Here is an 84,731-nt window from a genome sequence, read left to right on the forward strand (position 1 = left end):
GCACCGCCCACTGCGCCACCGACAGCACCGACCGTGTTGTTGAGCGTGCCGCCCACTGCACTGCCGACCGTGCCGACCGTGCCGCTCAGCGCGCCACCCACCGTGCTCCCGACCGCACCGGCAGCGCCCTGCAGCGTGCCGCCCACGGCGCCCACGGCGCCGCCCACCAGATTGCCAACCCCGAGCGCGCTGTGCTGCGCGGCTACGGCCGTCTGTCCAGCCAGCTTCAGGTTGCGGTCGGCGACGACTTCCTGGCCGTCCGGCGCCTGCACGCGCACCTTGCCGGCGGCGCCGGTGTCGAACGCGGCGCTGATGGCACGATCGTGGGTTTCACCCGGCAACTCTTCCTTGGCCGGCAAGCGGACGGCCGCCGTCGCTCTGGCCTGGCCTTGCCCGTCGATGTGATGGCCGGCTACCGCCAGGCGCGCGTCGGTCCGGCTGTCGAGTGTGGTGTCCAGCCCGGGCAGCGACCCAGCGGTTGCGCCCTGCGGGCCGGCCGAGGCGTGCGTACCCGCATCAAGCGAAGCGATCTGACGACCGGCGACGCCGACCTTGGCCTTGGCGCGCGCCCCAGCAGCGACAACAACCCCGGTTGACTGCGCGCCCGGCGCAACGTGCGCGGCCAGCGACGCATCCACCTGTGCCGCGTTGGCCGCGGCGTTGCCCAGGCCCACATTGGCGCGGACATCGGCCGCCAGCGCCGGCACGGCAATCTGCTTCGGCGCGGTGTTCGCTGCCAGCTTCACCTGCACCGTGGCCGGCAGCACGTCGCGCACCAGCGGCAGCGACGTGGTGTTCAGCTGCAGGCCCACGCGGGCGTCCGCGCTGAGTGCCGGGCTGCTCTGCGCCTGTCGCGCGGCAGCGGCCAGGGCGACTTCCGCGTCGACCTTGACCGGCATCGGCTGCGCATACTTGGCAGCCAGCGCCTGCAGGTCACGCAGCGATTGATTGGTCTCCGATGCCCCTGCGTGGCCGCTGGCCAGCACGCACAACAGTGCCAGAGCCAGCGCGGTGGGCATCAGCAGGGACGTGCGCGGATCGCGTGCGGCACTGCCACCGCTGTCGCCGGTGGCCAGTTCCGAGGCCACCACCAGAGCATTGAGCTGGCGGTTCCATACACGCCGGTAGATGCGGTTCATGAGCATTTCCCCCGTAGACGAACAACTGGAATGTCAGTGGACTTGCCGCGAGGCAGGTGACTGACATTTCAGCGGTTGCAACGGAGCTGGCGCACTTCAATCCGGCACGGCAATCGCGCATTCCGGCAAATCCACGGCCGGAATCGGCAGCCGGTTATGCAGAAGCGGCAACATGATCGGCAAGCGGATGCGCAATTCCGGCACGAATGCCGGGTAAACCCTTGCAGGGCCTGGCTCAGGCCGGCTGGCCGATCTGCGCGGGGGCGCGCATCAGGGTGTCGCGCGGCAGCTCGCCGAATACCTTGCGGTAATTGTCAGCGAAGCGCGACAGGTCCCACAGGCCGCAGCTGAGCGCGATGGCCTTCACCGAGCGACGGCTGGAATCGGCCATCGACAGGCTGCGGCACGCCGCGCACAGGCGCAGCATGGAGAGATAACGATTGGGCGAAGTGCCGAACAGATCCTCGAACGCGTAGCGCAGGCCGCGTTCGCTGACACCGGCGGCATCGCATATTTCATTCATGTAGATGTTGCGGCGCAGGTTGAGCCGCATGAAGTTTTCTGCCCGCTGCGCGATCAGATAATGCGTGCGCCGCGCGCGGCTGCACCCCGGGCGATCCGCCGCACCCGCGCCGAGCAGGGCCTGCACATGCTCGTGCAGAAGATGCTCGGTTTCTTCCGGCTGCAGGCCGGCGCCCTGCCCCAGCTGCAGGTGCAGCTGCTGGTAATGGCGCGCCAGCGGCGTGGCTTCGCTGCCCAGGGTGAAAAGTGACAGGGCCTGGCCGGCCGGTGGCGTGCTGCGCAGGCTCAGCTCGGTCAGCTTGCGCTGCACCCGCGCCACCGGCACCAGCATCAGGGTCATGTGCGTGCCCGGGCTCAGGGTGAACTCACTGATGCCCTCCGGCATGATCGTCAACGCCATGCCCGCCGTCAGCGGTACGCCGTGGCACCAGCTCTGCGTTTCATCCGTGGCGTGCAGGTAACCGAGCATCGCCCAGTCCGGTGGCAGCATGAAGCGGCCACGGCAATGGAAACCGCAGCTGATGCTGCAGAACAGGGCTTCCTCGTGCACGCGCGAAGCAAACGCCGCACGTGGCCCGTTGCCATCCAGCAGCAGCAGTTCGACATCACAGACACGAAGCACCCCGCCCAGCGTCGCCAGGTCTATCGACCGCAGGCCGCTGTCGTCGCTGTCTCCTACCCCACCATCGACCATGACAGTGTTGTCCCCCCGTTGATCCGCCATCCGCTGCGGCCCCCACTGCCTGACAGGGCGCACAACGATCCAGAATCCATTTCCGTTGCCACGCCAGCCGCGCCGGCGTCGATGCGATCGTACAAATCAATGCAAGAGCTTGAATGCGAGTATGCCCGATAATCCGCAGCGGTAAAGCCATCGACCGGCATGAAGAAAGTAGATACACAGGTGAAGAAAATGTCGGAACCGCTGGCATGGTTTTCGCATGCGGAATCACATTATCTACACGACGATGAATCGTTCTGCCTGGGAATGGATTTGCGTCACAGAAAAAATCTGAAAGTTTCAGGGCAGCGGGGTTTCTGCCGAATTTGCATATAGGTTCCTGTTGCAGCCAACTTCCATTCAGGCAAAGTCGATACCACGGTGATCCGGCCATCTGATCCGGCCGCACCCAGGGGACAGCATGACCAAGCACGCATCATCGGATGCCTCGACCAACGGCCCTGCGCCGTGCGGTCGCGACCGCGCGGCCCGTGTCCCGCCGGGAAACGATCACCCTGCTTGAGCACGGCGGGCCCGTCCCGCCGTGCCTCCCCCGCCAGGACGTGCGGGGGCCACGGACGATCCCGGCGGAGCCGGGCCACCGCCCAACGCAGGTGTACTGCATCCGCAGACAGGTAGAGGGAGACATTGGTCATGAACGCATCGGTCCGCAAATTCCTGAAGGAAGAAGACGGTGTCACCGCGCTCGAGTACGGGCTGCTGGCTGCCGTCATCGCTGGCGTCCTGATCGCGGTCGGCAACGACCAGATCAAGGGGTTCTTCGAAACGCTGTTCAAGAACCTCTCCGCACTGGCCACCAAGGCGTCCGGCTCGACGACCTAGGCGGCGACCGCGGGCCGCCTTGAGGCCCGCGGCCACGGGGGGCAGGGAACCAGGTGAAGACCGTCCAGTGACGGACGACGGAGTGTGCGATGACACTGCTGGGATTGTTGGCCATCGGCGTGTGCCTGCGGATCGCGATCAGTGATCTGTACGCCCGCAGGGTGCCCAATGCCTGGCTGGTGGCTGCGGGTGTCATCGCTGCGCTCGCGATCATCGCCGGCCAGTTCAGCGCACCTCGCCTGCCCTGGCTGCCCCACGTCGCTGGCGCGGTGCTCGGCCTGCTGGCGCTGCTGCCGTTCTACGCCCTGCGCTGGATGGGCGCCGGCGACGTGAAGTTCTTCGCAGTGCTGGGGCTGATGCTGGGCTGGCAGGCGCTGCTGCCGGTCTGGCTGGCAGCCAGCCTCGCCGCCGGAGTGCACGCGGTGGTGGTGCTGGCGGGCCGCCGCTTGGGCGTGCTGTTGCCCGGGCACCTGCAGATGCAGGTCAGCCGCACCAGCACGCAGTGGCAATCCCATCCGGCGCTACGCGACATGCAGGCCGCCCGCCAGGGGCGACGCGGCATTCCCTATGCGGCGTATCTGGCACTGGCGGCCATCGGCTGGGTGCTGGTCCGCATCTACGGAGGTGCACCATGAACGTTCACGGCCCTCGCCTGCAACGTGGCGCCGCCAGCATCGAGTTCGCCCTGATGCTGATGCTGGGCCTGCTGCCATTGCTGCTTTTCACGTTTTCCGGCGTGATGATCATGGCGGCGCAGCAGACCCTGGCCACCGCCTCGGCCGAAGGTGCGCGTGCCTCGCTGCGCTACGGCACAGCCGGCGAACGTCGCACCGCCGCCTGTGTCGCCGCGCGCACATCGATGCAGTGGCTGCTGCAGTTTTCCAAGCAGAACGTCGACTGCAGCGCAGGCGGCAGCAATGCCATCGTGGTGTCGGCGCAGGCACCGTGCGCCGGCCTGGCCACGGCACAGTGCATGACCGTCACTGTCAGCTACGACTACGCCAGCCATCCCTTCCTGCCCGGCACCGCAACGCTGTACCGGTGGGTGATGCAGGCCCCCATCCGCAGCGTCGCGGTCGCCCAGCTCGATCTCGGCAGCGGCAATTGATGATCGGTATTTTGGAGACGATTCCATGCTCAAGTTGACCCGCATCGCTGCCATTGCCCTGATAGGCCTGGCCGTGCTGCTGGCGCTGGTCGCCTTCATGATCGGACGCAAGCCGGCCGCACCCACCACAGTCGCGCCGGTGGCCCACAGCGAGGCGCAGGCAATCACCGTCGTGGAAGCCGTGGCACGCCTGCCCGCGGGCGAGCCGATCAGCGCCAACGGCCTGCGCCTGGCCCAGCGCACCACGCCGGTCGCCGGCGCCGCCACCAGCATCGCCGCCGTGGTCGGCAAAGTGCCGGTGCAGGACATCGCCGAAGGCAGCCCGATCAGCAGCAGCGCGTTGGCACAGGGCTTCTCGCTGCAACTGCGGCCGGGCGAGCGCGCGTTGGCCGTGCCCGTGGACGAACTGGTTGGTGCTGGCAACCGCATCCTTCCTGGCGACTTTGTCGACGTCTTCCTCAACCTGCGCAACGCCCAGCCCAGCGTCAACGGCCCCGGCGAAGCCGGACAGACGCGCCTGCTGCTGTCGCGTCTGCGCGTGCTGAGCTACGGCCAGCAGGACATTGCGCCGGTCGCCACGGAGGTCTCCACCGGCAGCGACGTCGACACCCGCAACGATCCACGCGCAGCCGACATCACCGGAAGCGGCAGCAGCCGTGCCAACAACACTGAGCCGGCGCAGCCCGCGCGCAGTGCGGTGCTGGCCGTGCCCGTGGCCGATGCCAATCGCCTGCTGCTGGGCGCCCAGCAAGGCAAGCTGTTCCTGGCACTGCGCAATCCCGCCGACACCGGCCAGCCCGACCTGGCGCTGTTTCCGCAGTCGCGCGGCGTGATCGATCCCCTGCGCGGGCTGGATGCGGAGCAGCAGCTGGCACTTCAGCGCCCGGAAAACCATGCCTTCGCCGGCATCGACAGCGATGCGCTGGCCGGCCGTGGCACGGCGCCGGCGCGCACCGGCGCCGACGCACCGGCCCGGGCGCCGGCGCCACGCCGCAGCGCGCCGCGCGCGTCCGGCATCGAGATCATCCGCGGCGACAGCTCCGCGCCTCGCGGCTCCCTCTGACCTGCATCGAGTGCATCCATGACCGAACGCCGCTGCCGTCCACGCATCTCCCCCCGCCAGCGCTGGCTGGCCCTGCTGCTGGTGCTGCTGGCACCGGCAACGAGCGTGGCCGCCGACGATCTGGTGCTGCAGGCGCGCGAGCAGCGGCCGTGGACCCTGCCGGCCGACCTGGAGCGCGTGGCCATTGCCGACCCCGGCGTGGCCGACCTCGTGATGCTGCGCGGCCAGCGCCAGGCGCTGCTGGTCGGCAAGACCCCCGGAACCACCACCCTGTTGCTGTGGCACCGCAGGCAGGCCGAGCCACAGCGGTTGACGGTAAGGGTGGAGAGCGCCGTGCAGGGCGCCGCGCGTACCGGCGGCAACGACCTGGTGTTCACCCAGCAGGACCAGCAGGGCCTGCTGCAGGGAAACACCGACAGCGTGCTCTCGCACATGCAGGCGCAGCGCACCGCAGCGATGGCGCTGGGCAAGGATGGGGTCCTTGCCGATACATCCACCATCAGCAGCGGTGGCGTGGTCCAGGTCGAGGTCAAGGTGGTCGAGTTCAACAAGACCGCGATGAAGCAGATCGGCATCAACTTCCAGAACCGCAACGGCGGCTTCGCCTATGGCTTCGCACGGCCCGGCACCGGCCTGCCCGGCAATACCGGCCTGCTGCCCGGCATGAAGGAAGGCAACAGCAGCAACGAAGCGGCGTCGCCCATTTCCTCGGCGTTCCGGCTGGTGTTCGGCTCAACCAAGGGGCTGTGGAATGCCGATGTCGAACTGCTGCAGAGCAATGGCATGGCGCGCGTGCTGGCCGAGCCGACGCTGGTGGCACTGTCCGGCCAAAGCGCCAGCTTCCTGGCCGGTGGCGAACTGCCGATCCTGGAACCGCAGGGACTGGGCACGACCACCATCACCTACAAGCCTTTCGGCATCGGCCTGACCGTGACCCCGACCGTGCTGGCCGCGAACCGGATCGCGCTGAAGGTGGCACCGGAGGCCAGCGATCTGGACTACAGCAACGCGATCGTGCTCAACAACGTGCAGATCCCTTCGATCACCACCCGCCGCGCCGACACCACGGTCGAGCTGGGCGATGGCGAGAGCTTCGTCATCGGCGGCCTGGTCAGCTCCAACATCGTCTCCAACGTCAACAAGATTCCACTGCTGGGCGACCTGCCGATCATTGGTTCGTTCTTCCGCAACTTCGACTACAAGCGCCAGGACAAGGAACTGGTGATCATCGTCACCCCGCGCCTGGTGCAGCCGCTGGCACGCAACACCGAACTGCCGCTGCCCGGCGAGCGCGAAGCCAAGCCGCATCTTCCCGAATGGGGTTCCTGGCTGCTGGGGCCGGTCAGCCAGGACCCCGTGCCCGGCTTCTCGCGCTGACCTCCATGACGCCTGCGGAACCACGCCCATGCCCTACGCCACCGCCCAGCCGCTGCATCCGCAAGGACCGCCGATGAACCTGGTCCTGTACGGCATCGACCGCGAACTGCTGCCCCGGCTGGCCGCCAAGCTGCCGCCGACCACCAGCCTGCACTGGCAGGACAGCAGTGCGCCGACCTCGGCGCAGGACCTGCAACGCGGCCCGCAGAGCCTGGTGCTGCTGGACTTCCGGCCCGAGCACGCGGCTGCCTCGAGCGTGCTGGCACAGCAGCTGCAGCAGACCCAACCGGACCTGGCGCTGGTCGCGGTCGGCGCCACCAGCGCCGGCCAGGTCGAAGGCGTGGTGATTGCCCTGCGCGCCGGCCTGCGCGATGTGCTGGACCTGGACAGTGACAACGCCGGCATCGAAGCCGCCCTGCGCCGTGCGCTGTCACCACGCCCGGCCGCGGTTGCGCAGAACGCGCACAAGGCGCGCCTGATCGTGCTGCTGGGCGTGCGCGCCGGCGTCGGCACCAGTACCCTGGCCGCGCATCTTTCGGTGTTGGCGCAGCAGACGCGGGCCCTTGCCCAGGGCGATGCAGTGCAGCAAGACGGCCTGCTGATGGAACTGGCACAGCCGTCCGGTGACCTTGCGCTGTACCTCAATCTCGACAGCCGCTTCCACTATGAGGATGCGCTGCGCAACGCCAGCCGCATCGACGCCACCCTCGCCCGCACCGCGATGGCGCGCCATGACTCCGGGCTGGTGCTGCTGGACCGTGCCGGCGGCAGTGACGCCGTGCCGCCGTCCGACCCTGGCGCGCTGCTGCAGCGCCTGCGCGGGGTGTTCGCCAGCGTGCTGTGTGATGCCGGCGGCTGCCCGCTGCGGCAGCTGCCGCCGCTGTTGCTGGACCAGGCCGACGAGATCTGGCTGGTCACCGATGCGTCGATCGCCACGCTGGTCTCGCTGGACCAGGCGCTGAAGCACCTGGCAGGCCAGCGCGAGCGCGAGAAGCGCCTGCAGCTGGTGATCAACCGCCACGACGACAGCAGCGGCATGAGCCCGGAGCAGATCGCACGCCGCTTCGAAGTGCCGTTGCTGGCGACACTGCCTGAACGACCGCGTGTGCGCTTGGCCGCCAGCCAGGGCCACCTGCTGCTGCAGGATGCGCCGCGCGATCCCTACCTGCGTGCCCTCGCCCCGCTCGTGCCACGGCTGGATCCGGCTGCCTGCCCGGTCCAGCCGCATGGCCTGCGGGAAAGACTCTCCCTTGCCCTGGGTGGATCGCAATGGAAGACAAGGTAACTCCTTTCCCGCATGCCGTTGCCCGCCCGGTGCTGCCCGAGAGTCCGCCGGGACACCTGCCGTTCGCGCAGACCGAGCAGTACCAGAAGGTGCTGTCGGCCGCGCACGAGCATCTGCTCAACAGCATCGAGGACGAGCGCATCGACATCGATTCCTGGGCCCCCGACACCATCGCCCGCTGGGTGCAGGTGCAGACCGTGGGCTTCATCCAGGAATGGCGCATCCCGATCAACGAGGAAGAAATGCAGGTGGTCGCCGAGGGGCTGGTCAAGGAGCTGACCGGTTTCGGCCCGCTGGACGACCTGCTGCATGATCCCTCCATCGAGGACATCCTGATCAACGGCTTCAAGGATGTGCACGTTTCACAGGGGGGGCAGCTCAAGCGCGCCACCCAGCGCTTCACCGATGACACCCACCTGCTGCGCATCCTGCGCCGCATCCTTGCCCCGCTGGGCCGCCGGCTGGATGATTCCAACCCGATGGTCGACGCGCGCCTGCCCAACGGCGGCCGCCTCAACGCGATCATCTCGCCGCTGGCGGTGGACGGCCCGATGGTGTCCATCCGCAAGTTCCGCAAGGACCCGTTCACCCCCGACGAACTGCTCGCCAAGGGCACCTTCGACGCGCCGATGCAGGCCCTGCTGAAGGCGATGGTGCTGGGCCGCTGCAACATCCTGGTCTCCGGCGGCACCAGTTCGGGCAAGACCTCGCTGCTCAATGCCCTGGCCAGCTACGTACCACCCAGCGAGCGCGTCATCACCGTGGAGGACACGGCCGAGCTTTCGCTGAACCACCCGCACGTGGTGCGCCTGGAAAGCCGCATCGGCGGCGCCGAGGGCCAGGGCGCGGTCAGCATCCGCGATCTGGTGCGCAACAGCCTGCGCATGCGCCCTGACCGCATCGTGGTCGGCGAAGTGCGTGGCGCCGAAGTGCTGGAAATGCTGCAGGCGATGAACACCGGCCATGACGGATCGATGGCCACCATCCACGCCAACACGCCGCGCGACTGCCTGTACCGCATCGAGATGCTGGCCGGCTTTGCCGGCTTCCAGGGCAGCGAGGACAGCCTGCGCCGGCAGATTGCCAGCGCCATCGATTTCATCGTGCAGATCTCGCGGCTGGGCAGCGGGCGCCGGGTGCTGGTCTCGATCACCGAGATCACCGGGGTCAGCGACAACCTGATCACCACCCAGGAAATGTTCCGCCACGAAGTGCAGATCGACGCCGCCGGCCGCGAGACCGACCGCTGGATCGGCCTGGGCTTCCATCCGCATTCGCACAAGCTGGAGCCGTTCCGCCAGCAACTGCGTGAATCGCTCTACGGGGACTTCTGAGCATGGGCACCGGCCTGCTGCTGGGCGTGTTGAGCATCATCTCGGTGCTGCTGGCGCTGGCGGTCTGGCTGTGGGGCGCTGCCAGCAGCCGCGAGCAGCGCCAGGCCTCGCTGCAGCATGCCGAGCAGCAGCTGGCGCGCGGCAGCGCGACCGGCGCGGTCCCGGCCGGCCCTTCCGTTGCCGCGGCCAACGACCCGGCCCGTCCGGCCAGCAGCGGCAACCGGGTGCTGCCCTGGGACGGCGTGCTGCAGCGCGCTGGGCTGCAGCCGGGCTGGAAGCTGCCCCTGATGCTGCTGGTGCCGGGACTGGCGCTTGCGATCATTGCGGCGATGCGCCTGGGCACGGCCTGGATGTTCCCGCTGACCCTGCTGCTGTACCTGCTGGGCTGCTGGTTGTGGGTGATGCGCCGGATCACCAGACTGCGCGCGCAGCTGCTGCACCAGATGCCGGACTTCCTCGACAACCTGGTCCGCCTGACCGCGCTGGGCAACAGCCTGCAGGCGGCGTTCCAGGTGTCCTCGATGCAGACAAGCGCGCCGCTGCGCAGCCTGCTGGACACCACGGTGCGCTACGCACGCAGCGGCATGGACCTGGACCGTGCATTGAGCCTGGCCGCACAGCCCTATCGCATGGACGTGCTGAAAGTGTTGGCGGTGGTGATCGGAGTGAGTGTGCGCATCGGCGGCCGGGCCGACCAGATCCTGCAGCGCATGGGTGATTTCATGCGCGACCTGGAACAGGCCCAGCAGGAACTGGCGGCCACCACCTCCGAAACGCGCATGTCGGCCTGGGTGCTGGGCCTGCTGCCACCGGCCAGTGCCGTGCTGATGGCGATCTCCAGCCCCGCATTCTTCCAGCCGGTGCTGCACGACCCGCTGGGGCACCGGATCCTGCTGATCGCGCTCGGCCTGGAGCTGCTCGGGGCGTTCCTGCTGTACCGCCTGGCCAAATCGCTATGACCGCCCGCAGCCACCCCGGAGGTGCCCGATGACTGCCAGCGCCTGGTTTGCCCTGTCGCTGCTGGTGCTGGCGGCCGGTGTGGCCCTGCTCGGCATTGCCGGCTGGGTGCGCAGCCATCGCGAGCACCGCACCTCGGCCACATTGAAGACCGCCCTGCAGCCGCGCGACGACGCGCGCGACACCGAAGCCACGCGCCGCGACTCGCTGGGCTGGATCGAGCGCTTCGGCCGCTCGCTCAGTGGCGGCCGCCTGGAGGCGGCGCTGCTGGCCAACGAGGACAAGCTGCTGCTGGACCTGGCCGGCTGGAACACGCGCCGCGGCACCGCCATCTATCTCGGCCTGCGCCTGCTGCTTGCGCTGCTGGTGCTGGCCCTGGCACTGGCGTTCAGCAGCGCGCACGGACTGGCCCGGGTGATGGTGGTGATCGGGGCGCTGGCGGCCGGGCTGCTGCTGCCCAAGTTCGTGCTGTCGTCGTGGGTCAAGCGCCGCCGCCGCGCGGTCGAGAACGAGCTGCCCCTGCTGATCGACCTGCTGCGCCTACTGCAGGGCGTGGGCTTCAGCATGGACCAGAGCCTGCAGACACTGGGCGACAAGCTGCGCGATGCGCTGCCGGTGCTGGGCGGCGAACTGCAGGAGGCCAATGTGGCCTATACCCACGGCCGTACCCGCGCACAGTCACTGCGGCGGTTGAGCGAGGTCTACGCCGATGACGACCTGGCCAGCCTGATGCAGCTGATCCTGCAGGTGCATGCGCATGGCGGCGCGGTGCAGGAACCGCTGCGCCAGTTCAGCCTCCGCCTGCGCGAACAGCGCCGCAACGCGTTGAAGGAGAAGGTCGGCAAGCTGTCGGTGAAGATGACCGTGGTGATGATGCTGACCCTGTTGCCGGCGTTGATGCTGGTGCTTGCCGGTCCAGCGCTGGTCGCGCTGGCCACCACCCTGTCCAAGATGGGATCGCCCTGATGCCTGCCCTGCGCACCACCGCCGTGTTGCTTGCCGTCGCCCTCGCCGCCCTGGCCAGCGGCTGCGCCTCGACCACTCCGAAGTACGTGCGGGCGCCCAGCCTTGCGCCACCGGAACCGGACCCGCAGGACAGCCGCAACGCGTATCTGGAACTGATCGAGCGCATGCAGCAGCAGGGCGCCTGGTACGCCTCGCTGGCCCATGTGGAGGCATTCCGCCAACGCTACGGCGATCGCCCGGCCCTGCGCCTGCTGCAGGCCGACGCGCTGCGCGAGACCGGCCAGTCCGACGCCGCAGCCGCGCTGTACCGCGAGCTGTCCAGCGGACCGCAGGCGGCCGCCGCCGCGCATGGGCTGGGCCTGATCGCCGCACGCCACGATGACGACGGCGGCGCCGAACGGGCCTTGGCGCGCGCGACCGAGTTGCAGCCCTTGAACACCGACTACCTGGGTGACCTGGGCTATGCACGGCTGCGTGCCGGCCAGTTCGACCAGGCCCGCGAGCCGCTGGCCAAGGCGCTGGAACTCTCGCCCGGTAACGCCAAGGCCACTGCCAACCTCGCGCTCTGGGCGGTACTGCGTGGCGACGCCGCCACCGCAGAGCGCTTGTCGGTGCAGGCCAACCTCACCGAAGAAACGCGGCGCAGCATCCAGCAGCAGGCCCAGCAGATCCGCACGCGCCTGCAGCAGCGCCAGGCCGCTGCCAGCGTCAACGCCCCAGGGGCGGCGCGCACTGCCAGCGAAGGCAGCGGACGCGCGCCCGGCAGCACGCGGCTGGCGGCAGAACCGCAACGCGACCCACCTGACCCGCGCAATCCACAGCGCCTGCCAGCGTCGATGCTGGAACGCTTCAGCGCCACCGATCACCCGACCGGAAGCACACCATGACCGCGATGCGCCTGACCCGACGCCTGTTGCCTGTGCTGTCCTGCGTGCTTGTTGCCGGTGCCGTGCAGGCGCAGCAGCCGCCCTTGACCGGACAGATGCTCGGCGGCCCGTCGCCGTCGGCAGCGGCCACCGCGCCGATGCAGGCCGAGCCGCTGCCCACCGTGGAGCTGCCCGCGCCGGCCGGCAGGAGGGTGGCGCCACCGGCAACCGTCGCAACCGACGTCGCACCCCTGCCGCCGGCGCCGCGCACGCGCCTGCAGAGCGGCGAGGCCACCCGCAACCTGTTCCGCCTGCAGGCATCCGGGCAGCACGCTGGCCAGCGCCTGCCGATCCTGGGTGACCAGGCCACGTTGAGCTATGCGCGGTACCTGAAGAGTTTTGAGCACGAGATCCCGGACTTCTTTGAGACCGATGTTGCCCGGTCCAAGGACGCCGCTTCCTCCGGACGCTGAGGTCGGTCATGAGACGCGCACGCCAGTTCAGCTTCAGCCGCCCGCGCGGCGGCATGTCGGTCACGATGATGCTGGTCATGCTGGCGCTGCTGGCCATGCTGGGCCTGGTCGAGATCGGCTACCTGTTCTGGGCCAAGCGTGATGCGCAGAAAGTGGCCGACCTGGCGGCGCTGGCCGGCGCACAGCGGCTGGAGCTGTGCACCGCGGACAACAGCGACAACAGCGCGGCCCGGCAGAACGCACTGGCCCAGAACAGGTTCGCCGGCACCCTGCAGATCCGCTGCGGCAACTGGAGCGCCAGCCGGAGCACCGGCAACCGCTTCGTTGCCAGCGTCGATGCCAGCAACCCGCGCAATGCGGTCCAGGTGATCGCCGAGCGCAGCGTACTGCCGTTCTTCGGCCAGAATGCCAGCCTGCCCACCGTAAGCGTGCAGGCGGTGGCTCGCCGCGCCGAGCCCACGGCGGTGTTCGCGGTCGGTTCGCAGCTGCTGCGCACCAATGGCGATTCTGTGCTGCTGTCGACCCTGCGCCTGGTCGGCCTGGACGTCACCAATGCCACCGTGCTGTCCTATGACGGCCTGGCGCAGGCCAACGTCACCCCTTCGGGCCTGTTGAAGGCCCTCAACATCCCGGTCAGCGCCAACCTCAGCGTGGCTGACTTCAACCGCCTGCTGTCGGTCAACAAGGTTTCGCTGGCGCAGCTGGTCGATGCCACCGCCACGGTGGTCGGCCGCGACTCCACGGTGGGCGCGCAGCTGCGCGCCCTGTCCGACCTGGTCGCCACCCAGCTGGACATCAACAAGCTCAACATCGTGCTTGGCAGCCAGTCCGGCGGCGGTGGCCTGTTCGCCGAGGTCGTCTCGCCTGACGGCACCGTCGGCAGCGCACTGGAATCACAGATCAACGTGCTCAACCTGATCAACACCGCGATCTCCATCGCCAACGACGGCAACGGCGTGGCAGTCAAGGGACTGGACCTGCTGGGCATCAAGATCCAGGCCGGCGTGGTCGAACCGCCGTCGATCGCCATCGGCGGCGTCGGCAGCCGTGCCTACAACGCGCAGGTCCGGCTGCTGGCGGACGTGGACAGCAACAACCTGTTCGCGCTGGGGCCGCTGCTGAATCTGCTCGGCACCCGCCTGCATCTGCCGCTGCACGTCGATATCGCCAACGGCATGGGCACGCTGACCGGCATCCAGTGCGGCGCAAGTCCCCCCAGGGCGACGATCCAGGTGGACGCGTCGGTACTGCGCGCCTGCGTCGGCAATGTCGACCCTGCGCAGCGCTTTTCCAAGGCCAATGTCTGCGACGCCACCCTGCAGAACGAACAGTTGCTGAAGCTGCTGGGCCAGCCATTGATCAACGACAGGATCACCCTGCCCGCCCTGACCAGTTCGCAGAACCTGACTCTGGCCGCTGGCGAAACCGGATCCACCCGGATCAATCCGCTCGCGGTCGGTGACGCGGTCTCCGGCCTGGTCAACGAACTGCTGCGCGTGCTGTCGGGCATGCTCAGCTCGCCCAAGCAGGGCATGAGCGCCAATGACACCGCCAAGGCGCTGGCCGACCGCTACCTGCAGGCGGCGTTCCCGCCCAACACCCGCTACGACGTCGACAAACTGATTCCCCTGCTGCGCGATGGCGATCCCAGCAAGCAGCTGGCGCCGCTCAACAGCTGGACCGTGCCGGGGGGACTGCCGTATGCGTGCGGGCTGCTGAACCTGACCACCTGCCACAAGGACGGCCCGGTCTGGGATGCGCTGAAGGTGACGGTGACCGGCCAGGGCCTCGGCGTCCTCGACGGGCTGCTGGGCTCGCTGGTCGGCGGCCTGCTGATCAACCGCTGCGACAGCCTGCTCGGCAACCTGATCGACTACAACGGCTGCGTGCGCAACAACCTGGCGTCGTACATCCAGACCGCACCGGCCGGCTTCCTCGATGGCGCCGGCGGCAGTGGCGTCGCCAACCCCGACGGCAGTGTCAGTTGCAGCGGGCTGCTGTGCACGCTGCTGAAGCCGATCCTGGCCGCACTGCGGCCGGTGCTCAACAGCGTCGGCACCCTGCTGACCAACCTGCTGGCCAGCGTGCTTGGCCTGGAACTGGGCCGGACCGACGTCAACGTGCAGTCGATCCAGTGCAGCGCCGCACAGCTGGTCTACTGAAATCGAGCCGTGACGGGCGCCCTTGGCGACGCCCGCGCCCATGCTAGACTCCCGGCGGGGAACCACCTTCAACTCAACCCACACTCATCCGTGGATGGTCTAGACATGCGAGAAACTTCAGGGGGCGCGGTCTTCGCCCGGTCCGCGCGCAGCGCGGCAGTGCTGGCCGTGGCGATGATGCTGGTGGCACCGGCGGCGATGGCGGCCCGTGGCGACCGTGAGGCGGCCGCCGAACCGGCGCGCAGCGCGCCGGTGGTGCGCAACACCGTGGACGAGCTCAAGCAGTTGATGGATTCGCGCCAGCTGACCGAGCTGCGCACCACCTACAACGGCAACTACGGCGCCAGCCTGCTGTTCAATGCCAACACCCTGACCTACTACGTCGCCCTGTTCCAGGAGAAGAACTTCTGGCGCGTGATCAAGACCGACGCGGTGGACAACGCCGAGCGTGTCTATCGCACCTTCGCGCAGCAGTCCGAACAGCTGGCCCAGGTCTACATCGACACCACCCGCCTTGAAGCGGGCAAGCGCTACACCGAGCGCCTGGTGGCGTACAACGAGGAACGCCTGCGCACCCTGCAGCAGGAAATGGAACAGCAGCAGGCGCAGTCGGCACAGGTCAGTGCCGCCCTGCAGCAGGCCCAGCAGCAGGCGGTCAGCCTCAGCACCGACGTGCAGAGCACCAACAGCCAGCTGGACGCCCTGCAGCGCCGCATCCAGATCCTGCAGGCCGAACAGGGCAACCCGGAGCTGAGCCTGCCCAAGCCGGACAGCCTGCCCGCACCGGCCGCGGCCAGCGACGGTCGCTGAGACCTGCGCTCACGGCATTGCACACGACGGCGCCCCAGGGCGCCGTTGTTGTTTCCGGCATGTTCGCGCCACCGCCTCATCGGCAGGCGTCATGCACCGCGTCATCCCATTGCCGGCGCTGCACGAAGTCGGTGCGTCGGCGCTTGAGCAGCGCCTGCTCGCGTTGGCGCCGCGCGCGCTCACAGGCCACCGCATCCGAACTGATCGTGATCAACGCGCCCCGGGCCCGCGTCGCACGCCGCGGCCGGGCGGACGCCTTCGGTGCCGGAACCACGGGAGCCGCAGCGCCGCGGGACAGTGACTGCTCTGCCGGCACGTCCCAGCGCCACGCCGCACGCCCCTGGCAGGGCGTCTGCTGGCAGACCGGATGCGGTCCGTCCACGCATTTGTAGACAAGGGTCTGGGCCGGTGCCGCCATGGGCAGCAGCAGGCACAGCATCAGCGACCATCGCGTGGCAGGCATCCTGCGTTCCTGTGGCGGGTTGCGCTCATCCTCGGCACGTGGCACCGGTCCCGCCAGAGCGATACGCGTCACATCCGCTGCAATCCGCCACAGCGGTGCAAGTCCCTCGCCCGCGTCTGCGCTGTACTGCCGGAGGCACCGGCAGACCGCCGATGCCTTCCCTCCCTTCCGCCAAGGAACCTTCAATGAGCAACTTCGTCACCGTCGCCGACGGCGCCCGCATCTTCTACAAGGATTGGGGTACCGGCCAGCCGATCGTGTTCGCCCACGGCTGGCCGCTGTCTGCCGATGCCTGGGACCCGCAGATGCTGTTCATGGGCCAGAACGGCTTCCGCGTGATCGCCCACGACCGTCGCAGCCACGGTCGCTCCAGCCAGACCTGGGATGGCAACAACATGGACACCTACGCCGACGACCTGGCGGCGGTGATCGAGGCGCTGGACCTGAAGGACGCGATCCTGGTCGGCCATTCCACCGGTGGCGGTGAAGTGGCCCATTACATCGGCCGCCACGGCAGCAAGCGCGTGGCCAAGGTGGTCCTGGTCGGCGCGGTGCCGCCGCTGATGCTGAAGACCGATGCCAACCCGGCCGGCACGCCGCTGGACGTCTTCGACGGCATCCGCAAGGGCACCGGCGGCGACCGCTCGCAGTTCTTCAAGGACCTGACCACCCCGTTCTTCGGCGCCAACCGTGATGGCAACAACGTCACCCAGGGCATGCGTGATGCGTTCTGGCTGCAGGGCATGCTCGGTGGCGTCAAGGGCCAGTACGACTGCGTGCACGAATTCTCGGAAGTGGACTACACCGAGGACCTGAAGAAGATCGACGTGCCGGCACTGGTCGTGCATGGCGATGACGACCAGATCGTGCCGTTCGACGCCTCGGCCAAGCTGTCCTCGCAGATCATCAGGGATGCCGAGCTGAAGGTGTATGCCGGTGCCCCGCACGGCCTGACCATCACCCACGCCGAGCAGTTCAACACCGACCTGCTGGCGTTCGCACGCAAGTGATGTCCCGCGACGGCGCCCCAGGGCGCCGCCGCTCCTTCGGTAGTGCCGGCCGCTGGCCGGCAACCCGATCATCCGTCGTAATCACGCACAGCCGGCCAGCGGCCGGCTCTACCCGTGGCGGGTCAGATGTCGGTGTGGTGATGCGGTACGGTGGCGGGCAACGGATCGTGCCCACCCACGAAGTGACGCACCACCGGCGCACGCTCACCGCGATGCAGTGCCCGCAGGGCTTCCTGGATCGCCCTGTCATCGGCGGTGATGCGCTCATGCTGGCGCAGGTGCTCCAGCCACGATGGGGTCACGAAATACTCCAGGTGAATCCCCGGAGTTGCCACGTCCTCGACCACGCCCCAGACCACCGCGCCATCGCGGCGACGGATCGTGCCCAGCGCGCGCATCTGCGCCTGGAACGCCGCACGATCGGCATCGTCGATGCGGTACTCGAGGGTCACCAGCACCGGGCCCCGGTCATTCGATACCGGCACCGACAGTTCCGGCGCCGGCCAGTGTCCGGCAGGGCGCAGATTCAGGTCCTCGGTGCCTGCAATGCGCACCCGCCACACCAGCAGTCCTCCGATCACCGCGCCGGCGGCCGCCACCAGCAATGCCAGCTCCGGCGAAGTGCGTTGCGCCAGCGCGCCCCAGCTCAGGCCGCCGGCGGCCATGCCGGCGGAAAACACCATGATGTACAGCGCCAGTGCGCGTGCACGCACCCACGCCGGTACCGCCGTCTGCGCGGCGATCTGCAACGACGACAGCACGGTGATCCAGGCAAACCCGTTCACCAGCATCACCGCCGGCAGCACGTACCAGCTGCGGGTCAGCGCCAGCCCGACCAGGCTCAGCGCCAGCGACAACGTCGCCAGCAGCACCAGCAGGTCGCGGTCCAGCTGCGCGCGCAGCTTTGGCAACAGCAGCGCACCGCCCACCGCACCGATCCCGATGCAGCCCAGCAGCATGCCGTACTGCCCCGCCCCGCCGTGCATCTGCCCGCGCACCACCACCGGCAGCAGGGCGTTCATCGCTGCAGCGAAGAAGAAGAAGCCGACCGACTTGATCAGCACCGCCTGCAACCGCCCGGCGCGGCTGGCGTAGCGCAGGCCCGCTTTCAAGCCGGCGCCAAATCCTTCCGGCGGCAGGCTGGACTGCTTCGGGTCGCGTTTCCAGCCCCACACCACAAACAGCATCGCGGCGAAGGTGATCGCATTGAAGCCGAACGCCCAGACCGCTCCCAGCTGGGCGACGATCACGCCGCCGACGGCCGGGCCGATCGAGCGCGCGATGTTGATGCCGATCGAGTTCAGCGCCACTGCCGAGGCCAGCATCGGCTGCGGGACCAGCTCGGACACGATCGCGGCCTGCGCCGGCATCGCCATGGCTGCACCGCAGCCCATGCAGAACGTCAGCAGCACCAGCAGCTGCGGTGTCAGCAGGTCCATCGCGGTCAACGCTGCCATGGCCGCAGCGACCATCAGCATCCAGCCCTGCGTTGCCAGCAGGTATCTGCGGCGGTCAACGATGTCGGCCAGCGTGCCGGCGGCCAGTGCCAGCAGCACGATCGGCACCGTGGTGGCCGACTGCACCAGCGCCACCATCAACGGCGAGCCGGTACGCTCGGCCATCACCCAGGCGGCGGCCACGTCATTGACCCAGGTCCCGATGTTGCTGGCCAGGATTGCCAGCCAGATCGATCGGAACATCTGGATCTTCAGGGGGGACCAGGCGCCTTCGGCCGGTACGGGTTGCGACGCGTTTGCGTTCACCATTGCCATGCTCCAACGATCGAGGCGAACAACGTGTCCTGGCCACCGGCCTGCTTCAGCGCAGGACCGGCGTCGACCCAGGCCAGCTGCAGCTGCCATTGCCAGTGTTCGCTGGCCTGCCAGCGGGTTTCGGATTTGTACTGCGTGCCGATGCGGCGCGCGCCACCGGCACTGCCCGGCAACGCCAGCAGCGGCGCCGGCGTGGTGTAGACCGCATCGGCCCGGCGATGCTTCCACGCCATCTGTACGCCCAGTTCCGTCGTCACCGCGTCGCGCAGGCGCAGGGTCAGGGTCGGCTGCACGTCCATCAGATTGGCGGGGGCCAGCAGGCTGGCCTCGCTGAAGTAGGCCGATTTCGGGAACAGTGCATTGAAGGTGCCCACGCGACCATCGCGAAGGTTGCCGTCGCCACTGGCGATATCCGCCTTCAGCCCCAGCCGTGGTTGCAGCGGCCGCTCGGTCCAGCGCCAGCCGGTGTCGGTGGCCAGCGTCCAGGCGCGGACATCCAGCGTGCCGGCGACCGTCTGCAGTTCACCGCCCTGCGCCACCAGCTCGGTGTTCCAGTCCAGCGCACCGGCCTGGCCGAACCAACGCGCACCGAGGGTCTGCCGCCGCTCGGTACCGGAGCCCGCCGCAAAGCGCGCGCCTTCACGACGGTAGTCCAGCAGGTACAGATCCCATTGCCCTGGGCCACGACCCCGCGCGGTGGTCGCATACGCGCCCCACAGGTGGGCACCGCGTTCGCCGCGGTCATCGAAGGCGCCGGGTCGGTTCTCCAGCGGTCGCAGCGCCATCAGGTCCAGCGTGCCGAGGCGGCCTTTCCAGCCTGCACGGGCACCATCGAATGCCAGCCGGATGTTCGGCCCATCGCGCACCGACAACAGCCGCGAACTGCCATAGCCGGCTTCCTGGCGGCCGAGCTGCAGATGGAACCCACCGCGCTGCCAGCGCCAGTAGGCCTGCTGCACGTCCAAGGCGCCTCGGTCGGTACGGCCCGGGCCGCCTGCCTTGCCATTCTCGGCATGCACGCCCAGCTGCAGCCGTGCCTGCCAGTTGTCCTCGACATACGTGGCCGACGCCAGTGCACGCAGCAGGCCGTAGCCGTCTTCACTGCCGCCGATACCGAATCGGGCCGGGTCGTAGTACATCCCCCTGAGGCGCAGCGAGGCGTCCCATTGCAGTTGGCCGTCGCCCGCGTCGCTGCAGTGACCGCCTTCGCAGGCCTGCACCAGCGATGGTGCGGCCAGCAGCGCCAGGCTCAGAACGCGAAGCACGAGCATCCCATCGCACCCCAGAAGGCGCTCAGGTCGTCGGTGGGCGCCGCATGCCGCGCGGCATGGCCGTGAGCACCATGCGTACTGCAGGCCACACCGTGATGGTGGCGATGCGCGGCGGCCAACCCGGTGGCGGCGCCGCCAACGTGGTAGCCACCGAAGCGGTTGACCGGCGACCAGTCCGGCATCGCCGGCGGCAGCTGCGGCGCCAGGCCGGCGTAATCGCCGTCGGCGTGCACGATGCGGCCGCCGACCACGGTCAGCAGGCTGGTGATGTCGGCGATCTGCGCGTCATCAACGCGGAAGAAGTCGGCCGAAAGCAGGATGAAATCAGCCAGCTGGCCAGCTTTCAGCGTGCCCTTCACCGCTTCGTCGCCGGAGAACCAGGCACTGCCCTGCGTCCACAGGCGCAACGCCTGCTCGCGTTCGAGCAGGTTCTCCTCGCCATACAGGGCCAGGCCGCCCACGGTGCGCCCGGTCACCAGCCAGGACAACGCCACCCACGGGTTGTAGCTGGCCACGCGGGTGGCATCGGTACCGGCACCGACCGGCACGCCTTCGGCCAGCATGCGCCTGACCGGCGGCGTGTGCCGCGCAGCCTGCACACCGTAGCGCTCGACGAAAGCTTCGCCCTGGTAGGCCATGCGGTGCTGCACGGCGATACCGCCGCCCAGCGCACGGATGCGTTCGATGTTGCGCGGGGTGATGGTCTCTGCGTGGTCGATGAACCAGTGCAGGCCATCGAACGGCACCTCGCGGTTGACCTGTTCGTACACATCGAGGATGCGGGTGATGCTCTCGTCGTAGGTGGCGTGGATACGGAACGGCCAGCGTTTCTCGACCAGCAGCTTCACCACGTCGTGCAGTTCGGGTTCAAGGTCCGGCGGCAGTTCCGGGCGCGGCTCGTTGAACAGCTCGAAGTCGGCCGCCGAGAACACCAGCATCTCGCCGGCACCATTGTGGCGCAGCAGGTCATCGCCCTGGCGCGGCTGCAGGATTTCACTCCAGCCACGGAAGTCATCCACTTCCTTGCCCTTGTTCTGGGTGAACAGGTTGTAGGCGATGCGCACTGTCAGCTGGTCATCGCGGTGCAGCTGCTCGATGACCTGGTAATCCTCGGGGTAGTTCTGGAAGCCGCCGCCAGCGTCGATCACCGAGGTGACGCCCAGCCGGTTCAGTTCGCGCATGAAGTGGCGCGTCGAATTGGCCTGGTACTCGATCGGCAGGCGTGGCCCCTTGGCCAGCGTCGCATACAGGATCAGCGCATTCGGCTTGGCCAGCAGCAGCCCGGTCGGATTGCCCAGCGAATCGCGCACGATCTGCCCGCCCGGCGGATCCGGCGTGTCCTTGCTGTAGCCGCACGCACGCAGCGCGGCGCGGTTGAGCAGCGCGCGGTCGTACAGGTGCAGCAGGAACACCGGCGTATCCGGCGCGATGTCGTTGAGCTCCTGCAGCGTCGGCAGGCGCTTCTCGTTGAACTGTGCGGCGGTGAAGCCACCGACCACGCGCACCCACTGCGGTGCAGGGGTGCGGTCGACCTGGGCCTTCAACATGTCCAGGGCGTCGCCCAGCGAACGCAGGCCGTCCCAGCGCAGTTCAAGGTTGTAGTTCAGGCCACCACGGATCAGGTGGGTATGGCTGTCGTTGAGGCCAGGCAGCAGGCGCCTGCCCTGCGCGTCGATCAGCGTCGCTTCATTGCCCCAGCCGCGCATGATCTCCTCGTCGCTGCCGACGGCGACGATGCGGCCCTCCTGCACGGCCAGTGCCTGGGCATGCGGCTGCTGCGGGTCGAGGGTGGTGATGCGGGCATTGCGGATGACCAGGGTGCTCATGCGACGCTCCTTGGAAGTGGAATCGAGTGCGGCAGCGGCGCGACCGGCCAGGCCGAGCGCAACCGCGGCGCCGCTGGCCAGCATCACGGTGCGGCGGCCGTGGTCGAGGGGATCGTGACTCATGCGAAAGCTCCCGGAAGTCGTAGGCCATCCAGCGCCCAGGCCCCCGGCCCGGCCAGCGCGAGGGCCAGCAGCACCGTGGTCCACATCAGCGGGTACTCACTGCCGCCGCGCATCCAGAACCAGCCCTTGGGCAGGGCCAACAGGACGGTGAAGCCGATGAAGGCAGCGGCGGCAAGCGCGGCGATGCGGGTCTGCCAGCCGAGCAGCACGGCCAGCCCGGACAGCACCTGCAGCAGGGACAGCAGCAGCGGCAACGGCGCCACTGCCGGCAGCCCGAAACCGCGCAGCTCTGCTGCAAAGCCATGCAGCCCCGGTCCACCGAACCAGCCGAACAGCTTGCCCAGCGCGTGCGGCAGCAGGAAGCCGCCTGCCGCCACGCGCAGCATCAGCAGGGCCAGGTCGAGGCCATGGCCAGCCAGCATGCTCAGTGCCCGCCTTCCTGCGCGCCGAACATGCGCTTGGCGTACTGGATGCCGATGCCATAGCCGCCGGCGTGGTCGCGGGCGATGCCGGTGGTCAGGTCGTAGGTTTCACCCCGTGCCCAGTCGCGCTGCAGTTCGAGCAGGTACTGCACGCTGGTCATCGGCACCGCGCCGGCCTGCACCATGCGGGTGATCGCACGCTCGTGCGCTTCTTCGCTGACGTCGCCGCAGGCATCGGTGATCACATGGACCTCGAACCCCTGCGCCAGCGCCGACAGCGCCGGCCCAACGATGCAGACGCTGGTCCACAGGCCGGCAAGAACCAGCCGGCGCTTGCCGATGCGGTTGATCTCATCGATCACCGGCTGGTCTTCCCAGGTGTTCATCGAAGTGCGGTCGAACACCGGCTGGCCCGGGAAGATCTGCGGCAGCTCCGGGAACATCGGGCCGGAGAATGACGTCTCGGCCACCGTGGTCAACACGACCGGCACGTTGAACCCCTTGGCCCCCTTGCTGATCAGCGACACGTTGTTGCGCAGCGCGGAGATGTCGATGGTGTGGGTGGCGAACGCCATCTGCGACTGGAAGTCGATCAGCACCAGGGCGTGGTCGGTCGGCGACAGCAGGGCCGGGGCGGGCGTGGCGGTGGCAAGGCTCATGGATGGACTCCGTGGGAAACACGATCATGGGGAAGCAACAGGGCGGCGTCGCCGGCCCGATACTGGCCGGGGCTGCACCCGGTCTCCGCGCGGAAGCTGCGGACGAAATGGCTCTGGTCGAAGAAGCCCAGCTGCTGGGCCAGGCACGCCATCGGCAGCTGCGCACCCGGCAGCAACTGGCAGGCGCGCTGGATGCGGCGGCGGCGCACATAGCGCAACGGGCTGGCGCCGGTGCCGCTACGGAACAGGCGCACCAGATGGAAGCGGCTGACGCAGGCGGCGGCCGCCAGCTCGGTGACCCGCAGCGGCTGCGACAGGTGCTCATCGACATAGCGCAGGGCTCGCTGCAGTGCGGCGGCCTGCTGCGGGGCAAGCGGGATGGCGGACGGATCGGGCGGACTGACGGTGGCCATGCGGGGCGCCGCGAGGGGGTGGCCCATGGTGCGCGGCCGGCGTGCGATGCCCTACCCCCGTCGGTCGAGGCCGGCGCCTACCCGAATGGGGGAGGCCGACGGCCGAGCAGGCGGCGCCCGAACCAACGCGCGTCCAGCGAATAGGCCCCCGGCCCCACCATCAGCAGCGCCGGCGGCAACACCACCAGCGGCCAAGGCGCCTGCTGCGCGAACATGCCTGCGACCGCCATCATCGCCGCCAGGGGGGTCAACACCCCCAGCGCGAGCATGGCCGCCGCCAGCAGGCACAGCAGCCACCAGCCGGCGTGCACGCCGGGCGTGCACAACGCCGAAGCCAGGCACAGCCGCAGCCACAGCAGGCCAATGCCCGGACCGCGGTCGGGGAACATCACGAACAGGCGCTGCATGGATGCGCTCCGGGAGTCATGCCGGCGTGATAGCCGACGGCGACGCCCGTTGCCTACCCCGTTCGGGTCACCCCGGGCTGCCCCACACCTGCCAGAATGCGCGCCATGCGTGGCCGCCCCTTCCCGTTCGTGCGTCGCCTGCCGGCGCTGCTGACGTGCCTGCTGCTGTTGACCGCCCTGCCCGCCCTTGCCGTGCAGCGCCCGCCGGTGAGCGGTGGCCTGCCCGATTACGAACACACGGCCTGGCGGGTCGGCCAGGGTGCGCCCGGCGACATCTGGGACATCACCCAGGACCGGGACGGCCTGTTGTGGCTGGCCACCGGCTCGGGCCTGTACCGCTTCGATGGCCGCCGTTTCGAACGGCAGCCGGCCCCGGCCGGCAGCCACTTCCCGTCCACCAACATGGTCACCCTGGCCCATGGCCACGACGGCGCCCTGTGGATCGGCTACTTCCAGGCCGGCATCAGCCGCTTCGCGCACGGTCAGTTGCACAGCTATGGCCGCCAGCAAGGCGTGCCGGTCGGCGTGGTGCCGCACTTCAGCCAGGATCGCGAGGGCCAGCTGTGGGCGGCGGTCAATGGCGGGCTGCGCCGGTTCGATGGACAACGCTGGCAGCCCATGCCGGCCAGCGCCGGGCTGCCCGAGCGCCGTGTGCAGTGGGTGCTGCACGACAGCCGGGGAACGTTCTGGGTAGTGGCCGACCTGAGGATCTGGATGCGTGCCGCCGGCCAGGCCACGTTCAAGGACACTGGCATCGCCGTCTCGCAGATGGCGACGCTGGCCGAAAGCCCGCAGGGCGAAGTGTGGCTGGCCGACCGCGTGCGCGGCACGTCGCCGCTGGCCAATGCGCAGGGCCTGCTACCGGACACCGAGCGTGAAGCGCGGCGGCTGCCGGCGCTGGTCGCCGCGCGCCTGCAGTTCACCGCCGACGGTGCGTTGTGGGCCACGATGAGCCCGCACGGCGGCGTCGCCCGCGTCACCTTCGCCGGCACCCAGGCCGTGCGCATGGAGCGCTTCGATTCGCCGCACGGGCTGACCGCCACCTCGGCGGTGCCGATCATCGTCGATCGCGAAGGCAATCTCTGGGTCGGCACCAATCTCGGCCTCAACCGCTTCCGCGCACGCAGCGTGCACACCCTGGTGGTCGGCCCGAGCGACCCCTACCGCTCGCTGGTACGGGCCAGCGATGGTCGCGTGTATGGCTATGGCGAAGACCTCAGGCCCTATGACCTGCAACGCCACCTGCTGGATGGCAGCGCGCCGCAGCTGCAGGCCGCCGCGCGCCAGGCGCCCACGCCGATCTGGCAGTTCGACTGGGTCAACCTTGCGCGCACGGTGGCCGGCCACACGACATTGATTCCGCTGCCGGCCCCGTTCACCGGGCAGCCCCTGCACGCCCTGCTGTTCCCCGACGACACCCAGGCCTGGGTCTGCACGGGGGAGCGTGGCGTCCTGCAGTACCTGCACGGCCAATGGCGGCAGGAAGGCCGTCTGCCCGAACAGGCCTGCTCATCGCTGGCGCTCGATGCCCGTGGCCAGCTGCTGCTCGGCTATGCCGATGGCCGTCTGCGCCGGATGGGAGCCACCCGCATCGACACCCTCGACGCCCGCCAGGGCCTGTCCGTCGGGCCGGTCACTGCGATACTGCAGCATCAGGAGCTGCTGCTGGTGGCCGGCGAGGCCGGCCTGGCCGCACGTCTGGGCGAGGGCCGTTTCGTTCCGGTGCGCACCGACATGGCCGGTGTGCTGGAAGGCATCACCGGCATGGTTGCCGATCCGAACGGGCACCTTTGGCTCAACGGCAGCCGCGGCCTGGTCAGGCTGGAAAGCGGCCCGTTGCGCGCGGCCCTGCGCAGCGGCCAGCCGGTCACGCCGCGCCTGTTCGATGCGATCGATGGCATGCCCGGCATCGCCCTGCAGAGCGGGCCGATCGCCACTGCCGTCCTGGCCGATGACGGCCTGCTGTGGCTGGCCACCAACCAGGGCCTGGCCTGGCTCGACACGACCCGTTCGCACGTCAATGCGATGGCGCCCAGTGTCCGCATCGGCGAAGTGCTCTATGGCAGCATGCATGCGCCACTGCGCGACGGCCTGCGCCTTCCAGCCGGCACCAGCCAGTTGCAGATCGACTACGTGGCGCTGTCGCTGGCGCGCCCGGAACGCAACCGCTACCGCTACCGACTGTCCGGCGTCGACGACGGCTGGCAGGACGCCGGCAGCAGCACCCGCGCCTACTACACCAATCTGGCCCCGGGCAAATACCGGTTCGAGGTCGAAGCGGCCAACGAAGACGGCATCTGGAGCACCGCACCGGCCAGCCGCAGCTTCCGCATCGCCCCCACCTTCGTGCAGACGGTGTGGTTCAAGCTGCTGTGCGCCGCCGCGATACTTGCGCTGCTGGTGATGGCGGTGCGCATCCGCAGCGGGCAGCTGGCCGCACTGTTCCGCGCGCGCCTGCAGGAACGCAATGGTGAACGCGAACGCATCGCACGCGACCTGCATGACACCCTGTTGCAGGGCAGCCAGGGCCTGATCCTGCGCCTGCATGCGATCAGCCAGTCAGCGCAGACCCCCGAGCCGGTGCGCAGCCAGCTGGAATCGGCGATGCAGCTGGCCGAACGCAACCTGGCCGAGGGCCGCGAGCGGGTCAATGCCCTGCGCGAGGGCCCCTTCGCCGGCCGCGACCTTGCCTCTGCGCTGGCCGATGTGCACGCCGAGTACGCCGGGCACGGCACCAACCCACTGCGCTTGACCGTCGAAGGCACGGCGCCACCGCTGCAGGCCGACGCGGCCGAAGAGGTGTTCCTGATCGGCCGGGAGGCCATCCGCAATGCACTGCGCCACGCCAGTGCCAGCGCCATCGAAGTAGAGCTGTCCTACGGCGCGCGTTGCTTCCTGCTGCACGTGCGCGATGATGGCGTGGGCATCGCCGACGAAAATGCAGGCCATGGCCATTGGGGCCTGCAGGGCATGCGTGAGCGCGCGCAGCGCCTCGGCGCGGAGCTGCAGCTGTGGACCCGCCCCGGGCTGGGCACTGAAGTCGCGCTGGCGGTTCCCGCCCGGCGCCTGTATCACCGCCGCCCCTCACGCTGGCGGTGGCCCTGGAGAAGAACATCCCATGAGTGAGTCCCCTGCCCCGATCGGCGTGCTTGTGGTCGACGACCACCCGTTGCTGCGTGACGGACTGGCTGCGCTGCTGGGCGCCCAGCCCGACCTGCGCCTGCTGGGCGAGGCCGCCGACGGCGAGGAAGCCATCGCCCGCTACCAGCAACTACGGCCGGACGTAGTGCTGATGGACCTGCAGATGCCACGCCTGGATGGCGTCGAGGCCATCGTGCGGATCCGCGCGATGGACCCGCGCGCGCGCATCATCGTGCTGACCACCTACCGTGGTGACGTACGCGCGGTACGGGCACTGCAGGCCGGCGCCAGCGCCTACCTGCTGAAGGACATGCTGCGCCACGAACTGGTCGATACCATCCGCATGGTCGCCGGTGGCCGCCGCGCACCGATTCCGCCGGCGGTGGCGGCCAGCATTGCCGCGCACGTGGTGGAAGACCGGTTGTCGCCGCGCGAGACCGAGGTGCTGCGGCATGTGGCCGGTGGCCTGTCGAACAAGCGCATCGGCGAGCGCATGCAGATTTCCGAGCAGACGGTGAAGGCGCACATGAAGAGCCTGATGGACAAGCTCGGTGTGGGTGATCGCACCCATGCGGTCACCCAGGCACTGCGGCGCGGCATCATCAGCCTGGACGACAGCGGGCACGATTAGCGAGTGTTCGGCAGGGCCTGCAGCCCTGCACCCGCGGTAGTGCCGGCCGCTGGCCGGCAACCTCGGCAGCAACGGCAACCACAACAGCAACAGCATGGATTCCGTGGGATGGCGGGTGGTAGGTGTCGACCTTGGTCGACACGGTAGATCCACGCCATGCGTGGATGGATCTCTGTCAGATATCGAAATACATCTGGGGTCAGATCCGCTTTCCTCCGGAAAACGGATCTGACCCCGAGAGCGGTTCCAACAGACCGCAGGTGCAGGGCTGCAGGCCCTGCCCAACACCCGCTACTTCAAACGCAGCAGCAGGCTGCTGCCCGCACACACCACCGCCAACCAGGCCACGCCGTGCCATCCCCATTGCGCCAGCGCCAGGCTGCCCAGCGCGCCACCGGCCGCCATGCCGATGAACATGCCCGTGAACAGCAGCGCATTGAGCCGGCTGCGCGCCGGTGGCACCAGGCCGTAGACCAGCGTCTGGTGCGCCACAAGCGCCGACTGGAAACCGAAGTCGAACAGCAATGCACTCACCACCAGCAGCGGCAGCAGCGCAGTGACCGGCAGCCAGCGCTCAGCAAGCAGCAGGCCGAAGCCCAGCAGTGCCACTGCGATCGCCAGCCGCGCCACCGCATGGCTGCCCAACCGATCGGCGAAGCGACCGGCGAACGGCGCGGCCAGAGCACCGGCCGCACCGGCGATACCGAACGCACCGGCCGCAGCACTGCCCAGGCCCAGGCGTGCGTGCAGCATCAACGCCAGCGTCGACCAGAACGCGCTGAAGCCCACGGCCAGCAGCGACTGGCTGGCCACGGCGCGGCGCAGTTGTGGCTGCTCGCGCCACAACGCCAGCAACGAGCCCAGCAGCGCCGGATAGCGCAAGGTGCTGGTCGGTGCAAAGCGCGGCAGCGCGCGCGCCATCACCGCGCCCATCGTCGCCACCGATACCGCAGCCAGTACGAACTGCGTGCGCCAACCCCATGCTTCAGCCACCACGCCACTGACCACGCGCGACAACAGGATGCCGAGCAGCAGGCCGGTCATCACCCGGCCGACGATCTGACCGCGTTGTGCATCCGGCGCCAGCACCGCCGCGGCGGGCACGATGTCCTGGGCCAGCGTGGCCATCAGCCCGACCAGTAGGCTGGCCATCAGCAGCCCCGGCAGGTGCCCGGCCATCGCTGCGGCGCCCAGTGCCAGCGCCAGCAGCGCGGACTTCAACAGAATAAGGTTGCGGCGGTCGAAGCGGTCGCCCAGCGGTGCCAGCAGCAGGATGCCCAGCGCATAGCCGAGCTGGGTCAAGGTCGGCACCAGGCCGGCGGCGCGTTCACCTGCGCCGAGGTCCTGGGCGATCAGGCCCAACATCGGCTGGCTGTAGTACAGCGAGGCGACCGAGAAGCCGGCGCCGGCCGCCATCGCCAGCACCAACGGCGTGGACGGTGCGGTCGCGGGTGCGGCGGCGACGGACAGCGAAGGGGTAGACATGGGGAAGTCCGGTGGAGGAGGTGGGCGTATCCTGCCTGTATTCGCTTGGCGTCTGTAGTAGGCTCCTGCACATACACTTCATACGTGCCACGCATGAATGACCTTGCCACCGGCGCCGATCGCCTGGATCTGCTGCGCACCTTCCTGCGCATCGTCGATGCCGGCAGCCTGTCTGCTGCGGCCGTGCAGCTGGGCACCACCCAGCCGACGGTCAGCCGGCGCCTGCAGGCGCTGGAGCGTCAGCTCGGCCTGCGCCTGCTGCAGCGCTCCACCCACGGGCTGCAGCTGACCGAGGACGGGCTGCGCTGCCAGCGTCATGCACAACGCGTGGTCGACGAATGGGAGTCGCTGCAGGCCGAGCTGCAGGGCGAACCGGAAACGCTGCGTGGACGCCTGCGGGTAATGGTGCCGCACGCCTTCGGCCAGGCCCAGCTGCTGCCGACCATGCTGGCCTTCCTCGCCCAGCATCCGCAGCTGAGCCTGGAGTGGATCCTGGAAGATCGCCGCCCCGACTTCGTCGCCGAAGGCATCGACTGCGCGGTGCGGGTCGGCCCGGTGGACGAGCCGCGCATGGTCGCGCTGCCGCTGGCCGAAGTGCCGCGCATCGTCGTGGCAGCGCCCTCGCTGGTGCAGGCCACGGTGGTGCGCACGCCGGAACAGGCGCAGTCACTGCCGTGGATCTCGCTGGTCACCTATTACCGCGAGCGCCTGCTGCTGCATGACGCGCAGGGGCGCGCGCACACGCTGTCGATCAGCCCACGCCTGCTGACCGACAACCTGTTCGTGGTGCAGCAGGCCGCGCGCGCGGGGTTGGGCGCGGCGGTGGTCTCGGCCTGGCTGGTCGCAGAGGACCTGGCACAAGGGCGCCTGGTGCAGCTGCTGCCGGACTGGCAGGCACCGGCGCTCCCGGTGCACGTGGTGTTTCCTGCCGCGCGCCAGCAGCCGCCCCGGCTGCGCGCCTTCATCGACGCGATGAAGGCCGCATTGCCGCAGCTGCACGGAATGCGGCCGGCACCGCGCTAGCGCCCGCTCACATCATCCACGCATGGCGTGGATCTCCTGACGATACGGGTAGCTCCACGCCATGCGTGGATTCCGTTCGAGGCCACAGGGTCAGAGCGCTTCCCGGCGGGAAGGGATCGGACCCTGTCGATCATTGCGCCTTGGCAGCGTTGGCATTCCACGCCGCGACCTTTGCCTTGGTGTCGGCCAGCATCTTGTCCAGCGCGGCACGGTCATACACGTTGCCACGCAGCACCACGCTGTCGATCTTCTCGGTGGCGGCAATGTCCTGCAGCGGGTTGGCGGTCAGCAGCACCAGATCGGCGGCCTTGCCCTGCGCCACACCACCATAGCGGTCCATCTGGCCGAACCAGGCCGGGCCGGAACGGGTGGCGGCCGACAGCGCCTGCGGCGCGCTCAGGCCCTCCTTCACGAACAACTGCAACTCCTGGTGCAGGGCGATGCCCGGGAAATTGAACGAATTGAGGAAGCCCGCATCAGTGCCGGCGATGATCGTCACCCCCGCTTCCTGCAGCATCGGCAGCACGGCAGCCACCTGGTGATACTGCGCGTGGCGCGCCTCGATCTGTGCCGGTGTGGCCTTTGCCGCACGATCCACGCGCCATTGGTAGGTCGCGCGCAGGCCCGGGCCGATGTAGGCCAGGTACGGGTCGTTGGCATGGTCATCCTGGTCGAGGAAGTCGAGGATGCGGCCGCCGTTGAGGGTCGGGGTCACGAACACGCCACGCTTGGCGAAATCACGGTAGGCATGCATCGCCGTGTCACGGTCGAAACTGGCATCGAGGCGGCGGTTGGCTTCGGCGCGGTCGATGCGGCCTGCGCCGAAGTCGGCGGCGATCTGCGCTTCGTCCTTGCTGCCGGCCTTGAATGCATAGTCCAGATGCTCGATCGAGGCCAGGCCGGCATCGACCGCCTGCTCCACGGTCAGTGCCATGGGAATGTGGCCCGAGGCCTTGAAGCCGGCCTTTCGCGCAGCGCTGGCCGAGTACAGGAACAGTTCCGGCGTCAGCGTGCTGTCGGTGATCTTCACGAAATCGACCTTGTCATGCTGCAGGCGGGTGATCGCCTGGTCGACGTCGGCTTGGCTGCCGACTTCGATCGTCCCCTTCCACACCGGCTTGATGCCTTCGATCTTCGCACCCGAGCTGAGCAGGCGCGGGCCGAACAGCGTGCCCTTGGCAATTTCACCGCGCCACTGCAGCACCTGCCCGGGCAGGTCGCCGGAACAGTCACGCACGGTGGTGATGCCGTGCGCGATGTACAACGGCAGCAGTGCCTTGTTCTCTTCGATCAGCGCCGGGCCACCGCCGAAGTGCACGTGCATGTCCCACAGGCCCGGGATCAGGTACTTGCCCTTGGCATCGATCTGGCGGGCTGCGCTCCACTGGCCGCGCAGCTGGGCGTCCGGGCCGACCGCAACGATGTCCTCGCCACGGATCACCACGCTCTGCCCGGCCCGGGTGCTGGCATGTTCCACGTCGACCACGGTGGCGTTGCGGATCAGCAGGTCGGCGCGCTCGGCAGCAGACGCCGACAGCGGCGCCACCGCGAGGAGGATGGCAAGGGACAACGGACGGGAACGGAACATGGACAGCATCCTGGTGGGCACGCCCAGCGTGCGGGTGGAAGGGGTTTGCATTCAGCGCGTCGCGCCGTGCTGGCGCAACAGGGTTTCAATGCCGGCATAGCCGCGCTGGCGCGCGTGTGCCAGCGGCGTCACGCCATCACCGTCGGCCAGCTCGGGATCGGCACCGGCATCGAGCAGCAGCTGCACGATCTGCACGTGGCGCGCGCCGCCATCGCCGAGCAGGATCGCTTCCAGCAGCGCGGTCCAGTGCAGGCGGTTGACATGATCCACCGCGACGCCGGCGCGCAGCAGCGTGCGCACGGTGGCCACGTGGCCACGCTCGGCGGCGGGAATCAGCGCAGTGCCGCCATAGCGGTTGGTGCTGTGCAGATCGGCGCCGTGCGCCAGCGTCATCGCCAGGATCTCGTCCAGCCCACGCGCACCGGCATACAGGTAGGCGCTGTCCTGCAACGCATCCTTGGCGTTGACGTCGGCGCCGGCTTCGATCAGCGCGCGCGCGGCCTCCACGTTGTTGCCGTGCGTGGCCAGCAGCAGCGCCGTGCGGCCCTGGCCATCGCGCGCCTCCAGCGTGGCGCCCTCCTCGATCGCCTGTCGCACCGCATCGGCGTCGCCGCGGCTGGCGGCATCACGCAGGCGGCCATCGACGTCGGCTTTGGACGTTGCGGTGCAGGCGGGCGTGGCCATGGCCAGCAGGCACAACAGCATCACGCGCGCGAACGGCGCAGGCCTGGCAGCAGAACAATGGAAGCGCATGACGTGTCTCCTCGTGTCCGTCGCACGGAACCCGGGCGGCGGTGGCAGCAGCCGGGCATTGCCGGGCCGTGGCCTGCATGGTAGAAGTCGGCCGGGGTATCCAGAAGTGAAATGTTCAAATGGCTGACAGTGCCAAATCGAATAGAACGCTGTTCGAACTGGACCTGCTGCGGGCGCTGGTGATGGTGGCCGACTGCGGCAGCTTCACCACGGCAGCCACGCGCCTGCATTCGACCCAGTCCACGGTCAGCCAGAAGGTGCGCCGGCTGGAAGCGTTGGCGGGGCATCGCCTGCTTGAACGCGGCCACCGCGATGTCCATCCCACCGATGCCGGCCACACCCTGCTCGGCTACGCCCGGCGCATGCTCGACCTGAACGAGGAAATGGCGCAGGCACTGGCCGGCGCCACGGTGGAGACCGCGGTGCGCATCGGCGTTCCCGAGGACTTCGTCAATGCGCAGACCACGCGCATGCTGGCCGCCTTCAGCCGTCGCCACCCGCAGGTGAAGCTGGAGATCAGCAGCGGCCTCAGCCGCGACCTGGCACAGGGTTTCGACCACGGCGAGCTGGACCTGGTGCTGGTCAAGCAGCGCCGCAACAGCCGCCAGGCGGTGCACTGCCGCCGCGAGCCGATGCACTGGATCGACAGCCTGCGCAGCAGCTGCCTGCAGCAGGATCCGCTGCCGCTGGTCACCTTCCCGCCGCGCGGGCTGTACCGCGACGAGATGATCCACGCCGTGGAAGCACTGGGCCTGCGCTGGCGGATCGCGTTCACCAGCTCGTCGCTGAGTGGCATCCAGGGCGCGGTGGCCGATGGCATCGGCATCAGCCTGTTGCCGCGTCGGGCGGTCACCCGCGACCACCGCATCATCGATGGCGATCGCGCGCTGCCGGTGATCGACAATTACGAGATCGGCCTGTTGCACCGCGCGGACGCTGATGACGCCGTGCGTGCGCTGGCCAGCGAGCTGTGGCGGCAGGTACAGCGCGAACCGGAGTGACCACAGTGGATCCACGCCATGCGTGGATGCATCCCGATCAACGTCGTCCGTTGCGGCGGCAGGCGGGAAAGCCGGCGAGCATGGCCGGCGCTGCAGCGGTTGGCACGGCGCGGCGCTACAGCCAGCGGCCGTCGACCATTACCCGGCGCTCCACCGGTACCGCGGCCACCGCAGCCGGACCGTGGTCCGCACGTACGGCGACGAAGGTCGCCGGCAGGCCTTCGGCGATGCCATGCTGCGGCAGGCCGATCACCTGCGCGGCATGCGTGGTGACCATGTCCAGCGCCAGCATCAGGTCGGCATCGGTGTAGAAGCCCGAGCGGTAGCCCAGCAACATCGCACGCTGCAGCAGGTCGCCGTTGCCGTACGGCCACCAGCAGTCACGGATGTTGTCATTGCCCGCGAACACGCGCACGCCGGCATCGTGCAGTGCACGCAGTGGCGGGAACGGATGATCGCCCGGCGCGTTGCTCATGATGGCGACACCGGCGGTGGCCAGCGCCTCACCCACCTGCAGTGCGCGCGCCAGCGGCACATCGCCCAGCGAATAGGCATGGCTGACCGCCACGCGCCCCTGCAGGCCGGCAGCACGCGTGCGCGCGGCAATGCGCAGCAGCTGCGCCAGTCCGGTTTCAGCGGGCTCGTGCAGATGGATGTCCAGCCGCACGCCATGGTGCTCGGCCAGCCCGAACAGCAGCGCCAGCTGGCCTTCGGCATCACCATCGAGCGTGGTCGGGTCGATGCCGCCGAGCACTTCCACGCCCGCGGAAAGCGCCTGCTCCAGTACGGCGGCGGTACCCGGGCAGGACATCACCCCGGCCTGCGGGAACGCCACCAGCTGGATGCGCATGATGTCGGCACAGCGCCGCGCCGCTTCGCGGACCGCCTCGAGATGGCGCAGGCCGGTGCTGCCATCCACATCCACGTGGCAGCGCATCGCCACGGTGCCGAAGCGGCTGCATTGGCGGATCAATGCCTCGGCGCGGTCCGCCATCGGCGCGGCGCCGGCCATCGCGGCCTTCTCCACCGCCAGCCGCTCACGCAGGCTGTTCACCGGCTGGTGCGGATGCCACCGGTCCCCGACGAAGCTCTTGTCCAGATGGATGTGGCCGTCGACCAGCCCGGGCAGCAGCGCAAAACCGTGCAGGTCGATGTGTTCGGCCCCTTCGGCCGGCACTGCATCGCTGCCGAGGCCGCGGATGCGCCCGTCCTGGATATGGAACTGCAGCGGCGCACCGTCGCGGTCGACACCGCCATGGACGAACTGGAGGGTCATCGGGAACTCCGGGAAAGCCAAGTCAGGGCGCCATCCTGCGCGCAGCGACCGCCATCGGCCAACGAAATATCTGGATGCCACATATTCACTAATCCGATGAACGCGGTGGCGACGGCGCGCGACGGCCACGCCGTACAGACGCCTGAACGGGTAACATAGGCGCCTGTTTCCGCTGTGATGCCGCATGGGCCCGTCCGACCGCCACGACCGTCTCCGCCGCTGGCAGGCCGCGTCACTGCTTGCGGCTGCACCGATCGCCAGCCTGTCCGCCACCGATGCCGCCGCCAGCGCGCCGCTGCAGGCGCCGCCCGGCCAGCAACGCATCGCACCGGCGGCGCTGGTCGAGCGGCTGCACCAGCGGGTACTGTCCGGGCAGAGTGCCACCGCCACCCTGGAACACTGGTGCGCAGAGCATGGCCTGGCCGAGCAGGCCCGGGTACGCGCGGTGCGCGTGCATGGCCAGGACAAGCCTGCACCCGCCGACGTGCTGCAGGCGCTGGGCGCCACGCGACCGGGCACCCCACTGCGCTACCGCCGCGTGCAGCTGGTCTGTGGCAGCCGTGTGCTCTCCGAGGCCGACAACTGGTACCTGCCGGAGCATCTCAGCCCTGCCATGAACCAGGTGCTGGACAGCACCGACGAGCCCTTTGGTCGTGTGGTCGGCCCGCTCGGCTTCCAGCGCCAGACCCTGGCCGACCAGACCTTCTGGCCGCCGCGCGGCGAAGGCGACCACGGCGTGATCCTGGAGGTGCGCGCCCTGCTGCGCGACCGCCAGCAGCAGCCCTTCAGCTACGTCATCGAATCGTACCTGCAGCAGGCGCTGCCCTAGGCCACCGGCGCGCGCCATCACAGCGGATATCGACACAGCAGAAGGCCCGGCATTGCCGGGCCTTCTGTTTGCCAGCCGGATCAGCGGAACCGGTAGTCCAGCTGCAGCCAGTACTGGCGCCCATACGGGTCGTAGTTGCCGACCGGGTAGAACGGCCAGCCGCCTCCGTTCTTGTCCGCCGGCGGGCGGCTGTCACGCAGGTTGTTGACGATCACGCCCACCGACAGGTTCTCACCGAGTTGGCGGAACACGCTGGCGTTGTAGGTCATGTACGGCGCGATGCGGCCACTGCCATCGGTCTTCGGCAGCGAGCCGAAGCGGTTGCCATACAGGGTGGTGGTCCAGTCTCCCTGGTTCCAGGTGATGCTGCCATTGGCCTTGCTGCGCCACTGGTAGTCATCCAGCGAATTGCGGATGTCGCGCTCCGGATCATCGGCGAACTGCCGGTACGTGTGTTCCAGCACCACGGTATAGGCCAGGCGCGTGGTGAAGCGGCCATAGCGGCCGGCGTCGAAGCGCCAGTTGCCCTTCAGGTCCAGGCCACGCACCGATTCGGAGGCCGCGTTGATCGGGTTGATCAGCACACGGGTGACCTGGTCCGGCTGCACCGTGGCATTGGACGGGTTGCGGATCACCCGCGACAGCGCGTCCTGGCACAGCGGCGAACCGATATCGCGCGCTTCGCCACCCAGCGTGCGGCCCAGGCGGCAATCGGCCTCGTCACGCAGGATGCGGCTGGTATCAAGGCTGGTCACCTCGTTGTCGATGCGGATGTCGTAGTAGTCGGCACTGAAGTCCAGCCCGGCCAACGGCGACCAGACCACGCCGAACCCATAGGACTTGGCCGTTTCCGGCTGCAGCTGCGCATTGGCGCGGTTGCTGTAGTCGATCGACAGGCCGTTGTAGTCGCAGTTGTCGTACGACTGGCCTGCGGTGCGGCAGCGCCAGTAATCGGTCATGCCCGGGTTGTAGCCCCGGGTCTCGGTGGCGAACACGTAGTTCATGTCCGGCGCACGGAAACTGGTCGCCGCAGAGCCGCGGATCAGCAGGCTCTCGATCGGGCGGAACTCGACGCCGAAGCTCCAGGTTGCCTTGCCGATGTGCTCGCCGCCCGCACGGTACTGGTCATAACGACCGGCCAGCGTGGTGGTCAGCGATTGCAGCAGCGGCAACTGCAGCTCCACGCCGGCCGCATAGCGGTCACGGTCACCGCCGGCACCGATACCGGCACTGGTGTTCCAGAACTCGCCGGTGCCCAGCCGCGGGTCCGGGCGGTTGCGGTAGCCCTGGCTGCCGGCCTCGACCACCGCTGCAAGCGCGGCATCACCGCCCGGCAGCGCGAACAGGCGGCCGTTGACGCTGGCGCTGAAGGTCTGCAACCACGCCGCGTTGCGGCTTTCCTGGTAGCCAGACAGGTGGCCGTACTCCTCCGGCGTCAGCGGCTGGAACAGGCGCGACGGGTCCGGTGCATAGACCTCCACGCCATTGCGCACGCCCAGCTGCGGGCCGAGCAGGTATTCATTGATGCCGGCCAGCAGTACCGGGCGGCGGGTGCGGTTCTCATAGCGCGAACGGCTGTAGACCGCTTCGTAGTCCCAGCCGCTGTCGCCAAGCTGGCCACGCGCACCGATATTGAACGACCACGAATTCTCCAGGAATCGGTTGGCATTGCGCGGCAGGCCACCGATTTCTTCCGGCGCGAACCGGCGGTACCAGCTCTCCAGGGTGCCGGTGTTCTGGTTGTAGAAGTAGTTGCGCGAGGAGGTCCAGGCCGGTGCGCGGGTGTTGTTGCTGATGCGTGCGCTGCCTACCGCCAGATCGGCGAACAGGTCGGTGGTCTCGTTGAGGTGGAAGGTCGCCAGGCCATAGCCGTTGAGGTTGCGCTTCTCGGTCTGCACCGTCCAGTAGCTGGCCGCGGCCTCGTTGCTGCCGCAGTACCAGCCCAGGCGCGGGTTGTTGGCACGGAACACGCTGCCACCATAGATGCCGGACGCGGCATCGCAGCCGTTGAGGCCTGGATCGATGTTGCGGCCGGTGGCGGCGTTGCGACGGTAGGCGATCGCCGTTGCCTGCGGCGCCTTGCCCGCCGGATCATCGTCCAGCGAATCCATGAAGTCGCGCTGGCGCGCGTGGATCGCCTTGCGCACGTCGAATTCAAAGCCGAACAGCGCATCCCATCGCTCACCGGAACTGCCGCCCACCACCTGCACGCGCTGGTTGTCACCGCCGCCCTGCTGGGTGCCGCCGGCGCGCACGTTGACGTCCACGCCTTCAAAATGGTCCTTGAGGATGATGTTGACCACACCGGCAATGGCGTCGGAGCCGTACACCGCCGACGCACCGGCAGCCAGCACTTCGATGCGCTCGATCAGCGCACTGGGGATGTTGGCCAGGTTGACCACGTTCACCGAGCCTTCGTAGGCCAGCGGGTAGTCGGCCTGGCGACGGCCGTTGACCAGCACCAGCGTGCGGTTGGGCCCCAGGCCACGCAGATTGATCGTGTTGGCGGCCGGGGTGAACGTATTGCCGAAGTCCTCGCCCTGTACGTTGCCGGTATTCTCGGTCAGCGCACTGAGGGCGTCGAAGGCATTGCGGTAGCCCTGCGCGTCGATCTGCTCGCGGCTGATCACCGTCACCGGCGAGGGACCCTCGACGCTGGCACGTGGAATGCGCGAACCGGTGACCTTCACTTCCTGCAATGTGGTGGGTGCGCTTTCCTGCGCGAAGGCCGGCAGCGAGGCCAGCATCAGGGACGACAGCGCGAGCACCAGCGGACGCGGGCGCAACGCCTTGGGGGAGGCGGACATGGGCTTCCTGGGGGAGTGGGTGGTGGACGGGGAGCCGTGCCTGTGCGGCGCATAACGATCCCGTAACGAAAGTGTCCTGAATGGACGGTTTCAACGGAAATGACCAGCCCTGATGGGCTTATGCCTGAACCGAATCAGAGCGGTTCGCGGCAGTAGGGCGTTTTTGCAAGGATTTGCATGGCATGCCAGGCGCGATGCTTCCATGGTGGGCGAATGACCCACAGCGCCCCTTTCCTCCCTCTTGACCCGCTAAGGCCCGTGCTGCGCCGCCATCTGCTGCACCTGCAGGCCGCGCCTGTCACCCTGCGTTCGTTCCAGCGCACCGACCTGCCGCGCTGGCGCGTCTTCGATGACCGCCGCCAGCGCGTGCAGCGGCATGCGCCCGGCGTCGACGAAGAAGCACGCTTCCTTGCCAGCGTCTATCGTTCGCGCCTTCAGCAGGACAACGATCTGCTGGTGCTCGGCGTATTCGATGACGCCGAGGGCGCCCTGCTCGACCAGCTGCATGTACGCCTGCACTCCCTGCACTCGCGCTGCGCCGAGCTGCACTCGCTGCAGCACGGCCAGGCGCATCCGCAGGCCGCGTTGCGGGCGCTGTGCCCCTTTCTGTTCGACGACGTCGGCCTGCACCGCCTCTTCGTGCTGCTGCCACCGGGCTGCACCTCCCCGTTCGCCCAGGCGCTGCAGGCCCAGGGTTTCAGCTGCGAAGGCATCCTGCGCGACCACCACCTGGATGCGGCCGGATGGCATGACCGCCAGCTGCTGGCGCTCACCGCAACCACATGGCGCAACGGCCGGTAGCGAACCGGCTAACGCACCCGCTCCAGTGCCGCTCCGGCACCGGTCAACAGCGTGCAGGCATGGTCCTGCAGCTCTTCGCCACTGGCGTCGTTGCCGTTGGCCGCGTCCACCCGGGTGGCCAGCAGGATGAAGCCAGGCCCCCCCTGCACGTCGTCGCGGCCGGCCACCACCAGGCTCCACTGGCCGACATCGCCCACCCCGCTCAGGCCATAGGCCAGCAGGTTGAGCGGATTGGCGGTCAACTCCGCGCCGGGCAGCAGGTAGGCCTGGTACTGGTGCCCGCGCAGCGGTACCGGCAACGGGGACCAGTGCGGGCCCAGGGTGCCGGCGTGCGCGTCCAGCGCCTGCAGCACGTCCGCGCGCAGGCAGTCGACATGGATGTGCAGCTGGTGTTGCGAGCGGCCATGCGGTGAATTCAGCGCCAGGCTGGCCACGCTGCGCGGCAACGGCCGGCCCAGGGCGCGTTCGGTATGCGCGCGGGCCTGCCAGGCCGCGGCAAAATAGTTGGGCGCTCCACGCCGGTACAGGCCGTGGCTTTCGATGCCGGTGACCTTGTCCAGCGGCATCAGCAGGAACTGGTAGTCACCATGCGCGTCCTTGACCAGCACGTCGCGCCGGTCCGCCGCTGTCTCCACCCGCAGGCAGCTGCCCTGCGGGCCTTCCGCCGCCCGGCAGTCGCGCTCGATCAGGCGCCACAGCGCGTCGGAATGCGCAGGCGGTGGGGGCGGCGCACTGGCACAGGCGGACAGCACCAGCAGGGAGGGCAGCAACAAGGGGCGCAGGGACACGGCAGCAGCTCACGGAACAGGCACGGCGGACAGCGCCGTGCTGCATTCTAGCCAGTGCCGTACTGCAGTCAGTAGGTGCCGAACGGCACTTCAACCACGATCGGGGCAGCGCCCTCGCCAGCCTGCAGGGTGTAGCGGTCCAGCGCGCCATCGTCGTCGGCATGCGGCTGCCGCTGGAAGTGCAGCAGATAGCGGGTGTCGCCCAGCCGTATGGCACTGCCGTCGGGCTCCAGCGCGGCGCCCTCGGGAATCAGCAGGCCGCCCAGGTCACTGTAGGCGCCCGGCACATCGGCGAAGCCATAGTCGGCCAGTTCGTCCACCCGCTGCATCGCATAGACGTGCGGCAGATAGGGGCGTGCCGGGCTGCGGCCATTGCTCAGGTCGGTCACCCAGGCCTGCGGCAGGTGGTACTCCTCGCGCAGCGCGGCCACGCCCAGCGACGGGCTGGCTACCTGCAGGCAGCACACCGTGCGCTTGCCTTCACGGTCGACAATGGCGAACCGATCGCCGCGGGTGGCGGCCTGCGGCAGCATCGCAAAGGCCAGATCGCGCTGGGCCGGCACGTGGCCGGCTTCGGTCTGCAGGTTGCGCCAGGCACCGAACACCGGCGTTTCCGCAGCAGCGGCCGGCGCCGGTTGAGCGGCCAGCGCCGGTTGAGCCGCCGACGCGGCGAACGTCAGGCCCCACGCGGACAACGCCAGTACCATTGCCTTGCTTTTGTCACGGAAACTGCCTGCCGACATACCTCTCCAGCACCCGCACCGGAATGGCCCGGCCTGCCCGCTGGCGTGCTGCCAGTCATTCCGCTCACTATGCAGTGATCACGCTGTGCCGGCAATGACCGGGACGCTGACGCCTTTCGCACGCTGGGTGCTATCGTTCCGCCCATCTTCCCTGCGCAGGAGCGCTGCATGTCCGCCTTCCGTCTGTCCCTGTTGCTGCCCGCGTCGGCCCTGCTGCTGTCGGCCTGCGTCAGCACCCCCGGTCCGCAGGTCAAGGGTACCGGCCACTGCGACGCCAGCCAGCTGGGCTGGGCAATCGGCCAGCCTGCCAATGAACCCAACATCCGCCGCCTGTCCAGCGAAAGCGGTGCCGGCCTGGTCAATCCGATCGGCCCCAACACCATCACCACCAAGGACATCCGCCACGATCGCCTGCGCGTGTACGTGGACAAGGACAACATCATCACCGCCACCCGCTGCGAGTAGGCGCTGTAGCGCCGAGCCCATGCTCGGCTGCGCTTCCGTGACAGCCGAGCGCAGGCTCGGCGCTACAGCTCAGGGCTCGGTATACCCCGCAGTCCGGCAGCGCCTGGTCGGGGTGGAATGCCCCGCTGCTGAAGCGGAACAGGCTGGGATTGCGATGGTAACCGCTGCCCGCCATCACCTGTGTGGAGTCGAGCCATGCTCGACTGCTGTCTGTCCGGACGAGCAGCCGAGCATGGGCTCGGCTCTACATCATCCGCAGTCGCAGCCACCCCAGCCCTTCGCTTTCGAGGTCTGGCCGATACCGGGGTTGAACGTATTGCTCGGGTCCAGCTGCCGGTAGAACCCCGCCAGCGCCGGCTTGGCCGGGTACAGGTGGCCGACATTGTGTTCGGCCGGATATTCGGCGCCACGCTGGTCCAGCAGCGCCCACATCGCATGCTCGATCGCCATCGGGTCCTCGCCCTTGCGCGCGATGTAGTCCTGGTGGAACACGTGGCACAGGAAGTGGCCGTAGTAGAGCTTGTGCAGCAGGCGGCCTTCGAGATCGGCCGGCAACTGCTCGAACCAGTCGGCGTCATCGCGGCGCAGCGCGATGTCCAGCGCCACGATGTCCTGCACCTGCGCGCGATGCACTTCGCGGTAGCGCACCGCCGCACCGGCCACGGCGAAGCGGTGCAGGAAAGCCTTGCGCCCCTCCTCCGCCGTACAGTGGAAATAGCCTCCCTCGTGCGCGGCGAAGAAGTCGCGCAACCACGCTTCGGTCTGTGCTGCGTCCTGCGCAGAGACCTTCAGCAACAAGTGGTGCTCATAGCGCTGGCGGAACTCACCCATGCGCTTGGGCAGGTGCGAGGGCAGCAGGCCGGTCAGCCCCTGCATCACCCGGTCGGTGACCCCGCGCAGGCCCAACCGTTCGAACCAGCCATCGACCCGGCTCTTCAGTGCGAACGCGGCCGGCACGCGCGCAGTGCCCAGGCGGTCGATCAGCAGGAAGCTGTCCTTGCCGTAGCGCTCGCCGATGTCATACGCATCGCGGTGGATGTACTCACCAGCAATCGGCAGCCGCTCGAAGCCGGTCAGCAGCTGGCGCCGGATCGCCGTGAGGCTGTCGGTGCGGTTGCTGCCGATGTAGAAGACCTCGGCGGCCTCCTTTTCGAAGGTATCCAGGCGCACCGCGAACACCGCCAGCTTGCCGGCCGAACCGGCCGCTTCGAAGTGGCGGCTGGGGTCGGCGTTGAAACGCGCCGGCGTATCGGCATCAACCCGGCGCACGTCCTCGGCATAGCGTGGATCGGAGGCGGCGCGGCCATCGCCGTCACCCACGTCGGCAGCCGAGTAGTCACCGGCCTGCAGGCGCTGCAGGATCTGCTCGGGCGTCTCACCCAGCGCGATGCCCAGATGGTTGACCAGCTGCAGCTGGCCCTGCGCATCGACCTGCGCATACAGCGCCAGCTCGGTGTACGCCGGGCCACGTCGCACCAGCGCGCCACCGGAGTTGTTGCAGATGCCACCCAGCACCGAGGCGCCGATGCAGGACGAGCCGATCACCGAATGCGGTTCGCGGCCCAGCGGCGCCAGGGTCTGCTCCAGGCGGTCGAGTGTCGCACCGGGCAGGCACAGCACCTGGCGGCCTTCGTTCAACAGCTGGATGCCGGTCAGGCGCAGCGTGCTGACCAGCACGATCGGCCGGCCATAGTCATCGCCGTCCGGGGTCGAGCCACCGGTCAGGCCGGTGTTGGCTGCCTGCAGGATGATCGCCGCGCCGCCTTGCACCGCCGCCTGCAGCACACGCCACAGTTCCAGCAGCGTGCCCGGGCGCACCACCGCCAGCACCGGGCCGTCGCCGAAGCGGTAGCCGCGGCGGAAGCGGCGCGTGGCCTTGTCGCCGGTCAATACATGGCGGCTGCCCACCGCGTCGCGCAACTGCGCCAGCAGGGCATCGTGGCCACTCATGGCAGGCTGACCAGCAGATCGCGGCCGATGTCGGCGATGTGGCGCGCGCCGGTCAGTGTCATCGCCACGCGCATCTCCTTGGCGATCAGGTCCAGCAGGTTGGCCACGCCGGCCTCGCCCTGGGCGGCCAGTGCATAGACGAAGGCACGACCCAGCAGCACGGTATCGGCCCCCAGCGCCAGCATGCGCACCACGTCCAGGCCGGTGCGGATGCCCGAATCGGCAAGGATCTTCAGGTCGCCCTGCACCGCATCGGCAATGGCCGGCAATGCACGTGCGGTGGACAGCACCCCATCCAGCTGGCGGCCACCGTGGTTGGACACCACGATGCCATCGGCACCGAACCTGACCGCATCGCGCGCATCATCCGGGTCGAGGATGCCCTTGATCACCATCGGGCCGTTCCAGAACTCGCGGATCCACTCCAGGTCCTTCCACGAAATGGACGGATCGAAGTTGCTGCCCAGCCAGCCGATGTAGTCCTCCAGCCCGGTCGGGTTGCCACGGTAGGTGGAGATGTTGCCCAGATCATGCGGGCGGCCGAACAGGCCGACGTCCCACGCCCAATGCGGATGGGTGATGGCCTGGCCGATGCGGCGCAGCGAGGCGTTCGGGCCGCTCATGCCCGAATGGGCATCGCGGTAGCGCGCGCCCGGCACCGGCATGTCCACGGTGAACACCAGCGTGGTCACGCCCGCAGCCTTTGCCCGCTCCAGCGCATTGCGCATGAAGCCGCGATCGCGCAGCACGTACAGCTGGAACCACATCGGCCGCTGGATCGCCGGTGCCACCTCCTCGATCGGGCACACCGACACCGTGGACAGGGTGAACGGAATGCCGCGGCTGTCGGCCGCGCGCGCCGCCTGCACTTCGCCGCGCCGGGCGTACATGCCGGTCAGTCCGACCGGCGCCAGCGCCACCGGCATCGCCAGTTTCTCGCCGAACAGCTCGGTTTCCAGGCTCAGGTCGGACATGTTGCGCAGGATGCGCTGGCGCAGCGCGATGTCGGACAGGTCGGAAACGTTGCGCTTCAGCGTGTGCTCGGCATACGCGCCGCCATCGATGTAGTGGAACAGGAACGGCGGCAGCCGGCGTTCGGCCGCAGCACGGTAATCGGTGGAGGCGGAGATGATCATGGGGTCAACCGTGTGGGGAAGGCAGGCGCGAGGCCCGCGCACGCCGGGCTTCGTTGTCATCGAGGGTGCGCAGCGTGGTGTGCACGAACTCGAGGTGGGCATGCGCGGCGGCGCGCGCGCGTTCGGGGTCGCCGGCAAGCACCGCGTCCATCATTTCGCGGTGCTGGTCGGACAATGGCGAGAAGGTCCGTGCCGAGGTATAGAGCTTCTCGCGGCTCTGCGAGATGTTGGTCTGCAGCAGCTCGAACAGCCCGCGCATCACCTGCAGCAGCACCAGGTTGTGCGACGCCTCTGCGATGGACAGGTGGAAGGCCGCGTCTGCCTCCGCTTCGCCGGCGGGGTCGTCCTTGCCGTGCGCGTCCATCATGGTCTGGAACGCCAGCGCGATGCGCGCTCGGTCTTCGTCGGTCGCCCGCAGCGCCGCATGCCAGGCGGTGGCACCTTCCAGCGCGTGGCGGATCTCCAGCACGTCGAAGCGGTATTCCGGATCGCCCTGGAACAGCGGCAGGTAGGGCGCCAGTGGTTCATCCAGCGCCTGCCGCGCGCGCGCCGCCGGTTCGGCCACGTAGGTGCCGCCACCGACCCGTGCGGTCAACAGGCCCTGGCTGGCCAGCTGCGCGATGGCCTCGCGCAGCGCGGTGCGCGAGACCCCCAGCTGCACCGCCAGGGTGCGCTCGGCCGGCAACCGGTCGCCCGGCCGCAGCCCCTGCTCCTGCACCAGGCCGCGCAGCTGCGCGGCCACCCTGTCCGAAATACGTTGCGTGCTCATGGCGCCATTGTGGCCCGAAGCGCGCAGCAGGGGGTCAGAGCGCACGGCATGGCTCAGGGAATCATCCAGGTCAGCCAGTAGGCCTGGGCCAGGGTGATCAGGCCGACCATGGTGGTGAAGACCAGGCTGTGCTTGACCGTGAAACGGAACAGGTCCGACTCCTTGCCGGCCAGGCCGACCGCCGCGCAGGCAATGGCGATCGACTGCGGCGAGATCATCTTGCCGGTAACACCGCCGGTGGTGTTGGCCGCCACCAGCAGCACGTCGGACACGCCGATCTGCTGCGCGGTGGTGGCCTGCAGTGCCGAGAACAGCGCATTGGACGAGGTGTCCGAACCGGTCAGGAACACGCCCAGCCAGCCCAGGAACGGCGAGAAGAACGGGAAGGCGTCGCCGGTGTGCGCCAATGCCAGTGCCAGCGTCGCCGACAGGCCCGAATAGTTGGCGATGAAGGCGAAGGCCAGCACCATGCCGATCGAGTAGATCGGCATGCGCAGCTCACGCACGGTTTCACCGAAGGTCTTCAGCGCCGATCGGGCCGGCATGCGCAGCGCGATGATCGCGATCACCGCGGCGAGGATGATCGAGGTGCCGGTGGCCGAGAACCAGTCGAATTTGTAGACCGCCTCATAGCTGAGCGGCGCGTCCACGATCGGCGGCATCTTCTGCACCCGCTGGTCCAGGCCCGGTACCGGGAGCTTCAGCACCCAGCTTTCCAGCGGGCCGCCCGCCGCGAACAGCGACTTGAACGGCTTGATGCTCCACAACGTGACCATCGCGGTGAGGATCAGGAACGGCGACCACGCCTTGGCGATCTGGCCGACGCTGTAGCGCGGTGCCTCCAGTGCCTGTGCAGCCGCCTCGGCGCTGGTTTCGGTATCGAAGCGGAAGATCCGTACCGGCTTCCAGCGGCGCAGGAACAGGGTCAGGCACACCAGCGACGCCAGCGACGCGGTGATGTCCGGCAGCTCCGGGCCGATGAAGTTCGAGGTCAGGTACTGCGCGAGGGCGAACGAGCCGCCGGCCACCAGCACCGCCGGCCAGGTTTCCTTGATGCCACGCCAGCCATCCATGATCGCCATGATCCAGAACAGCACGATGACGGTCAGGAACGGCAGCTGGCGGCCGGCCATCTGGCCGATCTCGAATGCGTCCAGGCCGGTCACCTGCCCGGCCACGATGATCGGGATGCCCATCGCGCCGAACGCCACCGGCGCGGTGTTGACGATCAGGCACAGGCCGGCGGCGTACAGCGGCTTGAAGCCCAGCCCGACCAGCAATGCTGCGGTGATCGCCACCGGCGCACCGAAACCGGCCGCCCCTTCCAGGAAGGCACCGAACGCGAAGCCGACCATCAGCATCTGCAGGCGCTGGTCTTCGGTCACCGACAGGATCGAAGCGCGGATGATGTCGAACTGCCCGGTCTTGACCGAGACCTTGTAGAGGAACACCGCGCCGATGATGATCCAGGCGATCGGCCACAGTCCGTAGACGAAGCCGAAGCCGGCCGCACCCAGCGCCTGGGGCAACGGCATGCGGTAGAACAACAGGGCCACGCCAAGCGCGATGGCCACGGTGATCGTGCCGGCCAGCCAGCCCTTCATGCGCAGCACGGCCAGGGCAACGAAGAAGAACGCGATCGGCAGCAGCGCGATCAGGCTGGACAACCACAGGTTGCCGGCGGGGTCGTACAGGTGTTGCCAGGGCTGCATGAAGACTCTCGACTGGAGGCGGAATGTACCCACCGCAGGCGGTGGATGGCCGTGGCTGGCGATTATTGGTACTACCAATAATGAATCCGATCAGACCACGTGCGACGGATTTAACCGCCACTCCGATGAAGAGCCTATTAGACCATAGGGTTACATATTATATTGGTCCTACCATTAGCAGCACCCTGGTAGTGCCGGCCGCCGGCCGGCAACTCGAGCTTCCTTATGAAATCCGCTTCTCCAACCGCCGCATCACCGCCAGCACCAGCACGCACAGCACGCTCACGCCGATGGCGATCACGTACTTGCTGATCCCCACCGCAATCCCGATGGCCGCGGCCATGATCAGCGAGCTGGCCGTGGTCAGGCCGCTGACCTGGTCCTCGCGTGAGCCGCGCAGGATGGTGCCGGCGGCCACGAAACCGACACAGGCCACCACCGCCTCGATCAGACGCACCGGATCAACCTGCAGCAGGTCGCGATAGCGCTCCTGCTGGAAATGCTCGGCGACCGAATCACCGAGGCCGACGATCAACGCGGCGGCCCCCGCGATCAGCATGTGCGTGCGCAGGCCAGCGGCGTGCTTGCCCATCTCGCGCTCGACGCCAAGCACGCCGCCGAACAGCATCGCCGTCGCCACGCGCAGCAGGATCGAGACATCCTGGGTAAGTTCCATGGGTCAGGCTCCGGGTGTTTTTCCCGGAGCCTTGCTCGGCGGTCGTAGGGCGGGAGTGAAGACGATGGCACGCCCTCTTCACCGCACGTCCTCATCCACGCAGGGCGTGGGTCCACCGGTCAGGCATCCACGCCCTGCGTGGATCTGCTGACCGCGCGCGCTCATTGCGCCAGGTAGCCGCCATCGATGGCGTAGTACGTGCCGGTCGCGAACGAGGCATCGTCGCTGGCCAGCCAGGCCACCAGCGCCGCCACCTCCTCCGCCGTGCCCAGCCGCTTCAATGCGTGGCGGCCCTCCAGGGTGGCACGCACCTTCGGGTCCATCTTCTCCAGCAGCGGCGTGCTGATGAAACCCGGGCCCACCGCGTTGACACGGATGCCGTCTGCGGCATGTTCCCAGGCAGCGGTCTGGGTCAGACCGACCACGCCGTGCTTGGCGGCCACATAGGCAGTGGAGCCGGCATAGCCCACCTGGCCCAGGATCGAAGCCATGTTGATGATGCTGCCGCCGCTGCCGGCCGCACGCATGGCCTGGATCTGCGCACGCTGGCACAGGAAGACACTGGTTAGGTTCACGTCGATCACGCGCTGCCAGCCATCGACCGGATAGTCGCCACTGCTGGCTGCAGGCCCGCTGATGCCGGCGTTGTTGACCGCGATATGCACGCCGCCGAGCTCCTTCACCGTACGCTGCACTGCGGCCTCCACCGCCGCATCATCGGTGACGTCCAGCGCCACACCGATCGCCTGTCCGCCGTGCGCCTGCAACTGCGCGACAGTGGCATCCACCGCATCCTGCTTGAGATCCCAGACCGAGATCCGGGCACCGGACGCCGCCAGTGTCTGCGCCACCGCAAGGCCGATGCCGGAGACGCCGCCGGTCACGATCGCGGTCTTGCCGGTGAGCTGGTAATCGATCATCTGTGTTCTCCACGTGTTGTCAATCGAAGCGGAATGCACCCGCCTGGCCAGCACGCTACGCCCCGACGTGTTACGACCGTGGCATATACAGGGCCTGCAACGATCCTTCCCATCGCTGCAACGCGTTCGCGCCTATGCTCAGGTCACGCATCTCCTCCCCATGGAATTCCCGATGACGACCCCTGCCGCCGATCTGCTGTTCACGCCCACCCGCCTCGGTGATATCGCCGTAGCCAACCGCATCGCGATGGCGCCCCTGACGCGCAACCGTGCCCTGCCCGACCGCGTGCCCTCACCACTGGCGGTCACCTACTACCGGCAGCGTGCCAGCGCCGGCCTGATCATCGCCGAGGCCACGCAGATCAGCCCGCTCGGCCAGGGCTATCTGGACACCCCGGGCATCTACAGCCGTGACCAGGTCGCCGCCTGGAAAACGGTCACCGATGCAGTGCACGCCGAGGGCGGACGCATCGTGCTGCAGCTCTGGCACGTGGGCCGCATTTCCCACACCAGCCTGCTGCCGGAAGGCGAAGTGCCGGTGGCGCCCAGCGCGATCCGTGCCCAGGGCAAGACCTTCACCGCCAACGGTTTCGAAGATGTATCCGAGCCCCGCGCGCTGGGCATCGAAGAGATCCCGGCGCTCATCGAGGCCTTCCGGACTGCCGCCCGCAATGCGATCGACGCCGGTTTCGATGGCGTGGAAGTGCATGCGGCCAATGGCTACCTGATCGACCAGTTCCTGCGCGACGGCAGCAACCATCGTGACGATGCCTACGGCGGCAGCATCGAGAACCGCACGCGCCTGCTGTTCGAAGTGGTCAGTGCAGTAGCCGATGCCATCGGCCCGGGCCGTACCGGCGTGCGCCTGTCGCCGGTCACGCCGGTCAACGACGCGCACGACAGCGACCCGCAGCCCCTGTTCAATCGTGCGGTGGAACGCCTGGATGCGATTGACGGGCTGGCCTTCATCCATGTCATCGAAGGCGCCACCGGAGGCGACCGTGACAATATCGCGTTCGACTATGCGGGCCTGCGCGCTCGCTTCCGCGGCCGGTGGATCGCCAATAACGGCTACGATGCCGCACGCGCCGGCGAGGCCGTAGCCAGCGGCTACGCCGACATGGTCGCCTTCGGCCGACCCTTCATCGCCAATCCGGATCTGGTCGCGCGCCTGCGTACCGGTGCGCCGTTGGCCGAGCTGGATGCGGACACGCTGTACGGCGGCGGCGAACACGGCTATACCGATTACCCACCGTTGGACCGCTGAGTTCAATGCGGTGCCTGCCCGGTTCCGGGCAGGCACCGGAGCCTGCAGTTTGGCCGTTTGGATCCCTGTTTTTGGCCACCCCGCCCCTCATCGAGGCGGCAGCAGCAGCGAAAATAACGCGATGTCACGCGAAGGGCGAGCGTGCACCGACGCCCCGTTTTCCTTGCCGAGCGCCGAGCGATGTCCCGATATTTCACCTTTGCTGATTACCGCCGTTTCGGCCAGCGCCATGGCTTCGATTACCGCGCTGATCCGGAACACCTGCGCGAGGACCAGTGGGCCGGTCGCGGCGAGGTCAACGAACAGTTCATGCGCGGTGGCATGAGCCTGATCGCCTCTGACGTGCATAACCGGTTCCCCTATGTGGCTACCGCGCAGCAGCGTCCCGGGCTTGCCATCCGCGTGATGCTGCAGGGGCAGGTCGACGTGCGTATCCCGCGACGCGGTGCATTTACCCTGCGTGCCGGTACCGCGATGACCGCCCAGCATCGCGACCAGATCGAGATGACCGGCGCGCACCCCGGCCAGACGCGCATGCGCGGGGTCAGCGTGATCGTGCCGGCGGGAGTCGATGCGGAAGTTTTCCGGATGCCACTGCTGGAAAAGGCGCTCGACACGCACCTGGAATGCCGCCACTGGGCCATTCCACACGCGATGTTGCCGGTGCTGGGCCAGTTGTTCGACCGCCCGTGGCAGGACGGCATCGATGCCTTGTGGCGCGAGGGCGTGGCACTGCAGCTGCTGGCGCTCGGCCTGCAGGCGGAGGACCTGCAGGCCGACCCGGTGCGCACGCTGCGCGCCGGCCAGCGCGAGCGCCTGGAACGCGTGCGCAGCTACCTGCATGACGACCCCAGCCATGCCCACAGCCTGGTCGAGCTGGCCCGGCTGGCCTGCATGAGCCCCAGCTCACTGCGCCGCCATTTTGCCCAGCAGTATGGAAGCTCGGTGTTCGATTATCTGCACGAGCAGCGCATGCGCCACGCCGAACAGGGCCTGCGCGAAAACGGATGGACCGTCGAACAGGCCGCCGCCGCCAGCGGCTACCGCCACCCCAGCAACTTCGCCGCCGCGTTCCGCAAGCGCTTCGGCCTGGTGCCCAGCCGATGGCGCACCGGTCCCTCGAAGGTGGGGTGAGGGCCTGTCGCCGGCAGGTGCCGACCTGGGTCGACACGCTCCGGCACCGTCGTGGATGCCGGCCAGCGGCCGGCACTACCACCACCTCCGGGCATGGCGAACCCGGAGGACCTCAGCAAGCTCAATACACCGGCAGATCGATGTAGCTGGCCTGCGCCGCGCTGTGCCACACCCGCTGCGTGGCCTTCTGGTAATCGCCTGGCTTGGCCAGGTAGATGTTGGGCACGTAGGTCTGCGGATTGCGGTCATACAGCGGGAACAGGCTGGACTGCACCTGCACCATCACCCGGTGCCCCTTCTGGAAGGTGTGGTTGGCGTTGGGCAGATCGAAGCGGTACGGCAGCACCTGGTTCGCCGCCAGCGGCTTCGGATCGCTGAAGCTTTCGCGGTAACGGCCGCGGAAGATCGCCAGCGACACGGGCAGCTCGTAGCCCCCCATTTCCGGCGTCGATGCTTCCTGGTCCGGGTACACATCGATCAGCTTCACCACCCAGTCGCTGTCGGTGCCGCTGGTCGAGGCCTGCAGGTGAACCACCGGTGCGCCGCCGATGCGCAGCGGCGCCGTCAGCGGTTCGGTGATGAAGGTCAACACGTCCGGGCGGCCATCGACAAAGCGCTGGTCCTTGACCAGCCAGGTGGTCCACATGTCGCGGTCGCCGAAGCGGATCGGGCGCGGCACGAACGGCACCGGCTTGGCCGGATCGGACACGTACTCCTCGAAGTCGCCCTCGCCCGCCGCTGGCGCCTGGAACGCCAGCTTGCCGCCGGCACGCAGATAGAGCGGCTTGCTGCTGGCGGCACAGCCCTTGTCGCAGCTGCGCGGCCACCCTTTCAGGCGGTCCCAGTGGTTTTCGCCGGTGTTGTAGATCAGCACCGGCGGCGTGTCGGCCTTCGGTGCACCGTCCACCAGGTACTGGTCGAAGAACGGCTTGAGCACATCGCGACGGAACTGCAGCGCGGTATCGCCATCGAACTTCAGCGCGCCCAGTTCGCTGCCGCTGTAGTTCACCTGGCTGTGGCGCCACGGGCCCATCACCAGGTAATTGCGGTTGTTGCCGCTGTCGCGCCCTTCCATCGCCTGGTAGGCGTGGTTGGCGCCCCACATGTCCTCCTGGTCCCACAGGCCCTGCAGCCACAGGGTCGGTACCTTCAGCGGCGTCTTCGCCATCACCGCGTCCAGCGCCTGGCCCTGCCAGAAGCCGTCATAGGCCGGATGCTCAACCAGCTTCTTCCACCAGGTCAGCTGGTCCACGCCGGTGAAACGCGCGTAGTCGCCGGCCGAACCGAGGCGCAGGAAAGTGCTGTAGTCGTCGTAGCCCAGGCTGGGCAGCGGCGTGCCCTTGCCGCGCTTCTCGGTCTGCATTGCGAAATAGTTGAAATTGACCTGCCGGAACGCACCGTAGTTGAGCCAGTCGTCACCCATCCAGCCATCGACCATCGGGCTCTGCGGTGCGGCCACCTTCAGTGCCGGGTGCGGGTCGGTCAGCGCCATCACCACGGTGAAGCCCTCGTACGACGAGCCGAGCATGCCGACCTTGCCATTGCTTTCCGGCACGTTCTTCACCAGCCAGTCGATGGTGTCCCAGGCGTCGGTGGCGTGGTCCACCTTGGTGTTGTTCAACGGCCCGCGCAGCGGCCGGGTCATCACGTAATCGCCTTCGGAGCCGTACTTGCCGCGGATGTCCTGGAACACGCGGATGTAACCGCCGTCGACGAACACCTCGTCGCCCTGCGGCAGCAGGTCGCGCATGCGCGGCGAATCGCTGCGGCTGGCGCGGCCGGCGGCATCGTAGGGGGTGCGGGTCAGCAGGATCGGCGCATTGTGGGCGCCCTTGGGCACCACGATCACCGTATACAGCCTGGTGCCATCACGCATCGGCACCATCACCACGCGCTTGTCGTAGTCACGACCGACATCGGGAGCAACGAAGGGCTTTCCGCTGATGTCCGGGGTCATCGGCGGGGTATCGGCGGCCAGCACGGTGCTGGACAGGCAAAGGGCAATGGCTACAGCGACGGCACGCACACGCATGGACAACCCCTCCCGGCAGGAAAGCTCCAAGCCTACTCCTGCCCTGCGCCGTGAAGTGTGTGCAGGCTTTGCATTCTGCGGTGGATGCAGGCAGGACTGATGGCACATGTGCCTGCGGTGCCGCTGCGCTCGCCGGCGAACGGTAGTGCCGACCGCTGGCCGGCGACCGCGTAACGCGCCCCAGGAGCATGAAGTTGCCGGCCAGCGGCCGGCACTACCCGGTCAGGCCACCACCACCTCGTGCAGCGCCAGCCAGCGCCAGCGACCCTCTTCCTGCCTCAGCACCGCCAGCGATTCGCGCCACGCGGGCTGGCCGTCATCGATCGAATGCCCTTCGCGATAGCGCAGCACCGCCAGCGGCAATGGCGCATCCACCGCCTGCACGGCGTCGATGGAAATCCGCAGCCCGGGGCGCGCGCCGTGACCACCGGCGAACAACGCCTGCACGGCCTGCCGATCCAATCGGCGCCCGGCGATGCCGGCCATGCTGAAGTCCGCGCAGAAATGCGCCATCAGATCACCCAGCGCGTCGGTGCCGACGTCGGCACGGAACCAGGCCTGCAGCTTGTCATGCAGGTGGTGGATTTCATGTTCTGCGGTGGTTTCCATCAGGTGTTCTCCGGTTGCGAAAAGGTGATCCTCTGCGACCTGCGCAGCAATGCCATCGGCAGCAGGGTCAGCAGGGCGGCCAGCCCCAACGCTACGCGGGTGGCGTGGGCCGGCAGCCATTGCATGGCCAGTGCCAGCAGCAGCGCGATGGCCGCAGTACCGAGGCAGAAACTGAGCTGGCGGTTGAGATTCCAGAGAGCGCTGGCATCACCCAGCGCCTCGCCTTCCACGCCCTGGAAGGCCAGCGTCTGCGCGGTACTGCTGCACAGGCTGCCGCCAGCGCCCATCAGCGCGAACAACAGCGCGGCCGATGCGAAGGCGGGCGGCGGCAGCAGCGCCATCAACAGCAGCCCACTGGCCTGCAGCAGCATGCCCACGCGCAGTACCGTGGCCGGGCCGAGGCGGGCCAGCAGCCGTTTGCTGGCCGTGATCGCCACGGCCGAGGCCAGCGCCCACGGCAGCATCAGCGCGCCGATGCGTGCGGCGCTGTAACCGGCCTGGTGCAGCTGCAGGGTACTGACCAGCTGGCTGCCGATGAACACGCCGGGTACGGCCAGATACACCAGCATCGCCAGGCGCAGCCCGCGATGGGACAGCAGTGACCAGCGCAGCAGCGGTTGTGCCTGCCGACGTGCATGCTGCAGGTGGGCCGCCGCCAGCAGCAGTGCGACCAGCAGCAACACGGCACCTGCGCCGCGATGTCCGCACTCGCCCAGCCAGGTCAGCGCCAGCAGCAGCGCGCCCAGCGCCAGCATCGCGGTGGACAGCGCATAGGCCTGCAGGCGCGGTGCACTGCGCGTGCCGTCGGCCGGCATCCACGCCAGCACCAGCCCGATCGCCACCAGCGCCAACGGCAGGCTGGCCCAGAGCACGCCGCGCCAGGACAGCCACTGCACCAGCAACCCGCCCAGCGCGGGCGCCAGTGCCGGCACCAGCAGCGCCACCAGCAGGATGCGCCGGGTCAGCGCGCCACGCTGGTCGGGCGTGCAGTGCCGGTACGCTGCCGCCTGCGCCACGGGAATCAGCAGGCCACCGGCCAATCCCTGCAGCAGGCGCCAGCCGAGCAGCCAGCCGATCCCTGGCGCTGCGCCAGCCAGCGCAGCGGCAACCGCGAACAACAGCAGCGCCACCAGCAGCAAGCGACGCTCGCCGCAGCGCGCAGCCAGCCAGGGCGCCAGCGGAATCACCACGCTCAGGCCCAGCATATAGGCGGTGCCCACCCAGGCCAGGGTGCTGATCTCGGCGTGCAGTTCCGCTGCCAATGCCGGATAGGCCACCGTGGCGATGAACATGTTGACCAGATCCAGGGCGAACACCAGCAGGAAGATCGCCTCGTGGCGCAGGCGGGGGGACGGCATCGGCGGCGCTCCAGCGGGGAAGCGACCAGCATGCCGTGTGGGTCTTGTTGGAAAAACACGACGGCAGCTGCAACACTGTCAAAACCATTTTGACAGTGAGCCGCAATGGTCAGCCTCGACCGCTTCGATATATTCCGCGCCGTGGTCGAGGCCGGCAGCCTGACCGCTGCCGCCGATCGCCTCGGCCTCAGCCGCGCGGTGGTCAGCTTCAACCTGAAACGGCTGGAACAGGAGCTGGGCGTGACCCTGCTGCTGCGCAGTACCCGCCACCTGGCCCTGACCGAGGCCGGCGAGCAGTTCCTGCAGCACTGCGTGCAGGCGTTGGACGCCGCACAGGCAGCGATCGATGCCGCGCGCCGCGACCAGCACCAGCTGCAGGGTGTGCTGCGCCTGACCACCACGCCGGAGTACGCCCAGCTACGCTTGATTCCTGCGTTGGAGGCGTTCCGTGCGCGGCATCCGGCCCTGCAGTTGCACCTGTCGACCTCACCGGCGCCGGCGGACCTCATTCCCGAGCGTTTCGACCTGGCGATCCGCCTCGGCCGCCTGCCGGATTCAGGGCTGCACGCCAGCGAACTGGAGCGCCATCCACTGTGTGCGGTGGCGGCTCCGTCCCTGCTGGCACGCCTGCCCTCGGCCGATGCGGCCGATGACCCCGTGCAGCTGGGTACCCTGCCCCGCCTGGGCTACCCACGCCTGGCCAACGTGCCGGTGGTTGCCCCCGATGGCAGCAACGCGCTGTTCGCCACTCATCCGGGCAATGCCGTGGTGCGCGTGGATGGCGCCAGCAGCCTGCGCGCCTTCGCCGTGGCCGGCGCCGGGGTCACCGTGCTGCCACGTTGGCTGATCGAGGACGACCTGGCCCAGGACCGCCTGCGCCCGGTGCTGCGCCAGCACCGCTTCCCGCAGCAGAGCGTGTATGCGGTCTACCCGCACAGCACGCAGCTCTCGCCAAAGGTACGGCAGCTGATCGATTTCCTGCGCAGGTGGTTCGCCATATGAAAAGGGGACGGAGGGGATTAAGTCGTTTATGCATAAACGACTTAATCCCCTCCGTCCCCTTTTTCAGGCACGGCCCTGTGCGGGCCGTGCCTTCACGCATCAGCGCAGCACCTGCTCCACCAGCTGCACGTCCACCGTCTGCAGCGGTTCGGCGGCGTTGCGCGACAGCTGCACCTGGTAGGTGCCACCGTCGATCTTCCACTGGCGCGCCTGTGCATCGTAGTGGGCCAGCGTCTTCGGCTCGGCTTCGATGCGGATGCGACGCTGTTCGCCCGGCTGCAGGGTCACCTTGTCGTAGCCGATCAGGCGGATCGGCGTGGTGCTGCCGGCCGGCAGCTTCAGGTACAGCTGGGCCACGTCGGCACCGGCGCGCTTGCCGGTGTTGCGGATGTCGACGCTGGCGACCAGGCGCGAACCTTCCACGCTCACCTTCAGGTTGTCATAGGCGAACGAGGTGTAGGACAGGCCATGGCCAAAGGCGAAGGTCGGGGTCAGGCCCTTGGCCGCCATCCACTTGTAGCCGACGTTGGCACCTTCGATATCGAAATCGAACACATCACCGAACGGCTTGGCCGGCTTGAAGCCCAGGCCATCGATATGCGGGCGCGGCAGCTGCGACTCGTCCGTCACCCAGGTCACCGGCAGGCGACCCGACGGATTGACCTGGCCGGTCAGCAGCGCGGCGATGCCTTCGCCACCGCGGATGCCCGGGTACCAGGCCTGCAGCATCGCCGGCACCTGCGCCAGCCACGGCGTGCGCACCGGGCCGTTGGTTTCCAGCACCAGCACCGTCTTCGGGTTGGCCTTGGCCACCGCCGAGATCAGTGCGTCCTGGTTGTCCGGCAGCTGCATGTCCGGCAGGTCCACCGATTCGGCCGCCCACTGGGTCGCGAACACGATGGCCACGTCGGCCTGCGCGGCGGCCTTGGCCGCGGCCGCGGCATTGGTCCCGTCCACATATTCAACGGTCGCGTCCGGGCGCGCCGCACGCAGCGATTCCAGCGGCGAGGACGGATGGAAGATCACCGGGCCCGGCCAGGTGGTCGGCATCACGCCCGGCACCGCGTTGGTGCCCTTGGCGGTCACACCCACCATCGACGAACCACCACCACCGATCACGCCCTTGTCGGCATGGCCGCCGATGATGACGATGCGCTTCACGCTGTCGGCCAGCGGCAACAGGTTGCCCTCATTGCGCAGCAGCACGCTGCCCTCTTCCACCGTGCGCTGCGCAACGGCGAAGCCGGCCTCGGCATCCACCTTCTGGTGCTGCGGCGGGTTGTCGAAGTTGCCATGCAGGAACATCGTGCGCAGGATGCGCGCCACCATGTCGTTCAGGCGCGCCTGCGGCACCACGCCGCCATGCACGGCCAGGCGCAGCGGCTCATCGAAGAACACCGCCGCGTCGAACACTTCACCGGCCGACTGCTGGTCCAGGCCGGCCAGCGCTGCCTTCGAGCCACTGTGCACGCCACCCCAGTCGGACATCACGAAACCGGGGAACTTCCATTCCTGCTTCAGCACCTGGTTCATCAGGTAGCCGTTCTCGCAGCCGTAGGTGCCGTTGATCTTGTTGTACGAGCACATCGCCACGCCCGGGCGGCCGGCGTCCAGCGCGATCTCGAACGCCAGCAGGTCCGACTCGTGCATGGCCTGTTCGCCGATGCGCACGTCGTGGAAGTTGCGCCGGGTCTCCATGTCGTTCAGCGCGAAGTGCTTCATCGAGGAGATCACGTGCTGGCTCTGCACGCCCTGGATCAGCGCGCCGACCATCGAGCCGGCCAGCAGCGGATCCTCACCGGCATATTCGAAGTTGCGGCCGTTGCGCGGGTCGCGCTGCAGGTTGACGCTGCCCGACAGCAGGATGTTGAAACGCTGCTGCCACGCCTCGCGGCCCATGGTCGCGCCACCGGCGAAGGCAACTTCGCGGTTCCAGCTCGATGCAGTGGACGGGCCCGATGGCATTGCCGTGGCGAAGTCGCCCGGGCGGATGCCCCCCGGATTGGTCACGCCGACACCGGCATCGGCCGACTGCTGCGACGGAATGCCCAACCGCGGGACGCCCGGCACGAAGCCGGCCGAACCGACCGCACCTTCCGGCAGCGGGCCACCGTCCTTGCCCAGCCCGAAGTAGCTGTGCAGCATCTGGAACTTCTCATCCTCGGTCATCGCCTTCAGCAGCAGCGCAGCGCGCGCATCGGCGTTGAGGGTGGTGTCCATCCATGGCTTTTCACCGTGCTTGTCGGCGGCATAGGCCAGGGTCAGCAGGGTGGCGCGCAGGGTGGTGCCTGCCACCTTGAACGGTGCGCTGCTGGCGGCCTGGAAACCGTCGCTGAAATAGCTGGCATCGGCCTCCAGCGCGACACGCGCCGGATCGAAACCTGCGGCCTTGGCCGATTCACCGGCCACCGCGCCGAGCAGCACCGCCGGGGCGCCCAGCCGCGAACGCGTGACCAGCGCCGGCAGCTGCGCCGCACCTGCGCCAGCATCGGTGTAGACCGCCACGGTGTGGCGGCCATCGTCCAGGCGCAGGTAGTTCAGGCCCGGCTGGTCGGGACCGGACTCGGCGGCGATCGGCAGCCGGGTCAGCACGGCCTGGCCGCGCTGGGTCTGGCCATCGTCCTTGCCGGCGGCGATGAAGCGGTATTCATAGCCCAGGCCATCGGCCAGCACCTGCAGCGGATCGACCTGGCCGATGCCGCGCTGTACCTGGCGCACGCTCACCGCGTCCACCTGCAGGGTCTTCAACTGCGCGGCCAGGGCCGGCATCGCCGTCGCATCCGGTGCCTGTTCCAGGGTCAGTACGGTAAACGCCGCAGGGTCGGCCCAGGCCGGGGCGGCCAGTGCGGCAGACAGGGCGAGGGACAGTGCGAGCGGCTTTGTAAACGTTTTCATCGGCAGGCGTAATTCCGTTGCCAAGGCAATCGGTCCAGGGAAAGTGCCGCCGAAGGGTGCAGCGTTCATGCCGCGCAGGGGTTGCCAGGCAACGCCCCACAGGCCGGAGGACGGGCCGGTCTGCGCGCGGGACCCTCCTCCCGGCGTGACAACCTGCCTGCCCGGGCCGCGCAGGGCGACCCAATCCTGTGAAGATTGTGCGAGGGCGTTCACACCTGTCAACAGGACCTAAGTCACAGGGGCAACCTGGCCCGCAGTTATCAGGCCATCACTGGCGGTCATCAGCGGGCCGCGCAGGGCTGCCGATAATGCAGGTCCCTGGCCACGAATCGAGCCCATGAACGTACATCGCGACTTCGACCATCTCTGGCGCGACCGCTGTGACACCTCCAGCCAGCGCGCACCGCGCGTGCTGATCCGGGTGTTCGTGGCTCCGGGCGAGCTGGAGCGCAGCGTGGCGTTCTACGAGCAGTTGCAGGGCGTGGTGGCCGATGCGGGCTTCCCGTTCCCGGAAGCCGGGCTGCGTCTGGCCATGGTCGGCGCCTTCCTGCTGATCGAAGGCAGCCAGGCGGCGCTGGCCCCGTTCACCTCGACCACGGGGACACTGTTGGTCGATGACGTTCGGCCCTATCACGACAAGCTGGTCGCCGCCGGCGCCGAGATCATCTTCCCGTTGCAGGTGGTCCCGACCGGGGCGGCGTTCAACGCCGTGCATCCCGATGGCACCGTGGTCGAATACGTGCATCACCGGCCGGACCCGCAGGGGCGCTGAGGGGGCGCCACAGCACAGCAGACCCCACCATGCGTGGATGCTTTACCCCTTCAGCAACCTGAAACCCGCCCCTCCGATTTCATTAGTAATTCTACTCACAGGGCGAGTAGCATGTCCGGTCTCAGCCCCTGATACCGGCCCGTCGATACTCGCGCCATGCCCGCCGTTTCCGCCCGCTCCCGTCGCTCCCAGCCTGCCCGGCGCCTCCCCTGGAGGATCGGCTGATGGGCGCCGTCGTCGCCCTCGACCGGCTGCTGGACGGCCGCCAGTTGTGGCGCGGCCCGGCCCGCCAGGGGCCAGCCAGCGACCACCTGGCCAGCGGCCACCCGGCGCTGGACGCACGCCTGCCCGGCGGCGGCTGGCCGGCCAGCGGGCTGTGCGAGGTGCTGCAGGCGGCGCCCGGGGTGGGTGAGCTGGCGCTGGTCTGGCCGGCGCTGGCCAGGCTGAGCCAGCGCGACCGCCCGATCGTGCTGGTCGCGCCACCCCATCGCCCGCATGCCCCGGCCTGGGCTGCGGCCGGGCTGGACCTGGCCCAGCTGCAGGTCATCCACGCTGCGCCGAAGCAGGCGCTGTGGGCCGCCGAACAATGCCTGCGCTCTGCCGCCTGCGCGGCGGTGCTGTGCTGGCCACACCAGGCCGACGACCGTGCCCTGCGCCGGCTGCAGGTGGCCGCCGACAGCGGCCAGTGCCTGGGCTTCGTGTTCCGCGAGGCACAGGCGGCGCGCAATCCCTCCCCGGCCAGCCTGCGCCTGCAGCTCGACCACGGCCAGGTACGGGTGCTGAAGTGCCGTGGCGGCCTGCCGCCGGCGCAGCCGTTGCCACTGGCCATCGCCCACTGAGGCCGCGCCATGCACTGGGCCTGCGTGTTGTTGCCGCAGCTGGCGCTGGACAGCGTGCTGCGCCTGCAGCCGGACCCGCAGCGGCCACTGGTGCTGCTGCAGGGCCCAGCGCAGCGCCGCGTGCTGCGTGCGGTCAGCCCTGCCGCGCGCGCAGCAGGGCTGCGCCCGGGCATGCTGCTGTCGGCCGCGCAGGTGCTGGTGCAGGACATGCACCTGCACGATTACGATCCCAACGCCGAACAGCACACCCGCCAGCTGCTGGCCAGCTGGGCCTACGCCTACAGTTCGCAGGTCAGCCTCGATTTCCCGCACGCGCTGGTCATGGAGATCGGTGCCAGCCGCGCCCTGTTCGGTGACTGGTTGACGATCCAGCAGCGGCTGCGCGGCGAACTGCACGAACTTGGTTTCCGCCACCGGCTGGTGGCGGCGCCTACTCCGCATGCCGCGCGCGTGCTGGCCAACGTCCACGATGGCCTCGGCATCGATGCGCAGCAGCTGCCGGCGGCACTGGCGCAGCTGCCCTTGCCGCGCTGCGGCCTGCCCAGCGAAGCGGTCACCGTGCTTGGCCGTTCCGGCCTGCGCACGCTGGGCGCGGCACTTGAACTGCCGCGCGACAGCCTGGCCCGGCGCTTCGCACCGGACGTGCTGCAGCAGCTGGATGCATTGCGTGGGCGACCCACCGCGCCCCTGCGCTACTACCAGCCACCGGACCGTTTCGATGCACGCATCGAATTCGAGTACGAAATCGAATCCAGCCAGGCCCTGTTGTTCCCGCTGCGCCGCCTGCTGCTGGACCTGGCCGCGTTCCTGTGTTCGCGCGATGGCGGCGTGCAGCGCTTCGACCTGCAGTTCGAGCATGACCTGCTGCCGGCCAGCGTGCTGACCATCGGCCTGCTGGCGCCCGAGCGCGATCCCGCGCTGCTGTTCGAGATCGCACGCAACCGCATGGAGGCTTTCGCCCTGCCGGCCGGCAGCCGCGCACTGCGCCTGCAGGCCGAGCAGTTGCCGCCGTTCGTACCGGCCGCGCGCGACCTGTTCGATACCCGGCCGGCGCAGGCGATGCCCTGGAACCAGCTGCGCGAGCGCCTGCGTGCGCGGCTCGGCGATGACGCCGTGCAGCCGCTGGCGGTGCAGGCCGACCATCGCCCCGAACGCGCCAGTGGCACCCAGCCCGCGGCCAAGCCTCCGTCGTACTGGCCGCTGCGCCCCGGCTGGTTGCTGGACACCCCACAACCGTTGCGTGACCCGCGCCTGCGCATCGTCGCCGGGCCGGAGCGGATCGAATCGGGCTGGTGGGACCAGGCCGACGCACGCCGCGACTACTACGTGGTGGAAACCGCACACGGCCAGCGCGGCTGGGCCTTCCGTGAGCGCAACGATCCGCATGCGCCGTGGATGCTGCACGGCTGGTTCGGCTGAGCCGCCATGCACAGCGCCATGCACAGCGAACTGCCCGGCTACGCCGAACTGCACTGCCTGTCGGCCTTCAGTTTCCAGCGCGGTGCTTCGATCGCCGAAGAGCTGTTCGCGCGTGCCGCCGGCCAGGGCTATCGCGCGCTGGCGATCACCGATGAATGCTCGCTGGCCGGCATCGTGCGCGCCTGGCAGGCAGCGAAGACGCATGGCGTGGCGCTGATCGTCGGTGCCGAATTCCAGGTCGAGGACGGGCCGAAGCTGGCCCTGCTGTGCACCGACCAGGCCGCCTATGCCGGTCTCTGCCAGTTGATCACCACCTGCCGACGGCGCGCAGCCAAGGGCCAGTACCGCTGCCTGCGCGAGGACCTGCTCGGCCTGCCCGACGGCCTGTTGTGCCTGTGGCTGGACCGGCAACCCGCCGCCACCGACCTGGAACTGCTGCGCGCCGGCTTCAATGATCGGCTGTGGTTGGCGGTGGAGCTGCACCACGAACACGACGACGCACGCCGCCTGCAGCAGCTGCAGGCCTTCGGCGAACGCCACCACCTGCCGCTGGTCGCCAGTGGCGACGTGCACATGCACGTGCGCCGCCGCCGCGCCCTGCAGGACACGCTGACCGCGATCCGCCACCGCTGCAGCGTGGCCGAGGCTGGCTGGCGCCTGTTCCCCAACGGCGAGCGCCACCTGCGCCCGCGCACCGCGCTGGCCCAGCTGTATCCGCCCGAACTGCTGGCCGAGACCCTGCGCATCGCCGAGCGCTGCCACTTCACCCTGGAACAGCTGCAGTACACCTACCCGCGCGAGCTGGTGCCCGAGGGCCACGATCCGGACAGCTGGCTGCGCGTGCTGGTCGAGCGTGGCATCGGGTGGCGCTGGAAAGACGGCATCAAACCGAAACAACGCGAGCAGATCGAACACGAACTGGCGTTGATCAAGCAGAAGAACTACGCCTCCTACTTCCTCACCGTGCAGGACATCGTGCGCTTCGCGCGCAGCCAGGACATCCTCTGCCAGGGCCGCGGCTCGGCGGCCAACTCGGCGGTGTGCTTCGTGCTGGGCGTGACCGAGATCGACCCGGCGCGCAGCAACCTGCTGTTCGAGCGCTTCATCTCCGCCGAGCGCGACGAGCCACCGGATATCGACATCGATTTCGAGCACGAGCGGCGCGAGGAAGTGCTGCAGTACGTGTTCAAGCGCTATGGCCGCGAGCGCGCCGCACTGACCGCGGTGGCCATCAGCTACCGTGGCCGCAGCGCGATCCGCGACGTCGCCCGTGCACTTGGCCTGCCGATGGACCAGGTCAACGAACTGGGCGCGGCGATGGACCACTGGGGCGGCAACATCCCGCTGCCGGAAACCCTGCGCGAGCGTGGCTTCGATCCGGACACGCCGTTGATGCGGCGCCTGCTGGCGTTGACCGCCGAGCTGATCGATTTTCCACGCCACCTGTCGCAGCACCCAGGTGGTTTCGTGATCTCCGAGCATCCGCTGTCGACCCTGGTGCCGGTGGAAAACGCGGCGATGGCCGACCGCACCGTCATCCAGTGGGACAAGGATGACCTGGATGCCACCGGCCTGATGAAGGTCGACTGCCTGGCCCTTGGCATGCTCACCGCCATCCGCAAGTGCCTGGCGATGCTGAAACAGCATGGCCTGCATGAAGGACGCATGGATGCGATCCCGCCCAAGGATGCAAAGACCTTCGACATGATCTGCGCCGCCGATACCATCGGCGTGTTCCAGATCGAATCGCGCGCGCAGATGGCGATGCTGCCGCGCATGCAGCCGCGCACGTTCTATGACCTGGTGATCGAAGTCGCGATCGTGCGCCCCGGCCCGATCCAGGGTGACATGGTCCATCCTTACCTGGAGCGGCGGCGGATCCTGCGCGAACAGGGACCGGGCGCATTGAACGACCCGGACAACCCGCTCTACCCGCCGCAGCTGGAACGCGTGTTCGCACGCACGCTGGGCGTGCCATTGTTCCAGGAACAGGTGATGCAGCTGGCGGTCGAAGCAGCCGGTTACACGCCTGGCCAGGCCGATGCCCTGCGCCGCTCGATGGCGGCCTGGAAACGCCGTGGCGGGCTGGAACCGCATCGCGAGAAGCTGCTGGCCGGCATGTTGGAGAACGGCTTCAGCCTGGAATACGGTGAGCACCTGTTCGAGCAGATCAAGGGCTTCGGCGATTACGGCTTCCCGGAAAGCCACGCCGCCAGCTTCGCCCTGCTGACCTATAACAGCTGCTGGCTGAAATGCCACCACCCGGCCGCGTTCACCGCCAGCCTGATCAACAGCCAGCCACTGGGTTTCTACAGTCCCGACCAGCTGCTGCAGGATGCGCGCCGGCATGGCATCGGCGTGCTGCCGGTGGACGTGCGCTACAGCGACTGGGACTGCACCCTGGATTTCAGCAGGGGCGCGGCCGCGATCCGGCTTGGCCTGCGCCTGGTCGACGGCTGCAATGAAGCGGCTGTACAGGCCATCATGCGCGAACGTGCGCGGCGCCCGTTCGAGGATGTCGGCGACCTGTGCCAGCGCACCGCACTGGATCGCCGCCAGCAGGGCCTGCTGGCCGATGCCGGTGCGCTGCGTGGGCTCAGTGGCCATCGCCATCGTGCGCGGTGGGACATCTCCGGCGTGGAAAACCGCCTGCCGCTGTTCGACCAGGCCCGCGCCACTGCTGAAGCGCGCGTGCCGCTGCCGCTGCCCAGCGCCTGGGACGACATGCAGGCCGATTACCGCAGCACCGGCACCACCCTCGGCCGCCATCCGATCTCGTTCCTGCGCGCGCAGCTGCGCAGCCGCGGCTGCCTGGATGCCGCGCAGCTGGCGGGCCACGGCCATGGCCGCCGCGTGCGCATCGCCGGCCTGGTCCGCATGCGCCAGCGCCCGCAGACCGCCAGTGGCGTTACCTTCCTCACCCTTGAAGACGAGACCGGCATGGTCAATGCCGTGGTCTGGCGGCACCTGGCCGATCGCCAGCACCGGGTACTGGTCGATACCCAGCTGATGCAGATCGACGGCCGCCTGGAACGCGTCGATGGCGTGCAGCATGTCATCGTGCAGCGCATGCATTGCCTGGATGAACTGCTGCAGGGGCTGCGCAGCCACAGCCGCGACTTCCATTGACGCCGGGAATCACCGCGTAACGGCCACTGGGTGATGTCGAGCAGGTAGAGGTAGAGTCGACTGTCAGTCGACTTGCGCGCGCCAGCGCGGGAATCTCCGTGATCTGATCGAACAGCAGTCGACTGACAGTCGACTCTACCCATCGCCTTTTGCATCCGCTATCGTCGGCACATCCAAGGAAGGACCACCCGATGCCCCGTGCGCTGCTGCTGACCACACTGGTGGTCTCCACCCTCGCCCTGCTTGTTTCCGGCTGGACCGCCTGGAACCTGCATCGCAGCCAATCGCCACAGCGCATCCTCGAAGCACGCGGGCTGATCATCCACGACGGCACGGGCCAACCCCGGGTGATCCTCGGCGCGCCGGTGCCCGACCCGGTCAGCCACGGCCGGACCCAGGGGCCGCGCGCCACGGCCCTGTCCGGCCTGATCCTGCTCGGCCCGGACGGCTCCGAGCGCGGCGGCTATGGCACCAGCGATCGCGGCGGCGAAGCCGTGCTGACCCTGGACGATGCCAACGGCACCACCGAGGTATTCAAGGTGGTGGCCAACCCGGACCGGGGTGCCAGCCTGATGGTCAAGCACCAGAACAACACCGGCGCCATGCTCACCTCCTGGCAGGGCACGCCGGAGCTGATGTTCATCGATGACAGCGGCCAGTCCTACTACGTGCGCCCCAACGCCAACGCCGCACCCTGATCTGCTTCTGGCGTCGAGCCATGCTCGGCGCTACACACCGCACACCGCCGCCAGATCATCGGCCAGCTGCCGCAGCTGCGCCGCACCCAGCGCCGCGCAGGTGATGCGCAGGCCATGCCCCGGCGCAGCCACCGCGAAAACTTCACCCGGGCGCACATGCCATCCGCGTGCGGCCAGCGCCAGTACCTGCGGATGGCTGTCGGCCGGCAACGGCAGCCACAGGTTCAATCCCTCCATCGGCAGCGGCGTCGGCACGCCCCGCGCGCGCAGCAGTTCCTGCAGCGACTGCAGGCGCTGCTGGTAACGCGCTCCGGCGGCGACGATCTTCGCCCGCTGCGCCGCCGAGGCCAGCACCGTGATGGCCGCATCCTGCAACAGATGACTGACCCAGCCGGTGCCTGGCGCCAACCGCAACCGCAACCGCGTCGCGGTCTCTTCATCACAGGCCAGCCAGGCCAGCCGCAGGTCGGGACCGAGCGGCTTGGACAGCGAACGCAGCAGCGCCCAGCGCCTGCCGTCCGGCGGCAACACCGAGTGGTAGGCCTGCTGCGAGAGCAGCGCGTAATGATCGTCGATCAGCACCGCCACCTGCGGGTAGGCCGCCAGCAACTGGCGCAGTGCCCGTGCCCGCTTCGCATCCAGGCACGCCCCGGTCGGGTTGTGCGCACGCGGCGTCAGCAGCACCGCACGTGCGCCGGCCTGCAATGCCTGCCGCAGCGATTCGACCTGCATGCCATGGGCATCCACCGCCACCGGCAACGGCGCGTGGCCCGAAGCGTTGAGCACGTTGAGGCTGCCGAGGAAGCATGGATCCTCCACCGCGATGCGATCTCCCGGCAGCAGCCACGCCGCCAGCAGGCGTTCAATGCCATCGACCGCGCCATGGGTCAGCTCCAGCGCATACCCCTCGGGGCAGTCTGCATCCAGCGAGGCGCGTGCCAACGCCTGCAACCTCGGGTCGACCGTGCCCACGCCGTACAGCCGTGGCGCCGTCGACGCCAGCCGCAGGTTCGGCAGCAGGCGCGGATCCGGATTGCCACCGGCCAGGTCCTGCAGCGCCAGCCCCGGCGTGCTGCCTTCGCGCGGCATCGCCGGCGGCAGTCCGCGCACCACGGTGCCACGGCGGCCCGCCGTGCTGGCCAGGCCCGCCGCATCCAATCGCTTGTACGCAGCAGCCACGGTGTTGCGGTTCACCCCCAACTGTTCGGCCAGCTCGCGCACCGGCGGCAGCACACTGCCGGCCGGCAGGCCGCCCTTGCCGATGCCATCGCGGATGCTGTCGAAGATCGACTCGGCGCTATGCCCGGTGATTTTCATTTTGTCCTATGCCAAACTATCTCTTGTCCTGTGCCAGTGTATCCGACCCTGGCCATCCTGCATTGGAGGTGCCCGCATGCCCCTTGCCGCTGCCGACTGGCCCGTCGCCCAGTCCGTTGAACAGATCGCCGCCAACCTGGTCACGGTGCGCCAGCGCATTGCCAGCGCCTGCGCCCGCGTTGGCCGCGACCCGGCCAGCGTGCGCCTGCTGCCGGTCAGCAAGACCGTCGATGAGGCACGCATCCGCATGGCGGTGGCCGCCGGTTGCCACATGCTGGGCGAGAACAAGGTGCAGGAAGCACAGCGCAAGGCCGAGGCAATGGCCGACCTGGACGTGCACTGGTCGGTGATCGGCCACCTGCAGACCAACAAGGCGCGCTACGTGGCGCGCTTCGCCAGCGAGTTCCAGGCGCTCGACAGCCTGCGCGTGGCCGAGGCCCTGCAGCAGCGCCTGCAGCTGGAAGACCGTACGCTGGATGTATTCGTGCAGGTCAACACCTCGGCTGAACCCAGCAAGTACGGACTGGAGCCCGACGCGGTCGAGGCCTTCGTGCACCAACTGCCCGCGTTCGATCGCCTGCGCGTACGCGGCCTGATGACGCTGGCCATCTTCACCCCGGAGGTCGAGCGCGTGCGTGCCTGCTTCGTGCGCCTGCGCCAGCTGCGCGACCAGCTGCAGGGCACTGCGCCTGCCGGCATCGACCTGTCTCAGCTGTCGATGGGCATGTCCGGCGACTTCGAAGTCGCCATCGAGGAAGGTGCCACCGTGGTCCGTGTCGGCCAGGCCATCTTTGGCGCGCGCGCCACCCCGGACAGTTTCTATTGGCCCAGCAATGGAGCCCCGGCATGAAGCATGCGGTCGTCCTGCAACACGTTGCCTTTGAAGACCTCGGTACCTTGCAGCCTCTGCTTCTGGCGCAGGGCTGGCAGCTGCAGGTGCTGCAGGCCGGTATCGACACGCTCGACGCGGCCGAGGCCGCCGACCTGCTGGTGGTGCTGGGGGGACCGATCAGCGTCAACGACGTTGATCTCTATCCCTTTCTCAACGACAGCATCGCGCTGTTGCAACGCCGGCTGCAGCAGCAGCGACCCACGCTGGGCATCTGCCTCGGCGCGCAGCTGATGGCACGTGCGCTCGGTGCCGACGTCACCGCCACGGGCGGCAAGGAGATCGGCTTTGCGCCGCTGCTGCTCACCGATGACGGCCAGCGCTCGCCGCTGCAGGCCCTGCAGGGTATCCCGGTGCTGCATTGGCATGGCGAGGCGTTCGAACTCCCGGCCGGTGCACGTCGCCTGGCCAGCACGCCGGCCTGCCGCCACCAGGCGTTCGCCATCGGCAACCATGCGCTGGCACTGCAATGCCATCCCGAGCTGGACGCACGCCAGTTCGAACGCTGGCTGATCGGCCACACCCTGGAACTGGCCCAGGCCGGCATCAGTCCCAACGACCTGCGTGCGCAGTCGCGTCGCTATGGTGCGCCACTGGCGGCGGCCGCCACCGCGATGTTCGACCATTGGCTGCAGGACCTGCCGGAGCAACCGCGATGAACTACCGATTGCAGATCCACCGCGATGGCGCCTACTGGGGCCACTTCGACTGCGCCGGCCCCGATGCCCTGCAACGCATGGACGCCATCGCCGCGCAGCTGCCTGCCGGCCAGGGCTTCCAGCTGAAACGGCAGAAAGGTGTCGGCGAAGAACGCATCCTGTCCAGCAATGCCGACGGCCTGCGCGTGCTGGCGGCGCAGGTCCAGTACCGCGACCTCTGACGATCCGATGGGGCACCGGCCGCTGGCCGGCACCTCTCTGCACGGCAAGCGGATGCGGGCGAAATACCACCGCTTGATGCAAATGATTCTCTTTTGCTGTAAGGTGCAGCCGCTGCCCTTGCCGCCGCGGGCTGTTCCCTTTCCCAGTTGTCGCCCGCCCCGTGTCCACGCCTGTCGAACCGACGGATGTCGCGCAGCTGTGCGCGGCCCATTACCGGCCGCTGCACGCCCATGTCCGCCGTAAACTCCCGCAACGCTGCGACGCCGATGACGTCGTGCAGGAAACCTGGCTGCGCGTTGTCAACGTCGCCGCCAGTGGCCTGCTGGCCAACGGCCGCGCCTACCTGTACCGCGTCGCCCACAATCTGATCGCCGATCATTACCGCCAGCGCAAGCGCCGGCGCGAAGAAGCGATGGATGAGGCGCAACTGCACGCGATCGCCGATCCTGCGCCATTGCCGGTACAGCGCCTGCTCAATACCGAACAGCTGCGTCACCTCGACGCAGTCATTGCCGCCCTTCCCCCTCGTTCACGCCAGGTGTTCCTGCTGGCACGGGTGGAGCAGATGGCACTGGCCGAGATCGGCCGCCAGCTCGGCATCAGCCGGCAGACCGCGCATGGCCATCTGCTGCGTGCGCTGGTCGCACTGCAGCAGGTCCCCGGCGCATGAGCCAGGAGGCGATCGCGCGCGAGGCCGCGCGTTGGTGGCTGGACGGGCATGAAGGCGGCCGCGACGAGCGTGCGTTCAATCAGTGGTACCACGCCGACGTGCGCCACGCCGCGCAGTACCAGCACCTGCAGGCGCTCTGGCAGGCCGGTGATGCGACGCCCAGCCTGCAGCGGCACCAGCACAGGCGGCAGCGCCGGCGCCTGCGCGAGGCCGGCACCGCGGTGCTGCTGCTCTGTGCACTGGGCCTGTATACCCGCCAGGCCGCACCGCCGGCCGCGCAGGTGATGCGCACGGCCGCGGGCGAGGTCCGCGAAGAAGTGCTGCCCGACGGTTCACATGTGCTGCTCTCGCCCGGCAGTGAAGTGCGTGTGCGCATCGATGCGCAGCGGCGCCAGCTGCAGCTGCAGCACGGCCAGGCGTGGTTCAAGGTGGCCGCCGATGCGCAACACCCGTTCCAGGTGCACACGACGCACGGCACGGTCACCGCGCTCGGCACGGCCTTCGACCTTGCCGTGCACGACAATGACAGCGTGGTCACCGTCACCGAGCATCGCGTCCGCGTGGACAGCGGCATCCGCAGCGAGCGGGCCACCGAAGGGCAACAGCTGCGCTTCGATGGCCGGGCTCCCATCCGGACCCTGGCGGCCCGCCCCAGTGCCCTGGACTGGCGCGAACGCCGCCTGCACTGGGTCTCCACGCCCTTGGCCGAGGTCACCGGGGACCTGGATCGCTGGCATGGCGGCCACACCTGGATCCTCGGCGCACACCTGCGCCAGCAGCCGGTCACCCTGCTCGGCAGCGCCGACGGTGCGGCGCGCAGCCGCGACCAGCTGGCCACGCAGCTGCAGGTGCGCGTGCTCCGCCTGGGCGCGGGCGTGCAGGTGTGGCTGCCGCCACGCAAGGGACATCGCGATGCACCCTGACATCGGCCCCGCCACTGCGTCTCCCCAGGATGACGACGCGCTGCGTCAGCCCCTGGAGCCCCCGATGCTGTTTCACCGCCCCCTTGTCCTGGCACTGTCACTGGCCTGCGCCAGTCCGCTTCCGTTGTTGCCTGCCAGCGCCTGCGCGCAGGCCGCCACGCGTCACTTCGATCTTCCTGCGCAACCGCTGGCCAGTGCGCTGGATGCCTACAGCCGGCTGACCGGTGTCGATCTGGTGATCGGCGCGGCATTGCCGGGCGGCCAGATGGCGCCGGCGCTGCGCGGACGGTTCGACGATACGCAGGCCCTGTCGCGCCTGCTGGTCGGCAGCGGCCTGCGCCCGCGCTTCATCGACGCACGCCGCGCCACCCTGGAACCGGCGCCGGCCCCCCCCGCCGATGGCAGCCGTCGAACCGGCCCGCTCCGCGTCCAGGGTGATGCCGCGCAGGGTCATTCTCCCGGTGCAGGGGCCAGCCAGTATGTGCCGGCCACCCGCGATGGCTTTGCGCCAGCGGTCGGCAGCGAGCGCGTGGCGATGGCCGAACGCCAGGACGGCAACAGCCTGCTGCGCTCGATGCCCGGCACCCACAGCTTCCACTCGCGCAGCCAGCCCGGCCTGCAGGTCAACATCCGCGGCATGACCGGTGCGGGGCGGGTCAACACCATGATCGATGGCGTCACCCAGACCTTCCGCAACAATGCGGGCCACGGCTCGGGCGGGCCGTTCGCCTATGTCGATCCGTTCCTGCTGGCCGGCGTGGACGTGCAGCGCGGCGCAGTCGCCGGTGGTGATGGCGCCGGCACGCTGGCCGGCAGTGCCAATTTCCGCACGCTCGACATCGACGATCTGCTGGGCGAAGGTCGTGACTGGGGCCTGCGCGCGGGCTACCGCCATGGCAACAACGGCTACGGCAATGGCCGTACCTTTGCCGGTGCCTGGCGCCACAGCGAGGATGGCGGCGACCGCCAGTTCGGCCTGCTGGCCGCTGCCAGCAGCAGCCGCAGCAGCGAATACGCCACCGCGCGCGGGCAGAAGAACACCGCCGACCCGGGCAGCCAGCAGCCCGGCAGCTGGCTGCTCAAGGCCCGCCTGCAGCCGAGCGACCAGCACCGGCTCGACCTGAGCCACATGCGTTACGAAAACGACTTCTACCACAACTACCCGTGGCAGATTTCCGCACACAACCAGCGCGCCCGCTACCACTACACGCCCTATTCGCCTTGGATCGACCTGCGCGCGACCTTCGCCGGCAACAAGACACGGCTGTTCTATCCGCCCGTGGAGGATTCCAGCTACATCGGCCGCCGCACCCACAGCAGCCTGAGCAGCTGGACCCTGGACAACACCAGCCGCTTCGATGTCGGCGCACTGCAGGCGCGCTGGAACACCGGCATCAAGCACCAGTCGGATATCTATGTGGCCGACACCCCCACCCTGCGCGGGGCCAACCCCGAGGGCCGCAGCCAGCTGGACAGTGTGTTCAGCACGCTGGAGCTGCAGTACGAGGTCTACGCGCTGACCGCAGGCCTGCGCCAGGATCGCTATGGCATCCGTGGTCACGTTCCCTTGTGCTCGGATGTGCCCGGCCAGTGCGCCGAGATCAACGGCGGCGGCATCGATGTGCGCCGCACCCAGCGCGCACTCAGCCCCAGCCTGGCGGCAGCGTGGCAGGCCACCGACTGGCTGCAACTGTTCGCTGAAGTCTCGCGCACTTCCCGCCCGCCGCGGGTGCAGGAGATGTTCTTCGAGAAGATTCCTCTGGAAGGCATGAGCGATGCCGATGGCGTCGGCGCCAACCCGTTCCTGCGCCGTGAGCGCTCGCGCAATCTGCAGTTCGGCGCCAACCTCAGCGCCTCCTCGCTGCTGACCGACGGTGACCTGGCGCAGCTGCGCGTCACCCGCTTCGACAACCGCATCCGTGACTACATCAAGCCGCAGTACCTGCTGATCGTGCACCCGCCGGAGGTGGAGCCATTCGTGGTGCCGATCGACAGCGATCCGCAGCTCGCTGCCTGGACCGATGCGCTGGACGTGGACGACTTCAGCACCACCACGCGCTGGATGAACCACCCGGGCGTGGTGCGCATGCGCGGTATCGAGCTGGAAGCGCACTACGCCAGCGCGCACTACCACGCCACGCTGAGCTGGACCCGTTCGCACACCCGCGCGCCCGCCATCGAATTCGTCAACCTGGAAGACATCACCGCCCTGCCCGACCGCTACTGGACGCTGGACGTGGGCGGCCGCTGGTGGCAGCAGCGCGTGCAGGCCGGCCTGCGCGCCGAATACTCCGGGCCCACCGAGGAAGGCCATGACTTCTTCCAGACCCGCAAGACCGGCGGCACCGGCGTGTTGCTCGACTTCTACGCCAGCTTCAAGCCCCAGCCCAACACCACGCTGTGGCTGAACATCGAAAACCTGCAGAACAAGTCCTATGACAACAATGCCTCGATCGACAGCATCTTCAGCCCGATCCTGGACCGCGGCAACGGTCGCGGCCGCACCGTCTCGATGGGCCTCAACGTGGCGTTCTAGCCGCCGCTGGCTGCCGCTGTGCCTGCTCGCGCTTGCCGCACTGGTGCGCGCGCAGCCACTGCCCGGCACGGTGATCGATCTGGCCAGTGGCCAGCGCCTGGACGAAGCCGCGTTCGTGAAGCGCGCAGCGAATGCACCGCGACTGCTGCTGGGCGAACGCCACGACCAGGCCACTGACCACGCTGCCCAGCGCTGGCTGCTGCAGGCGCTGCAACAGCAGCGTCCACACGGCGCGCTGGTGCTGGAGATGATCGCCAGCGAGCGCCAGCCGCGCCTGGACCGCGTGCAACGCTGGCTGGCCAAGGGCAATCGTGCCGACGGCACGCGCCTGCAGGAACTTCTGGACTGGGATGCACGCTGGCCGTGGGCTGCCTATGGCGGGCTGGTACAGGACGCCACCGCGGCCGGCATCCCCCTGTTCGGCGGCAACCTGTCGCGTGCCGAGGTCAATGCGTGGCTCGCCTCCAACGCCTCGGTGCGGTTCCCGATGCCCACCGCCCGGCAACGCCTGTCGGTCGTGGTGCTGGCCCAGCACGCAGGCGCAGCGCCGATGCTGGAAGGAATGCTGGCCGTGCAACAGGCCCGCGACATCCGCATGGCACAGGTACTGGCCGCAGCCCCTGCACCCGCGCTGCTGGTGGCCGGCCGCTGGCATGTACTGCGCGGTACCGGCGTGCCGGGCTACCTGCCACCGGACGCACCGGCACTGGTGATCGCGCTGGCTTCACCCGGTGAAACCGTCGATGCGGCCGACGCCGACCTGCTGTGGGTGCTGGGCGATGAGTGAACGGCGCCAACACTGGCAGGCGATTGCCATCAGCATCGGCCTGCACCTGTTGCCCTTGCTGCTGTTGATGCACTGGGTGGCAACGCCGCCGCTGCCGCCGCCAGCTGAGCAGGACGTGCGCATCAGCCTGCGCCTGCTGGCACCGGCTACGCCGCCCCAGCCGGTGGAAGAGCGCCAGGCCGACACCCCCAGCCAGGCGCAGCAGGCGCGCGCGTCGCGGGCAACCAGGTCGCCCCCGCCACCGAAGCCCACCACCGCGCGCGAGGGAGAGTTGACCGCCAGCGCACGCGGCGGTTCCGGCGAGCACGCCCTGCCCCCCGCCCCGGCGGCGGCCGTGACCGATACACCTCCCGCACCGGCATCGATCACGGCCGCGCCGCCCACCCCGGACGCACCACCGGCGAACATCCAGGCCGGCGCCGCCAGCGACCAGTGGGACGCCCGCCTGATGGCGCGGCTGGAGCGCTACCGCTACTACCCTGCCGCCGCGCGCGCGCGCCGCCAGCAGGGAACGGCCTGGGTCAGGGCCAGCATCGACCGCACCGGCCGCCTGCTGTCATTGCGGCTGGAGCAGTCCAGTGGCCAGCCGGAGCTCGACGCGGCCGCGTTGCAGACGTTCCGCCGCGCCCAGCCGCTGCCGCCCATTCCCGATGAACTGAAGGCACCGCAGGAACGGGTGGTGCCGGTGGAGTACTACCTGCGCTAGGCGTCGCGGAACGGCGCGGCCGTCTGCGACCCCAACCGGGGTTGACGTCACGTACCTGCGCCACATCACAGCGGCCCGCCGCGCGCACCAATCCCGGCAGGGCCTAGAGCCGAGCCCGTGCTCGGCTGCTGCACACGGAAAGCAGCCGCGCAGGGATCCGGCCCCGCAGAAGCAGGTTCAGGTCCACGCCGGGTCCGCGGTGAAATCGATGGTCAGCCAGAACGTACCGCCACGCGCGTCCAGCCGCACCGCGATCTCATCGCGCATCGCATCGACCTCGCCCACAGCGCCCAATGGCGTCGCCGGGTCCGCCAATACGTGGATCTCGACAAAGCGCATCCGCCCCATCTTCGCCACATGGCTGGTGAAGCCGGCATAGCCCCGCTCGGCGACGAACGCCTGCATCACCTGCTGCACGCGCCGGTCCAGGTCATCCGGCGCCACCTGCAGTACCTCGCGCATGGCCTTCCACGCGCTGCGCGCCGGGACCGGCAGCACCGCCAGGCTGATCAACGCCAGTACCATCGAGTCCAGGTACGGCACCCAGTGGTGCCAGTCGCCCCCATGCAAGGCCAGCGCAAGCACGAAGGCCAGCACGACCGCCAGGCTCATCAGGCCGCCCAGCAGCCAGCCGCGCACATCCAGCCACAACAGCGCCGAGCGCAGCCGACGCGCGCGCTGCGCGACGAATGCCGCCATCGCCAGGTTGCTGGCACTCAACAGTGCCGCCCACCACAGCGCGGGCCCGAACTTCACTTCGTGCCCGCCCGTGGTCAAGCCGATCACCGCGTTGGCCAGCGCATACACGCAGGCCAGCGACAGGATCACACCGCCCAGTGCCTCGACCATCGGCTCCAGGTGCCAGTAGCCGTACTGGAAGCGCGGGCTCTGTTCCCGCGCCACCAGCCGCAGTACCGACAGCGACACCAGGGTCAGGGCAACATCGACCAGGCTGTAGACGCCATCGAACAGGATGGCCTGCGAGCCCACCAGCAGGCCACCACTGAAGCCGACCGCGCTCACCACGATGGTGACCCCGATCGAGAACTTCAGGATGCGTTGCTCGCGCGCGGTGTCCATCGCTCTCCGAAGGGCCGACCGTCGCGGGTCAGGCCTTCAGCACCTCCACCCTGTACGAGGCCACATCGCCGTCATGCTCGATGATGAGCCCGTGCACGTCCGACTCGAAGCCCGGGAAGCGCGCGTTCTGCTCACGGGCGATGCGCAGCGACTGGATGATCGGCTCGTCGCTGTCGCCGAAGCGCTCGCCCGGCATGATGGTCGGAATGCCCGGCGGGTACGGCACCAGCATCGTCGCCGCGATGCGGCCGCTGAGCTGCTCGATGTCGACCCGCTCGATCTCCCCCTTCACCAGGTGGTTGTAGGCATCGGCCGGGGTCATCACCGGGGTCGGCAGGTCCACGTACATCTCACGCATGACCTTGGCCACGGCGAATTCCTGGTTGAACGCATGGAGCGCGTCACACAGATCGCGCAGGCCCCAGCCGGCGTAGGCAACCGGATAATCAGCCGCCAGCGTCGGCAGCGCCTGGCTCAGCGGTGCATTGCGGTCATAGAGTTCCTTGAATGCCATCAGCTCCGTCACCAGGGTGCTCCACTTGCCCTTGGTGATGCCCATCGAGAACAGGAACAGCACCGAGTACAGGTTGGTCTTTTCCACGGTGATGCCGCGGCCCCACAGGAACTTGCTCAGCACCGCCGCCGGAATACCCAGCTTGCCCATGCTGCCGTCCATTCCCAGGCCCGGGGTCAGCAGGGTCACCTTGATCGGATCGATCAGCACATAGTCGTCGACCAGGTTCTCGAAACCGTGCCAGTGCGCGTCCGGCTGCAGGTACCACTCCTCGCGCTTGGCCACCAGCGGCGCCGGCGTGTCGCCCTTGTCCAGGCTGCGCTCGACCTGGGTCGGCTGCCACACGCTGAACCACCAGTCGTCGCGGCCCAGGTCGTCGCGGACGTGCAGCATCGCGCGGCGGAAGGCGATCGCCTCGTCATGCATCTCCTGCACCAGCGAACGGCCGGCATCGCCTTCCATCATCTTCGATGCCACGTCACAGGCGGCGATCACCCCGTAGTGCGGGCTGGTCGAGGTGTGCATCATGAACGACTCGTTGAAGCGCTCGGCATCCAGGTTGCGCTGGGCGGAATTGCGCACGTGGATCATCGACGCCTGCGAGAACGCCGCCAGCAGCTTGTGGGTCGAATGCGTGGTGAAGATGATCGCATCCTGCTCGCGCGGCTTGCCCTTGGCCATGCCGTAGTGGTTCTCGTAGAACGGATGGAACGCAGCGTAGGCGTACCACGCTTCGTCGAAGTGCAGGAAATCGACCGCGCTGCCGATCTCGTCAGCGATCTTCTCGGCGTTGTAGCACAGGCCGTCGTAGGTCGAATTGGTCACCACCGCGATGCGCGGCTTGGAGCCGGCCTGATAGGCCTTGCTGGCCAGCGGATTGGCGGCGATGCGCTGCTGCAGCGATTCCGGCGTGAACTGGTCCAGGCTGATCGGCCCGATGATGCCGTGCGCATTGCGGCTGGGGGTGAAGTACACCGGTACTGCGCCGGTCATGATCAGCGCATGCAGCAGCGACTTGTGGCAGTTGCGATCGACGAACACCACATCGCCGCGCGCCACCGTGCCATGCCAGACGATCTTGTTGGCGGTGGAAGTGCCGTTGGTGACGAAGAAGGTGTGGTCGGCGCCGAAGTTGCGCGCCGCCTCTTCCTCGGCGTCCTTGATCGGGCCGGTGTGATCCAGCAGTGAGCCGAGCTCGGGCACCGAGATCGACAGATCGCTGCGCAGGGTGTTTTCCCCGTAGAACTGATGGAATGCACGGCCGACCGGTGACTTGGTGAACGCCACGCCACCTGCGTGGCCCGGCGTGTGCCAGGAGTAGTTCGACTCGGCTGCATGGTGGATCAGCGCCTTGAAGAACGGCGGCAGCAGGTTCTTCATGTAGTCTTCGGCCGCGCGCATCACCTGCCGCGAGATGAAGCTCTTGGTGTCTTCGAACAGGAAGATGAAACCGTGGATGTACTTGAGCAGCTTGCTCGGCACCTTCTCGATGGTGCGGCGCTCGCCGTACAGGAACACCGGCAGATTGGCACGGCGCGCGCTCTGCTCGCGCAGGAAGGCGGTCAGGCGCTGGAACTCGCCATCCACCTCTTCGCTGCCATCGATCGAGATCAGCACCGCTGAGGCCGCCACGTAGGTACGGGCGCCGGCCCGGGCGTCATCCAGGTTCAGCCCGCACAGCACGCGCTGGTCGTTGCTGCGCAGCTCCTCCACCAGCGCACGGATCAGGATGCCACCGATGCGCGGCGAGTCGTAGTCGTTGTCGATGACAATGACCGGGTAGTCCAGGGACTTGAAGTACACGTTGATTCTCCTTGTCGAACTCAGGAATGCCGGGCGCCGGCGCTGATGGCCGAGGCCTCGCGGGCGCGCTGCCGCTGCTGGCGGCGCTCCTCGCTGAAGAAGGGATAGAACACGGTGATGAACAGCACGAACAGGAAGGCGTACTGCACGATGGTTCCCGACGAGCCGTAGATCGCCCACAGGCAGTACACGACGGTCAGGCTGGTCAGGGTCCAGAACGCACCGGTGTGGACCAAGGTGTGCGAACGCTCGACCACGAAGTAGCACGCCACGCACGAGTAGATGTAGGGCAGCAGGGTCAGCACCACGGCCGCCGACGTGATCACGTCGAACTGGGCCGACGCGGTTTCCGAGGTGGAGGTCACCAGCACCGCCAGGGTCATCAGCACTGCCACGATCAGCACGCCCTTGACCGGCACGTCGTCCTTGTTGGTCTTGCTGAAGATGCTCGGGAACAGGCCGTCATCCGACGCTGCCTTGGCACTCTGCGCGGTCAGCAGGATCCAGCCACCCAGCGAGCCGGCGGCGCCGATGAAGGCGCACAGGCTGACCAGCGCGCCGCCCCAGCCACCGACCGCCTTGGCCGCCGCCAGCGCGAACGGTGCGTCGGACACCTGCAGTTCCGCGTTCGGCACCATGCCCATGATCACCGACGAACTGGCGATGTAGGCAATGGCAGCCAGGAACACGCCGGCCAGCGTCGCGCGGGCGACGTTCTTCTCCGGATTTTCGACCACACCGGCCGTCACCGATGCAGACTCGACGCCGATGAAGGCCCACAGGGTCAGTGCCGCGGCGCTCGAGATCGCACCGAAGTTCGACTCGCCAGACACGTTGTAGGCGCCCTTGAAGATGTCGGCATCGAAGAAGAACCAGCCGAAAATGGCGATGCCCAGGATCGGCACCAACGCAAAGCTGGTGGTGACCGTCTGCACGCGGCTGACGAAGGCCGGGCCGATCACGTTGGCAAAGCTCAGCGCCCAGACCAGCACCAGCACCGCAACGCAGCGCACCAGCGGCTCGGACAGGATCGGGAAGAAATAGCTGAAATAGCCCACCGCGGCGATCGGAATGGCGACGTTGCCGATCCAGTTGGCGAACCAGTAGATGGTATTGGTCTGGAAGCCCATGTACGGCCCGAACCAGTCGCGCGCATAGGCGTAAGGGCCGCCCGCCTTGGGCGCAAGCTTGCCCAGCTTGGCGAACACGAAGGCCAGCAGCAGCGCGCCGGCGGTGGTGATCAACCAGCCCCAGATCGAGGCGGTACCGATCTTGGCGAGGCTGGACGGCAACAGGAACACGCCTGAGCCCATCATGTTGCCGGCGACGAGGAAGGTGGCTCCGACCACCCCGATTTTCTTTGCTTCTGCCATGACGATCTCCGGTACTGGCATGAGCCCGGCAGCACCGGGCGTGGGGACGGTTACGCTGGCGTACGACCGCTGGCGTCTATTTGATGAAGTTGTATTGCAGGCTGCCCTGCACCCGGACCGTGTCGCCGCGTGCGCCGCCCTGCTGTTCCAGCCGGCCGTACAGCAGCTCCATGCCCATCGTCCAGGACGGCGCCGGGCTCCAGATCAGGTTGAACACGCCGTAGCGGCTCTGCCGGAATGCATCAGCGGCGAGTGCGGCGTTGCGCTCCAGGGTCAGCTGGCCAAAGATCAGGTTGGAGCGCCACAGCTCGGACCAGTAATGGGTGTAGCCGACGAAGCCACCGTGCAGGTCGAGCGCGTCGAGCCGGCCGTCGGCGCCGACCACCGCATCCAGTCCCGAGCCGGTCAGGTCGGCGGTATAGCGGCTGAGGCCGCGCCCGCCCAGCGCACCGAACAGCAGCAGGTCGCGTTCGCCCACCGATGCCGAGCCGCTCAACTGCAGGCCACCGGCCATGCGCCGGTCGCGCTCGCCCTCTCCGTCATAGGCCAGGCTGCGCGCCACCGCACCGAACTGCAGGTGGCCCCAGTCGCGCTCCATGCGCGCGGTTACCGTCACGTCGGGCAACCGGTTCACTGCCACCCGTGAATCACTGGCACCGGCAAGTTCGGTTTGCGGGTCTTCGGCTGCCACAGTCAGGGTGTTGCCCTTGCCCATCGTGAAACTGTGGTGGATGCCCGCCACCAGCAGGTAGCCGGCGCCGCCGGGGCCGGCGAAGTCCAGCGTATCGGGCAGGCTGTCCGGGTCCATGAAGCTGGAATAGCCATAGCCGGCGTAGGTGTTGCCCAGCTGGCCATAGGCATGGCGCAGGCGGAACTGGTATCCCTCGCTGCTGCCGAAGAAGTCGTTTTCCAGATAGAAGCGCAGGTTGCCGTGCGTGGTCGGGCGCCGCGCCTCGAAGCTGAAGCGGGTCTGCTTGGCGTGGATGTTGAAGTTGGAGACATCGCGATGGCTGCCGCCGACCGGCATCGACGAAGGAATGAACTGATCCTCGTCACCGGCGGCGCGCGAATCGGCAATCGCATCGAGCTTGGCGTAGCCGCCGATGCGGATCACCGTGTCAGTGCCAGGAATGGCGAAGAAGCCTTTCAGCTCGGGATCGGTCGGGCCGGCTGCACTGTCGGGACGCGACGCCGCCGTTGAGGGATCGGCTACCGATTCGCGCTGCGGCAGCACCGGTTGCGCCACCCCCGGCACCTGGGTCGGGTGCAGCATGCTGGCGCTGCCGCCCGCCGTTGCTGCCGGGGTCGGGGCCTGCGCCACGGCGGCAGGCGCTGAGCCCTCGCGCTGCTCAAGCCGCTCCAGGCGCTGCTGCATGCCTTCCAGTGCCTGGCGCATGGCCGCAATTTCCTGGCGCAGCGCCTGCGCATCCTCACGGGCGACCTGCTGCGCATGGGCGGGCGTGATCGCCAACGCGGTCAGGCAGGCCAGACTCAGTACCGCAAAACGCATTGCATCCTCCCTGGACAAACACGGGCAATGCGCTGACGGGGCACAGGCACACAGCACCCTGACCACGCGTTGCCGTTGCTGGAAATGCGGATACTGCGTCCACGACATCGATCAGCCTGCCTGTCGCAGGCAACAGGACGATGACACTGCCCTGCCCACATCGATGCCGAGTCCATCAAGGCCGCGCTGCCAGAGAGGTGGCGACCGCAGCGGTCTGGGTAACAAGCAGGGAGTGAGAACGTCGTGAATGGCTCTGCCGCCGATCCCGGATAAGGGCGTGAGAGGCGCGGCATCCCTCGCGCGTAGACGCTGTATTGCATGCGTCACAGGCTAATCCGACTGTCGTTTTTGGCCTTGATTGGAATCAAGGCGCGATGCTTGATGTCAGTCACGATTCAGACGTGACGACGAACAGGTAGTGCGCGGCGGCAGCGCGTGCATGCGCCAGGAAAACAACAGGCCCGCATGCTGCCATGCGGGCCTGTGCGTTACATCACGCTTTGCGCACCGGTCAGCGCGGACCCAGTACCGTCTGCAGGTCAGTGCCCTGGGGCAGGCCGGCGCGACGCTGCACCTGACCCTGCGCGTCCTGGAACAGGATGCCCGGCGTGCCCTGGAAGCCCATCTCGATCATCAGCACCTGGTTGGCATCAAGCTTGCCCGCGATCTCGCGGCTGATGCTCGGCAGCGCCTTGATACCGCCGCGGTCGAACTCGTGCTCGTTCTCCAGCAGCGCTGCACTCGGGTCACGCGCCGACAGGATGGCAGCAGCCTTGGCCGGACTGTCCTCACGGATCACGCCGACCATGATGTGGCGCAGCTGCACCTTGCCAGCATCGACCCACGGCCGTGCCGCTTCCCAGAACTTGTGGCAGTACGGACAGTTGGCATCACTGAAGGTATAGACCACGCGCGGTGCATCGGCCTTGCCGTCGCGCACCCAGGCACTGGCGTCCAGCTTGGCCCACATCTTGGCCGACATCGGCGCGGCGACCAGCTTCTCCACCGCCTCGGCCGCCACGTCGTTGCCCTCGGCATCGAACAGGCTGCCTACCAGCACATGCTTGCCGTCGGCAGTCACGTACGCGGCGGCGGGCTGCTGTCCACCCACCACTCCGGCGAAGCCACGCAGGCCAGCCGGCGCATCGAACTCGGCGACAACCTCGAAACCGTGCTTCTCGATGCCTTTCAGCACTGCGGGCCGGTCCCCCTTGGCCGCGGCGGCCGGAGCGCTCGCTGACGGTGTCGCCGCTGTCTTGCCGGGCGGGGTCTGGGCCTGGCTGCAGGCGGCCAATGCCAGCATGACCGGCAGCAACAGCACCGCTGGAGCGATGCGCAGGGAAGTCGACAACATGGGAACTCCGTAATGAGATGCCCGCGCAGGCTACCGCAGCCGGCGCAGTTTGTGTTCAAGGCCCGCCGCGGTCAGTTCGCCAAGGTGCAGTTCACGCAGGCGTCCCTTGGCGTCGAAGAACAGCGTCGAGGGATAGGCCTGTACACCCAGTACGGTTGATGCGGAGGCGCTATCGTCCAGCAGCACGCTGTCCAGCCGCAGCCGTTCGGTGGCAAGGAAACCCTGTACCTCGTCCAGGCTTTCCCCCTGGTTGAGGAACACGAACTGCACGTCGGTGTGGGTCTGCTGTGCCGAGGCCAGCACCGGCATCTCGCGCCGGCACGGGCCACACCAGCTGGCCCAGAGATTGAGCACCACCGGCTTGCCGCGGAACTGCTGCAGGTCGACCGTACGTCCCTGCAGATCAGCCACCTGCACGGCCGGCAGCGGCATCTGCCGTTCCTGCCACGCTGACAGCAGGTGGCTGCCCGTCGCCCACAGCACCCCACCCGCCAGCGCGCCCGCCAACACCGGGACCCACAACGGGCGCCAGGGCTTCAGACGCCAGGCTCCCCATGCCAGCGCGGCAACCAGAACGACCGGGAGGTGATACCCACCATCGGCGATCTGCAGGATGCTCCAGGGGGCCTGACGATAGAGCGCGAAGTTCAGGGCCACGAAGCTGATACGTCCGCACAGCAGGCCGACCAGCAACATGTCCAGGACCATGCTTGCGGCAGATGGCACTGCCATGCCGTTCTTCCGTCGCGGCCACAGGTGTGCCACGGCCATGGCCAGCAGCACGCATATCAGGATCAACACCACCGGCATCGGCACCGGCCCAACACTCGACATCAGCCCACCTGTCCAATCCGCCACTGCCTGCATGGTCGAAGCGTCGCGCCCGGGTTGCAAGTGCGACGCCCGCAGCGGGCTTCAGGCAACACTGCGTGGCATCTGCATGGCGGACGCCGGTTGCAGTCCGCGCAGACTGCCGGCCACCGATGACAGCAGCGGCCGCTCACGCCGCTTGTTGCTGACCAGCCGGCGATAGTTGGCCGGCGTCATGCCAACAATGCGCAGGAACAGGCGGCGGAATGCGCTCTGGTCGGCATAGCCCACGCCCCACGCCACTTCATCGATACCCGCGCCCTGCTGCAGCAGCGTCTGCGCCTTGGCGATGCGCAGACGCTGGCAATACTCGATCGGACGCAGGCCCGTTGCCTTCAGGAAGCGTCGTTGCAGCGTCCGCGGTTCCAGTCCGGACACCTCGCAGATCGCGCCGAGCGTCGCCCCCCGCGCGGCAGTGGTATGCAGCCAGCGCTGCGCCTTCAATACGTCACGATCCCCGTGGGCGAAGTTGGCGCTGAAGCGCTCAAGATCCTGCTGGATGGGCGCGGGCACGATAATCCCCAGCTGCTGCGCGACCGCGCTCGCCACGCCCTGGCCATGCAGCCGGTACAGCAGGCGCAGGCCGAGGAAGCGCCAGGCCTGCGGACCGGCCACTGTCAGCAGGTCGCCGTCGTCAACGAGCGCACGCTCGCTGGGCACCCAGCTTGCCGACTGCCCCTGCAGGCCCGGATGCTGGCCAAGGTCCGGACCACTGACCGTGCGCCCGGCCAGCAGGCCCGCGCGTGCAAGCATGCTGACCCCATCGCTGGCCGCCGCCAGCAGACTGCCACCGTCGTAGTGCGCGCGCAGCCAGTCCAGCAGGACCTCATCGGCGCGCAGGCAGACCCCTTGGCTGATCTGGCCGGGGACGGCGATCACGGCGGGAATGTCCGCCTCGAGCATCTCCGCTCCGGCAATCCGGTGCACGCCGGTCTGGCTGGCGGGCACGATCCAGCGGGTCACCAGGACACGCTTGAACGGTCGGCGCTGCTGCTGCGCAAGCCGGTTGGCAACATGTGCCATTTCAGTCAACACGGACGCGGCCGACGGGTCGCCTCCGGGATACTCGACCACCGCGACCTCGACGAATCCTTCGTTTCTGAATCCTTCCACAGACCATCTCCTCGGTTCGTTGCAGGCCATCCAGCGGCCGGTTCAGGCGCAGGGTAGGAACTGCCGCAACGGCGGGGCTATGAAGAAAGTTGCAAAGTGCGCTGAATGCGCCGCCAGCGTCGGCAGCGTTGACCCTGGACCAGACTCAAGGCTTCAGAATGACCGGCAGCATCCGCAGGAATCCGCCATGAACATTGGTCAACTGGCACGCCAGGCCGGCGTGCCGATCGATACGGTGCGCTACTACGAGCGCCAGCAGTTGCTGCCCACGGCGGCCCGCTCGGCCGGGGGCTACCGCATCTTCACCGAGCAGGACCTGCGCAGGCTGCGCTTCATCCGCCGCGCCAAGACGCTGGGATTCACCCTGGAAGAAATCGCCGACCTGCTGGCGCTCAGCGACGGCCACCCGCACGACATGGGCGGCGTGCGCGACACGGCACAGGCCCGGCTGCAGGACATCGCGCACCGCATGGCCGAACTGCAGCGCATGCACACTGCGCTCTCGCAGCTGGTCGCCGCCTGCCCCGGGCATGGCACGCTGGATGAATGCCCGATCCTGGCGGCGCTGAGCGACGACACCCCGTGAGCGCAGACGGCCATCCACCACCACGTCCCGCGCGTGAAGAAAAGTGCAACAAATGCTTGCCAACCCCCTGGGGCAAGGCTATTATTTCGCTCCTCAGCGACGTGGGGCCATAGCTCAGCTGGGAGAGCGCCTGCATGGCATGCAGGAGGTCAGCGGTTCGATCCCGCTTGGCTCCACCA

General features: G+C 68.4%; 73 protein-coding genes and 1 tRNA gene. 39 read left to right on the top strand and 35 right to left on the bottom strand.

Going from position 1 to position 84,731, the window contains the following annotated elements; translation table 11 throughout:
• A partial coding sequence (locus BLS66_RS05420) for an ESPR domain-containing protein (RefSeq protein ID WP_208596511.1) occupies positions 1-1,139 on the bottom strand: 1,139 nt, incomplete at its 3' end.
• Between the two features lie 235 nt (positions 1,140-1,374).
• A complete protein-coding gene (locus BLS66_RS05425; protein WP_053506970.1) occupies positions 1,375-2,355 on the bottom strand; it encodes an AraC family transcriptional regulator in 981 nt (326 codons plus the stop codon).
• A 681-nt stretch (positions 2,356-3,036) separates the two neighbouring features.
• On the opposite strand from BLS66_RS05425, the gene BLS66_RS05430 reads away from it, so the two are divergent.
• From BLS66_RS05430 to BLS66_RS05490, 13 genes are all read left to right on the top strand, one after another.
• Positions 3,037-3,225 (top strand): Flp family type IVb pilin, encoded by a 189-nt coding sequence (locus BLS66_RS05430; RefSeq protein WP_049467634.1) that lies wholly within the window; start codon positions 3,037-3,039, stop codon positions 3,223-3,225.
• Between the two features lie 89 nt (positions 3,226-3,314).
• A complete protein-coding gene (locus BLS66_RS05435) occupies positions 3,315-3,860 on the top strand; it encodes an A24 family peptidase (protein ID WP_049467636.1) in 546 nt (181 codons plus the stop codon).
• Positions 3,857-4,333 carry a TadE/TadG family type IV pilus assembly protein gene (locus BLS66_RS05440; protein ID WP_049467638.1) on the top strand — a complete coding sequence of 159 codons (477 nt, stop codon included), beginning with the start codon at positions 3,857-3,859 and terminating at the stop codon, positions 4,331-4,333. The genes BLS66_RS05435 and BLS66_RS05440 overlap by 4 nt, the downstream gene beginning before the upstream one ends.
• Before the next feature lie 25 nt (positions 4,334-4,358).
• The gene (gene cpaB, locus BLS66_RS05445) at positions 4,359-5,396 is read left to right on the top strand and encodes a Flp pilus assembly protein CpaB (protein WP_074725347.1); all 1,038 of its coding nucleotides are present in this window, start codon (positions 4,359-4,361) and stop codon (positions 5,394-5,396) included.
• Positions 5,397-5,414: 18 nt separating this feature from the next.
• Positions 5,415-6,773, top strand: coding sequence for a type II and III secretion system protein family protein (locus tag BLS66_RS05450; RefSeq protein ID WP_049467641.1), 1,359 nt, complete (start codon positions 5,415-5,417; stop codon positions 6,771-6,773).
• Between the two features lie 28 nt (positions 6,774-6,801).
• Entirely contained in the window at positions 6,802-8,058 is a 1,257-nt protein-coding gene (locus BLS66_RS05455; protein WP_049467643.1) for a CpaE/TadZ family protein, read from the top strand.
• Positions 8,043-9,392 (top strand): TadA family conjugal transfer-associated ATPase, encoded by a 1,350-nt coding sequence (locus tag BLS66_RS05460; protein WP_049467645.1) that lies wholly within the window; start codon positions 8,043-8,045, stop codon positions 9,390-9,392. Before BLS66_RS05455 ends, BLS66_RS05460 begins: the two co-directional genes overlap by 16 nt.
• Positions 9,393-9,394: 2 nt before the next feature.
• The gene (locus tag BLS66_RS05465; protein ID WP_049467647.1) at positions 9,395-10,351 is read left to right on the top strand and encodes a type II secretion system F family protein; all 957 of its coding nucleotides are present in this window, start codon (positions 9,395-9,397) and stop codon (positions 10,349-10,351) included.
• 28 nt (positions 10,352-10,379) lie between these two features.
• Complete coding sequence (locus BLS66_RS05470; RefSeq protein WP_074725348.1) at positions 10,380-11,315, top strand: type II secretion system F family protein; 936 nt, start codon at positions 10,380-10,382, stop codon at positions 11,313-11,315.
• Entirely contained in the window at positions 11,315-12,202 is an 888-nt protein-coding gene (locus tag BLS66_RS05475; protein WP_074725349.1) for a tetratricopeptide repeat protein, read from the top strand. The genes BLS66_RS05470 and BLS66_RS05475 overlap by 1 nt, the downstream gene beginning before the upstream one ends.
• Positions 12,199-12,654, top strand: coding sequence for a DUF3613 domain-containing protein (locus tag BLS66_RS05480; protein ID WP_053462967.1), 456 nt, complete (start codon positions 12,199-12,201; stop codon positions 12,652-12,654). The genes BLS66_RS05475 and BLS66_RS05480 overlap by 4 nt, the downstream gene beginning before the upstream one ends.
• Before the next feature lie 8 nt (positions 12,655-12,662).
• Positions 12,663-14,816: a TadG family pilus assembly protein gene (locus tag BLS66_RS05485; RefSeq protein ID WP_057493757.1), complete on the top strand. Its 2,154-nt coding sequence runs from the start codon at positions 12,663-12,665 to the stop codon at positions 14,814-14,816.
• 105 nt (positions 14,817-14,921) lie between these two features.
• Positions 14,922-15,626 (top strand): DUF2968 domain-containing protein, encoded by a 705-nt coding sequence (locus BLS66_RS05490; RefSeq protein WP_049470692.1) that lies wholly within the window; start codon positions 14,922-14,924, stop codon positions 15,624-15,626.
• 76 nt (positions 15,627-15,702) lie between these two features.
• On the opposite strand, the gene BLS66_RS05495 is transcribed toward BLS66_RS05490, so the two are convergent.
• Positions 15,703-16,089 (bottom strand): hypothetical protein, encoded by a 387-nt coding sequence (locus tag BLS66_RS05495; RefSeq protein ID WP_074725350.1) that lies wholly within the window; start codon positions 16,087-16,089, stop codon positions 15,703-15,705.
• Between the two features lie 185 nt (positions 16,090-16,274).
• Between BLS66_RS05495 and BLS66_RS05500 the strand changes: the two genes are divergently transcribed.
• Positions 16,275-17,099, top strand: a complete 825-nt coding sequence (locus BLS66_RS05500; RefSeq protein WP_074725351.1) for an alpha/beta fold hydrolase — start codon at positions 16,275-16,277, stop codon at positions 17,097-17,099.
• 122 nt (positions 17,100-17,221) lie between these two features.
• Here BLS66_RS05500 and BLS66_RS05505 read toward each other — a convergent pair whose 3' ends face one another.
• The 7 genes from BLS66_RS05505 to BLS66_RS05535 all read right to left on the bottom strand — a co-directional run bounded on the left by BLS66_RS05505 (position 17,222) and on the right by BLS66_RS05535 (position 23,992).
• On the bottom strand, positions 17,222-18,865 hold the full coding sequence (locus BLS66_RS05505) for an MFS transporter (protein WP_074725352.1): 1,644 nt from the start codon (positions 18,863-18,865) through the stop codon (positions 17,222-17,224).
• On the bottom strand, positions 18,859-20,142 hold the full coding sequence (locus tag BLS66_RS05510; protein WP_074725353.1) for an alginate export family protein: 1,284 nt from the start codon (positions 20,140-20,142) through the stop codon (positions 18,859-18,861). Before BLS66_RS05510 ends, BLS66_RS05505 begins: the two co-directional genes overlap by 7 nt.
• On the bottom strand, positions 20,121-21,968 hold the full coding sequence (locus tag BLS66_RS05515; RefSeq protein WP_208596512.1) for an amidohydrolase: 1,848 nt from the start codon (positions 21,966-21,968) through the stop codon (positions 20,121-20,123). The genes BLS66_RS05510 and BLS66_RS05515 overlap by 22 nt, the downstream gene beginning before the upstream one ends.
• 119 nt (positions 21,969-22,087) lie before the next feature.
• A complete protein-coding gene (locus BLS66_RS05520) occupies positions 22,088-22,513 on the bottom strand; it encodes a DoxX family protein (RefSeq protein WP_074725355.1) in 426 nt (141 codons plus the stop codon).
• 2 nt (positions 22,514-22,515) lie between these two features.
• Positions 22,516-23,172: a hydrolase gene (locus tag BLS66_RS05525; RefSeq protein WP_014647472.1), complete on the bottom strand. Its 657-nt coding sequence runs from the start codon at positions 23,170-23,172 to the stop codon at positions 22,516-22,518.
• The gene (locus BLS66_RS05530; protein ID WP_049465175.1) at positions 23,169-23,585 is read right to left on the bottom strand and encodes a helix-turn-helix transcriptional regulator; all 417 of its coding nucleotides are present in this window, start codon (positions 23,583-23,585) and stop codon (positions 23,169-23,171) included. Before BLS66_RS05530 ends, BLS66_RS05525 begins: the two co-directional genes overlap by 4 nt.
• Positions 23,586-23,662: 77 nt before the next feature.
• Positions 23,663-23,992 (bottom strand): hypothetical protein, encoded by a 330-nt coding sequence (locus BLS66_RS05535; protein ID WP_049465174.1) that lies wholly within the window; start codon positions 23,990-23,992, stop codon positions 23,663-23,665.
• Positions 23,993-24,088: 96 nt separating this feature from the next.
• On the opposite strand from BLS66_RS05535, the gene BLS66_RS05540 reads away from it, so the two are divergent.
• Both BLS66_RS05540 and BLS66_RS05545 read left to right on the top strand, forming a co-directional pair.
• Positions 24,089-27,118, top strand: coding sequence for a sensor histidine kinase (locus tag BLS66_RS05540; protein WP_074725356.1), 3,030 nt, complete (start codon positions 24,089-24,091; stop codon positions 27,116-27,118).
• Entirely contained in the window at positions 27,111-27,764 is a 654-nt protein-coding gene (locus BLS66_RS05545) for a response regulator (protein ID WP_057493747.1), read from the top strand. The genes BLS66_RS05540 and BLS66_RS05545 overlap by 8 nt, the downstream gene beginning before the upstream one ends.
• A 291-nt stretch (positions 27,765-28,055) precedes the next feature.
• On the opposite strand, the gene BLS66_RS05550 is transcribed toward BLS66_RS05545, so the two are convergent.
• Positions 28,056-29,249 (bottom strand): MFS transporter, encoded by a 1,194-nt coding sequence (locus BLS66_RS05550; RefSeq protein ID WP_074725357.1) that lies wholly within the window; start codon positions 29,247-29,249, stop codon positions 28,056-28,058.
• A gap of 93 nt (positions 29,250-29,342) precedes the next feature.
• Here BLS66_RS05550 and BLS66_RS05555 point away from each other — a divergent pair, with 93 nt between their 5' ends.
• Positions 29,343-30,272, top strand: a complete 930-nt coding sequence (locus BLS66_RS05555; RefSeq protein ID WP_053505897.1) for a LysR family transcriptional regulator — start codon at positions 29,343-29,345, stop codon at positions 30,270-30,272.
• Positions 30,273-30,402: 130 nt separating this feature from the next.
• Here BLS66_RS05555 and BLS66_RS05560 read toward each other — a convergent pair whose 3' ends face one another.
• Both BLS66_RS05560 and BLS66_RS05565 read right to left on the bottom strand, forming a co-directional pair.
• Positions 30,403-31,860 carry an amidohydrolase family protein gene (locus BLS66_RS05560; protein WP_074725436.1) on the bottom strand — a complete coding sequence of 486 codons (1,458 nt, stop codon included), beginning with the start codon at positions 31,858-31,860 and terminating at the stop codon, positions 30,403-30,405.
• A 51-nt stretch (positions 31,861-31,911) separates the two neighbouring features.
• The gene (locus tag BLS66_RS05565; protein WP_074725358.1) at positions 31,912-32,613 is read right to left on the bottom strand and encodes an ankyrin repeat domain-containing protein; all 702 of its coding nucleotides are present in this window, start codon (positions 32,611-32,613) and stop codon (positions 31,912-31,914) included.
• Between the two features lie 119 nt (positions 32,614-32,732).
• Between BLS66_RS05565 and BLS66_RS05570 the strand changes: the two genes are divergently transcribed.
• Complete coding sequence (locus tag BLS66_RS05570) at positions 32,733-33,614, top strand: LysR substrate-binding domain-containing protein (protein WP_049465161.1); 882 nt, start codon at positions 32,733-32,735, stop codon at positions 33,612-33,614.
• A 115-nt stretch (positions 33,615-33,729) separates the two neighbouring features.
• Here the strand turns inward: BLS66_RS05570 and BLS66_RS05575 are convergent, their stop codons facing one another.
• Positions 33,730-34,890, bottom strand: a complete 1,161-nt coding sequence (locus tag BLS66_RS05575) for an amidohydrolase family protein (protein ID WP_074725359.1) — start codon at positions 34,888-34,890, stop codon at positions 33,730-33,732.
• Between the two features lie 184 nt (positions 34,891-35,074).
• On the opposite strand from BLS66_RS05575, the gene BLS66_RS05580 reads away from it, so the two are divergent.
• Positions 35,075-35,719: a hypothetical protein gene (locus tag BLS66_RS05580; RefSeq protein WP_053505899.1), complete on the top strand. Its 645-nt coding sequence runs from the start codon at positions 35,075-35,077 to the stop codon at positions 35,717-35,719.
• A gap of 80 nt (positions 35,720-35,799) precedes the next feature.
• Here the strand turns inward: BLS66_RS05580 and BLS66_RS05585 are convergent, their stop codons facing one another.
• Positions 35,800-38,526 carry a TonB-dependent receptor plug domain-containing protein gene (locus BLS66_RS05585; protein ID WP_074725360.1) on the bottom strand — a complete coding sequence of 909 codons (2,727 nt, stop codon included), beginning with the start codon at positions 38,524-38,526 and terminating at the stop codon, positions 35,800-35,802.
• A gap of 213 nt (positions 38,527-38,739) precedes the next feature.
• Here BLS66_RS05585 and BLS66_RS05590 point away from each other — a divergent pair, with 213 nt between their 5' ends.
• Complete coding sequence (locus tag BLS66_RS05590) at positions 38,740-39,327, top strand: GNAT family N-acetyltransferase (protein WP_057493741.1); 588 nt, start codon at positions 38,740-38,742, stop codon at positions 39,325-39,327.
• An 8-nt stretch (positions 39,328-39,335) separates the two neighbouring features.
• On the opposite strand, the gene BLS66_RS05595 is transcribed toward BLS66_RS05590, so the two are convergent.
• Positions 39,336-40,115 (bottom strand): CDP-diacylglycerol diphosphatase, encoded by a 780-nt coding sequence (locus tag BLS66_RS05595; RefSeq protein ID WP_074725362.1) that lies wholly within the window; start codon positions 40,113-40,115, stop codon positions 39,336-39,338.
• Between the two features lie 68 nt (positions 40,116-40,183).
• Positions 40,184-40,858 carry a decarboxylase gene (locus tag BLS66_RS05600; RefSeq protein WP_074725363.1) on the bottom strand — a complete coding sequence of 225 codons (675 nt, stop codon included), beginning with the start codon at positions 40,856-40,858 and terminating at the stop codon, positions 40,184-40,186.
• Positions 40,859-41,026: 168 nt separating this feature from the next.
• On the opposite strand from BLS66_RS05600, the gene BLS66_RS05605 reads away from it, so the two are divergent.
• Entirely contained in the window at positions 41,027-41,323 is a 297-nt protein-coding gene (locus tag BLS66_RS05605; RefSeq protein WP_014037553.1) for a hypothetical protein, read from the top strand.
• A gap of 249 nt (positions 41,324-41,572) precedes the next feature.
• On the opposite strand, the gene dld is transcribed toward BLS66_RS05605, so the two are convergent.
• The 6 genes from dld to BLS66_RS05635 all read right to left on the bottom strand — a co-directional run bounded on the left by dld (position 41,573) and on the right by BLS66_RS05635 (position 48,486).
• Positions 41,573-43,273 (bottom strand): D-lactate dehydrogenase, encoded by a 1,701-nt coding sequence (dld, locus tag BLS66_RS05610; RefSeq protein ID WP_074725364.1) that lies wholly within the window; start codon positions 43,271-43,273, stop codon positions 41,573-41,575.
• Positions 43,270-44,409 carry an FMN-dependent L-lactate dehydrogenase LldD gene (gene lldD, locus BLS66_RS05615; RefSeq protein WP_074725365.1) on the bottom strand — a complete coding sequence of 380 codons (1,140 nt, stop codon included), beginning with the start codon at positions 44,407-44,409 and terminating at the stop codon, positions 43,270-43,272. The genes dld and lldD overlap by 4 nt, the downstream gene beginning before the upstream one ends.
• Positions 44,410-44,413: 4 nt before the next feature.
• Positions 44,414-45,178 carry a transcriptional regulator LldR gene (gene lldR, locus BLS66_RS05620; RefSeq protein WP_053463220.1) on the bottom strand — a complete coding sequence of 255 codons (765 nt, stop codon included), beginning with the start codon at positions 45,176-45,178 and terminating at the stop codon, positions 44,414-44,416.
• A 53-nt stretch (positions 45,179-45,231) separates the two neighbouring features.
• Entirely contained in the window at positions 45,232-46,890 is a 1,659-nt protein-coding gene (gene lldP, locus BLS66_RS05625) for an L-lactate permease (RefSeq protein ID WP_074725366.1), read from the bottom strand.
• Positions 46,891-47,113: 223 nt separating this feature from the next.
• Complete coding sequence (locus tag BLS66_RS05630; protein ID WP_049445899.1) at positions 47,114-47,566, bottom strand: MgtC/SapB family protein; 453 nt, start codon at positions 47,564-47,566, stop codon at positions 47,114-47,116.
• A 161-nt stretch (positions 47,567-47,727) separates the two neighbouring features.
• On the bottom strand, positions 47,728-48,486 hold the full coding sequence (locus BLS66_RS05635; protein WP_049465141.1) for an SDR family NAD(P)-dependent oxidoreductase: 759 nt from the start codon (positions 48,484-48,486) through the stop codon (positions 47,728-47,730).
• Positions 48,487-48,658: 172 nt separating this feature from the next.
• Here BLS66_RS05635 and BLS66_RS05640 point away from each other — a divergent pair, with 172 nt between their 5' ends.
• Entirely contained in the window at positions 48,659-49,753 is a 1,095-nt protein-coding gene (locus BLS66_RS05640) for an alkene reductase (RefSeq protein ID WP_074725367.1), read from the top strand.
• A gap of 180 nt (positions 49,754-49,933) precedes the next feature.
• The gene (locus tag BLS66_RS05645; RefSeq protein WP_049465136.1) at positions 49,934-50,887 is read left to right on the top strand and encodes a helix-turn-helix transcriptional regulator; all 954 of its coding nucleotides are present in this window, start codon (positions 49,934-49,936) and stop codon (positions 50,885-50,887) included.
• 121 nt (positions 50,888-51,008) lie between these two features.
• Here the strand turns inward: BLS66_RS05645 and BLS66_RS05650 are convergent, their stop codons facing one another.
• The 3 genes from BLS66_RS05650 to BLS66_RS05660 form a co-directional block, all read right to left on the bottom strand.
• Positions 51,009-52,919, bottom strand: a complete 1,911-nt coding sequence (locus tag BLS66_RS05650; RefSeq protein WP_074725368.1) for a CocE/NonD family hydrolase — start codon at positions 52,917-52,919, stop codon at positions 51,009-51,011.
• 222 nt (positions 52,920-53,141) lie between these two features.
• Entirely contained in the window at positions 53,142-53,528 is a 387-nt protein-coding gene (locus BLS66_RS05655; protein ID WP_074725369.1) for a DUF4440 domain-containing protein, read from the bottom strand.
• On the bottom strand, positions 53,528-54,886 hold the full coding sequence (locus BLS66_RS05660) for an MFS transporter (protein ID WP_074725370.1): 1,359 nt from the start codon (positions 54,884-54,886) through the stop codon (positions 53,528-53,530). Before BLS66_RS05660 ends, BLS66_RS05655 begins: the two co-directional genes overlap by 1 nt.
• 105 nt (positions 54,887-54,991) lie before the next feature.
• Here BLS66_RS05660 and BLS66_RS05665 point away from each other — a divergent pair, with 105 nt between their 5' ends.
• Entirely contained in the window at positions 54,992-55,888 is an 897-nt protein-coding gene (locus BLS66_RS05665) for a LysR family transcriptional regulator (RefSeq protein ID WP_074725371.1), read from the top strand.
• A 99-nt stretch (positions 55,889-55,987) separates the two neighbouring features.
• Here the strand turns inward: BLS66_RS05665 and BLS66_RS05670 are convergent, their stop codons facing one another.
• Positions 55,988-58,783 (bottom strand): beta-glucosidase family protein, encoded by a 2,796-nt coding sequence (locus tag BLS66_RS05670; protein WP_074725372.1) that lies wholly within the window; start codon positions 58,781-58,783, stop codon positions 55,988-55,990.
• A 337-nt stretch (positions 58,784-59,120) separates the two neighbouring features.
• On the opposite strand from BLS66_RS05670, the gene BLS66_RS05675 reads away from it, so the two are divergent.
• From BLS66_RS05675 to BLS66_RS05695, 5 genes are all read left to right on the top strand, one after another.
• The gene (locus BLS66_RS05675; RefSeq protein WP_053462937.1) at positions 59,121-59,555 is read left to right on the top strand and encodes a VOC family protein; all 435 of its coding nucleotides are present in this window, start codon (positions 59,121-59,123) and stop codon (positions 59,553-59,555) included.
• A 224-nt stretch (positions 59,556-59,779) separates the two neighbouring features.
• Positions 59,780-60,394 carry a translesion DNA synthesis-associated protein ImuA gene (gene imuA, locus BLS66_RS05680; protein ID WP_053462936.1) on the top strand — a complete coding sequence of 205 codons (615 nt, stop codon included), beginning with the start codon at positions 59,780-59,782 and terminating at the stop codon, positions 60,392-60,394.
• Positions 60,395-60,403: 9 nt separating this feature from the next.
• Positions 60,404-61,813: a Y-family DNA polymerase gene (locus tag BLS66_RS05685; protein WP_064238755.1), complete on the top strand. Its 1,410-nt coding sequence runs from the start codon at positions 60,404-60,406 to the stop codon at positions 61,811-61,813.
• Between the two features lie 18 nt (positions 61,814-61,831).
• Positions 61,832-64,942 (top strand): error-prone DNA polymerase, encoded by a 3,111-nt coding sequence (locus BLS66_RS05690; RefSeq protein WP_074725373.1) that lies wholly within the window; start codon positions 61,832-61,834, stop codon positions 64,940-64,942.
• 191 nt (positions 64,943-65,133) lie between these two features.
• Entirely contained in the window at positions 65,134-65,640 is a 507-nt protein-coding gene (locus tag BLS66_RS05695) for a hypothetical protein (RefSeq protein ID WP_049469321.1), read from the top strand.
• Between the two features lie 30 nt (positions 65,641-65,670).
• On the opposite strand, the gene ptsJ is transcribed toward BLS66_RS05695, so the two are convergent.
• Complete coding sequence (ptsJ, locus tag BLS66_RS05700) at positions 65,671-66,957, bottom strand: MocR-like B6 salvage transcription factor PtsJ (RefSeq protein ID WP_074725374.1); 1,287 nt, start codon at positions 66,955-66,957, stop codon at positions 65,671-65,673.
• A 76-nt stretch (positions 66,958-67,033) separates the two neighbouring features.
• Between ptsJ and BLS66_RS05705 the strand changes: the two genes are divergently transcribed.
• The 8 genes from BLS66_RS05705 (at position 67,034) to BLS66_RS05740 (ending at position 74,349) form a co-directional block, all read left to right on the top strand.
• Positions 67,034-67,807, top strand: coding sequence for a YggS family pyridoxal phosphate-dependent enzyme (locus BLS66_RS05705; RefSeq protein ID WP_074725375.1), 774 nt, complete (start codon positions 67,034-67,036; stop codon positions 67,805-67,807).
• Positions 67,804-68,505: a glutamine amidotransferase gene (locus BLS66_RS05710; protein ID WP_049469326.1), complete on the top strand. Its 702-nt coding sequence runs from the start codon at positions 67,804-67,806 to the stop codon at positions 68,503-68,505. The genes BLS66_RS05705 and BLS66_RS05710 overlap by 4 nt, the downstream gene beginning before the upstream one ends.
• Positions 68,502-68,726 (top strand): hypothetical protein, encoded by a 225-nt coding sequence (locus BLS66_RS05715; protein ID WP_049469329.1) that lies wholly within the window; start codon positions 68,502-68,504, stop codon positions 68,724-68,726. Before BLS66_RS05710 ends, BLS66_RS05715 begins: the two co-directional genes overlap by 4 nt.
• Positions 68,727-68,887: 161 nt before the next feature.
• The gene (locus BLS66_RS05720) at positions 68,888-69,397 is read left to right on the top strand and encodes an RNA polymerase sigma factor (protein ID WP_049469331.1); all 510 of its coding nucleotides are present in this window, start codon (positions 68,888-68,890) and stop codon (positions 69,395-69,397) included.
• On the top strand, positions 69,394-70,320 hold the full coding sequence (locus BLS66_RS05725) for a FecR family protein (protein ID WP_074725376.1): 927 nt from the start codon (positions 69,394-69,396) through the stop codon (positions 70,318-70,320). Before BLS66_RS05720 ends, BLS66_RS05725 begins: the two co-directional genes overlap by 4 nt.
• A 64-nt stretch (positions 70,321-70,384) precedes the next feature.
• Complete coding sequence (locus BLS66_RS05730) at positions 70,385-72,856, top strand: TonB-dependent receptor (protein ID WP_074725377.1); 2,472 nt, start codon at positions 70,385-70,387, stop codon at positions 72,854-72,856.
• Positions 72,857-72,896: 40 nt separating this feature from the next.
• Complete coding sequence (locus tag BLS66_RS05735) at positions 72,897-73,643, top strand: ChaN family lipoprotein (RefSeq protein ID WP_308304150.1); 747 nt, start codon at positions 72,897-72,899, stop codon at positions 73,641-73,643.
• On the top strand, positions 73,636-74,349 hold the full coding sequence (locus tag BLS66_RS05740; RefSeq protein ID WP_074725378.1) for an energy transducer TonB family protein: 714 nt from the start codon (positions 73,636-73,638) through the stop codon (positions 74,347-74,349). The genes BLS66_RS05735 and BLS66_RS05740 overlap by 8 nt, the downstream gene beginning before the upstream one ends.
• A gap of 177 nt (positions 74,350-74,526) precedes the next feature.
• Here the strand turns inward: BLS66_RS05740 and BLS66_RS05745 are convergent, their stop codons facing one another.
• The 7 genes from BLS66_RS05745 to BLS66_RS05775 all read right to left on the bottom strand — a co-directional run bounded on the left by BLS66_RS05745 (position 74,527) and on the right by BLS66_RS05775 (position 83,966).
• Positions 74,527-75,429 (bottom strand): cation diffusion facilitator family transporter, encoded by a 903-nt coding sequence (locus tag BLS66_RS05745; RefSeq protein ID WP_074725379.1) that lies wholly within the window; start codon positions 75,427-75,429, stop codon positions 74,527-74,529.
• Between the two features lie 28 nt (positions 75,430-75,457).
• Positions 75,458-77,746: an Orn/Lys/Arg family decarboxylase gene (locus tag BLS66_RS05750; RefSeq protein ID WP_057494637.1), complete on the bottom strand. Its 2,289-nt coding sequence runs from the start codon at positions 77,744-77,746 to the stop codon at positions 75,458-75,460.
• A 20-nt stretch (positions 77,747-77,766) separates the two neighbouring features.
• Positions 77,767-79,119, bottom strand: coding sequence for an arginine/agmatine antiporter (gene adiC, locus BLS66_RS05755; protein WP_014647526.1), 1,353 nt, complete (start codon positions 79,117-79,119; stop codon positions 77,767-77,769).
• A gap of 76 nt (positions 79,120-79,195) precedes the next feature.
• Positions 79,196-80,629, bottom strand: coding sequence for a DcaP family trimeric outer membrane transporter (locus tag BLS66_RS05760; RefSeq protein WP_074725380.1), 1,434 nt, complete (start codon positions 80,627-80,629; stop codon positions 79,196-79,198).
• A 511-nt stretch (positions 80,630-81,140) separates the two neighbouring features.
• Positions 81,141-81,983: a thiol:disulfide interchange protein DsbG gene (gene dsbG / locus BLS66_RS05765; RefSeq protein WP_074725381.1), complete on the bottom strand. Its 843-nt coding sequence runs from the start codon at positions 81,981-81,983 to the stop codon at positions 81,141-81,143.
• 30 nt (positions 81,984-82,013) lie between these two features.
• Positions 82,014-82,817, bottom strand: coding sequence for a TlpA disulfide reductase family protein (locus BLS66_RS05770; protein ID WP_074725382.1), 804 nt, complete (start codon positions 82,815-82,817; stop codon positions 82,014-82,016).
• Positions 82,818-82,898: 81 nt separating this feature from the next.
• A complete protein-coding gene (locus tag BLS66_RS05775) occupies positions 82,899-83,966 on the bottom strand; it encodes a GlxA family transcriptional regulator (RefSeq protein ID WP_049469351.1) in 1,068 nt (355 codons plus the stop codon).
• 187 nt (positions 83,967-84,153) lie between these two features.
• On the opposite strand from BLS66_RS05775, the gene BLS66_RS05780 reads away from it, so the two are divergent.
• Both BLS66_RS05780 and BLS66_RS05785 read left to right on the top strand, forming a co-directional pair.
• The gene (locus tag BLS66_RS05780) at positions 84,154-84,552 is read left to right on the top strand and encodes a heavy metal-responsive transcriptional regulator (RefSeq protein WP_049469354.1); all 399 of its coding nucleotides are present in this window, start codon (positions 84,154-84,156) and stop codon (positions 84,550-84,552) included.
• A gap of 103 nt (positions 84,553-84,655) precedes the next feature.
• Positions 84,656-84,731: transfer RNA gene (locus BLS66_RS05785), tRNA-Ala, on the top strand.

Source organism: Stenotrophomonas pavanii, from assembly GCF_900101175.1.
In the GTDB taxonomy this organism is placed as follows: domain Bacteria; phylum Pseudomonadota; class Gammaproteobacteria; order Xanthomonadales; family Xanthomonadaceae; genus Stenotrophomonas; species Stenotrophomonas pavanii.

Excerpts from the sequence above, each read along its gene's own strand:
- BLS66_RS05425 (WP_053506970.1), bottom strand. The coding sequence starts at position 2,355 with ATGGTCGATGGTGGGGTAGGAGACAGCGACGACAGCGGCCTGCGGTCG.
- BLS66_RS05430 (WP_049467634.1), top strand. The coding sequence starts at position 3,037 with ATGAACGCATCGGTCCGCAAATTCCTGAAGGAAGAAGACGGTGTCACC.
- BLS66_RS05435 (WP_049467636.1), top strand. The coding sequence starts at position 3,315 with ATGACACTGCTGGGATTGTTGGCCATCGGCGTGTGCCTGCGGATCGCG.
- BLS66_RS05440 (WP_049467638.1), top strand. The coding sequence starts at position 3,857 with ATGAACGTTCACGGCCCTCGCCTGCAACGTGGCGCCGCCAGCATCGAG.
- cpaB (WP_074725347.1), top strand. The coding sequence starts at position 4,359 with ATGCTCAAGTTGACCCGCATCGCTGCCATTGCCCTGATAGGCCTGGCC.
- BLS66_RS05450 (WP_049467641.1), top strand. The coding sequence starts at position 5,415 with ATGACCGAACGCCGCTGCCGTCCACGCATCTCCCCCCGCCAGCGCTGG.
- BLS66_RS05455 (WP_049467643.1), top strand. The coding sequence starts at position 6,802 with ATGCCCTACGCCACCGCCCAGCCGCTGCATCCGCAAGGACCGCCGATG.
- BLS66_RS05460 (WP_049467645.1), top strand. The coding sequence starts at position 8,043 with ATGGAAGACAAGGTAACTCCTTTCCCGCATGCCGTTGCCCGCCCGGTG.
- BLS66_RS05465 (WP_049467647.1), top strand. The coding sequence starts at position 9,395 with ATGGGCACCGGCCTGCTGCTGGGCGTGTTGAGCATCATCTCGGTGCTG.
- BLS66_RS05470 (WP_074725348.1), top strand. The coding sequence starts at position 10,380 with ATGACTGCCAGCGCCTGGTTTGCCCTGTCGCTGCTGGTGCTGGCGGCC.
- BLS66_RS05475 (WP_074725349.1), top strand. The coding sequence starts at position 11,315 with ATGCCTGCCCTGCGCACCACCGCCGTGTTGCTTGCCGTCGCCCTCGCC.
- BLS66_RS05480 (WP_053462967.1), top strand. The coding sequence starts at position 12,199 with ATGACCGCGATGCGCCTGACCCGACGCCTGTTGCCTGTGCTGTCCTGC.
- BLS66_RS05485 (WP_057493757.1), top strand. The coding sequence starts at position 12,663 with ATGAGACGCGCACGCCAGTTCAGCTTCAGCCGCCCGCGCGGCGGCATG.
- BLS66_RS05490 (WP_049470692.1), top strand. The coding sequence starts at position 14,922 with ATGCGAGAAACTTCAGGGGGCGCGGTCTTCGCCCGGTCCGCGCGCAGC.
- BLS66_RS05495 (WP_074725350.1), bottom strand. The coding sequence starts at position 16,089 with ATGCCTGCCACGCGATGGTCGCTGATGCTGTGCCTGCTGCTGCCCATG.
- BLS66_RS05500 (WP_074725351.1), top strand. The coding sequence starts at position 16,275 with ATGAGCAACTTCGTCACCGTCGCCGACGGCGCCCGCATCTTCTACAAG.
- BLS66_RS05505 (WP_074725352.1), bottom strand. The coding sequence starts at position 18,865 with ATGGTGAACGCAAACGCGTCGCAACCCGTACCGGCCGAAGGCGCCTGG.
- BLS66_RS05510 (WP_074725353.1), bottom strand. The coding sequence starts at position 20,142 with ATGCTCGTGCTTCGCGTTCTGAGCCTGGCGCTGCTGGCCGCACCATCG.
- BLS66_RS05515 (WP_208596512.1), bottom strand. The coding sequence starts at position 21,968 with ATGAGCACCCTGGTCATCCGCAATGCCCGCATCACCACCCTCGACCCG.
- BLS66_RS05520 (WP_074725355.1), bottom strand. The coding sequence starts at position 22,513 with ATGCTGGCTGGCCATGGCCTCGACCTGGCCCTGCTGATGCTGCGCGTG.
- BLS66_RS05525 (WP_014647472.1), bottom strand. The coding sequence starts at position 23,172 with ATGAGCCTTGCCACCGCCACGCCCGCCCCGGCCCTGCTGTCGCCGACC.
- BLS66_RS05530 (WP_049465175.1), bottom strand. The coding sequence starts at position 23,585 with ATGGCCACCGTCAGTCCGCCCGATCCGTCCGCCATCCCGCTTGCCCCG.
- BLS66_RS05535 (WP_049465174.1), bottom strand. The coding sequence starts at position 23,992 with ATGCAGCGCCTGTTCGTGATGTTCCCCGACCGCGGTCCGGGCATTGGC.
- BLS66_RS05540 (WP_074725356.1), top strand. The coding sequence starts at position 24,089 with ATGCGCGCCATGCGTGGCCGCCCCTTCCCGTTCGTGCGTCGCCTGCCG.
- BLS66_RS05545 (WP_057493747.1), top strand. The coding sequence starts at position 27,111 with ATGAGTGAGTCCCCTGCCCCGATCGGCGTGCTTGTGGTCGACGACCAC.
- BLS66_RS05550 (WP_074725357.1), bottom strand. The coding sequence starts at position 29,249 with ATGTCTACCCCTTCGCTGTCCGTCGCCGCCGCACCCGCGACCGCACCG.
- BLS66_RS05555 (WP_053505897.1), top strand. The coding sequence starts at position 29,343 with ATGAATGACCTTGCCACCGGCGCCGATCGCCTGGATCTGCTGCGCACC.
- BLS66_RS05560 (WP_074725436.1), bottom strand. The coding sequence starts at position 31,860 with ATGTTCCGTTCCCGTCCGTTGTCCCTTGCCATCCTCCTCGCGGTGGCG.
- BLS66_RS05565 (WP_074725358.1), bottom strand. The coding sequence starts at position 32,613 with ATGCGCTTCCATTGTTCTGCTGCCAGGCCTGCGCCGTTCGCGCGCGTG.
- BLS66_RS05570 (WP_049465161.1), top strand. The coding sequence starts at position 32,733 with ATGGCTGACAGTGCCAAATCGAATAGAACGCTGTTCGAACTGGACCTG.
- BLS66_RS05575 (WP_074725359.1), bottom strand. The coding sequence starts at position 34,890 with ATGACCCTCCAGTTCGTCCATGGCGGTGTCGACCGCGACGGTGCGCCG.
- BLS66_RS05580 (WP_053505899.1), top strand. The coding sequence starts at position 35,075 with ATGGGCCCGTCCGACCGCCACGACCGTCTCCGCCGCTGGCAGGCCGCG.
- BLS66_RS05585 (WP_074725360.1), bottom strand. The coding sequence starts at position 38,526 with ATGTCCGCCTCCCCCAAGGCGTTGCGCCCGCGTCCGCTGGTGCTCGCG.
- BLS66_RS05590 (WP_057493741.1), top strand. The coding sequence starts at position 38,740 with ATGACCCACAGCGCCCCTTTCCTCCCTCTTGACCCGCTAAGGCCCGTG.
- BLS66_RS05600 (WP_074725363.1), bottom strand. The coding sequence starts at position 40,858 with ATGTCGGCAGGCAGTTTCCGTGACAAAAGCAAGGCAATGGTACTGGCG.
- BLS66_RS05605 (WP_014037553.1), top strand. The coding sequence starts at position 41,027 with ATGTCCGCCTTCCGTCTGTCCCTGTTGCTGCCCGCGTCGGCCCTGCTG.
- dld (WP_074725364.1), bottom strand. The coding sequence starts at position 43,273 with ATGAGTGGCCACGATGCCCTGCTGGCGCAGTTGCGCGACGCGGTGGGC.
- lldD (WP_074725365.1), bottom strand. The coding sequence starts at position 44,409 with ATGATCATCTCCGCCTCCACCGATTACCGTGCTGCGGCCGAACGCCGG.
- lldR (WP_053463220.1), bottom strand. The coding sequence starts at position 45,178 with ATGAGCACGCAACGTATTTCGGACAGGGTGGCCGCGCAGCTGCGCGGC.
- lldP (WP_074725366.1), bottom strand. The coding sequence starts at position 46,890 with ATGCAGCCCTGGCAACACCTGTACGACCCCGCCGGCAACCTGTGGTTG.
- BLS66_RS05630 (WP_049445899.1), bottom strand. The coding sequence starts at position 47,566 with ATGGAACTTACCCAGGATGTCTCGATCCTGCTGCGCGTGGCGACGGCG.
- BLS66_RS05635 (WP_049465141.1), bottom strand. The coding sequence starts at position 48,486 with ATGATCGATTACCAGCTCACCGGCAAGACCGCGATCGTGACCGGCGGC.
- BLS66_RS05640 (WP_074725367.1), top strand. The coding sequence starts at position 48,659 with ATGACGACCCCTGCCGCCGATCTGCTGTTCACGCCCACCCGCCTCGGT.
- BLS66_RS05645 (WP_049465136.1), top strand. The coding sequence starts at position 49,934 with ATGTCCCGATATTTCACCTTTGCTGATTACCGCCGTTTCGGCCAGCGC.
- BLS66_RS05650 (WP_074725368.1), bottom strand. The coding sequence starts at position 52,919 with ATGCGTGTGCGTGCCGTCGCTGTAGCCATTGCCCTTTGCCTGTCCAGC.
- BLS66_RS05655 (WP_074725369.1), bottom strand. The coding sequence starts at position 53,528 with ATGGAAACCACCGCAGAACATGAAATCCACCACCTGCATGACAAGCTG.
- BLS66_RS05660 (WP_074725370.1), bottom strand. The coding sequence starts at position 54,886 with ATGCCGTCCCCCCGCCTGCGCCACGAGGCGATCTTCCTGCTGGTGTTC.
- BLS66_RS05665 (WP_074725371.1), top strand. The coding sequence starts at position 54,992 with ATGGTCAGCCTCGACCGCTTCGATATATTCCGCGCCGTGGTCGAGGCC.
- BLS66_RS05670 (WP_074725372.1), bottom strand. The coding sequence starts at position 58,783 with ATGAAAACGTTTACAAAGCCGCTCGCACTGTCCCTCGCCCTGTCTGCC.
- BLS66_RS05675 (WP_053462937.1), top strand. The coding sequence starts at position 59,121 with ATGAACGTACATCGCGACTTCGACCATCTCTGGCGCGACCGCTGTGAC.
- imuA (WP_053462936.1), top strand. The coding sequence starts at position 59,780 with ATGGGCGCCGTCGTCGCCCTCGACCGGCTGCTGGACGGCCGCCAGTTG.
- BLS66_RS05685 (WP_064238755.1), top strand. The coding sequence starts at position 60,404 with ATGCACTGGGCCTGCGTGTTGTTGCCGCAGCTGGCGCTGGACAGCGTG.
- BLS66_RS05690 (WP_074725373.1), top strand. The coding sequence starts at position 61,832 with ATGCACAGCGAACTGCCCGGCTACGCCGAACTGCACTGCCTGTCGGCC.
- BLS66_RS05695 (WP_049469321.1), top strand. The coding sequence starts at position 65,134 with ATGCCCCGTGCGCTGCTGCTGACCACACTGGTGGTCTCCACCCTCGCC.
- ptsJ (WP_074725374.1), bottom strand. The coding sequence starts at position 66,957 with ATGAAAATCACCGGGCATAGCGCCGAGTCGATCTTCGACAGCATCCGC.
- BLS66_RS05705 (WP_074725375.1), top strand. The coding sequence starts at position 67,034 with ATGCCCCTTGCCGCTGCCGACTGGCCCGTCGCCCAGTCCGTTGAACAG.
- BLS66_RS05710 (WP_049469326.1), top strand. The coding sequence starts at position 67,804 with ATGAAGCATGCGGTCGTCCTGCAACACGTTGCCTTTGAAGACCTCGGT.
- BLS66_RS05715 (WP_049469329.1), top strand. The coding sequence starts at position 68,502 with ATGAACTACCGATTGCAGATCCACCGCGATGGCGCCTACTGGGGCCAC.
- BLS66_RS05725 (WP_074725376.1), top strand. The coding sequence starts at position 69,394 with ATGAGCCAGGAGGCGATCGCGCGCGAGGCCGCGCGTTGGTGGCTGGAC.
- BLS66_RS05730 (WP_074725377.1), top strand. The coding sequence starts at position 70,385 with ATGCTGTTTCACCGCCCCCTTGTCCTGGCACTGTCACTGGCCTGCGCC.
- BLS66_RS05740 (WP_074725378.1), top strand. The coding sequence starts at position 73,636 with ATGAGTGAACGGCGCCAACACTGGCAGGCGATTGCCATCAGCATCGGC.
- BLS66_RS05745 (WP_074725379.1), bottom strand. The coding sequence starts at position 75,429 with ATGGACACCGCGCGCGAGCAACGCATCCTGAAGTTCTCGATCGGGGTC.
- adiC (WP_014647526.1), bottom strand. The coding sequence starts at position 79,119 with ATGGCAGAAGCAAAGAAAATCGGGGTGGTCGGAGCCACCTTCCTCGTC.
- BLS66_RS05760 (WP_074725380.1), bottom strand. The coding sequence starts at position 80,629 with ATGCGTTTTGCGGTACTGAGTCTGGCCTGCCTGACCGCGTTGGCGATC.
- dsbG (WP_074725381.1), bottom strand. The coding sequence starts at position 81,983 with ATGTTGTCGACTTCCCTGCGCATCGCTCCAGCGGTGCTGTTGCTGCCG.
- BLS66_RS05770 (WP_074725382.1), bottom strand. The coding sequence starts at position 82,817 with ATGTCGAGTGTTGGGCCGGTGCCGATGCCGGTGGTGTTGATCCTGATA.
- BLS66_RS05780 (WP_049469354.1), top strand. The coding sequence starts at position 84,154 with ATGAACATTGGTCAACTGGCACGCCAGGCCGGCGTGCCGATCGATACG.